This window comes from Mycobacterium sp. NGS69 (assembly GCF_059812165.1).
Genome location: NZ_JCALCD010000015.1, coordinates 1 through 96,336, shown reverse-complemented (window position 1 = coordinate 96,336; position 96,336 = coordinate 1). Strand labels below are relative to the sequence as shown.

Annotated in this window: 90 protein-coding genes, 1 tRNA gene and 1 pseudogene; 29 read left to right on the top strand and 63 right to left on the bottom strand. The window is 68.2% G+C overall.

The features are described from left to right. Positions 1-547 (top strand): aldose epimerase family protein (locus AC5Y2S_RS28145; protein ID WP_499959837.1); only part of this gene is annotated, 547 nt, incomplete at its 5' end. On the opposite strand, the gene AC5Y2S_RS28140 is transcribed toward AC5Y2S_RS28145, so the two are convergent. Continuing rightward, positions 548-1,033 carry a pyridoxamine 5'-phosphate oxidase family protein gene (locus AC5Y2S_RS28140; RefSeq protein ID WP_499959836.1) on the bottom strand — a complete coding sequence of 162 codons (486 nt, stop codon included), beginning with the start codon at positions 1,031-1,033 and terminating at the stop codon, positions 548-550. A gap of 167 nt (positions 1,034-1,200) precedes the next feature. On the opposite strand from AC5Y2S_RS28140, the gene AC5Y2S_RS28135 reads away from it, so the two are divergent. Continuing rightward, positions 1,201-2,514 carry a cytochrome P450 gene (locus tag AC5Y2S_RS28135; protein WP_499959835.1) on the top strand — a complete coding sequence of 438 codons (1,314 nt, stop codon included), beginning with the start codon at positions 1,201-1,203 and terminating at the stop codon, positions 2,512-2,514. Positions 2,515-2,536: 22 nt separating this feature from the next. Here the strand turns inward: AC5Y2S_RS28135 and AC5Y2S_RS28130 are convergent, their stop codons facing one another. The 4 genes from AC5Y2S_RS28130 to AC5Y2S_RS28115 form a co-directional block, all read right to left on the bottom strand. Next, on the bottom strand, positions 2,537-2,878 hold the full coding sequence (locus tag AC5Y2S_RS28130) for an RNA polymerase-binding protein RbpA (protein WP_499959833.1): 342 nt from the start codon (positions 2,876-2,878) through the stop codon (positions 2,537-2,539). Next, entirely contained in the window at positions 2,871-3,047 is a 177-nt protein-coding gene (locus tag AC5Y2S_RS28125; protein ID WP_499959832.1) for a hypothetical protein, read from the bottom strand. The genes AC5Y2S_RS28130 and AC5Y2S_RS28125 overlap by 8 nt, the downstream gene beginning before the upstream one ends. Positions 3,048-3,288: 241 nt before the next feature. Continuing rightward, positions 3,289-4,515, bottom strand: a complete 1,227-nt coding sequence (locus AC5Y2S_RS28120) for a fatty acid desaturase family protein (RefSeq protein ID WP_499959831.1) — start codon at positions 4,513-4,515, stop codon at positions 3,289-3,291. A gap of 422 nt (positions 4,516-4,937) precedes the next feature. Continuing rightward, positions 4,938-5,840, bottom strand: coding sequence for an alpha/beta fold hydrolase (locus tag AC5Y2S_RS28115; RefSeq protein ID WP_499959830.1), 903 nt, complete (start codon positions 5,838-5,840; stop codon positions 4,938-4,940). Between the two features lie 397 nt (positions 5,841-6,237). On the opposite strand from AC5Y2S_RS28115, the gene AC5Y2S_RS28110 reads away from it, so the two are divergent. Next, positions 6,238-6,828 carry a lasso peptide biosynthesis protein gene (locus AC5Y2S_RS28110; protein ID WP_499959829.1) on the top strand — a complete coding sequence of 197 codons (591 nt, stop codon included), beginning with the start codon at positions 6,238-6,240 and terminating at the stop codon, positions 6,826-6,828. After that, positions 6,825-8,414, top strand: coding sequence for a hypothetical protein (locus AC5Y2S_RS28105; RefSeq protein WP_499959828.1), 1,590 nt, complete (start codon positions 6,825-6,827; stop codon positions 8,412-8,414). Before AC5Y2S_RS28110 ends, AC5Y2S_RS28105 begins: the two co-directional genes overlap by 4 nt. A 254-nt stretch (positions 8,415-8,668) precedes the next feature. Here AC5Y2S_RS28105 and AC5Y2S_RS28100 read toward each other — a convergent pair whose 3' ends face one another. From AC5Y2S_RS28100 to AC5Y2S_RS28090, 3 genes are all read right to left on the bottom strand, one after another. Then, positions 8,669-9,622: a hypothetical protein gene (locus AC5Y2S_RS28100; protein WP_499959825.1), complete on the bottom strand. Its 954-nt coding sequence runs from the start codon at positions 9,620-9,622 to the stop codon at positions 8,669-8,671. A 647-nt stretch (positions 9,623-10,269) separates the two neighbouring features. Further along, positions 10,270-11,406, bottom strand: a complete 1,137-nt coding sequence (grrM, locus tag AC5Y2S_RS28095; RefSeq protein ID WP_499959824.1) for a cyclophane-forming radical SAM/SPASM peptide maturase GrrM/OscB — start codon at positions 11,404-11,406, stop codon at positions 10,270-10,272. Positions 11,407-11,451: 45 nt separating this feature from the next. Continuing rightward, positions 11,452-11,628 (bottom strand): hypothetical protein, encoded by a 177-nt coding sequence (locus AC5Y2S_RS28090; protein ID WP_499959823.1) that lies wholly within the window; start codon positions 11,626-11,628, stop codon positions 11,452-11,454. Between the two features lie 1,051 nt (positions 11,629-12,679). Between AC5Y2S_RS28090 and AC5Y2S_RS28085 the strand changes: the two genes are divergently transcribed. From AC5Y2S_RS28085 to AC5Y2S_RS28030, 12 genes are all read left to right on the top strand, one after another. Continuing rightward, on the top strand, positions 12,680-13,690 hold the full coding sequence (locus AC5Y2S_RS28085) for a hypothetical protein (protein ID WP_499959822.1): 1,011 nt from the start codon (positions 12,680-12,682) through the stop codon (positions 13,688-13,690). Between the two features lie 314 nt (positions 13,691-14,004). Next, positions 14,005-14,421, top strand: coding sequence for an HNH endonuclease (locus AC5Y2S_RS28080; RefSeq protein ID WP_499959821.1), 417 nt, complete (start codon positions 14,005-14,007; stop codon positions 14,419-14,421). Then, positions 14,418-14,600 carry a helix-turn-helix domain-containing protein gene (locus tag AC5Y2S_RS28075; RefSeq protein ID WP_499959820.1) on the top strand — a complete coding sequence of 61 codons (183 nt, stop codon included), beginning with the start codon at positions 14,418-14,420 and terminating at the stop codon, positions 14,598-14,600. Before AC5Y2S_RS28080 ends, AC5Y2S_RS28075 begins: the two co-directional genes overlap by 4 nt. Continuing rightward, a complete protein-coding gene (locus AC5Y2S_RS28070; protein ID WP_499959818.1) occupies positions 14,597-14,821 on the top strand; it encodes a hypothetical protein in 225 nt (74 codons plus the stop codon). Before AC5Y2S_RS28075 ends, AC5Y2S_RS28070 begins: the two co-directional genes overlap by 4 nt. A gap of 33 nt (positions 14,822-14,854) precedes the next feature. Further along, complete coding sequence (locus tag AC5Y2S_RS28065) at positions 14,855-15,511, top strand: hypothetical protein (protein ID WP_499959816.1); 657 nt, start codon at positions 14,855-14,857, stop codon at positions 15,509-15,511. A 30-nt stretch (positions 15,512-15,541) separates the two neighbouring features. Next, on the top strand, positions 15,542-15,679 hold the full coding sequence (locus AC5Y2S_RS28060; RefSeq protein ID WP_499959813.1) for a hypothetical protein: 138 nt from the start codon (positions 15,542-15,544) through the stop codon (positions 15,677-15,679). A 287-nt stretch (positions 15,680-15,966) separates the two neighbouring features. After that, positions 15,967-17,346 carry a phage major capsid protein gene (locus tag AC5Y2S_RS28055; protein ID WP_499959812.1) on the top strand — a complete coding sequence of 460 codons (1,380 nt, stop codon included), beginning with the start codon at positions 15,967-15,969 and terminating at the stop codon, positions 17,344-17,346. Positions 17,347-17,467: 121 nt separating this feature from the next. After that, on the top strand, positions 17,468-17,746 hold the full coding sequence (locus tag AC5Y2S_RS28050) for a hypothetical protein (RefSeq protein ID WP_499959810.1): 279 nt from the start codon (positions 17,468-17,470) through the stop codon (positions 17,744-17,746). 4 nt (positions 17,747-17,750) lie between these two features. Next, complete coding sequence (locus AC5Y2S_RS28045) at positions 17,751-18,299, top strand: hypothetical protein (RefSeq protein WP_499959809.1); 549 nt, start codon at positions 17,751-17,753, stop codon at positions 18,297-18,299. Positions 18,300-18,418: 119 nt separating this feature from the next. After that, positions 18,419-18,745 carry a phage fiber-tail adaptor protein gene (locus tag AC5Y2S_RS28040; protein ID WP_499959807.1) on the top strand — a complete coding sequence of 109 codons (327 nt, stop codon included), beginning with the start codon at positions 18,419-18,421 and terminating at the stop codon, positions 18,743-18,745. A 13-nt stretch (positions 18,746-18,758) separates the two neighbouring features. Continuing rightward, the gene (locus AC5Y2S_RS28035; protein WP_499959806.1) at positions 18,759-19,664 is read left to right on the top strand and encodes a hypothetical protein; all 906 of its coding nucleotides are present in this window, start codon (positions 18,759-18,761) and stop codon (positions 19,662-19,664) included. Between the two features lie 25 nt (positions 19,665-19,689). After that, entirely contained in the window at positions 19,690-20,553 is an 864-nt protein-coding gene (locus AC5Y2S_RS28030; protein WP_499959805.1) for a hypothetical protein, read from the top strand. A 60-nt stretch (positions 20,554-20,613) separates the two neighbouring features. Here the strand turns inward: AC5Y2S_RS28030 and AC5Y2S_RS28025 are convergent, their stop codons facing one another. The 7 genes from AC5Y2S_RS28025 to AC5Y2S_RS27995 form a co-directional block, all read right to left on the bottom strand. Further along, positions 20,614-20,970, bottom strand: a complete 357-nt coding sequence (locus AC5Y2S_RS28025) for a L5-gp82 domain-containing phage-derived protein (RefSeq protein ID WP_499959804.1) — start codon at positions 20,968-20,970, stop codon at positions 20,614-20,616. Continuing rightward, the gene (locus AC5Y2S_RS28020) at positions 20,967-21,323 is read right to left on the bottom strand and encodes a hypothetical protein (protein ID WP_499959803.1); all 357 of its coding nucleotides are present in this window, start codon (positions 21,321-21,323) and stop codon (positions 20,967-20,969) included. The genes AC5Y2S_RS28025 and AC5Y2S_RS28020 overlap by 4 nt, the downstream gene beginning before the upstream one ends. Beyond that, complete coding sequence (locus tag AC5Y2S_RS28015) at positions 21,323-21,523, bottom strand: hypothetical protein (RefSeq protein ID WP_499959802.1); 201 nt, start codon at positions 21,521-21,523, stop codon at positions 21,323-21,325. Before AC5Y2S_RS28015 ends, AC5Y2S_RS28020 begins: the two co-directional genes overlap by 1 nt. A 12-nt stretch (positions 21,524-21,535) precedes the next feature. Next, positions 21,536-21,730, bottom strand: coding sequence for a hypothetical protein (locus tag AC5Y2S_RS28010; RefSeq protein ID WP_499959801.1), 195 nt, complete (start codon positions 21,728-21,730; stop codon positions 21,536-21,538). A gap of 99 nt (positions 21,731-21,829) precedes the next feature. Further along, complete coding sequence (locus tag AC5Y2S_RS28005) at positions 21,830-22,015, bottom strand: hypothetical protein (RefSeq protein ID WP_499959800.1); 186 nt, start codon at positions 22,013-22,015, stop codon at positions 21,830-21,832. Between the two features lie 125 nt (positions 22,016-22,140). After that, the gene (locus tag AC5Y2S_RS28000) at positions 22,141-22,821 is read right to left on the bottom strand and encodes a hypothetical protein (RefSeq protein ID WP_499959799.1); all 681 of its coding nucleotides are present in this window, start codon (positions 22,819-22,821) and stop codon (positions 22,141-22,143) included. A gap of 481 nt (positions 22,822-23,302) precedes the next feature. Next, the gene (locus tag AC5Y2S_RS27995; protein ID WP_499959798.1) at positions 23,303-23,572 is read right to left on the bottom strand and encodes a hypothetical protein; all 270 of its coding nucleotides are present in this window, start codon (positions 23,570-23,572) and stop codon (positions 23,303-23,305) included. A 15-nt stretch (positions 23,573-23,587) separates the two neighbouring features. Between AC5Y2S_RS27995 and AC5Y2S_RS27990 the strand changes: the two genes are divergently transcribed. Then, positions 23,588-23,863, top strand: coding sequence for a helix-turn-helix domain-containing protein (locus AC5Y2S_RS27990; protein WP_499959796.1), 276 nt, complete (start codon positions 23,588-23,590; stop codon positions 23,861-23,863). Here AC5Y2S_RS27990 and AC5Y2S_RS27985 read toward each other — a convergent pair. The 5 genes from AC5Y2S_RS27985 to AC5Y2S_RS27965 form a co-directional block, all read right to left on the bottom strand. Then, positions 23,860-24,081 carry a hypothetical protein gene (locus tag AC5Y2S_RS27985; RefSeq protein ID WP_499959795.1) on the bottom strand — a complete coding sequence of 74 codons (222 nt, stop codon included), beginning with the start codon at positions 24,079-24,081 and terminating at the stop codon, positions 23,860-23,862. The two genes, AC5Y2S_RS27990 and AC5Y2S_RS27985, sit on opposite strands and share 4 nt — an antisense overlap. A 66-nt stretch (positions 24,082-24,147) precedes the next feature. Then, positions 24,148-24,531, bottom strand: coding sequence for a hypothetical protein (locus tag AC5Y2S_RS27980; RefSeq protein ID WP_499959794.1), 384 nt, complete (start codon positions 24,529-24,531; stop codon positions 24,148-24,150). 54 nt (positions 24,532-24,585) lie between these two features. Further along, the gene (locus tag AC5Y2S_RS27975; RefSeq protein WP_499959793.1) at positions 24,586-25,257 is read right to left on the bottom strand and encodes a DUF3102 domain-containing protein; all 672 of its coding nucleotides are present in this window, start codon (positions 25,255-25,257) and stop codon (positions 24,586-24,588) included. Then, entirely contained in the window at positions 25,254-25,994 is a 741-nt protein-coding gene (locus tag AC5Y2S_RS27970) for a DUF2786 domain-containing protein (RefSeq protein ID WP_499959792.1), read from the bottom strand. Before AC5Y2S_RS27970 ends, AC5Y2S_RS27975 begins: the two co-directional genes overlap by 4 nt. 194 nt (positions 25,995-26,188) lie before the next feature. Then, on the bottom strand, positions 26,189-26,479 hold the full coding sequence (locus AC5Y2S_RS27965) for a helix-turn-helix domain-containing protein (protein ID WP_499959791.1): 291 nt from the start codon (positions 26,477-26,479) through the stop codon (positions 26,189-26,191). A 173-nt stretch (positions 26,480-26,652) separates the two neighbouring features. On the opposite strand from AC5Y2S_RS27965, the gene AC5Y2S_RS27960 reads away from it, so the two are divergent. Further along, positions 26,653-27,846 carry a tyrosine-type recombinase/integrase gene (locus AC5Y2S_RS27960; RefSeq protein WP_499959790.1) on the top strand — a complete coding sequence of 398 codons (1,194 nt, stop codon included), beginning with the start codon at positions 26,653-26,655 and terminating at the stop codon, positions 27,844-27,846. Here AC5Y2S_RS27960 and AC5Y2S_RS27955 read toward each other — a convergent pair. The 11 genes from AC5Y2S_RS27955 to AC5Y2S_RS27905 all read right to left on the bottom strand — a co-directional run bounded on the left by AC5Y2S_RS27955 (position 27,843) and on the right by AC5Y2S_RS27905 (position 36,201). Continuing rightward, entirely contained in the window at positions 27,843-28,199 is a 357-nt protein-coding gene (locus AC5Y2S_RS27955) for a hypothetical protein (RefSeq protein WP_499959789.1), read from the bottom strand. The two genes, AC5Y2S_RS27960 and AC5Y2S_RS27955, sit on opposite strands and share 4 nt — an antisense overlap. Positions 28,200-28,315: 116 nt before the next feature. Further along, positions 28,316-28,389 (bottom strand) — tRNA-Pro (locus AC5Y2S_RS27950). A gap of 59 nt (positions 28,390-28,448) precedes the next feature. Further along, complete coding sequence (locus AC5Y2S_RS27945) at positions 28,449-29,195, bottom strand: IclR family transcriptional regulator (RefSeq protein ID WP_499959788.1); 747 nt, start codon at positions 29,193-29,195, stop codon at positions 28,449-28,451. Continuing rightward, positions 29,192-30,022: a cyclase family protein gene (locus AC5Y2S_RS27940; RefSeq protein WP_499959787.1), complete on the bottom strand. Its 831-nt coding sequence runs from the start codon at positions 30,020-30,022 to the stop codon at positions 29,192-29,194. Before AC5Y2S_RS27940 ends, AC5Y2S_RS27945 begins: the two co-directional genes overlap by 4 nt. A 13-nt stretch (positions 30,023-30,035) precedes the next feature. Then, entirely contained in the window at positions 30,036-30,794 is a 759-nt protein-coding gene (locus tag AC5Y2S_RS27935) for an SDR family NAD(P)-dependent oxidoreductase (RefSeq protein WP_499959786.1), read from the bottom strand. 243 nt (positions 30,795-31,037) lie between these two features. Continuing rightward, positions 31,038-32,438: a ribosome biogenesis GTPase Der gene (gene der / locus AC5Y2S_RS27930; RefSeq protein ID WP_499959785.1), complete on the bottom strand. Its 1,401-nt coding sequence runs from the start codon at positions 32,436-32,438 to the stop codon at positions 31,038-31,040. Beyond that, positions 32,435-33,106: a (d)CMP kinase gene (cmk, locus tag AC5Y2S_RS27925; protein ID WP_499959784.1), complete on the bottom strand. Its 672-nt coding sequence runs from the start codon at positions 33,104-33,106 to the stop codon at positions 32,435-32,437. The genes der and cmk overlap by 4 nt, the downstream gene beginning before the upstream one ends. Then, a complete protein-coding gene (locus AC5Y2S_RS27920; protein WP_499959783.1) occupies positions 33,103-33,846 on the bottom strand; it encodes a pseudouridine synthase in 744 nt (247 codons plus the stop codon). The genes cmk and AC5Y2S_RS27920 overlap by 4 nt, the downstream gene beginning before the upstream one ends. Then, positions 33,846-34,544 carry an SMC-Scp complex subunit ScpB gene (scpB, locus tag AC5Y2S_RS27915; protein ID WP_499959782.1) on the bottom strand — a complete coding sequence of 233 codons (699 nt, stop codon included), beginning with the start codon at positions 34,542-34,544 and terminating at the stop codon, positions 33,846-33,848. The genes AC5Y2S_RS27920 and scpB overlap by 1 nt, the downstream gene beginning before the upstream one ends. After that, positions 34,541-35,341: a segregation/condensation protein A gene (locus AC5Y2S_RS27910; RefSeq protein ID WP_499959781.1), complete on the bottom strand. Its 801-nt coding sequence runs from the start codon at positions 35,339-35,341 to the stop codon at positions 34,541-34,543. Before AC5Y2S_RS27910 ends, scpB begins: the two co-directional genes overlap by 4 nt. After that, complete coding sequence (locus AC5Y2S_RS27905) at positions 35,338-36,201, bottom strand: ParA family protein (RefSeq protein ID WP_499959780.1); 864 nt, start codon at positions 36,199-36,201, stop codon at positions 35,338-35,340. The genes AC5Y2S_RS27910 and AC5Y2S_RS27905 overlap by 4 nt, the downstream gene beginning before the upstream one ends. Positions 36,202-36,388: 187 nt before the next feature. Here AC5Y2S_RS27905 and AC5Y2S_RS27900 point away from each other — a divergent pair, with 187 nt between their 5' ends. From AC5Y2S_RS27900 to AC5Y2S_RS27890, 3 genes are read left to right on the top strand one after another with little or no spacing between them, the layout of a single operon-like run. Further along, positions 36,389-37,141 carry an O-methyltransferase gene (locus AC5Y2S_RS27900; RefSeq protein WP_499959779.1) on the top strand — a complete coding sequence of 251 codons (753 nt, stop codon included), beginning with the start codon at positions 36,389-36,391 and terminating at the stop codon, positions 37,139-37,141. 45 nt (positions 37,142-37,186) lie between these two features. Further along, the gene (locus tag AC5Y2S_RS27895) at positions 37,187-39,175 is read left to right on the top strand and encodes a protein kinase domain-containing protein (protein ID WP_499959778.1); all 1,989 of its coding nucleotides are present in this window, start codon (positions 37,187-37,189) and stop codon (positions 39,173-39,175) included. 2 nt (positions 39,176-39,177) lie between these two features. Beyond that, entirely contained in the window at positions 39,178-40,035 is an 858-nt protein-coding gene (locus AC5Y2S_RS27890) for an alpha/beta fold hydrolase (RefSeq protein WP_499959843.1), read from the top strand. Between the two features lie 31 nt (positions 40,036-40,066). On the opposite strand, the gene xerD is transcribed toward AC5Y2S_RS27890, so the two are convergent. From xerD to tyrS, 13 genes are all read right to left on the bottom strand, one after another. Further along, entirely contained in the window at positions 40,067-41,005 is a 939-nt protein-coding gene (gene xerD, locus AC5Y2S_RS27885; protein ID WP_499959777.1) for a site-specific tyrosine recombinase XerD, read from the bottom strand. Further along, the gene (locus AC5Y2S_RS27880; RefSeq protein ID WP_499959776.1) at positions 41,002-41,625 is read right to left on the bottom strand and encodes an NUDIX domain-containing protein; all 624 of its coding nucleotides are present in this window, start codon (positions 41,623-41,625) and stop codon (positions 41,002-41,004) included. Before AC5Y2S_RS27880 ends, xerD begins: the two co-directional genes overlap by 4 nt. Continuing rightward, on the bottom strand, positions 41,618-43,372 hold the full coding sequence (gene pyrG / locus AC5Y2S_RS27875; protein ID WP_499959775.1) for a CTP synthase: 1,755 nt from the start codon (positions 43,370-43,372) through the stop codon (positions 41,618-41,620). Before pyrG ends, AC5Y2S_RS27880 begins: the two co-directional genes overlap by 8 nt. Positions 43,373-43,481: 109 nt before the next feature. Beyond that, on the bottom strand, positions 43,482-44,426 hold the full coding sequence (locus AC5Y2S_RS27870; protein WP_499959774.1) for a copper transporter: 945 nt from the start codon (positions 44,424-44,426) through the stop codon (positions 43,482-43,484). 23 nt (positions 44,427-44,449) lie between these two features. Continuing rightward, positions 44,450-45,631, bottom strand: a complete 1,182-nt coding sequence (gene steA, locus AC5Y2S_RS27865) for a putative cytokinetic ring protein SteA (RefSeq protein WP_499959773.1) — start codon at positions 45,629-45,631, stop codon at positions 44,450-44,452. Positions 45,632-45,816: 185 nt separating this feature from the next. After that, a complete protein-coding gene (recN, locus tag AC5Y2S_RS27860; protein WP_499959772.1) occupies positions 45,817-47,568 on the bottom strand; it encodes a DNA repair protein RecN in 1,752 nt (583 codons plus the stop codon). Between the two features lie 7 nt (positions 47,569-47,575). Beyond that, positions 47,576-48,496: an NAD kinase gene (locus AC5Y2S_RS27855; protein ID WP_499906817.1), complete on the bottom strand. Its 921-nt coding sequence runs from the start codon at positions 48,494-48,496 to the stop codon at positions 47,576-47,578. Continuing rightward, positions 48,493-49,302: a TlyA family RNA methyltransferase gene (locus tag AC5Y2S_RS27850; RefSeq protein WP_499959771.1), complete on the bottom strand. Its 810-nt coding sequence runs from the start codon at positions 49,300-49,302 to the stop codon at positions 48,493-48,495. Before AC5Y2S_RS27850 ends, AC5Y2S_RS27855 begins: the two co-directional genes overlap by 4 nt. Positions 49,303-49,310: 8 nt before the next feature. Further along, positions 49,311-49,496 (bottom strand): hypothetical protein, encoded by a 186-nt coding sequence (locus AC5Y2S_RS27845; protein ID WP_499959770.1) that lies wholly within the window; start codon positions 49,494-49,496, stop codon positions 49,311-49,313. A gap of 12 nt (positions 49,497-49,508) precedes the next feature. After that, complete coding sequence (locus AC5Y2S_RS27840) at positions 49,509-50,507, bottom strand: HAD-IIA family hydrolase (RefSeq protein ID WP_499959767.1); 999 nt, start codon at positions 50,505-50,507, stop codon at positions 49,509-49,511. Next, complete coding sequence (locus AC5Y2S_RS27835) at positions 50,508-51,299, bottom strand: tetratricopeptide repeat protein (protein WP_499959766.1); 792 nt, start codon at positions 51,297-51,299, stop codon at positions 50,508-50,510. 45 nt (positions 51,300-51,344) lie between these two features. Beyond that, positions 51,345-51,704 (bottom strand): DUF732 domain-containing protein, encoded by a 360-nt coding sequence (locus tag AC5Y2S_RS27830; RefSeq protein WP_499959765.1) that lies wholly within the window; start codon positions 51,702-51,704, stop codon positions 51,345-51,347. Positions 51,705-51,747: 43 nt separating this feature from the next. Continuing rightward, positions 51,748-53,022: a tyrosine--tRNA ligase gene (gene tyrS, locus AC5Y2S_RS27825; RefSeq protein ID WP_499959764.1), complete on the bottom strand. Its 1,275-nt coding sequence runs from the start codon at positions 53,020-53,022 to the stop codon at positions 51,748-51,750. A gap of 77 nt (positions 53,023-53,099) precedes the next feature. Between tyrS and AC5Y2S_RS27820 the strand changes: the two genes are divergently transcribed. Next, a complete protein-coding gene (locus AC5Y2S_RS27820) occupies positions 53,100-54,029 on the top strand; it encodes a bile acid:sodium symporter family protein (protein WP_499959841.1) in 930 nt (309 codons plus the stop codon). Here AC5Y2S_RS27820 and AC5Y2S_RS27815 read toward each other — a convergent pair. Then, positions 54,026-54,637 carry a DNA-3-methyladenine glycosylase gene (locus AC5Y2S_RS27815; protein ID WP_499959762.1) on the bottom strand — a complete coding sequence of 204 codons (612 nt, stop codon included), beginning with the start codon at positions 54,635-54,637 and terminating at the stop codon, positions 54,026-54,028. The genes AC5Y2S_RS27820 and AC5Y2S_RS27815 overlap by 4 nt on opposite strands. A 69-nt stretch (positions 54,638-54,706) precedes the next feature. On the opposite strand from AC5Y2S_RS27815, the gene AC5Y2S_RS27810 reads away from it, so the two are divergent. Continuing rightward, the gene (locus tag AC5Y2S_RS27810) at positions 54,707-55,981 is read left to right on the top strand and encodes an ammonium transporter (RefSeq protein ID WP_499959760.1); all 1,275 of its coding nucleotides are present in this window, start codon (positions 54,707-54,709) and stop codon (positions 55,979-55,981) included. Here the strand turns inward: AC5Y2S_RS27810 and AC5Y2S_RS27805 are convergent. Further along, a complete protein-coding gene (locus tag AC5Y2S_RS27805) occupies positions 55,978-58,218 on the bottom strand; it encodes an NHL repeat-containing protein (RefSeq protein WP_499959758.1) in 2,241 nt (746 codons plus the stop codon). The two genes, AC5Y2S_RS27810 and AC5Y2S_RS27805, sit on opposite strands and share 4 nt — an antisense overlap. 252 nt (positions 58,219-58,470) lie before the next feature. Between AC5Y2S_RS27805 and AC5Y2S_RS27800 the strand changes: the two genes are divergently transcribed. From AC5Y2S_RS27800 to AC5Y2S_RS27790, 3 genes are read left to right on the top strand one after another with little or no spacing between them, the layout of a single operon-like run. Then, a complete protein-coding gene (locus AC5Y2S_RS27800; protein WP_499959755.1) occupies positions 58,471-59,235 on the top strand; it encodes an ABC transporter ATP-binding protein in 765 nt (254 codons plus the stop codon). After that, positions 59,169-59,987, top strand: a complete 819-nt coding sequence (locus AC5Y2S_RS27795; RefSeq protein WP_499959753.1) for an ABC transporter permease — start codon at positions 59,169-59,171, stop codon at positions 59,985-59,987. The genes AC5Y2S_RS27800 and AC5Y2S_RS27795 overlap by 67 nt, the downstream gene beginning before the upstream one ends. 1 nt (position 59,988) lies before the next feature. Further along, complete coding sequence (locus tag AC5Y2S_RS27790; protein WP_499959751.1) at positions 59,989-60,612, top strand: TetR/AcrR family transcriptional regulator; 624 nt, start codon at positions 59,989-59,991, stop codon at positions 60,610-60,612. Here AC5Y2S_RS27790 and AC5Y2S_RS27785 read toward each other — a convergent pair. The 3 genes from AC5Y2S_RS27785 to AC5Y2S_RS27775 all read right to left on the bottom strand — a co-directional run bounded on the left by AC5Y2S_RS27785 (position 60,578) and on the right by AC5Y2S_RS27775 (position 64,243). After that, entirely contained in the window at positions 60,578-60,805 is a 228-nt protein-coding gene (locus AC5Y2S_RS27785) for a Trm112 family protein (protein WP_499959749.1), read from the bottom strand. The two genes, AC5Y2S_RS27790 and AC5Y2S_RS27785, sit on opposite strands and share 35 nt — an antisense overlap. Further along, on the bottom strand, positions 60,805-63,774 hold the full coding sequence (locus tag AC5Y2S_RS27780; RefSeq protein WP_499959748.1) for an acyl-CoA synthetase: 2,970 nt from the start codon (positions 63,772-63,774) through the stop codon (positions 60,805-60,807). The genes AC5Y2S_RS27785 and AC5Y2S_RS27780 overlap by 1 nt, the downstream gene beginning before the upstream one ends. A gap of 136 nt (positions 63,775-63,910) precedes the next feature. Next, positions 63,911-64,243 carry a hypothetical protein gene (locus tag AC5Y2S_RS27775; RefSeq protein ID WP_499959746.1) on the bottom strand — a complete coding sequence of 111 codons (333 nt, stop codon included), beginning with the start codon at positions 64,241-64,243 and terminating at the stop codon, positions 63,911-63,913. 421 nt (positions 64,244-64,664) lie between these two features. Between AC5Y2S_RS27775 and AC5Y2S_RS27770 the strand changes: the two genes are divergently transcribed. The 3 genes from AC5Y2S_RS27770 to AC5Y2S_RS27760 are packed head-to-tail and all read left to right on the top strand — an operon-like array spanning position 64,665 to position 68,450. After that, the gene (locus AC5Y2S_RS27770; RefSeq protein ID WP_499959744.1) at positions 64,665-65,378 is read left to right on the top strand and encodes a PAS and ANTAR domain-containing protein; all 714 of its coding nucleotides are present in this window, start codon (positions 64,665-64,667) and stop codon (positions 65,376-65,378) included. A gap of 7 nt (positions 65,379-65,385) precedes the next feature. Continuing rightward, complete coding sequence (locus tag AC5Y2S_RS27765) at positions 65,386-67,158, top strand: ABC-F family ATP-binding cassette domain-containing protein (RefSeq protein WP_499959742.1); 1,773 nt, start codon at positions 65,386-65,388, stop codon at positions 67,156-67,158. A 14-nt stretch (positions 67,159-67,172) separates the two neighbouring features. Beyond that, positions 67,173-68,450 carry a cytochrome P450 gene (locus AC5Y2S_RS27760; RefSeq protein WP_499959839.1) on the top strand — a complete coding sequence of 426 codons (1,278 nt, stop codon included), beginning with the start codon at positions 67,173-67,175 and terminating at the stop codon, positions 68,448-68,450. Between the two features lie 15 nt (positions 68,451-68,465). Here the strand turns inward: AC5Y2S_RS27760 and AC5Y2S_RS27755 are convergent, their stop codons facing one another. The 14 genes and pseudogenes from AC5Y2S_RS27755 to AC5Y2S_RS27690 all read right to left on the bottom strand — a co-directional run. Then, entirely contained in the window at positions 68,466-69,527 is a 1,062-nt protein-coding gene (locus AC5Y2S_RS27755) for a type III polyketide synthase (RefSeq protein WP_499959740.1), read from the bottom strand. Positions 69,528-69,707: 180 nt separating this feature from the next. Next, positions 69,708-72,782, bottom strand: a complete 3,075-nt coding sequence (locus AC5Y2S_RS27750) for a type I polyketide synthase (RefSeq protein ID WP_499959738.1) — start codon at positions 72,780-72,782, stop codon at positions 69,708-69,710. A gap of 2 nt (positions 72,783-72,784) precedes the next feature. Further along, positions 72,785-79,117 carry an SDR family NAD(P)-dependent oxidoreductase gene (locus AC5Y2S_RS27745; protein ID WP_499959737.1) on the bottom strand — a complete coding sequence of 2,111 codons (6,333 nt, stop codon included), beginning with the start codon at positions 79,115-79,117 and terminating at the stop codon, positions 72,785-72,787. Positions 79,118-79,132: 15 nt separating this feature from the next. Further along, the gene (locus AC5Y2S_RS27740) at positions 79,133-85,462 is read right to left on the bottom strand and encodes an SDR family NAD(P)-dependent oxidoreductase (protein WP_499959735.1); all 6,330 of its coding nucleotides are present in this window, start codon (positions 85,460-85,462) and stop codon (positions 79,133-79,135) included. Positions 85,463-85,595: 133 nt separating this feature from the next. Beyond that, a complete protein-coding gene (locus AC5Y2S_RS27735; RefSeq protein WP_499907695.1) occupies positions 85,596-86,657 on the bottom strand; it encodes a type III polyketide synthase in 1,062 nt (353 codons plus the stop codon). 349 nt (positions 86,658-87,006) lie between these two features. After that, entirely contained in the window at positions 87,007-88,419 is a 1,413-nt protein-coding gene (argH, locus tag AC5Y2S_RS27730) for an argininosuccinate lyase (RefSeq protein ID WP_499959733.1), read from the bottom strand. Between the two features lie 88 nt (positions 88,420-88,507). After that, complete coding sequence (locus AC5Y2S_RS27725) at positions 88,508-89,704, bottom strand: argininosuccinate synthase (RefSeq protein ID WP_499959731.1); 1,197 nt, start codon at positions 89,702-89,704, stop codon at positions 88,508-88,510. A gap of 12 nt (positions 89,705-89,716) precedes the next feature. Next, positions 89,717-90,214, bottom strand: coding sequence for an arginine repressor (locus AC5Y2S_RS27720; protein ID WP_499959730.1), 498 nt, complete (start codon positions 90,212-90,214; stop codon positions 89,717-89,719). Beyond that, entirely contained in the window at positions 90,211-91,137 is a 927-nt protein-coding gene (gene argF, locus AC5Y2S_RS27715) for an ornithine carbamoyltransferase (protein WP_499959729.1), read from the bottom strand. Before argF ends, AC5Y2S_RS27720 begins: the two co-directional genes overlap by 4 nt. Beyond that, positions 91,134-92,318: an acetylornithine transaminase gene (locus AC5Y2S_RS27710; protein WP_499959728.1), complete on the bottom strand. Its 1,185-nt coding sequence runs from the start codon at positions 92,316-92,318 to the stop codon at positions 91,134-91,136. The genes argF and AC5Y2S_RS27710 overlap by 4 nt, the downstream gene beginning before the upstream one ends. Continuing rightward, entirely contained in the window at positions 92,315-93,202 is an 888-nt protein-coding gene (gene argB, locus AC5Y2S_RS27705; RefSeq protein WP_499959727.1) for an acetylglutamate kinase, read from the bottom strand. Before argB ends, AC5Y2S_RS27710 begins: the two co-directional genes overlap by 4 nt. Next, the gene (gene argJ / locus AC5Y2S_RS27700; RefSeq protein ID WP_499959725.1) at positions 93,199-94,413 is read right to left on the bottom strand and encodes a bifunctional glutamate N-acetyltransferase/amino-acid acetyltransferase ArgJ; all 1,215 of its coding nucleotides are present in this window, start codon (positions 94,411-94,413) and stop codon (positions 93,199-93,201) included. Before argJ ends, argB begins: the two co-directional genes overlap by 4 nt. Then, positions 94,410-95,469: pseudogene (argC, locus tag AC5Y2S_RS27695) on the bottom strand (N-acetyl-gamma-glutamyl-phosphate reductase). The gene argJ and the pseudogene argC overlap by 4 nt, the downstream one beginning before the upstream one ends. 137 nt (positions 95,470-95,606) lie before the next feature. Next, positions 95,607-96,336: hypothetical protein (locus AC5Y2S_RS27690; protein ID WP_499959723.1), on the bottom strand; the 730-nt coding region annotated here is incomplete at its 5' end.

Below are 96,336 nucleotides of genomic sequence, written 5' to 3'. Positions count from 1 at the left end.
GACCGTGATCAACCTGACCAATCACAGCTACTTCAACCTGGCCGGCGAGGACACGCTCGACGTCTACGACCAGAAGGTCACCATCCATGCCGACCACTACCTTCCGACCGACCCCACGCAAATCCCGACCGGGCAGCTCGCCCCGGTGCAGGACACACCGTTCGACTTCACCTCACCGACCGCGATCGGCGCGCGTATCACCGCGAATGACCCGCAGCTGTTGCTCGCCCACGGCTACGACCACAACTGGGTGATCAACCGCGGCAACAACACCGGGCTGGTCGAGGCGGCCAGGGCCCAAGACCCCAAGTCGGGGCGCACCCTGACGGTCTCCACCACCGAGCCCGGCGTGCAGTTCTACACGTCCAACTTCCTCGACGGGGCGCTCACGGGCACCAGCGGGCACAGCTACCGGCAGGGCGCCGGATTCACGATGGAGACCCAGCACTACCCCGATTCGCCGAATCACCCGACCTTCCCGACCACCACGCTCAACCCGGGCCAGACCTACGATTCGACAACCGTTTTTGCGTTCGGCGTCCGGTGACTACCCATCGTTGACGAGGTTCGCAAGGAACGCGGGTAGCCGCCCGGCACCGAAGTCATAAAACCGCGCCCAGCGCGGCTCGATCGAGATGCGCACCATCTCCGGATACGTCGACCGCACGTTGCGTTCGAAGTCGGCGAGCTGCGCTTCGTCCATCGACTTCCTCGCCGCGGCGAGGTACTCGTCGGTGACGCCGTCGACGGTTTGCAGTGTGGCAAGGCCACGCACCAACAGCGCCTTGGCCTCTTCCGGGGTGGAGCCGGTGTCGATCGTCAACGCGACTTCCGGACGGGAGGAAAGTGCGCGGACTTTCGGGGAGGTCGGTGCCGTCGAGACCACGATGCGTTCGCCGGTCCAGTAGAACCCGACGGGGATGACTCGCGGGAAGCCGTCGTGGCCGTTGTAGGCGAGCCGCGCCATCGAACCGGCGAGCAATTTCTGGGCGTCGGGGTGGCCGAGCTCCCGAGCCAACTCCTGTTTGTCCATCACACCGGTATAGCTACCCGGTGGGGACGCCGCGGAGTCGCCCGGGGAGAACGAGGCTGAGCGGCCCGCCGCAATTGTGCGATCCCATAGATTCCGGCGCGTTTCTTTGACGCGTATCGCCGCTGGTTGACCGCTAGCCTCATCGGTAGCCGGAGGCAGGGGCGAATATGAATGCCGACATCAAGACCCGGGTGCATTGGCTGCTGGGATATGGACTGCCGCGTTGGACGCTGAAATTGCTCGCGCGTCGGGGCGATCCTTTTTCCCGGCTGTTAATCGAGGGCGGGCCGCCCGACGACGTGTATCGCCTTGTTGAGCAGATACGCCGGCGCGGGCGTGTCTCCGCGGCGGTGGGCGGGTGGGTCACCGCCGACGCGCAGATTGTTCGTGACGTGCTGCGCGACGACAGGTTCCGGACGTCGAAACCGCGGGACCGCTCACCGTTTCCCGTCGTTCAGCGGATGCTGGCGAAAACGAACCCCGGTGTCCTGAATGGGGTGGAACCGCCGTCGCTGCTTGTTGCCGATCCGCCCGAGCATGCGCGGTTGCGTCGCTTGGTGTCGCGCGCGTTTACTCCTAGGGCGATCGAGGGGCTTCGTCAGGGTATTCAGGAGATCGCCGACAACCTGCTCGACGATCTCCAAGCCAACCACCAATGCGATTTGATCGCCGCCTATGCGTCTCAAATCCCTATCGCAGTCATCGTCGAGATGCTGGGCATTCCTCGCGACGAGGCACCACACCTACAAACATTCGCCGAGCCTGGCACCAAAATCCTCAACAGCACGTCCCCTTCCTGGCGCGAGTACCGGACCGCCGTCGAGGCATTGCGCGAGTTCGAAAGCTACCTCGCGGCCCACATCGAGCTTCTCCGTCGGGGCGGCGCCGAGGACAGCATCCTGGCCGCCGTCCTGCACGACGGCGATCTCACCGAGACCGAGGTGAGGATGTTCGCGGGGCTGCTGCTGGGTGCCGGGTTCATCACCACCACCCATGCGTTCGGCAACGCGGTGGTGGCGCTGGTCGGGCACCGCGATCAGCTCGCCCGGCTCCAGGAACATCCGGAGGGCTGGGCGAACGCGGTCGAGGAGGTGCTGCGCTATGACTCCGTCGCACACATCGCGGCCCGGGTGGCCACCGAAACCGTTGAGCTCGACGGGCATACCCTGCAGGACGGCTCGGCGATCTTCCTTTTGATTGGCGGGGCCAATCGCGACCCGGCCGTCTTCGAACGTCCCAACGAATTCGACACCACCCGCGCCAACGCCCGCGAACACATCAGCTTCGGCAGTGGCATCCACAGCTGCCTGGGCGCGTCGCTCGCGCGGATGGAACTGCAGATCGGCCTACAAGCGCTGTTCGAACGCTTCCCCCGGCTGGCCCTCGCCGGCGAGCCGATCCCGAACGACAGCACCCTGCTGCGCGGGATCAAGGAGTTGCCCGTCAACCTCGGGCCCGCGACGGTTGACGTTGCCCGCTGATACCGGCGAACTCGTTCTGAAACTAGCTGCCCCGGCGGCGTGACTTGATGATCTCGAGGCGTTCATTCAGCAGTTCATCGAGTTCCTCGATCGAGCGGCGTTCCCGCAACATGTCCCAGTGGGTACGCGGCACCTTGACCTTCTTGGGTTCGACCAGTTCACCGCCGTCGATCAGGATGCCTTCCATGCCATTGCGGCATAGCCAGGTGACCGGGACCTCGGCGTCGGCGGCAAAGGGCATCTCGTATTCGTCGCCGTTCTCGGTGCGGTATCGCGCGACCTTTCGGGCCGCCAGGTCATGATTGCGGTCGACCTCGTAGCTCAGTGTCCCGAGGCGACTGCCCTTCATAACGCGATCAGCCATCGTTACCACTCCGACGATGTTCCCCTTGATCGGCAGTCGCGCGCATCCGACCAGACAATCCGAGCAGATCGTGCTCGCCCAGACCTTCGGGCAGTGTGTAGGCAAGTTGCCGCAATTCGACGGCATAGTTGCGCAAGTCCTGGCGGAGCCGCGCCTCAACGGTGGGCATGACTTTCTTCCTGTGGAAGGGATTTACTGAGACGTTCCGATTTTCGTGAAGCCGGACTTGAAATCTGATGCCGTCTGGCGACAAATCTGCAATACACCAGGGGGTGCTTTTTCGCGTCTCCCAACCGCGCCCACCACCCTACGCTGGTGACGGGCCTGAGGCGCCGGGGAATCACCGCGGACCACCGGGACTTCACCGGGGCGTCGAAGACGCTGGGACACAAATTCGTCTAATTCCACCGCTAGGCCGACCGGTCCTTGGGCAGAGGTCGATTACTGCGGGTGCGGATTGCCGTCGCCAATCCCCGTCGCCCCATACTTGGTACGTCCGACCGCTTCGCGGCATTCGGGAATCTGCGTTCCGAGGCGGTCTCCGGTGCGTCGTCGGAGGTCGCGGACAGAAACCGGTCCGGAAGTGCCAACTTGCAGATTGTGCGCGCCGTGAGGAGGTACTGGCGAAGCAACGGACCCGTCGTGTAGGGCAGGTCGTAGGTGCCGCACAGAGCGCGCACCCGCTCGGCGATCTCGGGGTATCGATTGCTTGGCAGGTCAGGGTAGAGGTGGTGTTCGATTTGATAACACAGGTTTCCGCTCATGAATGCCAGCACCCTGCCGGCCCGGAAGTTCGCGGTCCCGAGCATCTGTCGGAGGTACCATTCGGGCTTCGTTTCGCTGTCCAGCACGCACGGGGTGAACTTTTCAGCTCCGTCGGCGAAGTGACCGCAGAAGATCACGACACACGCCCAGACATTGCGCAGCCCGTTGGCAACCAGGTTGGCCCCCAGCGTGCGCCACCACCGCCGGCGACTGAGCGCGGGAAACAGCACATAGTCCTTGCCGACCTGCCGAGCGATCTTGCGGAGAAGCGCAGTCTTGTGAGCAGCCTTACTGGTGGGCGTCGTCTCGCGCTCCTGCACTGAATACAGGCCATGCAGGGCGACACCCCACTCGAATAGCAGCGCCAGCAGCACCGCGCGCAACGGCTGCAGCAATGCGCGTGGCCGCCACTCCTCGTCTCGAGTCACCCGCAAGACGCCGAATCCGAGGTCGTCGTCTACGCCGACGACGTTCGCGAAGACGTGGTGCCGGTAATTGTGGGAGTTCTTCCACTGCGACGTGAGACCGGCCATGTCCCACTCCCACGTGCTGGAATGGATTTCCGGGTCGTTCATCCAATCCCATTGGCCGTGGCTGATGTTGTGGCCGAGTTCCATGTTCTCGATGCACTTGGCCGCGGCTAGTGCGCCGGTTCCGACGGCCCAGCCAAGCGGGCCCCTGCTGGTGCCGATGACTAGCCTCGCCGCGACCTCGAGGGCGCGGTGAAAAGCGATGGCGCGCTTGATGTATGCCCGATCGCCGGTGCCGCGTGACGACTCGATATCGCGACGGATCGCCTCCAACGCGGACGCGAGGTCCTCAAGGTCCGTCTCGCTTAGATGGGCGTATTCAGGTACTTCGGTGATGGCCACGGAATCTCAATGAGATCCGGGCATGATGGCGCGCGACGTCCGGTCGACGACGCGCGGCAACGCAAGGTTTACGAACCGCAGCAATGTGGGTCCCGTCCGATCTTTTGGGATGGTGGTTTACGCGCGAGAGGCGAATGCCGGCGCGAGGTCAGGTACGCGGGAAGCTATTCGATCGGGCCGCGATTTTCGTGCGCAGTCGCCAGCACGGCCGCACAACCGCTTCGAGCGCGGTCGTCGCCCTCGTCACGGGAGTCCGGCGGCCCGGCGAGCCGCCCGGAACCACCTGGCCTGATGGACGGCTGTGCCATGTTTGAGCACCTGCCTTGTCGTTAGTTGACCTCCGAGGCTACATGAGCCGCGAGGCTTCTGCGCCTGGCCGCCGGTCCAGAGGTCAACCTCGCCCACCCGAGGCGCTGAGTCGATCAGCCTGCGGCGACGCGGTCGATGTGGGCGAGGAAGTGCCGTAGCACTTCCTCGGGCGCCTCGAGTTGCGGCCAGTGCCCGATGTCGTCGGCGAGCATCACCACGTCGGCGTCGGGGATTACCTCTTCGTAGCGGCGCGCCATGTGGGCACCCGAGTTGGGGTCGACGGGCCCGTCGATCAACCGCATCGGGACCGTGGTCTGGCGCATGGCGCGCACCCACCGGTTGCGGTGCGTGTAGCGATCGTTGATGAACCGGCCGACCTTGTGCAGCACCCGGCGGCCGTCGTTGTAGTCCAGGATCTGGTTGAACACGCTCATCATGTGCGGGGTCGGTTTGGTGTTCGGGCCGAACATCTCGCGCATTGTCGGCTCGAGCAGTCGTCGTGCCAACGGGCTGCCCTGCACAGGGCTGAACAGGTCGCCCAGCGGGGTGCCCGACATCAGTTTCTGGGCCGCCCGGGGCGTGTATGCCTCGATGAACATGCCGCCGTTAAGCCACGTGATCGAGTCGATGCGCCATTGCCCGTACGTCTGTTGGCCGAACTCGTGGCGGGCCAACAGTTCCTGGCCCACGGAATCGCCGATGTCGTGCGCCAGAATGTGGGCGTTGTGGATGTCGAGGTGCCGTAGGAGCGCCTCGTGCATGTCGGCGTGGTCGTGTACCGAGTATTGGTAGTTTGCCGGTTTGGCGGAGAAGCCCATGCCCATCATGTCTGGTGCGATGACGGTGAAGCATTTTGTGAGCGTGGGCCAGATCGGCGCCCAGTCAAAGGAATTGAACGGGTAACCGTGGATGAGCAGCAGCGGAGGCCCGCTGCCCTCGACACGGTAGAAGATGTCGAAGCCGAGGTAGTCGAAGTGCTGGCCCGAGTCCAGCCAGCGTTTCAGTTCAGCATCCATGACAGCCATCATCCTTCCGAGATTAGGTCGGAGAAAATCCTGAGAGCTGACCAAGCGGTCTACTTCATCAGCTTCAAGTATGGATTCCCTGCTGGCATTGCCGCTCACCCGCTGCGTCTTCGCGTCTTCACCGATTGCGATCGAATAGTCATGATTGACAGGGTGCGGCGAGTCTCGCTTAGATATTTGTATCTGGTTGCTCGCACGAAGGGTTTGGCCCGATGAAAATTGTGCGTTTGGTATCTGCGGTTCTCTTTAGAAGCTTTGCCGGCCCGAAGGCCATCCGGGGAGGCGCGGGCGGTCCCTTCATCGACGACAACCCAAATCTTCGGTACAACTGACAACTCCTAGAGTCGAGTCCCGCGTCCGGCAACTGCGCGACAGAGCATCTAGAGCCGTGTCTCAAAATGTGGAGTGGACGCGGTTGCCGCTCGGCTCGAGACGCTGTTTCGTTTATAGTCCACGCTTCGGCCGGACCTACCTTTTGCCGGTCAATCTTGCAGCGAGCCGGGCACTTCCGCCTCTTTTCGGCTTGAAGGCGGGAGGGTTTCGTGACCGCCTCGCCGACCCTGCGGACCGAATTGCGCTAACTGAAGGTGCACCAGGGACCACCAGAGTCGAGTGGCTTTCCAGAACTCTTTACCGCGTTTTCCATCGCCACCGGACTACTTTGTCGATCCGTCGTGTGATCTGGTTGTCACGACATCTGGCTCGGGTTGGCCATAAACATCGTCACTGGGAGATCACGGATATCGGCAACGCGGTCATGGCCGTCGAGAGGGATTTGGGAATTTCAGACTGTTATCCGCGCGCGCTCGTCACGGCTTACCTCTGTATGACCGCCGGTCTGCGCTGTCGTGTAACAGTCGGCATCCTTGCACCCACACCCAACATGCACGCTTGGTGTTCGACGCACGGCACAGTCCCTTATGAACCGCGTCCGGAGCACTGGTTGTACAGCCCCCTTGTCGTGTTCGGTATAGAGTGAAGGCTTCTTCGGGTTCGCCGGCAGGCAAGACATCGACGCTCGTCGAAGGCAACGTTAGCATCTTCCTCAGATCAAGCGTTGCGGTTCGGCGGCATCTGCTCTTCGGTCGCCTCCCCCTCTACTACCTCAGCCTATTTGACGACGAGATCGAGGCTCGCCTAGACGACTTCCTATCGGCGACCGGATCGATGGCCGACGTGCCATTTGCGAATAACCCATTGGCACTCGAACCCACCGATTCAGTCGTGGTGGCCGCGCCTGACGGAACAATCTACGTGTGGCGCGGAGGGGCGGCCAATTTTCCTCTGTATTGGACACTCGAGAACGATTCGGTTGCCCTGAGCCTGACGCTTCCTGTTGATTCGACACGCCGCTTGTCGATTTCCGGACTCCTTGCGTCCGTCGCGACCGTCGCACTTTCCAATCAAACCGAACCGAACCTTTCACCCAAGACGCCAATGGCCGGATGGTTTCGCTGCCGCCGAGGAGCCATCACCCATCTCTCGGCGACTCGGGGTCGCCTGTCTGAGAGCGCTGTGGATTTGGCGGCCGCAGATACCGCCAAAGTCGAATACGACGAGCTCGTCGGTGCGCTGCGGGCAGCAGCGACTGCTTTCGGTCACCGCCAGGCCATTCGATCGCGAGCGCTGATCGAGCTTTCCGGCGGTCTCGACAGCACCGTTGCCGCGCTCGCCGCGTCGAGCCACGGAGTCGGCCTAGTGGGTGTCTGCGAGTCCTTTCCCTACTACGAGTTCAGATATGAAGATGGGATCCAGCAAGCTGTCGCAGAGTCGCTACGAATTTCGCGGGTGTGCCTTGATGGCAGAGATTTTTTCGCCTACGCGCCATCTGACTGGCGTCCTCGGCTAGACGAGCCCGCGATAGGCATCGTGCGTCTAAAGCGTGCGCTTGCGGTTGCACGTGCCGCTTCGGATGCCACGATCGATCGGGTTTACGTAGGTCACGGAGGCGATCAGCTCTTTGCCGAGGATCTCCTTGATCGCGAGCTGGATCCGCATCCGTTGGATCCGCGAGCGTTCGTGGGCTCGGCATGGCGCAGGGTCGAGCTCACCCTGCGAGGCGCGCGATCCGACCCGCTCATGAAGCGATCCACGCTCACCTTCTCCTACGATGCTCGCTTCGACGTGACGTTCAAGGAGACCTTCGGCACCACGACGCGCTCGCCTTACACCGATGCGGCTTGGATCCAGTGTGCGCTCGCGTGGGCACGTGTGCGGGCGCGCCGCGGCGGGGTGCGAAAACAGATCTTGTTGGATGCCTTCGGCGGCCAGATGCCAAGCGCATTGACCGAGCGAAAAGGCAAGGTGCCATGGAATGGCGTTACCGCGCGAGCGTATTCAGCGCACCAGTGCGACATCCTCGCCGAGTTCGATCGTGCTCAGTCGGCGCTCGCACACTTGGGTCTGGACGTGCGATGGCTTGCTCGACGGGTTCGGAAGCTGGCCGAATTCTCCTCTGCCACGTTTGATCGGTGCGACCGAGAAGTTATTGCGAGCTACGCACTTGCCCATTGGCTCCAAGGTTGGGGTATCTCGCGCCCAACAGACTGTGCATGGGCCGATTAATACAGGTCCACTCGCCCCCTACGCGGTCGACATCGGGCACCATCTAAGGCGGAGCAACCAAGAACCGCAATCGCCTTCCGGCTTACTCAGATCGCGCATCTCACAGCTATAATCCGTGCCGGCCCGTATTGTGCGATGAGCGTCGCTGCGACCACCGTCGTGGTCCGCCAAAGTGTGCGGCGCAACGCGCACACACTGCGCGGGTTATCGCACAAGCGGCCAAATCAGGGCCGCGAACTCAAATGCTGCAAACGCTAGGTAATGGCCCCATCGTGTCGGAGCGAATCCGCCTGGGGACCCATCACTCTCACAACACGCTCAATCCAGGACACTATGTGTTGGTCCCTCATCACGCCGACACCTCGAGGATCGCCCTTTTCTCTCTCCAACGAGTTAACCGCCTCCCTCCGCTCCTCGGGAGTCAGCATTGGCGAGATCGCCTCCAAAGCCCGGAGGCTGTGATTTTGCTCGAACGCGCTGGCAGACGACGTGAAAACTCTCAGCACGTCGGTGAACGCATCGGCACTCGGCGCACCCTGAACAAGAGCTAGGCCCACGATGCGGTCACCCTCCTGCGGGGAGCGAAGTAGTGCAGCCGCGTATCGCTGTGCGGTCGCAGGCGCAGCTGCAGCGCGAAGCCGCACGCTGTTAACTAAGCCGTTCATCTCCCTGGTTCGACCATCTCCGGCCGGCGTCGTTCGTCGAATCTCCTCGTAGCCTCTGGCCTCTCGAGCCAAGATGTCCTCTGATATTGCAGTATCGGCAGGCACATACCGCCTCGCCATGCGGTCTATGGCCTGATCGATCACCTGCCCCGCCGATTTCGGGTCGGTCGAGCCTTGTTCCACCTGCTCTGCGGTTGTCTTCATATTCGCAAGATCGTGGATCAGGTCGTCGGGAGACGTGAGCAGGCCGCTAGCGCTCGCCTCCACACCGGCCGCCTTGAGCGAGAAGCCGACCAGGAACAGAAACCGTAGCGCGGTCGGTAACCAAATCAGCCCGATTGCGGTCAGGCTGATTGCGCCGACCGAAATGTGCCACTGAAGCCCCTTGTCGGCAACCGTGACGTCAAGTGCCGCAATGACGGCGACCAAGCACATCAGGATAATCCACAATCGTGGGAGCGTCGTGACGCTCGAAAGCAATTTCAATTTGTTCGTGATCTCCGGCGGGAGATGCTGTTGGGTTCCCGTTTGCACAATGATCAACTCCCCAACTTGCTCGCTGGCGATCGGGACAACGATAAACGATGTAGTGCAGAAATGTAGGCCCTTTGGTCAAGGGCTGCAAGAGGTCCGCATGGGCTTTTGCGAGTCCGAGAAAGTGGGGTTCGCCGCAATCCAAAGCCGGCGCTTCACCTTTCGGCGCACAGCTTGGAAACTGCGACGGTCGATGATCGGAAGCCGTTCACACCGACGGCCGCGAGGTGATCCGGCATAGTCCTGTCGTGGTTCTCGGATCAACGTGGAGCCGCTGCCGATGAAACAAGCACCTTGGCCGCCCGCGGGGCGGTGGCAGTGGCGATAATCGCGATCGGGTGTCGTGCGGTGCCGGGGATATCGAGGCGGGCGGCAGAGCACCGACGCGGAAGGGACCGTCATTTTTGCGTCGCCGCACAACTGCGATGACTGCAAAGGACCCACCGGGGTCATCCGCCACATCGAAGCCACCGCTAGGTGAGGCAGGGACTTGGGACGCTAAACGTAACGGCCAAGGATGGCGAAGTACACAGCGTCCTCGATTCGAAAACGTTCTGTACGTTGACAATGGCCGCTGATTCTCGAGTGGGGATCAATCAGCACGTGAGGTTCAGGCGAGCGGTTGGGCTGTGGCGATGTGGAGACATTCGTCCAACCTAGTCGGATGCAGACGCACCGAGGACAACTTCCGTCAGCTCTTGGGTCTGTAAAGCACACTTCAGCGTCTGCGTCGCCGAGAATACGCCAGTCTCATAGAACTTATTGCCAGGCGAACCGCCGCCGCACACGCCGAAGTAGGGGCAGCGACGGCGGCAGGCGTCAATCCCAATATCGATCTCAGATTGGATTTCATGGGCGCGCGGACTGCGCAGAAGTTCATCGAGCGAGTGCACTTCGGTGATGTTGCCGAGCGAAAACTGATCAGGTGCCCCCGGTATACCCGAGGCCAGCTCAGGCGACCACGAGGACACTGCGCCGTTGCGCGCCATTGTCAAGATCGCCCCGGCCCGTTGCTCGGCGACGGCAGGCACGAACCCAGGGTCATTTCGCCGCCTCTTCATCCGCTGAGCGATGCTGACCAGTTCCCTGATTGTCAACGGCCACCCGTTGGCAGCGTTGAGCTGCAGCATTCTGCCCATGAACGCGCGATAGTGTCCCCTGAGGCTGGCCAGATCCCCCTGATTGCTGACGAGCGAAGAGGCGAGATTAAGCCCTTCGATTTCTTCGACGTTGAATGCGACGTGTCGGAATCCGGACTGCACAAAGAACTCGAACAGCTCGTCGGGGCGAGTGAGGTTCCGGGAGGTGAGCACGCAAAGCACGCTCAGTCCCATGCCATGCGCATGGAGGATCTCGACTCCTCGCATAACAGCATTGAAGGATCCTGAGCCCGCCCTCGTCTTCCGGTTAGCGTCGTGAATTTCTCGCGGCCCGTCGAGGGAGACTCCGATCCGGACCTTCCTCGCTCGGAAGAACTCGCACCATGCCGGGGTGACTAATGTGGCGTTGGTCTGCATCGAGTGTTGCACGTTCAAGCTTTCATCAACGATCTCGTCGATTAGGTCGAAGGCTTCGCGATAGAAGCTGAGGCCTGCTGCCAGCGGCTCACCCGCATGCCAGAGCACCGGCAGATCCTTCTGCCGACTCATGAGCGTTGAACGAGTGAGAGCACGAAAGAGCAGTTCCAGCAGTCGGATTGGCAAGCGAGAAGGATCGGTGCGACCAGGAACATAGCAATAAACGCAGTCGAGGTTGCAGCGAGCGGTGGGCTGGATCACCAGAAGCTCAAGCACCAACCGCTCGCTTCAATGTGAAACAACGCTCGGCAATTAAGCAATTTAGTTGACGCTGTTGTCGAAGGAGTTGTCGAAGGAGTTATCGAATCCGTTGTCAAAAAGGGTGTGAGCTGACTGCCGTCCACAGAGCAACTCCAGGTGCGCAGCATCGAGCGTGCCCAATCGCGCATCGACGCTAGGCACGGCAGTGTCCTCGGACGGAATCTGATCGATGCTCATGGTCCCCTCCCCTCTCCGTACGGTGGTTTTCCGGGCTCGCCCATGGGGGTGATCCAACTGTCGGCAGGCCTACGCGCGCAGCGAGGTCAGCGCGCTGCTCACAACACCAATGCGGTTCACCACGTGCGAGGGCTGTGAGTTCGCATTCACCTGACGGGAGCACGACGAACACCCACCCGTCCGCCGGTGTGAATCCGCACGCTCTGACGTACTGATCGAACAGATAACCTTTGATCGCTCCGCTCGACGTTTCAATGTCGCGCTGCGTAATCCCGAACTGGGCCATATACGGAATAAGGCACCAATGCCGGGGAGTAAACAAATGTCTGTGAGGCACGTGCATAGGCCCCCTCGATAATTTCGGATCTCAGCGTCAGCCTAAGCGACCAAATACACAGGGTCAACGCGCGTCTGTATGCGTTCCCAGGGGCATATCCAGCGATCGGCGCAGCGCGACGCGCCGTGCCGCGTCGCCGCAGCCACGCAGAACGCCTGGGCCGTCATGGCCCCACAAGTTCGGAGTTTGGCAAGCAATTGGTGCGCCAATAACCAGACATCACATCTGTCGGGCTGACAGGATTTGAACCTGCGACCACTTGACCCCCAGACTATGGAACGGCGTTCGCACACGTGTGCTGATGTTCGCCACTCCCCCAATCCGCGCAGCTCACAACGCATTTCAATGCATAGGCGAACACTGGCGAACACCCGCGAACACCACGAAAATTCGGCACAAAGGGCGTAGAAATGGGCGTAGTCGTGACGGGCAGCGAGAGGGGTTGGCCGCCGGGGAACTCGGCCACCGAATCTCGGCCTGCGGGAGGTCTAGACACGCCGGTACGGCAATGCCGGATCTGGGTGATCAGCGGGGTTAGGTTGACCCCGACGCGTATTTGGAGCTCTGCCGTCGCATCGTTACTGCGAACGGAAAGGGTTCCCCACCAATGCAAACCGCCGCCCGGGGGCGGCGGTCGCGGTCTCAGCAACCGCGATTCTGCCACACCCCCGCCCCAACGCAAGCACATCGCCGCGTGTCCTGGCGGGCCGCGCAATGAGCGTCATTCGACCCAAGTTCCTGTATGTGGTGCCCGGCGATCTCCGTCACGGCTACGACGGTGCCTGCGTGCTGGCCTTGGTCCGCTACGTGTGCGCTCACAAGAGCGAGCAGAACGGCCGCGCACGGTTCGATGGCGAATTGTGGTGGCACGCCTCGCATGCCGACATCGCCGAGTCGCTGGGTGGCCATGTGAGCCACGACAGCGTGCGGCGAACGGTCAAGAAACTTGAGGCGGCAGGAGTGCTACGAAGCCGTCGTGTGCGCGCCGATGATGGCACCCAAGCCTACCTAGTCGTTGACCAGTCACTACGCGAAAACGCGTCGCCTCTGAGCAGCGAAGACGCGAATTCGCGTAACCCTGACGCGAAATCGCCGGACCCCGACGCGAAATCGCCGGACCCCGACGCGAATTCGCGTAACCCCCTACGCGATTTCGCGTCGCGTACCTCTATTACTGGAGAACTAAAAGAAACTGGAGAAGGGGGAGAACGCGCTTCGCGCGGCGTCGCCCTGGCGGGCGACCCCCCCGCGCACCCGTTCGATTTTCTCCTCGACCCCAATCCGCCACCTGGTTACTGCCGAAACCATCTAGGCGGCACAGACAAGCCCTGCCGGGCTTGCGGTCTGGCGGTCAAGAAGCTTGAGGAGTGGCAGGACTTTCGCAAGCCATCCAGGAGCGATCTCGGAATGGTCTCCGCGCTGCGGCTCAAACGCTCCGAGCCTGGGATCGCGGGCAGAGAGTTGGAAGGCATTTTCAGCACCACCAGACACGTGGTGACCAACGGCCAACCACCACAGCGGATCGGCGTGGTTATGCCCAAGGTCATCGACGTGGAGATCGTTGCTCCGCCTGGCGCTGAACACGCCGTGACCGGTGCTGCCACAGGCCACGGAGCCTTGACTGCCCAGACCAGGGCGAGCATTACCGACATGGAGGCCTACAAGGCCAGCGAAATGGCCCGCCTCCGTGAGCGTTTCCCCGACGCGGATTGGCAGGCGTCGTGAGCCGCGGTCCTGGCCGCTGGGAGCGGCTGCTGCTGCACGCGACGTACCACGCGCCGCTGATCGCCCCCAGTGGTCGCCGGTTCGCCAGACCGGGTGACTACGCCGGCAACGCCTCGGAGTACTCAGCCATACAGCGCGCCGCGCGGCGACTGCGAGACAAAGGGCTGGTGAGAGCAGCCTACGGGTGTGCCAACGACCTTGAGCCTCTGCGTGATCCGCCGACCATTGCCGACTCCCGCCGCTGCGAACATTGCTTAAGTGTTCAAAACAGAGGGGATCCCCTCTGTTTTGACACACTTAGCCGAGGCGAAGCCATGAGCGCGTGCCTGTTGTGTGGACGAAAACTCGAGCTGTGCAACGCCTCTGAGATCTGCGCCGAGTGCCTCGTGATCGTCCAGAACGTGGCCGAGATCCGCATCGAAGAGCGATGGCGACCGGTCGAGGTTGCTGGCATCGACGGCCTGCTCGTGAGCGACCGAGGCCGCGTCGCCCGGTTGCTCACCATCGACAGGGCGCACAAATATCCGAGGGTCTCGCTGGCCGGCCGCAAGCACTACGTGCATCAGCTCGTCGCCCGTGGCTGGCACGGGCCACGCCCAGAGGGGCTGATGGTGCTGCACGGAGACGACGACCCGCAAAACCTCGCCGCCAGCAATTTGAGATACGGCAACCGAAGTCAGAACGCCGCCGATGCGCGGCGTAACCGCGCCACGAAGGGGGCACCCATATGACCGCCAACGCCGCGATCCGGCGATCACTGCGCAACGCGCTGATCATCGAGTTACACGCCGATGGGATGACCCAGCGCACCATCGCGGCCAGGGTCGGCTGTTCTCAGGCGAACGTCAGTTATGTCCTGGCCGCGAGCCGTGGCCAGAAGCGCAAGCGGCCCGACCGGGAGCCGAAATGACCACCTGGACGGCCTACTTGCGCGACGGCAGCAAGGCCGAGGTGGTCGCGGATGAGGTGCTGCTGGAAGGTGCGGCGAGGTTAGTCAACAACGCGCTGGACGCCAATGGCGATGAGCGCTACGTCGACGTGCTCGTGTTGGCGCACGGAACATGGGCGCGCATCGAGGCCACCGCCGCGGGCCTGCGCTGGACGCCACCGGACCCGCCGCGCATCGCCTAGACGCCACCGCCCGCTGCGCCCACACTGACGCTCGTGGCTTCGCGTCGCCGACGACGACAACTCCGCCAGGCCCGAGCGTTCGCGGCAAGGACGAGGGCCTGGCACGGCGGCGACGGGCCGTTCGTGCGGGCCAACCTGAGCAGCCGGGGCGCGCTGCAAGCCGCCGCGACACCAGCCATCTCGGCCAACCTGTGTGGCCACGGCGCGCTGAGCGGCATCGTCCAGGGCTGGGTGCGGCCTGTGCTGGAAGGGCAGGGCAGCCTGACCGCGAAGAACGTGAACCGGATCGCGCTGATCCAGTGGCACGCCGGCCAGTTGGCGAAGACCGTGGGCAGGTGCGATTACCAGGCGCAGTGGACATTTCACGCGACCAAAGAGGCTGCACTCGATGCCGCGCGAGACCTCGACGACTCCTGGGTTTGGAGCGTCGTCAACACCGACCCGCCGCGCCGCCGGGGGTGGGACGGCAAGGAATTCGACGACCAAATCAAGGCGATGAGAACCGCGCTCGGCGTCGAGGCGCGGCAAGCCGCGAAGGTCAGGTCGAGATTGGCGCGGAAGGGGGCCTTGGACCCCTGGCCCAAGCCCGTTAGCCGCCCTGACCCCGAAAATCAGCCCACGAGGCTGTCAGAGGCCCGCACGGGCCATCTGAACGGCGACGCGCGAGTGCCCAAGGCGCCTGCGCCGTAATCACATTCATGTTTCAGCCACACTAGGGCCATGGATCAATTCTGGGCTGAGCGACTCAGGCACGGCGACGTGACCGAGGCCGAGATCCACGACGCCTACGACGCGACGTTGGATGCGATCAATGCGGCCCGTGAGGCCGAGGTCCGCGCCAATTTGACCGACGATTAAAAGCCAGTCCGCTGGCTTAAAGCCGCCCGACACAGCGAGATTCGCGTCGTGTCGGGCTTTCTTTGCACGGAAAATCGGCGCTACGATTCGCGCCGACGTTTGGCCTCGGAACTCTCATGACGCGAGATGGAGCGAGGAGTTCCGGCCAGTCGGCTCTCATGCCGCGGGATGAAGCGAGGAGCCTGACCAGCGCGTCGCGGCTTTGGTGAGTCCCAGTCGCCTACCCCATTTTGTCTCGAAACCCGCTCTTGCAGCGGTGTTTTCGCGCAACCCCGAAGGCACCCACGATGGGCGTTTACGACTCGCAAATCGCCGACCTTGTCCGTCGTCGCGACGCACTGATGGTTTCGACCCAGCACTCTCTCGAGGCCGCCAGCCGTGCTGGCCGCCGCCAGATGCTGCCGACCGAGCAGCGCGCCTGCGCGGATGTCGAGCGGCTCAATGCCCGCATCGCCGAACTTGAGGCCGAGGAGCAACGGGCCGGCGGCGACGCCTTAGCCCGCCTCTCGGAGCGCGTGAACACCCCGGCCCGCTCCCAAGGAACTCCCATGCGCACGCTCAATGACTTCCACCTGACCTATCGCAAGGGCGACGCCAGCGTGAGCTGGATTCGCGATCTCTACCGCACGGCCTACAACGCCGATGACACCGGGGAGTCCCGTGCCCGGCTGTCCCGGCACGCCCAGGAGGTGGCCACCGATGCGGCTTACAGCGAGTACCGCGATTTGAGCCGTGTCGATGGACAAGGAGGCTTTGCTACACCGCCGGCCTGGCTCATGAATCAGTACATAGAACTTGCTCGACCTGGCCGCGCGTTTGCGAATTTGCTGCAGAGGCAAAATTTGCCAGCTGGGACCGATTCTTTGAACATTCCCAAACTGCTCACCGGTACCGCAGTTGGAATTCAAACAGCCGACAATTCGCCCATTGTTGACGTGGATCTAACCGACACGTATGTGAATGCGCCAATTCGCACGATTGCCGGTCAAGAAGGCGTTGCGATTCAATTAATCGACCAGTCCCCAATTTCTTTCGACGATGTCGTGTTTAGGGATTTGGTCGCGGCGCACGCGGGGTGCCTCGACCAGCAGTGCCTCGACGGCACGGGCGTCAACGGACAGGTGACCGGCCTCGACTTCACGCCGGGCATTCAGACGATCACGGTGTCATCAGTCACAGTAGCGGGCATTTACAAGGCCATTGCGAACGCCGTTCAACTGATCCACACCAAGCGCTTCCTTCCGCCCGAGGTCATCGTGATGCACCCGCGCAGGTGGGGGATGTTGCTTGCCGAGCTCGATACCGTGGGCCGGCCGCTATTCGTGCCGTATACCCAGAATCCGATGAATGCGGCGGGTATTTTGACGGACGTGGCCAGCCAGCAAGTGGTCGGGCACATGGCCGGATTGCCTATCGTAACTGATCCCCTGATTACTACTACAAGCGGTAGTGAATATGCCTCATACGGTGATGAAGACTGCATTATTGTGATGCGGGCCTCGGACAATTTGTTGTTTGAGTCAGGCATTCGCGCGCGGGTCCTTCCCGAGGTTAAGGCGTCCAATCTGACGGTCGTTCTACAGGTGTATTCCTACCTTGCCGTGACATTTGCTCGATTTCCTCAGTCCAATGTTGTCATCACCGGCCTGACGCCGCCGACCTGGTAAGCGCTTCGCTGGCCGGTGTTCTGTGGCCCGGCCGGCGGGGACGCGGGGGGCGGCGACAGGGTTTTGAGGCCCAATTTCAACGGCATACGCCGCCCCCCGCCACCACCTGAGAGGAGTTCCGATGGACTACCAACAGCGCACCTACGACCCTTTCACCGGGGCCGAGATGGCCACCCGCGGCATTCCGGGCACCGAGGCCCACACGCCCTACACGGGCGTGCCGTACACCTGGGACCCGACCGCGCCCATCGACCCGCACGATGTGCCATTCGCCAAGGGCGAGGGCTCGCCCTCGACCGGCCCGCTGCCGTCCAACGTGCACGGCGACGGCGGCGCGTTCGACCCCCCGCAGCCCGTCTGGCAACGGCCACACCCGCAGCCCGACCCGCACGACGGCTAAGCCCATGCGCCTGTCGATTACGCAGAACGACGACGACTCGTGGTCGCTGATCGACCTCGATAGCCGCCAAGTCCTCGGTGTGTACAAGAGCTCGATCGACGCCATCAAGCACAAGGAGCTCATCGGTGGCACCGACCGCGCGATGACCGACGACCTCGACCTCGATGAGGTGCTGGCGTCGGTGAGCGCCGCGCTCCAGGTGCTCGACCTCGATGATTTTGCAGACCTCGATCTGGACGAGAACACGTTGAATGAGCTGCGCGGTCAGATGGACCGCGAGGCCGACGAACTCTGGCCCGGTGACCCCGACGACGACCTCCCCGACGACGGCAGCGAGGATGTCGACGGCATCGGCCACGATGCCAGCGGCATCCGCAGCCCGCTCGAACCGCCGGCCGACGACGACCTTCCCCCGCCGTTGGCCGTGCCCTGGCAACGGGAACCTGGCCGGATACCCAAGCCGTACACCAACCCGTTCTCCCCGAGTATCGACCCCTCAGTGCTCCCGATCCGCGCCGACAGTCGCGGGTACGAGCGTCGCCAAGGGGCCTAGATCGTGGGCGCGCCCCTTCTCCTCTGCAAGTCGATGGTCGCGCGCCTACCGGGGGCGGAAGCCGGTCGGTTCCACCCTTCAGAGGCCGGCTTCCGCCCCGTCGCCGGGGATCTCTCGTGATGACTGACTGGACTTCCGGACTCGAAGGCCTGGCCTATCCGCAGGTCATGACGACGCCGGGGCTGTTCCGCAAGTACCCGGTCGAGGTGGTCGACATCGCGATCGACTGGACGCCGCATCTGGTCGACGACGTGATCGTGGCGTCGGCCTGGACGGCCAACGACGGCATCGGTCTCGGCCAGACGAGCTACACCCACACCACGACCACCGCGTGGATCTCGGGCGGGTCGGCGGGCTGGCTGTATCGGCTGACCAACCAGATCCAGACCTCGGGGGGCCGCATCCTCGTGCGCGAGATACTGGTCAAGGTCAAGACGCCGTGCTGAGTCACGGGGTCCTATGACCGACGAGACCTCGGCGCTGGCCCGGCTCGGCCTGCTGAACATCCCCCCGATATTCGATGCCGTCTCGGCAGCCGCCAACCCAAGGAATCTACAACGGGGAGTGAGCGCCGACCCGGCCTATCGTGGTGGTATGGCCGTCAATTCCCGTCCCGAGGAATACGAGGGCGTCGAGCTGAAGGTCATACTCCTGTTCCTGCGGGAACTCATCAACCAGGCCACCGCCGCTAAGGTGAGCTACGGCCAACTCCTCGAGGCGCTCATGCTCGACGTGTCCCTACGCCTACCTGAGCAAGATGACGACGAGGTCCCGGTCGAACAGCGCAACGAAGAGCTCGCGAGATTTTTGCTCGATACGACACTGAAGAACGTCCGTATCTTCTTGGCGGTGCAGGGTGTTCTCACCTCGGCTGCACTGGTCTCGAAGATTCTGTGGATGTCCCAGCCTCAGCGGCGCAAAGGTTGCACGTGCCCTCTAGACGAAGCCGACGAGGCACGCTTCGCTCAAGCGAAGCGCCGCTGCAAGGCGCTACGCAAGGCGCTCCGAATTAAGACGGAGCCGCCGGAATTGAGTCGCCGGGTGCGTAACTTACTGGAGCATTATGACGGCCGTATGGATGACTGGCTCGCCGCTGACGACGGCACCGTATACGCAACGGGCGTCGGCTCGCCGGACAGCGTGGGGGATGGTACGTACGGCTTCATGCGAGGTTTCGATCCGTCGACGATGACCGCTTCGGTGCGGGGCGACTCGATTTCATTAAACGAACTGATCTTGGCTGTGGAGGACTTGTCTAGCCGCGCGAAACAGTGGCTGCTAGCCAACACCGCCTACAACCCATCGCTAGAGCCCGATATTCATGTGTGCGCGGTCCAACCCCAACATCGATCGAGAGCGCCTTGATCCTGCCCGCTTGGAGGGAGCGAAGGTGAGCAAGGGTGGTCGGCTGCGCGCTGCTAGGCGAGCCGGGAAGACGTGCATTTTCTGCGGCGATCCGGTGGGCAGTTGCGAGCATCTATGGCCGCAATGGCTTAAGGACAGCAAGACGATCGATCACACGCCGGTGAATCACACGCAATCGCGGTCCTTCATCAAGGCCGTCCCTATCGGTCCCCGCGCGGCAGTCCTCACCACCGACCTCGATGAGAAGCGTCGTGGGGGCGCTGCTACGAACCGCAAGGAACCGGTGGTGTGCGACCCGTGCAATACGCGGTGGATGTCGCGGCTCGAGAACAGGGCGAAGCCGATTCTGCTGCCGATGATCGACGATGAATCCCGGGAGCTAGACGCAGACGATCAGCGCACGATCGCCCGCTGGGCGGACAAGACAGTGATGGTGCTCGAGACGACCGATCCGAAAACCGCGGTTACGACTCAGCAAGACCGGCTGCGCGTCATGAATGAATCGCAACCACGCCCGGCACTTCGAACTCAAGTGTGGATCGGACGAACTGAGCACAGCCCGAAAACCACTGTGCTGCAGCACACGTCGGCGCTATTCGCCAGCACCAGCAGTGGACCCGATTGGCTGTTAAAGGCCAGCAGCAACGGTGAAACCGAGAAATTGCGGATCGACGTGTTGGTCGTGGGCTACGTGTGCCTCGTCGTGACCGGCGCGGCGAGCCGTGTATACGAACCGGCGGCCGTCTTCAGAAACGAGCTGTCCGACCGGCTGACTCCCATCTGGCCGATAACCAGCCAGTCAGTGCATTGGCCCCCGCCCGCGACGATGACCACAGCGGACATCGAAACTGTGCGGATGACGATCTCCGATACCCAGGTGCGCTTTTAGGGAAGCCATCGGTCATCGGGTTCGGTGACCATGTCACCGTCCTTTTCAGTCCGATTTTTCTCACACGAACGCGCCCTCGGTAGTGAACGCGACAACCTCGGCAGCCGTCACCGGCTCTCCCGTATCGGCCACGAAGAACTCGGGCCGCTCGTGCGGGCGGTAGGTCAGCCGGCGCGGATCGGCCAGCGTTGCGCTCTGGCAGACCGTGCCCACGATCCACGCGTGCACCTCGCGCGCGGCACCATCCGCGATCCGGCGCTGAGCGCGGCGGTTGACATGGGTGTGGCAATCGGCCAGCGTGACCGACTCGGCATGGCCGATGACGCGTCCGCGATCCGGGCCGTCCATTGCGCGGATCGACCACGCCTGCCGATGCAGGTTCTTGTAGACGGCGACGCGTTGGCCATCCGTGGTCACCCTCCTTTTCCGTCCGACTTTTTGCGCTGCCAGCTCGCATACAGCAGCGCGAGCGCGACCAGGCCGGGCAGCCGGTCGAGCGCCCGGTCCGCGTCGGCAACATAGACGACCTGTTCGTTGCCCGCGTCGGTCTCGGCGTAGAGGCCGACGCCGAACCCTTGGGTGGCCGCAAGCGGATTGAGCGTCGCGTCGGCAGCGTCCGTGATCAGGATCTGATCGCCGGTCTCGACCCTTGCGGCGATGGCGTAGCACCCGCCGCCCGTGGACGCGATGGCAAACGCCATCCCGAACCGGGCGGATAGCGCCGTGCACGCGTCGGCGTAGTCGGCCTCCAGGTGCTCGGCGAAGGTCATCAGGTCACCTCGCGGATCTCGAAGTGAAACCACGCCTTGCAATCGCGGTCCACGAAGAAACCGACGTTCGGCGTGGCACCGTAGCGCGCGGTCAGCCCGTCCACGGCTGCCGCCTCGTCGGCGGCATCCATCGCCGCCAATCGTGTCTCGTAGCGTCCGCTGGACGCGTCGTTGGCCGAGGAAATGGTCAGTTCGTACATGTCGGTCTCCGATCAGGCGTAGGGGGTCAGGTCGGCCGAGACCGCGCCGTAGAAGCGGGCGCGGTCGAACCGGGCGTTGTCGCGGCGGAACACGTCGGCCAGGCCGAACGCGATCTTGGCGATGCGGCTGCGCTCGGCGTCGGAGGCAGCGGACTCATAACCGCCGGCCAGTACGGCGGCGATCTCGCGGTAGTGCTTGCGGGTCATCACGGCGTCACCGGCCCGAGTGCAGTGCGCGGATCACGCCGACCAGCACGGCCGACACGGCGAGCATGAGGCCCGCGAACGCGAGGAAAAGAACGATGATCATGTCAATTTCCGATCTGTGAGTGCCCCACTTTGGGGCAGTTGCTTGGGTTGCCGAGCGGGCAAGAGTTGGCGCAAGAGCGCGATGAACCGCTCGCCCTGGTCTGCCGTCACGCCCGCGTTGACGGTCACCCGGATGGCGTGGCCGTCGGTCGGGTCGATCTCGGCCAGCCGCGTCAGCGCCATGATGTAGACGCGCCGATGCTCGGCCAGCGCAGTGCTGGCCGAGCGGGTGTGTGTTGGTCCGCCGCTGCCTAGACTCGCGAGCGACGGACCGGGGCTATTAGCCGTAGCCCCGGCCCGTCCCGCCATCAGGCTGCGACCGCGCCCGTACGGGGATTGGTGCCCTTGCTGCCCGCCGGGTGCCGACTCACCGACTCGCGGTGCTCCTTGACCACCTTGTTCAGCGTGCGGGTGGCTTCGGTCAACTTGGTAATCAGCCGCTCGACATCGGCCATCGGCAGGCTGTGCGGGTCGCTCGCGACCTTTTTCAGCACCCGGTCCACCGCGCCATACGCCAGGTCGGCGGCGTTGGCGCGCTCCTGCGCCCGGCCCTTCGGTGCGCCGCCCGTGGCCTGCGACTGGCCCGACTCCTTGGCGGCAGCCACCCGGTAGACCGCACCCTTGGACGACTGCGTGGCCTCGACCACCGCGCGCTGTGACAGGCCTTCGTCCAACAGGAACGCGATGACGGCATCCCGGTTGACGCGGTGCATCAAGGGCATGTCCTTGGCGGCGACATCGGCCACGTAGGCCTGCCAGGTCGCGAACGGCTTGCCGTCCGCATCGCTCACGAGCTGCCAGACGTTGGTGGCCTTGGCCTGAGCGATCAGCCCGGCCAGCACGACCATGGACTCCTCAGCGGTGCGCGCAGCCTTGCGCAGTTGAGCATCCAGCCGTACGGCTTGCTCTTGCTCCTGGCGGGAATCGTCCAGGTTCTTGCTCGGCGACTCCGCAGGCGCGGTGCGCGGCTGCCGCTTGTCAGCTGGCAAAGGATTTGTACTCATTTCGATTTTCTCCAATCGGTGCCAGGAACCACTCCCGACATAGCTCGATATTACCAGGTCAGAGCATTATTTGCCACATTTTTGGACATTTCGCGAGCTGCGAATGACGCCAGTTCGGAGCATCACACAGCAAACGCAATTGCCCCACTGTGGGGCACCCGCGGCCACCGCTCACGAGCTCAGAAACCACGTTCCGCAGGTACCGAGGCGGGCTGGCCGGGCGAGGTGCGCTGCGTCCAAGGCACCTGGCACCTGGCGCCGGCGGCGGCCAAACCGCTCAAATTCCTTGTGGCACAGTGGAATTAGGTAACGCGAAATGCGCTGTGCGACAAGGCTTCCCGCTGTGCCATGCCCGGCAGGGGTACCAAAGTCCACGGCGTCTCCCGCATGAGAGGCAAGGCCGGTTCGCCCCAGACGATGTGAGCGCCAAGCACAAAAATTCGCCCCGGCGCAGCCCGGTGAGCGCCTAGAGTCCGTACTCGCGTTTGATCTGGACGCGGGCCTGCGCGAGTAGTTCGTCGCGGTCGGTCTCGCACAGGTCATCCAGGCGCAGGTTGCCGCGCTGTTCGAGTTCAAGCAGGCCACAGTCGCGGAATGCCATGCTCAGCGTGTAACCGCGCGCTCGCAGCGCGAGCGCCTTGTCCCAGATCGCGTCCTGGGCCTCGATCCACTCCGTGCAGCCAGGGTTGCGGGCCAGCCAGTCGGCGGCGAACGGGGCCTCGCGCATGGTGCTCATGTGACAATTGTGAGCATGGCTGGTCGCAAGGTGGAACGTGACGCGCAGGCCAAGCTCGCCGGCATGACCCAAATCGAGCGCCAGGCGTTGGCGCTGCGGCTGCGGCGTCGCGGATTCAGCGAGCGCCGCATCGCGCGGGCGCTGGGGATCTCGCCATCCTGCGCGCACTACTGGACCGCGGGCCGGCCACCAGCCGCGCGCACCGACATGTGCGAGGGCTGTGGACTCGACTTCCCGCTGGCGCAGTTGGATACGAACGGGTTGTGCGCACAGTGCCGGGTGGACGGCTAGCGCCGCCCCTCCTCCCGCTGTCGCTCCCACAACGCGTCGAGCCGGTCGCAGGCATCGATCATGGCGGCGGCGACCGGCTCGCGCTCGGCGGCATGGCGGCGGTCCATCACCTGCAGTCGGCGCAGCAGTTCCTCGCGGCGGGTGATCAGCGCCCGTTCAAGTTCTGCGTCGGCGGCGGTTGTGTCCAGTGCAAAAAGCGTGTCGTCAGTTGGGGCCATCGTTGTTCTTCCCTAGTGGACCGGGGATGTCTGGCTGGTCACTCATCGGCGGTCCAAATCGTTGTGTCATGGCTTCTCGTTCTCGTACTCGGCTTCCGCGATGGCGTAGGCCTCCCGCAGTGCCTCGGACAGGTCGTCCAGTGACACGGCCAGCCTGCCCGCGATGTCGGTGTGCTCTCTGAAGTCCAGCCACTGCAGCACCGGGACTAGCTGCTCGTAGACGCCGTCCAGGGTCAGGTCGATGTCTTCCATCTCTCCCATCTGCTGGAAGTCCTCGGACGCGTCCATCCGGTCGACTTCCTCCTGTGGCAGCCGGACCAATTCACCCGACATCCACGGCGGGAGTTTGCGCGTGCCGTCCGGGTTGAAGAACAGCTCCGGGTGCTTGCGCTTGTACTCTCGCGCTCGCGCCGCAATCCTGACCTTTTCCGCCCTATCCCTCAGTGGCATTTCTCTCTCTTCCCATCGTCGTCGGGGGTGTCGTCGGTCATGGCAGGGCCTCAGTCATCCGTATCGCTCCATCAATTCCCCGGCTTGCGCCAAGCGGTACCTCTCGGCGTCGACCGACTCGCCGCCGAGTTGGTCGAACAGCTGATTGAGCACGGCCATCGGTCCGCTCATCGCGGCAGCGATGTCATCGGCCTTGGCGGTCTTCACCGACGCGTTGGCGAGCTCGCGTGCATCATCGGCCAAGGTCTTCAGCCGCCTCAGGAAAGAGGCGAGCGGCAGTTCGGGTTCCTTGGGTTCGCGGTGGGTCTTACACAGGCCCTTGAGCGCTTCGCGCAGCGACTGCTCGGCGTCCAAATGCTCCACGCGTTGCGCATTTGAGGCAACGCGCATGTACCCCTGCGCGGTGGTCTTCGAGCCGGTGAAGTTGGCATCCAGCCACGGCAGCCACTCCCCGTGGTGGCACAAGGCCTTCGCCGCGATCAGCGCGTTACCGGCATGCCAGGCGGCCTCCAGCGCGCTGCGTGTGGAGCCTTGGGCCTGGGCATGGAACTGGTTGGCCAGTGCGGCCAGTTCGGGTAGATCGGGCTCGTCCAGATCGATGGCCAGGTCGGCATCGTCGGGCTCGATGGGTCCGAGCAGCTCCAGCGTGGCGGTCTCGGTCTTCGGCGGTGGCGTGTCGTCGTCGGGCACCGGGTCCCAGCGCGCGGCGCCCCAATCCGCGCTCATTCGAGGCCCCGATGCAGGTGTGCCGCACGGCCAGCCAGCTCGCCTTGCTCGTACCCGTAGGGGTCGATAAGGGGCTCGGAGCCGGATTCCCGAAGATTCGGGTAGTCGGTGCGCAGCGCCAACTCGGCGCGCTCACTGTCCTTCCGGTACAGCTCCAGCGCGCCCTCCGCTGCCGCGGCGGCGTTCTCGGCCTTGCGGATGCGCCCGCTAATGGTGTCGCTGAACCCCTGCAACCAGCTTCGGCGGTAGACGGTCACATGGGCCGATGGGGCGAAGCGACCAGGATGGGCGTTCTCCATGCCGCGCTGGGCCTGCGGTGCCAGCAGCGCCCACACGTCAGCTAGCCGGGCCAAGTGATCGGCCATCCCGTAGACCCGCATGGAGACCTGGCTGCTGCCGCGCTTGGTGAACCACACTGCCCGGCACTGCATCGCCTCGGCCATCGCGTACATCAGATCGCGCTGCGCCGGCTGATACTTACCCGTCAGGTGCACGTACACCGAGTTCGCCTTGGCCTCGGCCGTGATGTCCAGGCCGTCGCGGCGGGCACGGACCAGGGCCTCGGAGATCCCGTAGGCGGCCATGATCTCGAAGGCCTTGCCCTGGAACGCTTCGGCCTCGGCGGTGCGGTCGGCCAGTTCGGCGTCCTCGGCCTGCCGCAGCAGCTTGGCCACGCGGTTGAGCATCTTGTCGTGGCGGGCGGCGTCGTCACCGGGTTTTGTGGAATGATCGGCCATGTCGCTAAGCCCTTTTCCTTAGTGGCCATCGCCCCGGCCGGCACCACCCGGCGCGGGGCTTCTTGCTGCCGATTATACGCAGCGGACTGCCGTTAAACGAGTGAAAAGCCTTGGGCGCCAACAGGACTGGTAGCGGGCTACCCGTGTATAGCCCGAATACCAGCGGATTCGCAAAATTTTCGTGCAAAAACGGTTCAGTCATCGGTCAGCCGCGGTGCAGTCGCTGCAGTGGTGAGCCGGGCGATGTAATCGGTGACGCTCGCTGCGGTGATGAAGCTGCGACCGCCGACCTTGACCATCACCAGCTCGCCCTCATCGACCTTCGCGTAAAGCGTTGTGCGGCCAATGCCGCCGAGGGCGCGCATCGTCTCGGGGATCGACCAAAGCAGCTGAGGCACAGGCTCACCGGCCGCTGCGGGGACAAGTGGAATGGGCACGAGAACAACCTTTCCGAAATTGGAGTCGACAAAGCAGCGCCCTGTCACCGGGCCAGAGTCTCCAATCTCGGGTGGGTCGCACGACGGCTAAACCGCAGACCTGTGGGTCGCGCGATGCGCAGAAGACCCGCTTCAATTGATACCACAAAATCGTCCGCTGGTGATCGGGAAGCGCGCGTGGTTGCTTGACGGTATTCGTCCGTTGGGTGACACTGCGGCCCATGGCTACACGTCGCGGCAACTCGGAAGGCACCTTTTATCAACGCCCAGACGGGTTGTGGGAAGGCCGGGTTCGCTACGCCGACCCGGTGACTGGCCGACCCAAACGTGTGTCGGTGTACGGGGCGACAAAGAAGGCGGCGCGCGCCAGGCTCAAAGAGGCTCGCGACCGCCTCGATGCCGGCGCACCACCCAAGGATGCGAGCCGCACCGTCAGCGATTGGCTGAAGCATTGGCGCGCAACGACATTGGCGGCATCCGACCGCAAGGAGTCGACGCGAGTGCTCTACGCCACACTGTGCCGCCTCCACCTGGAGGCCGGGGTGTTCGGGCAGATCCGGTTGGATCGGCTGCGCCCGTCCGATGTTGAGGCGCTGATTCTGGCGATGCGGGCCAAGACCAAGCCCGGCAAGCGTGTCGATGACGACACCGCACCCGAGCCGGTGCGGGCGCTATCCGATTCCACGATCCGCACGACGTACAGCGTGCTGCGCAGCGGATTGGACGGGGCGGTGCGCGACGGGCTGATCGCTAAGAATCCCGCCGCGCTGGTGAAGCGTCCGAGCGTCGAACGGGTGGAGGCCAAGCACTTGGACGCGGGCGCGGTGACAGCGGTCCTGCAGGCCGCTCAGGACTCCCGGTACCACAGCGCACTGACACTGATCGCGAGCACCGGCATCCGTAAAGGCGAATGCCTCGGCCTGCGCTGGTCCGATGTTGACCTTGACGCGGGTGTCCTCGTCGTGCGCTCCACCCTCGGACGCATCGGTGACCGGCTCGTTATTAGCCAGCCGAAGACGGCCCGCAGCCGCCGCGAGGTGCCGCTGCACCCGGCGGTCGTGGCCAGGCTCCGCAAGCACCGCGCCGCCCAGTTGGAAGAGAGGTTGCGGGCGGCGAACAAGTGGCAGGACTCGGGTCTGGTGTTTACCACCGAACTTGGCGGGCCTGTCGATCCACGCAACTTGCTGCGCGTTATCGAAACCGCTGCGAAGACCGCCGGCATCGCCGACGTGGGCATCCACACGCTGAGGCATTCGGCTGCCGTGGCATGGCTTGAGGCCGGGGTGCACATCCGGCAAGTGTCCGACCTGCTCGGCCACTCATCAATCGCGATCACTGGCGACGTGTACGGGCACAGCAGCGACCACGGGGCACGCGCCGCCATCGACGGACTCGGCGCACGGTTGGGCCTCTAGCCCGCCGAGGGCGTGTTCCAGTTGATCGCTGCCGCGCGCCGTTGCGCGTCGTCGAACCGTGCTTTGGCTTCGGCCCGCGCTTGGTCAAACGCGGCTTGGCGCTGGCTGGCCTCGAGTTCAGCTTGCACAACCAAGCTTTGTAACCAGTCCTTCTGGCTCTCAAGCACTGCAACGTTTGTGTTGTGAACCCGCAGCGTGGGAGGGGCGACAAAGTCGATGGCTGCGCCCAGGCTCGACTGCAGGATTTGGACGAGGGCTTCCTGTTCGAACGGTGTCGTGGTGCGGGAAAGGTGTAAGTAGAAGGTCTGTGCCGTCTGATCTTCCGCACTGATTTCCGACTTGATGAAATGCAACGTTCCCACTGTCGGCAGTTCCTTCCCTCGGCCGGTGCGACATTGGGCGTAGAAAAGGGCGTAAACCCCCCTTTTCGATACCGGCCCGATGTCTACAAAACCACCTCTGACCTGCGTCGGGCTGACAGGATTTGAACCTGCGACCACTTGACCCCCAGTCAAGTGCGCTACCAAACTGCGCCACAGCCCGGATGCCGCCGGATCACCGGCAGCAGGTCGACAGCCTACCGCAGACGACCCGCCACCCTGCTAATGCCCGAGCGACCTGCGAGTCTGCTGAACCCAGGCCCGCAGCGCCTCAGCAAGCTCGGACTCGCGACGATAGAACCGCTGCGCCGGCACAGGCACGCTGACAGCCACCAATTGCTCGCCAACCCCGGGCAGCACCGCGCCGACAGCGCACACGCCCTCGGTCTGCTCCTCGCGGTCATAGGCAACCCCTTCGGCGCCGACGCGCTCGAGCTCCTTGCGCAGCGCCGCCGGCGTCGTGATCGTCTTGTCGGTCAGCCGGGCCAGCCGGCTGGGCACGACCTGTGCCTGCCGCTCGGGCGGCAGATTGGCCAGCAGCGCTTTGCCGTTGGCGCAGCAGTGCAGCGGAAATGACTCCCCGACCGCGCTGATCGCCCGCAAGCGATGCGGCGAGACGACCTGGTCGACGAACGTCGTGCGATCGCCGTCGAGGATCGACAGGTCCACCGTCTCCTCCAGCTGACGCGACAGCTCCTCCATGAACGGGTGCACGTCCATCACCACGCCGAGCCGCACGGTGGCGGCCATGCGCGCGATTTCGGGCCCGAGTCGATACGGGCCGCGCGCCCCCCGCGACGCCACCAGGCCTTCGTCGTCCAGTGCCCCGAGGATCCGGCTGACGGTGGAGCGCGCCATGCCGAGCCGCTCGCCGATGTCGGCCTGGCTGAGCCCGCCTGGATGAGCTTGCAGCAGCCGCAGGATATCGCCCGCGCGGGCGATGACCTGGATGCCGCCGTCGGAAGTCACGCCGCCTGGCCCGTCTCGAGACGGTACGTTCCGGTGGGGTCGACGATCGCGACCAGCCGCACGATGCAGCCGTCGCCGCCGACCCAGCGCCACGGAAACGCCGCGAAGGTGACGCGCTTGCCGGTGACCTTGTCCAGGTCGCCCCCGACGTTCTCGAAGCCGTAGATGCCTTTGGACAGGATCGCGCGGTGGCACGGCTCCCACTCCGGGAAGTCGTCGAGCACGTTGCGGCCGGTCTCTGCCTCGTATTCCCTTACCGCCCAGGGCAATAGCCCGCCGGTGGTTTCGGCCGGGCCGTGCGGGGCGATCGCGGTGGCCATCGGGTGATCCAGCGCCTGGGTGTCGGTGCCGACGGCCTTGACGCCCTTTGCCGCGAACCACTCCCCCGCCTCCTTGTAGAAGCCCGGCGAGTAGGCGTAGTAGTCGGCGCTGTCCGCATAGGTGTGGTGCCAGCCGGTGTTGACGATGACGATGTCTCCGGACCGGATCTGCGGCGTCGCCTTCTCGAGGTCGTCGGCGGTGACGACCTCCCACTTCTTCTTCGGGATGGATACGACGACACCGGTACCGAAGAACGCGCTCAGCGGGATCTCATCCAGGAACGGCGTGCCCTCGACGACATGCGCGGGCGCGTCAATGTGGGTGCCGGAATGCATTACGGTGGTGACCTTTTGGGTCAGCACCCGGCTTCGGGCCATGTTGTGCAAGCGCTCGATCTTCACATCCTCGAAGTACGGCCACGCCGGCACGCCATGACCCCAGGGGTGGGACAGGTCGTAGAACTCCAACTTCGACTCGGCCTCACCGAGCGGCCAACTGATACTCATGATTTCCTTTCAATCAACACGCGGTGTAGCCACCGTCGAGATACACCACCTGTCCGGTGAAAAAGCTCGACGCGTCGCTGAGCAGATAGATCAGGGCGCCGACGAAGTCGTCCGGCTCGGCGAAGCGGCGCAACGGGATTCGGGCAAACATCGCCTCGCGCGTCTGGCGCCCCTTCTCGTCATCGGCGAACATCCACTCGGTCACCTCGGACCGGAAAACCGTTGGGGCAAGCGCATTCACCCGGATGCCATTCGGACCCCATTCGGCGGCGAGGCTCTTGGCCAGCAGGTCGGTGGCTCCCTTGGACGGGCAGTACGCGCTGTACCCGGCGGGGTGGCCGAGGGAGCCCCGCACCGAGGAGACCAGCACGACGCTGCCTCCAGCTCCCTGCTCCAGCAGCACCCGCCCGGCCGCCTGGCACACCAGCCAGGCGCCGCGGGCGTTGGCGGCCATCACCCTGTCGTAATCCTCGACGGCCATCTCGGTGATCGGCGCGACGTGGTTCATGCCCGAAGCCACCAGCACCCCGTCGAGGCGGCCATGCCGGGCGACCGCCGCCTCCACCATCTCTTGGGCGTCGGCTGGGCTCTCGGGGCGTCGGGCAACCACCGCGGCATCGTCGATGCCGAGTTCGTCCAGTCCGGTGGCGTTGCCGCCGGCCAGCGTCAGCCGGGCCCCGGCCTCGGACAGGGCCCGGGCCGCGACGCTGCCGAGGGCGCCGGTCGCGCCGGTGATCAGTATCGACTTGCCTTCAACGCTGAACAGCTTCATCGCCGTCTCCGTAATTCCTACGATGCGGGTATTGCAACCTGATATACGAGAGACGTTAAGGAAGCAGACGGTCCAAAGTCAACGCTTAATCCTGTGATATGGCTTTCACTGCTTGCATCGCGGGAATGAGTGTGAATCCTGGGCCTTGAGTGGGCGCTGAGGGCGGGAAAGTCGTCGAATTTCCGCCGTCGGTGCACACGGAAAGCCGTGAGTTCACACTCAAGGCGCCGGCCGGAGCGACGCTCAGCGCCGCTTGGCTCCCCGCTTCTCGCGCACCCGCACATTGATCCGGATCGGCGAACCCTCGAACCCGAACGTCTCGCGCAGCCGCCGTTCCAGGAAGCGCCGGTACCCGGCCTCGAGGAACCCGGTGGTGAACAGCACGAACGTCGGCGGGCGCGCGGTGGCCTGGGTGGCGAACAGGATCCGCGGCTGCTTTCCGCCACGCACCGGGGGCGGCGTGGCCGCCACGACCTCCTTGATCCAGGTGTTCAGCTGGCCGGTGGAGATCCGCTTGTCCCACGATTCCAGCGCGGTCTCCATCGCCGGCACCAGCTTCTGCACCGCGCGGCCCGTCTTGGCGGAGATGTTGACCCGCTGCGCCCAGCGCAGCTGCCCCAGCTCGCGGTCGATCTCGCGCTCCAGCAGGTCGCGGCGGTCCTCGTCGACCAGGTCCCACTTGTTGAAGGCCAGCACCAGCGCGCGCCCGGCCTCGATCACCATCGACAGGACCCGCTGGTCCTGTTCGGTCAGCGTCTCGGCGGCGTCGATCAGCACGACCACCACCTCGGCCGCGTCGATGGCCGAGTGCGTGCGCACCGAGGCGTAGAACTCGTGGCCGCTGGCCTGGCCGACCTTGCGCCGCAGCCCGGCGGTGTCGACGAACCGCCACACCTTGCCGCCTAATTCGATGAGCGAGTCGACCGGGTCCACCGTCGTGCCGGCGACGTCGTGCACCACCGAACGTTGGTCTCCCGCAAGCTTGTTCAGCAGCGAGCTCTTGCCCACGTTGGGCTTGCCGACCAGCGCCACGCGTCGGGGACCGCCGGTCGCCGGCGCCGCCTCGGACACCTCGGGCAGCTTGGCCAGCACCTCGTCGAGCAGATCGGCGACGCCGCGGCCGTGCATCGCGCTGATCGCGTGCGGCTCACCGAGGCCCAGCGACCACAACGCGGCGGCGTCGGCCTCGCCCCTCTCGCTGTCAACCTTGTTGGCGGCCAGGAAGACCGGCTTGCCCGAGCGCAGCAGGATGCGGGCGGCGGCCTCGTCGGCCGCGGTGGCGCCGACGGTTGCGTCGACCACCAGGATCACCGCGTCGGCGGTGCGCATGGCCACCGACGCCTGCTCGGCCACCAGCTGCTGCAGGCCCTTGGCGTCGGGCTCCCATCCCCCGGTGTCCTGCACGACGAACCGGCGCCCGGTCCACAGCGCGTCGTAGGACACGCGGTCGCGCGTCACGCCGGGGACGTCCTGCACAACCGCCTCGCGCCGCCCCAGGATCCGGTTGACCAGGGTCGACTTGCCGACGTTGGGGCGGCCCACCACGGCAACAACGGGTGCGGGTCCGGCCTCCTCGATATCCGAATGGTCGGAATCGGTGAGCTCCCAATCGCTTTCGTCGGACCAAGTGCCGTCGGACGTCATCGCACCGCCCCGCTCTTCTGCCGCACCAGCTCGAGCAGGTGGGCGATCACCTGCGCCTCGCTCATGTCGCTGGTGTCGACGACCACCGCATCAGGGGCCGCGCGCAGCGGCGACACCGCCCGGGTGGAGTCGAGGTGGTCGCGGCGGCGCACGTCGGCCAGCACGCCCTCGTAATCATCGGGGAGCCCCGACGCGACGTTTTGGTCGTTGCGCCGCTCGGCCCGCGTTTCGGCCGAGGCGGTGAGGAAGATCTTCACCGGCGCGTCGGGCAACACGACGGTGCCGATGTCGCGGCCCTCGACGACGACGCTGCCGGTCCCCTCCGCCAAGGCCCGCTGCAACCCCACCAGCCGGGCCCGAACGGCCGGCACCGCCGACACCGCTGAGACCGCCCGGGTCACCGCGTCACCGCGGATCTCCACCGAAACATCCTCTCCGGCAAGGAAGTAGTGCTCGTCGTCCACCGACAGCGGCACCGTCGAGGCGAGGGCGGCGACGGCGTCGGCATCATCCGGATCGACTCCGGCGCGCAGCACCGCCAGCGTCACGATCCGGTACATCGCCCCGGTGTCCAGGTAGCGGGCGCCCAGCTCTCGCGCCACACCCTTTGACACCGAAGACTTTCCGGTGCCCGCCGGGCCGTCGATGGCGACGACGACGCCCGTCATAGCCCGACCGCCGTATAGAGCGCACCGACCTCGTCGCGCCGCAACGCGCGGATGCTGCCCGGGCGCTGCTCGCCCAGCGTCACCGCGCCGATGTCGGTGCGCACCAGCGCCTCCACCGGGAAGCCGGCGGCCCCGAGCAGCCGGCGCACGATGCGGTTGCGCCCCTCGTGCAATGTCAAGCGCACCAACGTCTTACCGGGGATGGCATCGACCACCGCGAAGTCGTCGACGCGCGCCACGCCGTCGTCCAGCTCGATTCCGGCGCGCAGCCGCTTGCCCAGCCCGCGCGGCACCGTCCCCGCCACCGTCGCGAGGTAGGTCTTGGGCACCTCGTGCGAGGGATGCATCAACCGGTGTGCCAGCTCGCCGTCGTTGGTCAGCAGGATCAGCCCCTCGGTGTCGGCGTCCAACCGACCGACGTGAAAGAGGTTCTTGTTGCCCCGAACCCGGCGCTGAATCAGGTCGCCGATGCACGGCCGGCCGCGTTCGTCGGACATGGTCGAGTGCATGCCGCGCGGCTTGTTCAGCGCCAGGTACACCATCGAGTCGTCGACGACGACCCGGGCCCCGTCAACGCGGATCACCGAGGCGTCCGGGTCCACCCGCGTCCCGAGCTCGGTCACCACCTGCCCGTCCACCTCGACGCGGCCGTCGATAATCAGCTTCTCGGCCGCCCGTCGCGAGGCAATTCCGGCCTGGGACAAGACTTTCTGCAGCCGGACCCCTTCAGTTTCGGCCATCAATCCTTGTCCACATCGAAGGACAGCGACTGCTCGGAGGCCGAACCGCCCGCGAGTTTGATGAAACGTGGCTCGCTGTCCAGGGATTCGCTGAGGTCCTCGATCGTGTCGACGTCGGGCAGCAGCGGCGCGATGTCGGGGAGGTCGCCCAGCGACTCCAACCCCAGGCGCTCCAGGAACAGCTCGGTGGTGGCGAACGTCGTCGCGCCGGTGTCGTCGTCGACGCCGGCCTCGGTGATCAGGCCGCGGGCCAGCAGGGTGCGCATGACGGCGTCGACGTTGACGCCGCGCACCGCGCTGACCCGCGCGCGGGTCACGGGCTGGCGGTAGGCGACCACGGCCAGCGTCTCCAGCGCGGCGCGGGTGAGTTTGGAGCGCGCCCCGTCCAACAGCAGCTTCTCCACGTAGGGCGCATAGCGGGCGCGCGTGTACATCCGCCAGCCCTCGCTGCTCTGGCGCAGATCGATGCCGCTGTCGCGCTCGGCGAGTTCCCCGGACATCTGCTGCAACTTGGCCGCGATCCGGTAGACGGGCTGCCCGGTGGCCGCGCCCAGCGCCTCGACGGTGACCGGCGTGTCGACCACCAGCAACAGCGCCTCCAGCACGGAGCCGAGTTCATCGGCGTCCATCGGCGCCGCCTCGGCGATCTCGATCCCCAGATCGATTTCGGGCAGCTCTTCGGGCAACTCTTCAGTCATTCGTCACGCACTTCTGCCGGCCGTTCCCCGGTCCACGAAATTTGGAGCACGCCAAGCGGCTCTGACTGGTCGAATGCTACCGTCCGGCTCCGATACAGCTCGAGCAGCGCGAGGAAGCGCCCGACGACCTCGATCGGCGCCTCACAGTCGGCGACCAGCTCGGAAAACGTCGCCCAGTGGCCGCTGCCCCGGGCCTCGAGGATCTCCAGCAGCTTCTTGGCCTGCTCGGGAACCGAGACCGCCAGCTCGTGCAGGTGTCCGAGGGACACCGTCGGCACCGGCCGCGGGGTGAACGCGACCGCGGCGATCTGGGCGAACCGTTCGGCGTCGACGCCGATCATCACCTCCGGGAGCAACTCGGTGAACCGGTCCTCCAGCGAGACCGCGCGCGGATAGCTGCGCAGCGCGGCGGCCTCCAGCTCGGCGAACATCTCCGCGACGTGCTTGAACGCCCGGTACTGCAGCAGCCGGGCGAACAGCAGGTCGCGCACCTCCAGCAGCGCCAGGTCCTCTTCGTCGTCGATCTGCCCGGCCGGCAGCAGGCGCGCGGCCTTCAGGTCAAGCAGCGTCGCGGCGATCACCAGGAACGCGGTGGTCTCCTCCAGCCCCAGCTGGGACCCGATCTGTTTGGTGTAGGCGATGAAGTCGTCGGTGACTTGGTGCAGCGCGACCTCGGTGACATCGAGGCGATGGGCGAAGATCAGCTGCAGCAGCAGATCGAACGGCCCCTCGAAGTTCGTGAGGCGGACCTGGAAGCCGGTCTGGGGTGGCGCCTCACCGTTGGCGGTTGAGTTCACGCGCCGAATCGGTGGATGAACTCGCGGGCCAGCGAGCGGTAGGCGATGGCGCCGGCCGACCGGGGCGCCCAGGTTGTGATCGGTTCGCCCGCCACGCTGGTCTCCGGGAACCGGACGGTCCGGGTGATCACGGTGTCGAAGACGAGGTCCCCGAAGCGCTCCACGACGCGGGCCATCACCTCGCGCGCGTTGACCGTGCGCGGGTCGTAGCGGGTGAGCAGGATGCCGCTGATCTCCAGCTTCGGGTTGAGCCGGTCGCGCACCTTGTCGACGGTGTCGGTGAGCAGCGCGAGACCGCGCAGCGAAAAGTACTCGCACTCGGTGGGGATGACGACGCCGTCGGCGCAGGCGAGCCCGTTGACGGTGAGCAGGCCCAGCGACGGCTGGCAGTCGATCAGCACGTAGTCGTAGCGGTCCAGCACCGGATACAGCGCGCGGCCCAGGGTCTGCTCGCGGCCCACCTCGTTGACCAGCTGGATCTCGGCGGCCGACAGGTCGATGTTGCTGGGCACCAGGTCCATGTGGTTGATGCGGGTTTTGAGCAGCACGTCGTCGATCGACACCCGCGGTTCGACGAGCACGTTGTGGATGGTCTTCTCCAGCTCGTAGTGCGGCACGCCCAGGCCCGCGGACAGGGCACCCTGCGGGTCCATGTCCACCAGCAGCACGCGGCGGCCGTACTCGGCGAGCGCGGCGCCCAGGTTGATGGTCGACGTGGTCTTTCCGACGCCGCCCTTCTGGTTGCACATCGCGACGACCTTGGCCGGGCCGTGCGAGGTGCGCGGGGCCGGCTCGGGGATCGCCCGCGGCGGGCGTCCCGTCAAGCCGATCTCGACGCCGTTTTCCGGGTGCTCGGTCATCACGCCCGGCGTGTTCGGGAGGTGAACATCGCTCGAAAGTCTAACGGCTCCGCGCAGTTAAACCGGGCGCCGCGCTGGCGAGTCACCAGCCGATATGGGCGAAAATCGCTGGTAAAGCGCTCATCCGTAAGGGGAGTTAACTTCAGCCACACCAGCAACATTCGCGAGGTCGCTATCGTGGGTTCTCATGGACCTCAAGCGACGACTGCCCATCCTCCGGTGGTCGGTGTGGCGGATGGCGGCCGGCGTGCGCAACATCACCACGACGGGCCAGATCGGTGACGGCCGCGAGGCGGCCGCCGCCGAATACGTGCTGCGGAACGCCCGAGCCGGCGACATCGACGACGTGCTGGCCACCATGGACAAGTTCGCCTACGAGGAGTCGATGCTGATGAGCATCGGCGACGAGAAGGGGCTGCTGCTCGACGCGGCCGTGCGCCGTGCCGATCCCGCGCTGGCGCTGGAGCTGGGCACCTACTGCGGCTACGGCGCGCTGCGGATCGCCCGCGCCGCCCCCATGGCCAAGGTGTATTCCGTCGAACTCGCCGAGGCCAACGCCGCCAACGCCCGCCGGATCTGGGAGCACGCCGGCGTGGCCGACCGGGTGACCTGTGTCGTCGGCACCATCGGCGACGGCGGGCGCACCCTGGACGCGCTGGCGGGTGAGCACGGATTCGCCTCGGGCGCATTGGATTTCGTGTTTCTGGACCACGACAAGGACGCCTACCTGGGCGACCTGATGAGCATCGTCGAGCGGGGCTGGCTGCATCCGGGGACGATCGTGGTCGCCGACAACGTGCGGATCCCGGGGGCGCCGAAGTACCGCGAATATATGCGTCAGCAGCAGGGCAAGGGCTGGAACACCGTGGAGCACAAGACGCACGTCGAGTACCAGTCGCTGGTGTCCGACCTGGTGCTGGAGTCGGACTACCTGGGCTAGCGCGTTTTCCGGCGTCGGTGCTTGCCGCGCCGTTAGTCTGCTGTGGTGGACCGCGAGCCAGAGGTGGGCTCAGCGTTCGGCGACTTTGAGCTCGTCGAACTGCTTCACAGCGGGCCGCGGGCATGCGTCTACCGCGCCAAACATCCCTCGTTCGGGCCCGACATCGCGGTGAAGATCGTCGCCGCTGATGACGAGGCGTCGATAACAGCCGCCACGGCACTGAAAGTGCAGCATCCGGGCCTGATCAACATCTACGGGCAGGGGCGGGTGCATGATCGGGCGTGGCTGGCCATGCGCCTGATAACCGGCGTCGCGTTGCCGGCTTGGTGGGCACACACTCCGCCAACGCTGCGCGATGTCGCTTCCATCGTCCGCCAAACCGCATCAGCGCTAGATGCCATCCATGCGGCCGGCCTGACACACGGCGACGTCAAGCCGCACAACATCCTCGTCACCACTGCGGCGGCGCCCGATCGATTGCGGATCTACCTGATCGACCCCGTGCCACCCGACTCCGCGTACCTGACGCTGGACTACGCCGCACCGGAACGCCTCGGTCAGGCGCCGCCCACACCTGCGAGTGACCAATACTCCCTTGCCGCGGTGGCGTATGAGTGCCTGCTCGGTGTTCCCCCGTTCGCCGGCGAGACGGCCCAGGAGACCATCGCCGCTCATATGGTGTCCCGGCTTGAGCCGATTCCGGTGTCCGGGGCCGTGACCGATCCATTTCTGGCCAGGGCGCTCCACGTGGTTCTCAGTGCGGGGCTGGCCCAAAACCCGCTGCACCGTTACGCCTCCTGCTCGGGTTTCGCCGCGGCATTGAACGAGGCCATCAACGCGGCGGATATCCAGGCGCCGCCCGCCATCCCGGAGCCACGGGACGCCCACCCACGGTTTAGCACCACCGTTCGGCCGCCCTCGGCGTACGCTGCCTCCGGATGGGGGCTATCGGATCCGCCGCCGTCGGTCGCCATCGACGAGTCGCTCGACGAAGGGGTTTTTCGGTCGTCGAAGGTAGCTGCCGATCCGAGCTATCGCTGGGACGGCAAGGTCGTCACCCCGGGATTCGGCGGGCCGGAGCGCCCGGAGTGGGCCATGCTGACATCCGCCGGCGACGACTTGACCAGCGGTGAAGGGCTGCTCTACGTGCTCAGGATGACGTCGGGTGCGGTCGCCACCGGCGCTGATCATGTGGTGGAGACAGAGGACTTCGTCGACTGCTCGGTGTTCGCACCGCGCGAGATGTGTCCTGGCTCAAGCGCTTTGGTGCAGGTGTTTGTCCATCTGCCCGACTACGCGCACGACGTCGCGAAGATGGCGGAAGAGTTCGACGAACGCGCGGAACGCCGTGGAGTCCAGACGTTGGAGGTACCAATCGGCCGCGGCGAGGCGCTGGTCTTCGACCTGGCCATCCGCGGCATCGAGGTACCCGATCCGGTACAACAGCTGACCTGGCGCGGCAAGTCGGCCGCGGTGCAGTTCGAAGCCGTGGTACCGGAAACCATGCCGGTGGGGCAAACCACGGTCGGGACGCTGCGGGTAAGCCGGCATGGCATCCCAATCGGGCTGGTGCGGTTCGGTATTCGCATCGCCACAGGCGCCGCGGCCACTGTTCACGAACTGGTGGGCGACGAGGCCCGCCGGTTCACACGCGCTTTTGTGTCGTATTCGTCCGCCGATCGAGCGGAGGTGCTCGCGCGCCTGCAGGTATTGCGCGCGGCGAGCATCGACTACTTCCAGGACATCGATCTGGAACCCGGCCAGCGGTGGGAGAAGGAGCTGTACCGGCAGATCGACAACTGCGACCTGTTCCTCTTGTTTTGGTCGCAGGCGGCCAAGAACTCCACGTGGGTGCGGAAAGAAGTCGGATACACGCTCGCACTGGGCCCCAAGGCGCCGGAGATCCGGCCGGTGGTCATCGAGGGCCCACCCGTGCCGGAGCCGTGGGATGAGTTGTCGCATTTGCACTTCAACGACCGTCTACTGTCAATGTTGGCGGTCGCCACGCAGGGAAAGTCCGGACTCACCGGGTGACCATGGATGCCTTCGTGCCGGTGGGCTCCGGTGTGCTGGCGGTGCGCGACTACGGGGGCAAGGGGCCCCCGGTGCTGCTGCTGCACGGCGCCGGGCACAACCTCGAGGTTTGGCGCGACGTCGTCTCCGTGATTGCCGGGCGTCTGCGGATGGTGGCCGCGGACCTGCGAGGCCACGGCTGGTCCACCCTGGGTGCCCCATTCAGGCTGGCTGACCTAGCCGGCGACGTCAGAAGGCTCGCTGCTGCGACGCGCTTGAACGACCCCATTCTGGTGGGCCACTCACTGGGAGGCTGGGCCGCGCTCGCCGCGGCGGCAGGAGGGGCGCACGCGCGCGGCCTGGTGATCATCGAGGGTCCGGTCTTAGGAATGGACCAGCTGTTTGCAGCGTTGGAGCTGACCCCCGATGACGGTATGGGCGACCGAGATCGACTGGCCGCCACAGTCTTCCGTGGCGACGCGGCCGCGTGGGATAAACGGCTCCTCTTGGCAGGTCCGCCCGGCTCGGTCCGGCGCGCGGTCGCCGAGCGCGCCCGATTGCCCGACGGGGAGGGTAGCTTCTCGGCCCGTCCCGATCCGCAGACACTGATGTGCGCGCAGCGATGTCCGTGGCAGTTGGACCCAACCGCGGCCTACGGGAGCTTGCGGATCCCAACGCGAATCCTCCTCGGCGAGCAACCTGCCTATCGTGCAGATCCCGAGCGGTTCAACGCAGTTCGACGGGCAGCAGTTGAAGCGCTGCGACAAAATGAGCACATCCGGGTCGACTGGACGAAGGGCGGGCACAATCTACCGGTGAACTCCCCCCGCGAGGTGGCTGAGCTGATCCTGGCCGCCGCTAATCAACAGCCAACTCGATAAGGTCGATATCGCGTCTGATGCTGCGGGCAGGCTATTGGGCCCTCGGGTGCGCCCCGGCCCACACCTCGCGCAGCGCGTGCACGGTGACCAGCGTGTAGATCTGCGTTGTGGTCACCGAGGCGTGGCCCAGCAACTCCTGCACGACGCGGACGTCCGCGCCGCCCTCCAGCAGGTGGGTCGCGAAGGAATGCCGCAGCATGTGCGGCGACACACCCGAGGTGATGCCGGCGCGCTCGGCGGCGTCCTGCAGCACCTGCCACGCGCTCTGCCGCGAGAGCCGGCCGCCGCGGGCGTTGAGGAAGATGGCCGGCGTCCCGCGGCCGCGGCGCGCCAGGTCGGGGCGCCCGCGCACCAGGTAGGCGTCCAGCGCCTGCACGGCGGGGCGCCCGACGGGCACCAGCCGCTGCTTGCCGCCCTTGCCGCGCAGCAACACGGAGCGGGCCTCGGTGTCGATGTCGTCGACGTCGAGGCCGACGGCCTCGGAGATCCGAGATCCGGTGGAATACAACAACTCCAGCAGCGCGCGGTTGCGCAGCGCCAGCGGGCCGTCGCTCGGGCTGTCACCGCCGGCGCCCTCGAGCAGCGCCAGCACCTGGTCGATGGTCAGGCTCTTGGGCAGCCGACGGCCCGGGGTCGGCGGCCGCACGGCCCGCGCGACGTCCAGTTCGGCCAGCCCTTCGGCGGCCGCGAACCGGTGCAGGCCGCGCACCGCGATCAGCGCCCGCGCCGCCGACACCGCGGACAGCGCCGCCGTCCCGGCCTCGGGGTCGCCGCGGCGCAGCGAAACGAGGAACTCGCTGACGTCGTCCTCGCCAACCTTGGCCAGGTCGTGAATTCCGCGCTCGGACAGGTGCTTCGAATAGCGGCGCAGGTCGCGGCGATAGGAGGTGAGCGTGTTTTTCGCCACGCCCCGCTCGATGGTCAGGTGGTCGAGGTAGCCCTGCAGTTGGGTGTCCAGCGCCGCCGTCATTGCGCGGCCTTTCGCGCGGCGAACGCAGTCGGCTTGTCGATCCACGGGCAGTCCGGCGGGCGGGTCGGCATGCACTCGGTGGTGACGACGTGCGCCGCCAAAATCCCCGCCACCGCAATGGCGTTGACGATCTCGCCCCGAAGCACCTTGTCGACGACGTCTGCGAGCGGGTACCACCGCAGCGTCATGTCGGCCTCTTCGTCGTGCGCCTCAGGCGGGTCCACCTGGGTGAGCCCGGTGGCCAGATAGACGCGCACCGATTCGTCGCTGAAGCCGGGCGTGGAGTCGAGGTCGACCAGCACCCGCCAGGTGTCGGCCTTCAGGCCGGCCTCCTCGTGCAGTTCCCGGGCGGCGGTCAGCTGCGCCGGCTCCCCGCCGACGTCGAGCAGCCCGGCGGGCAGCTCCCACAGCCGCCGGCCGAACGCGTGCCGGTACTGATAGACCATCGGGACGTTGCCGTCGTCGTCCATCGCCACCACGGCCACGGCACCGAAGTGCTCGACGACTTCGCGGGTGACGAGCTTGCCGCCGGGCATCCGGACCTGATCGCGGCGCAGCGCGAAAATCCTTCCGGTGTGCAGCGTTTCGGATGACGCCGTCTCGAAGACGTGCTCAGCCACGAGCCGCGGGCTCGGGTAGCGGCCGCTGAACGCTGTCTCGATGCTGGGTGCCGTTGGGCGAGTGCTGCTCGGGGATCTCCACCGGGAGCTGCTCGCCCGCCTTGTAGTCGAGGGAGGCCTTGACGAACGCGACGAACAGCGGGTGCGGCCGGGTGGGCCGGCTCTTGAGCTCCGGGTGCGCCTGGGTGCCGACGATGAACGGGTGCACCTCGGGCGGGTATTCGACGAACTCGACGAGGTGGCCGTCGGGCGAGGTGCCCGAGAAGCGCAGGCCGCTCTCGGCGATCTTGTCGCGGTAGGCGTTGTTGACCTCGTAGCGGTGCCGGTGCCGCTCGGACACCTCCGTCGCGCCGTACGCCTGGGCCACAATCGAATCCGGCTCCAGCACGGCGGGATAAGCCCCGAGCCGCATGGTGCCGCCGAGGTCGGCGTTGCCGGCGACGATGTGCTCCTGGTCGGCCATCGTGGAAATCACGGGATCCGGTGTGCCCGGCTCGAATTCGGCCGAGTTGGCCTCCGTGAGGCCGGCCGAGCGCGCGGCCTCGATCACGATGCACTGCAGCCCGAGGCACAGCCCCAGCACCGGCAGCCCGCGCCCCCGGGCGTGCCGGATGGCGCCGATCTTGCCCTCGATGCCGCGGATGCCGAAACCACCGGGGATCAGCACCCCGTGCACGTCGGCCAGCGCGGCGGCGGCGTCATGGGGGTTCGCGCAGTCGTCCGAGGGCACCCACACCATCTCGACCTTGGCCTGGTGCTTGAACCCGCCGGCGCGCAGCGCCTCGGTGACCGACAGGTACGCGTCGGAAAGCTCGACGTACTTGCCCACCAACGCGATTCGCACCGTCTCGTGCGGCTCGTGCACCCGGCGCAGCAGGTCGTCCCACTCGGTCCAGTCGACGTCGCGGAACGGCAGGTTGAGCCGGCGCACCACGAACGCGTCGAGCTCCTCGCGGTGCAGCACCTTCGGGATGTCGTAGATCGACGGCGCGTCCGGGGTGGAGATGACGCCGTCGATGTCGACGTCACACGACAGGGCGATCTTGTTCTTCAGGGGCTCGGGGACGTCGCGGTCGCAGCGCAGGATCAGCGCGTCCGGGGTGATACCGATGCTGCGCAGCGCGGCCACCGAGTGCTGGGTGGGCTTGGTCTTGAGCTCGCCCGAGGGCGCCAGGTACGGCACCAGCGACACGTGCAGGAAGAACACGTTTTCCCTACCGAGGTCGTGGCGCACCTGCCGCGCCGCCTCCAGAAAGGGCTGCGACTCGATATCGCCCACGGTGCCGCCGATTTCGGTGATGACGACGTCCGGGCGATGCCCGTCGGCGTCCGGCTGCGCCATGGCCAGGATGCGCCGCTTGATCTCGTCGGTGATGTGCGGGATCACCTGGACGGTGTCACCGAGGTACTCGCCGCGGCGCTCCTTGGCGATGACGGTTGAATACACCTGCCCGGTGGTCACATTCGCCGACCCGGACAGGTCGCGATCCAGGAACCGCTCGTAGTGGCCCACGTCGAGGTCGGTCTCGGCGCCGTCCTCGGTGACGAACACCTCGCCGTGCTGGAACGGGTTCATGGTGCCCGGATCGACGTTGAGGTAGGGGTCGAGCTTTTGCATCGTGACGTGCAGCCCGCGCGCCGTCAGCAGCTGCCCCAGGCTGCTCGCGGTGAGCCCCTTGCCGAGCGAGGAAGCAACCCCACCGCTGACGAAGAGGTGCTTGGTGGCGGTTTGGGGGTGCTTGCGCACTGGCGACCTCCGTGAAGACGGGCAGGGCTTGGGTGTGTCTAGTTGGGCCTGCCGACCCACGGAAACCCACCCTAACATCCACGACGGTGTGTCGCGGGGAACACGCCCGCTACTGCGGCACCGTGATAGATGTGGCGCCGTGACCGGTGCCGTACTGGCCGACGTGGCCGCCGTTGATCAGATCGTGCAGGCCCAGGACCGTCGTGATCCGTCCCGGCGCGGCCTCGATGTCGTCGACGGTGCTGACCGCCGAGTTCATGCCGGCGTCGGCGCGGGCGACGGCGACCGCGGCGCCGCCGGTGGCCGAGCCGTCGCGGCCCGCCAAAAGGGTGCCCGAGCCGTGCGGCGCCAGCGCGGCGGAGAACCGGGCCACGCTGACGCCCTGATTGCCGGCGTCCTGGGGCAGCGCGCCGCCGGTGACGACCAGCGCGGCGTTGGCCGCGCCGAGGTGGTCGGCGGGCTGATAGGTGATGAAGCCGGTGTCGCGCAGCGACGCCAGCACGGTGTCGCGCTGGGGCTCGTCGATGGGCGGGGTGGCCGGGTTGGGGTTGGTCAGCAGGGCGATCCCGAGCAGGTCGCCGGCCTGCGAACCCTGGTCGACGAGCTTGGTGCTCAGCTGCTGCCCGGCCGGCAGGATCGACGAGTTCACCACCGTGCGCAGCTTCTCCGCGGAGTTGGCGTCGACGAACTCCTGGGTCAGCGAGACCGTTCCGGCGACGGTTCCGCCGGCCTGGCCGATGAATTTCGCGACCGCGGCGACGTCGTCGTCGCGGGCGTCCGGGGTGCGGAACAGCACCACCGACTTGCCGCCGAGCGCGTCGTGCACGATCCGGCGGGCCAGCTGGTTATCGAAATTGTTTGCCGCGGCGAGCTTTTCGTTCATCACGTTCTTTTGGTCGTTGAGCCCGCTGATCTGTGTGTACAGGTCGCGTTTCTCGTCACGCAGGCTGGACAGCAGGGTGTCGGACAGGAATCCGGACCCCAGCACCACGCCGACGGCCAGCGCCAGGAAGACCGCGGCCAGGGATAGAGCGTGTTGGCGTAACGAGATCATTTAACGCACCGTTCGTCGAAAAGCTAGGTGAGCAAGTGCTGCGTCCAGTTGATGAAGTGGTTCCAGTAGTGGGTGATCCAGTGCAGCACCACGCCGTCGGAGCGCGACACCCACAGCGCGACGATGACCGCGATCAGCATCGTCAGCGCCAGCAGCGCGATGGCGCCCCCGGAAATGTGGTTGCGGTACAAGGTCGCAACGGCCTTGGCGTCGACCACCTTCTCCCCCACCCGAAGCCGGGTCAAAAACGTCGACGGGTTGCTCTGGGTGCGGTTGCGGTCGAAGAACGTCTCGATGTTCGCGGTGTGACCGGCCGTCACCAGCAACGCGGCGCCGTGGTGATCGGCCAGCAGCAGCGCCAGGTCGACCGCGGACCCGGCGGCCGGGAAGGTCATCGCCCCGACGCCGAGGTCCTGGATCCGCTCCAGGCCGGGCGCATGGCCGTCGGCGTCGGCGGGCAGCACGACTTGGGCGCCGCACTTGAGGGTGTCGGTGCTGATCTGCTCGGGATCGCCGACGATGATCTGCGGGCGATAACCGTTCTTGCGCAACACATCCGCGCCCGTGCCGACGCCGATGAGCACCGGCTGGTATTCCTTGATGAACGGCTTGAGGGAGCGCAGCTCGTCCTCGGCGCTGGGCTCGTCGGCCACGATCAGCACGTGCCGCCGGCGCAGGTCGACGTCGATGTCGGGGATGCCGATGCCGTCGATCAGCAGCGGGCTCTCGCTCTTGATGAACTCGATCGTGTTGCCGGCGAACGCCTCCAGGTGGGCGGCCAGGCCGCTCTTGGCCTCGCGCATCAGGTCGGCGATGTCGTGGTCGGTGCGCTCGGTGCCGCGGACCAGCCGGCGGTCACCGGAATACACGCCACCCTCGTAGAGCCGAATCTTGGCGCCGTCCTTGACCTTCTTGAAGACGTCGGGCCCCGTCTCGTCGATAAGGGTGACGCCGTTGTTGACCAACACCTCCGGGCCGAGGTTCGGGTAGCGGCCGGACACCGACGGCGACGCGTTGACGACGGCGGCGATGTCGGCCTCCACCAACGCGTCCGCGGTGATGCGGTCCAGATCCAGGATGTCGAGCACCACGATGTCGCCGGGACACACCCTGCGCAGCAGGCGGTCGATGTTCCGGTCGACCCGGGCGGTGCCGGTGAGGCCCGGCCGGGACGTGTTACGCGAAAGCAGGCCTGACATCTTCATGGGGGCGATTCTGTCCGCGAAGACAGGGTGAGGCGAGGAGGCGCGCCGTAACATTAGCCTCATAAGTTATCTAGCGTCACATTGGTAACAGCCTCACAACGGGTTGGTCGCGCCGAGCGTCCGCAGTTGTACGGGCTTTGCGGCGTGTCGGCGTACAAACACGGACACTCGCGGGGAGGCCGCCCTCAGTCCTGCTCGTTCTGGGCGGTCTCGAGCAGTTCGCGGGCGTGCGCGCGGGCGCTGGCGGAGTCGCCCAGGCCCGCGAGCATCCGCGCCAGCTCGGCCACCCGGTCGTCGCCGCTGGCCCGGCGCACCACGCTGGTGCCCTTGGGTCCGGCGCCGTGCACCACCAGGTGCACGTCGGCGTACGCGGCGACCTGCGGCAGGTGCGTGACCACGATGACCTGGTGCGTGCGCGCCAGCCGCGCCAGCCGGCGCCCGATCTGCACCGCGGCCCGCCCGCCGACGCCGGCGTCCACCTCGTCGAACACCATGGTGGTGCCGGCCGCCGAGGCGGCGAGGACCACCTCCAGGGCCAGCATCACCCGGGACAATTCGCCGCCCGACGCGCTCTTGGCCAGCGGCAGCACCGTCATGCCGCGGTGCGCGGCGAAGCCGAACTCGACCTGGTCGATGCCGTCGCCGCCGGCGCGGGCCGCCTCGCCCGACGCCAGGATCAGGGTGGCGGGATCGTCCGGGTCGGTCGCGACGTCGGTGGCCACGTCGATGGTGAATTCGGCGTCGGCCATCGCCAGCCCGGACAGCTCCGCGGTCACCGCCTTGGCCAGCCGTTTGGCGGCTTTGCGCCGAACCTTGCTGAGATCGACTGCGGCGTCGGCCAATTCGCGCGCCAGCTCGTCGACGCGGCGTGCCAGCGCGGTGATGGCCTCTTCGGAGACGTCGAGTTGCGCCAGCCGTTCGCGCGATTCGCGCGCCCACCGCAGCACCCCGTCGATATCGGCGGCGTACTTGCGGGTGAGCGTGCGCAGTTGGGCCTGCCGGGCGAGTTTGGATTCCAGCGCGCTGGCGTCGACCGGCAGCTCTTCGAGGAAGCCGCCGAGTTCGTGGGCCGCATCGTCAACGACCGTCAGCGCCTGGGCGATCTGGCCGGCCAACGCCCGCAGCGTCGCGTCGTCCGTGGATTCGAGTGCGGCCCTTGCCTTTCCGAGGCTGTCGATCGCGCCCTGGCCGAGACCGTCGCCGTCGTCGGCCGACAGCGCGGCGCGCGCCGTGGCGGCGGCCTCACGCAGCGTGTCCAGTTCGGACAGCCGCAGGACGTCGGCGACCAGCGCATCGTCTTCCCCGGGTTGCGGGTCGACGGTGTCGATCTCGTTCAGCGCGAACTGCAACCGGTCGGCCTCCTGCGCGAGCTCGCGGGCCCGCTCGCGGCGGTCGATGAGGTCGCGGCGCGCCGTCAGCCAGGCCTCGCGCCGCTTGCGGTACCGCTCCAGCGGCGGACCGGCCTCCGCGAAGCGGTCCAGCGCGCCGCGCTGTTCCTCGGGCCGCATCAGGCGCAGCTGGTCGTTCTGCCCGTGCAGGGTGAGCAGTCCGGTGGTGAAATCGCCCAGCGACTTGGCGGGCACGCTGCGCCCGCCGAGCGAGGCGCGCGACGGTCCGTCGCGGCTGACCGAGCGCAATGCGATCACGCTGCCGTCCTCGTCGCGCTCGGCGCCCAGGTCTTCCAGGATCGCGTCCAGCTGCGCCGCCGTCTCGTCGTCGAGATCGGTTGTGCTGAAACGGCCTTCGACGATGGCGCGGTCGGCACCGGACCGGACCCGGTTCGGGTCGGCGCGGCCCCCGCCGAGCAGGTGCAGCCCGGTCACCACCATCGTCTTGCCGGTGCCGGTCTCGCCGGTCAGCACCGTCAGGCCGCGGTCGAATTCCCCGACCGCGGCGCTGATGGCACCCAGCGACTCGATGCGTATCTCGGTGAGCACCCGGTCATTACTTTCCGCGCCAACCGGTCACCGGCAACCGGAACTTGCGCACCAAGCGGTCGGTGAACGGCGCGCTGTCCAGCCGCGCCCACTTGACCGGGGTGTCGCAGCGGGTCACCTCGATCCGGCTGCCGGCCGGGATCCGCATTTCGCGGCGGCCGTCGCAAAACACCAGGGCGTCGTGCCCGTCGGCCTCGGTCTCGATCGCGATGGTGGCCTCGGGGCTGGTGACCATGGGCCGGCCGAACAGCGCATGAGCGTTGTTGGGCACCACCAGGATTGCCTCCAGGTCGGGCCACAGCACCGGCCCGCCTGCCGAGAACGCGTAGGCGGTGGAGCCAGTCGGCGTCGACACCAACACGCCATCGCAGCCGAACGCGGACACCGGGCGGCCGTCGACCTCGACGACCACGCCGAGCACGCCCAACCGGGGACCCTTTTCCAGGCTGACCTCGTTGAGCGCCCACCCGTGTTCGACGTGACCCTTGTGCAGCACCGCGACGTCCAGCGTCAGGCGGTTCTCCACCCGGTAGTCGCGGCCGATCACGTGTTCCAGCACCCGGTCGATGGCCTCGGCTTCGGCCTCGGCGAGGAAGCCGATGCGGCCCAAGTTGACCCCCAGTACCGGAATCCCGGCGTTGCGGGCCAATTCGGCCGCGCGCAGGAAGGTGCCGTCGCCGCCGAGGACCAGCACCAGTTCGCAGCCCTCGGCCGCCGACGGCTCGGCGTCGACGACCTCGATTTCGACGCCCATGGCCCGCATGTCGTCGGGGGCCAGGTGCAGCGGTCCCCGGTCGACCGCCTCGGCGGACAGCACCCGCAGCCCAACGCCGTTGTCGCCCAACACCTTCTGTACGCGGCGGGCGGTCTCGGTCGCTTCCTCGCGGCCGGTGTGCACCACCAGCAGCACCGTGCGCTCAACGGTCATTGCGGGCCCTCGTCCACCGCGCGCCACACCGCGTCCACCAGCCCATCAGCAGATAGCCCCCGATCGGTCTCGGCGCGCAACCAAAGGAAGTATTCGACATTGCCCGACGGGCCCGGCAGCGGGCTCGCGGTGACGTCGACGGTCTGCCAGCCCAGTTCCCCGGCCCGTCGCGCGACGGCCAGCACCGCGTCGGCCCGCAAGCCGGGGTCGCGAACGACCCCGCCCGCGCCGACCTGGCCCTTGCCCACCTCAAACTGCGGCTTCACCATGGGAACGATATCCGCGCTGGGCCAAGCGCATCCAATCAGCGCGGGCAACACGCTGGCCAGCGAGATGAACGAGAGGTCGGCCACCACCAGGTCGACCGGCCCGCCGATGACCTCCGGCGTCAATTCGCGGGCGTTGGTGCGCTCGACGACGATCACCCGGGAATCGCAGCGCAGCGACCAGGCCAGCTGGCCGTAGCCGACGTCCGCGGCCACCACCTCGGCCGCCCCTCGATCCAGCAGTACCTCGGTGAACCCGCCCGTCGACGCGCCGGCGTCCAGGCAGCGGCGGCCCGCGACGGGAATGCCGAAGGCGTCCAGGGCGCCGATGAGCTTGTGCGCCCCGCGCGACACCCAGCCGCGCTCGCCCTCTCCGGCGACGGTCAGGGCCGCGGTGACGTCGACGGCGGTGCCGGGCTTGCGCGCGGGCATGCCGTCGATGCTCACCTTGCCGGCGCCGATCAACTCCGCGGCCTGCTGGCGGGATCGGGCGAGCCCGCGGCGGACGAGCTCGGAGTCAACGCGGGCACGTCGTGCCACGGCCGCACTCAGCCCCTCTCCGCCGACTCCAGGGCGGCCAGCAGCACGTCGTGCGCCTCGGAGAGGCGGCGCGCTATCTCTTCGAGCTCGGCGAGCGACGGCTCGCGTTCGGAGTTCTCCGGATCCCCGATATCGGACAGCTGGGCCACCAGGGCGTCTATTTCAGCGCGAAGCTGATCGGGATCGATATTCATCGAGTCCCTACGCTAGTCCAGGGACCAGCGCCGCAGCGCGTCCCGGGAGCGCGCGTCGGCGGCTTCGATGCGCACGGCCCCAGCGTCCGGGGCGCCCCACACCGCGTGCGCGACGGCGCGCACGATCGACAGCCCGTCCCCCTCGTCGGCGCCGTTGGCGCTGACCGTCACCGCCTGCTCCCCGACCTCGACGTGCCAGCCCTGCTGCGGCCCCACCGCGAGCAGGTCGCCGTCGGAGTGCAGCGAGCGCAGGTCGTGGGCGATGTAGGTGGGCCGGCGGGCCGGGTCGGCGAACACCGCGTCGCGGGCGGTGTTGACCCCGGTGAGCACCATCAGGCTGGGCAGGTTGGCGGCGTTGGCGCCCTCGATGTCGGTGTCCAGCCGGTCGCCGACGACCAGCGGCGCCCGGAAGTCGCCGCGGGCCACCGCGTCCTGCAGCAGCCGCGGCGCGGGCTTGCCGGCGACGCGCGGTTCGGCGCCGGTGGCGGCCCGCAGCGCGGCCACGAACGAGCCATTGCCGGGCAGCAGGCCCCGCTCGGTGGGCAGGGTGGGGTCGACGTTGGCCGCCACCCACACCGCGCCGGCCCGGATGGCCAGGGCCGCCTCGGCCAGGTCCGGCCAGCCGATGGTGGTGGACAGGCCCTGCACAACGGCGACGGGCTCGTCGTCATAGCGGCGCACCGGGCGCAGCCCGACGGCGGCGATCTCGTTGGCCAGCGCGTCGGTGCCCACGATCAGCACCCGGCACTCGGGCGCCAACTGGTCGGCCAGCAGCTTCGCCGCGCTCTGAGCGCTGGTCACGACGTCGGTCCCACTGGCGGTGAAGCCGAGCTCGCGCAGGTGCAGCGCCACCTCGTCGGCGCTGCGGGAGGCGTTGTTGGTCACGTAGAGCTTGCGGCTGTTGACCTTGTCCAGCGACTGGACCGCGCCCTCGGTGGGCTGGGCGCCGCGGAAGACGGTCCCATCCAGGTCGACGAGCAAGCAATCATATTGCTGCGCAATGGTTTTCATCTAAGCAAGCTCGCCGACGCGCTCTTCGGCGTCGGTGACGCCTTCGATGTCCGCGGCCGCCGAGCGCAGGAACCATTCCAGCGCCTCGGCGTTGCGGCCGAGCGCCAGCAGCGTGTCGGCGTAGGCGTAAAACAGCCGCGCCGCCGTCGAGCCGCTGCGGCTCGTGTCCAGCTGCGGCGTGGACAGCACGGTCAGCGCCTGCTCCAGCTGCCCGAGATCGGCGCGCGCGCCGGCGGCGACGATGCGCAACTCGTCGGCGTCGTCGCCGGACAGCTGGGCCGCCTCCTCGCCGCGCGCCAATTCGATCGCCCGCTCCGGACGGCCAAGCCCGCGTTCGCAATCGGCGATCAGCGCGAGCAACGGCGACTTGCTGCCCATCCTGCGCGCGGCGCGCAGTTCGGCAATCGCCTGGGCCCAGTCCCCGCAGTGGTAGGCGGCGATTCCGACGGCCTCGCGGACCGCGGCGATCCTGCTGGCCCGGGCCCGCGCCGCGCGGGCGTGTTTCAACGCGGCCTCGGGGTCCTCGTCGAGCAGCTCGCCGGCGGCGACCAGGTGGCGCGCCACCGCGTCAGCCGTGGCGCGGTCCAGCGTGCTCAGTTCGCCGCGGATGTCGGGCGCCAGCTGCTTGGCATCCACCCCGGGCGGTATCGGGGGGCCGTCCTGTGCGCCGCGGTCCTCTTTGTCCGCGGTGCGCGGCTGCGCCGGTCGAGCGCGGCCGGGACCCGACCAGGAACCCGGGCGTTCCGTGCGCGGTCCCCGCCTACCGCCGCGCCCCTGCCTGTCGTCGACCACGCTGCACAGGATACGGGCGGCCGTCGAGCGCGCGGTGACGGCCGTTTAGGCCGGCGGCCGGTCCGTCAGCAGCGGCGCCAGCACCGCCGGGCAATAGGTCGCGATCGCGACGATGGTGAACACGCCCGCCGCGTCGTGGGACATTCCGTGTCCGTCGCCGACCGTGGCGATCACCGAGTCGAACGAGCCGCCTGGTTGCACGAGCATCGGGCAGACCGACTTGCCGAGCGCCGTCGCGCTGTCCGGCTGCGAAACCGGGACGCCGGCGTTCGCGAGGGCCCGCAAGAACGCGTTGCCCATCCAGTCGGCGTGCACGGGAGCGGCCAGCGCCGCGGTCAATCCGGCCAGGCCCGCGCCCACCCCCACCGCTCGCAGCACCCGCGTCGCCCTAGTCACCGTGACCACCCTGGTCAGCCGAGGTCACGTCGGCGACACGACACGATAACGACTAGGCGACGCGTTCGATGCCGGCGACGTTGCGTTTGCCACGCCGCAGCACCAGCCACCGGCCGTGCAGGAAGTCCGACGGCTGGGGCGCCCACTCCTCGCTCTCGACGCGGACGTTGTTCACCGACACGCCACCCTCGCCGATCGTGCGGCGCGCGGCCCCCTTGCTGGCCGACAGGCCGCTGGCCACCAGCAGGTCGACGATCCCGTCGGGACTGCCGGGCTTGAGCTCGGCGACCGACGTCTCGCGCAGCGCGGCGGCCAGGGTCGCCTCGTCCAACCGGTCGAGTTCGCCCTGCCCGAACAGCGCCCGGCTGGCGTGCTCGACCGCCTCGGTGGCCGCCTCGCCGTGCACCAGCACGGTCAGCTCGCGGGCCAGCCGGCGCTGGGCGGCGCGCTGCTGCGGCCGCTCGGCCGTCGCCGCTTCCAGCTCGGCCAGCTCGTCGGCGGACAGAAAGGTGAACCAGCGCAGGTAGCGGATCACGTCCGCGTCGGCGGTGTTGATGAAGTACTGGTACCAGGCGTACGGGCTGGTCATCTCGGGGTCCAGCCACAGGCTGCCGCCGCCGGTGGACTTGCCGAACTTGGTGCCGTCGGCGGCCGTCACCAGCGGGACCGTCAGCGCATGCACCGTCGCGCCGAGCTTCTGGCGGACCAGGCGCACGCCGGCGATGATGTTGCCCCACTGATCCGAGCCGCCGATCTGCAGCGTGCAGCCGTGCCGCTGGTGCAGTTCGACGTAGTCGTTGGCCTGCAACAGCATGTAGCTGAACTCGGTGTAGGAGATGCCTTCACCGTCGAGGCGCCGCCGGATGGTGTCGCGGTCCAGCATCACGTTGACCGAAAAGTGTTTGCCGACGTCGCGCAGGAACTCGATGGCCGACAGGCCCTGGGTCCAGTCCAGGTTGTTGACGACGACGGCGCCGGTCGGCGAGGTGTCGAAGTCGACGAAGCGTTCCAGCTGCCCGCGGATGCGCTCGGTCCACGCGGCGACGGTGTCGGCCTCGTTGAGGCTGCGCTCGCCGACGTCGCGCGGGTCGCCGATCATGCCGGTGGCGCCGCCGGCGAGCACGATCGGCCGGTGCCCGGCGCGCTGGAAGCGGCGCAGCGCCAGCAGCGGCACCAGGTGCCCGGCGTGCAGGCTCGCCGCGGTCGGGTCGAAGCCGGCGTAGACCGTCATCGGCCCGCGCTGCGCTTCGGCGGCCAGCGCGTCGAGGTCGGTGGATTGCGCGATCAGGCCGCGCCAGCCCAGCTCGTCAAGGATCCCGGAAGACATCGCGCACGACTTTAGTCGCTGCGGCGGCCTCGATTCGCTCCTGCGCGGCTATATAAGGCAAGCTAACTACGCGGCGCATCGTCGCGCCATCGCTTTCCCCCGTATGCGCACCAACCACGCGGAGCGTCATGGACAACCGATACTGGCCGTTGGTCGTCGCGATCATCATGCTCGCGCTCGGGCTGACGCTCACCGTCGCCGACTTCAAGCGGGCCACCACCATGCGCAAACCGCTCGCGGTTGCGCTCCTCTGTCAGTCGCTGCTGCTGCCGACCCTGTGCCTGGTGATCGCCGAGGCGTTCCATCTCGAACCGCACCTGGCGGTCGGGCTGATGCTGATGTCCGCGACCCCCGGCGGGACGATGTCGAACATCCTCAGCCATCTGTTCAACGGCGACCTGGCACTAAACCTCACCCTGACCGCAATCAACGCGGTGCTGTCGATCGTCGCCCTGCCCGCGATCCTGGCGGTGTCGATGACGTGGTTCCTCGGCGAGGGCCGGTTCCTCCCGCTCCAGCTGGACAAGTTCCTGGCGGTGATCGGCCTGGTGCTGGTTCCCATCGCGATCGGCGTCGCCATCCGCCACCGCTTCCCCGAGCTGGCCCGGCGCATGCAGAAGCCGGTCCGCATCTTGGCGCTCACGCTGCTGGTGCTCGCGATCGTCGCGGCCATCGCCGGAGGGCGAACCACGCTCTGGCACAACATCGGCCTCCTCAGCGGTGCCGTCGTGGTGTTCTGCGCCGTCAGCCTGACGGTCGGCTATCTCGCGCCGCGCCTGATGCGGCTGGCCCCGCGGCAGGCCGTCGCGGTCAGCCTGGAGGTCGGCATGCACAACGCCGTCGTGGCGATGGGCATTGCGCTGAGCCCGCAGCTGCTGAACAGCGCCGTAATGGCCACGCCGGCCGCGGTATACAGCGCCGTCGCGCCGCTGCTGGCCGTGACGTTCGTGCTCATCGCGCGCCGCGTGGACCCCGCGTTTCGCGTGGCCTCCCCCGCCGCCGTCTAGTCACTGGTCCCGGGCGCGGGTGCCCGCGGGCTGCGCCGGTACGCCGATACCTCCGGCCTTCCGGGGAGCCACAGCCGCCACGGCCGGTCGGCGGCCTGGCTGACGCCGACGCGGGGGCCCGACGTGGCCGTCAGCGGGGCGTTCAGTTCCAGGATCACCGGCCCGTCGGGATCGGATAGGTCAATCCCGTTGTCGTCCATGGTGATTCCCAACGCCGAGCACAGATTCCCCGGACCGCGCGCCAGCGCCGCGGTGCGGACCAGCTCGCCCCGGCGGGCGCGCGCGACGTCCACGCCGTCCTCGAGGGCCGCCGCGCGCAGCAGTACGGCCGCCGCGGTCCCGTCCGGCCCGCACGAGACGTTGGCGCAGACATGGATCCCGTGGCTGCGGTACGTGTAGAGCCGCCCGGGCGGGCCGAACATCACGGCGTTGCGGCCGGACAGGCCGCGGTACGAGTGGGCCGCGGCATCGGGCCAGGGCCCGTCGGGAACCCCACCGTAGGCCTCAACTTCGACGACGACGGCCCGCACGCCCCTGCCGGTGAGGGTGGCGCCCAGCAGCCGATGTGCGGCGGCGACCGGATCCACCGACAGCTCCACTGCGACCACCCACCGAACCTACCGACACACCCGACATGGCAATATCCCGGCCGAAATCGTGTCGAAGGAGACCGAACAATGCATGCGATCGACCCCGCTGCCACGGCGTGGCTGCTGGCCAGCACCGCATTGGTGCTGCTGATGACCCCCGGCCTGGCGATCTTCTACGGCGGCATGGTCCGCACCACCGGGGTGCTCAACATGATCATGATGAGCTTCATCTCCATCCCGCTGGTCACGGTGGCGTGGCTGTTGCTCGGCTACACCGTCGCGTTCTCCCCGGACGGCGCGTACGGGCTGGTGGGAAACCTCGATCATCTCGGGATGCTCGGCATCGGCCCCGAAACCGTCCACGGGGCGGTCCCCGAATTGCTGTTCGCCACCTTCCAGCTGGCGTTCGCGATCATCACGGCCGCGCTGGTCAGCGGCGCCATCGCGGACCGCGCGAGGTTCGCGGCCTGGATGGCGTTTGCCACGGTCTGGACGATCGTCGTGTATTCGGTTGTCGCGCATTGGGTTTGGGGACCCGGCGGCTGGCTGGCGAAGCTGGGCGTGCTCGATTACGCCGGCGGCCTGGTTGTCGAGATCGTGTCCGGTTCGTCCGCGCTGGCGCTAGCGCTGGTGCTCGGGCCCCGCATCGGCTTCAAGAAGGACGCCATGCGGCCGCACAACCTGCCGTTCGTCCTGCTCGGCGTCGGGCTGCTGTGGTTCGGCTGGTTCGGCTTCAACGCGGGATCGGCGTTGGCCGCCAACGGAACCGCCGCGGCCATCTTCCTCAACACCCTCGTCGCGGGGTGCCTCGGCATGCTCGGCTGGCTGACGGTGGAACGGATCCGCGACGGCAGGCCCACGACGTTCGGGGCGGCGTCCGGTGTGGTCGCCGGCCTCGTCGCCATCACCCCGTCGTGCGGAACCGTCAACACGCTCGGCGCGGCGGTCGTCGGCCTCGCGGCCGGTGTCGTGTGCTCGTTCGCGGTGGCGGCGAAATTCCGCTTCAACTACGACGATTCGCTCGACGTGGTGGGTGTGCACTTCGTCGGCGGCGTGGTCGGCGTGTCGTTGATCGGACTGCTCGCGACGGCGGTCATGACGTCCGGCCCGCAGGGCCTGTTCTACGGTGGCGGCTTCGCCCAGCTGGGCAAGCAAGCGCTTGCGATCGTCGTGGTGGCGCTCTACGCGTTCACGGCGTCATTCGTGCTCGCGAAGGTCATCGACCGGGTGATGGGATTCCGGCTCAGCCCCGAAGACGAGACAACCGGCGTCGACCTCACCCAGCACGCCGAGACGGCCTATGCCGAAGGCGTGCACGGACATCAGCCGCTGCGCCGCCCGGGGGCCGGATCGGTCGGCTAGCCCACGGGCAGCTTGAGCACGAGTCCGTGAGCGTCATCCGGTCCCATCGGCCATATGCCGAACCAAGATCCACCTCCCACGGCCCGCGAGCCCACATGATCGGTGACGTAGACGTTGGTGCCGCTGGGGTCCACCGCGAGGCCCATGGGGTCCACGAAAGGGGGCGTCCCTTGCAGCGGAGTCCAGTTGTCCGTCCCGGGCGCCAACTTCAGCACGGTTCTGGACGTGATCATGTACACGTTGCCGGCGGCGTCCACCGCGAGATCCTGCTCGCCGGTGCTGAAAGTGTTGCCGGAGTTGTCGCGTGCTTGCGGCAATGCGGTCCAGGTGTTCGACCCGGGCGCCAGCCTCATCACGCAACTGCGGCTGCTTCGTCCGTGGCTGCAGCTGACGTAGACGTTGCCGGCGGTGTCCGCGGCCACGTCGCCGGTAAAACTGTGTTGGTCGAGCTTCGGCAGTATGGTCTCGGTGCGCGACCCGGCCGCCAGCTTCTCGACCTGACCGTCGGAGTAGTTGACGACGTACACGGTGCCGACCGCGTCCACCGCAACACCGTGGGGCGATCGCAGGGTCCTGAACGGCAGCGAGGTCTGGGTGCCCGACCGGGCCTCCAACTTCACCACCCGACCGTTGCCTGAGTCGGCGACGTAGACGTTGCCGGCGGCGTCCACCGCCACGCCGGCGGTGGAACCGTCGATGACGCCGTCGTCGAAGAGGTCGAGGCCGGTGAATGGCAGCACCGTTTGGGTGTTCGACCCGGGCGCCAGTTTGAGCACCTGATTGGTGCGCGTCTCGGCGACGTAGACGTTGCCGGCGGCGTCCACGGCCACACCGTGCGGAAGGCGCAGGCCGGTGAACGGCAGCGCAAACGGCCGTTCCTGGTCCGCCTTCAGCTGATCTTCTTTGTTCTGATGACCGCTGTTTATGTTGCCGGCCAGAACCATCATCGCGGGGGCCACGACGAACATGATCGCGGCGATGATGACGCCATAGATCCAGAGCTTGCGTTTGGGACGGGCGACCGCGACCGCGACCGACGCCGGGGCCGCGCCGGCCCTGGCCCTGTCCTCCAGTTGCGAAGCCAAGCCGAATTTCTCGACGAGCGTCAGCCAATCCGCGTCCGAGACAACAAACTCCGCTTCATCCGCCGGAGTCACGTTGCTGCGCCAAGCAAACCGGTAGGTCAGCTTGGTCGTGCCGCTCCAACGGGCCTGTGGGGGGCCGGCATAGTCAGGGCACGCGATGGTCATTGGTTGCGAATTGCCCACTCGCACAACCAGAACGGCGGTTGTCAGCGTGCCCACGTAGGGGGCCGAGCGGGTGCTCGCGACCGGCGTCGCGGTCACCTGCGCAAGTGGGGCCGAGGCGACGCGCGCGTTGCTCGTCAGGTCGGTGACCGAAATCGCGTCGTCGCCGACGTCGATGGCCAGCGTCGGCTGCGGCGGATTCGCGTTCATGCTCAGCGCCGTTGCGGTGCTTTTGAACATCCCGAAGAACGAGGTCGAGTACATCCGCGCCGGGTTGGGCGTGAGCGGGCAGCGAATCGGTTGGCCCGGGGCGGCCCCGCGCGCATCGAGCCCGCGCGGGCGGCCGACCGTGGTGAGAAGCTCATCGAACTCCTCGGGCCACATCGTCGCGTCCACGCTGTCCACCGGCGCTGCGTCAAGCGGTGTTTCGGGAGCCACGCGATGATCTTGTCCGCCGATGACAAAGCGGTCGCGGCCGCTTCGTAGGTGCAGCGCCGTGCCTCTCGCCGTGCCGCCATACCCCGCGAGGGTCCACGCCCCCAGCTGCGCATCGCCGAACGAAAAGAACGCCCCCGGCCGTGAACTGACGGTCAACCCGCCGCTGCCGACGTCGACGAGGACCGTCTTCTTCCGATTCATCCGCCGCTGGAACAGGCCGAAGGCCGGCATGGCGAGCAGCAAGAACGCGAGGAACACCACGAAGCCGCCGACCTTCATCACGTTGTCCGCGCCCACGATGGCGCCAACCAGAAACAGCGCCATATAGATCAGGCCGAGCGCCGCCATGCCTCCGAACATGACCAGGTTCGTGTACTTCATCATCTGCTTGGTGCTGGGCGGGGCGGCGGCCGCCTCGAAGTGGCGCGACGGGCCCGCGCCGGGCGGGGTTGCGGGGGGCGGTTCGGCGAGGCGGGTCCGCTCGGCAAGCTGATGCTCCAGATCGGCGATGCGTTTCTCCGGGTCGCCATGATCCGCCAGCAGCTTGTTCATGGCGGTTCCTTTCCGCGGTTACGCAGCCGGACGTTAGCGCCGGCCGATTGCGAAATTCTTGCGTCTCCTTTCGCTACCGATCCCAGGGTCCAAACTGCGCAGGCAAATCGTCCCACCGCGAGGTGGGGAAGTTAAGCGGCGCCACCGAGCGTGCAATCCACGACGGCACGGCGGCGTGCCGCGTCGTGGATTGCACGTTCGGCGGCGAAGTCGGCCTTGACATCGGCCGATCGCGAGCGGAGTATTCATCACATGATGAGTTCATCGAGTGATGAATTATTGACGAAGGGCCACGCCCCCGCAGTCAACATCGAGCATCTGCGCGTCGTCCGCGGTAAACGCCCCGCGCTGCACGACTTTTCGGTGACGATCGCCAAGGGCACGATCACCGGGCTGCTCGGGCCGTCCGGCTGCGGCAAGACCACCCTGATGCGCTGCATCGTCGGCACCCAGATCGTCAAGTCGGGCACCGTCACGGTGCTGGGCCGCCCGGCCGGGAGCCCGGCCCTGCGCCGCCGCGTCGGATACATGCCGCAGGACCCGACCATCTACAACGATCTGCGGATCGTGGACAACGTCCGCTACTTCGCCGCGTTGTACGGCTTCGACAACCGCGCCGCCGACGCGGCCATCGAGCGGGTCGGGTTGACCGACCATCGAACCGCCTTCTGCGGCAACCTGTCCGGCGGCCAGCGCACCCGCGCGTCGCTGGCGTGCGCGCTGGTCTGCCGACCAGAGCTGCTCGTGCTGGACGAGCCGACCGTGGGCCTGGACCCTGTGCTGCGCGTCGACCTGTGGGAGCAGTTCGCCGAGCTCGCCCGCGCCGGCACCACCCTGCTGGTCTCGAGCCACGTGATGGACGAGGCCGACCACTGCGGCGACCTGTTGCTGATGCGGGAGGGCCACCTCGTCGCGCACACCACCCCGACCCGACTACGAGAGGACACCGGATGTCCGTCACTGGAGGACGCGTTTCTGTCCATCATCAGGCGCAGCACGAAGCTCCAGGCCGGTTAGGGCTCAAGGGCTACGCGGCCACCACGACGCGCATCCTGCGCCAGCTGGCCGCCGATCACCGCAGCGTCGCGCTGATCCTGTTCGTGCCGATCCTGGTCATCACGCTGATGTACTTCATGTTCGAGAACGCCCCGCACCGGCCGGGCATGCCGTCACCGTTCAACAACGCCTGCCTGATCCTGCTGGGCCTGTTCCCGCTGTTCGTGATGTTCATCATCACCTCGATCACCATGCAGCGCGAACGGGCTTCCGGGACACTGGAGCGCATCCTGACCACTCCCCTGCGCCGGCTCGACATGCTGATCGCCTATGGCACCGCGTTCTCGATCGCCGCTGCGGTGCAAGCGATTTTGGCGTGCATCGTCTCGTTTTGGTTCCTCGGCTTCGACACCGCGGGCAGCCCGGTGTGGGTGTTCGTGATCGCGATCGTCAACGCGGTGCTGGGGGTCGGACTGGGGCTATTGTTTAGCGCCTTCGCGCGCACCGAGTTTCAGGCCGTGCAATTCATCCCGCTGGTGATGGTCCCCCAATTCCTGCTGGCTGGCATCATCGTGCCCCGAGCGCTTATGGCGCACTGGCTGCAGTGGATCAGCAATGTGATGCCGGCGAGCTACGCGCTCGAGGCGCTGCAGCAGGTGGGAACGCACAGCGAACTGACCTTCATCGCGGTGCGCGACATCGTCGTCGTGATGGGTTTCGCGCTCGCGGCGCTGTGCCTGGCCGCGGCGACGCTGCGGCGGCGGACAAGCTAGGGTGACGGCCACCAACACCGGGCGCCGGCGGCCCGGGCGGCCGGCCGGCAGCTCCGGCACCCGGGACCGGATCCTGGCCAGCGCCCGGGAGCTGTTCGCGCGCAACGGGATCCGCAACACGTCGATTCGCGCGGTGGCGGCGGCCGCCGGCGTCGATTCGGCGTTGGTGCATCACTACTTCGGCACCAAGGAGAAGCTGTTCGCCGCGGCCGTGCACATCCCGATCGACCCGATGGACGTCATCGGCCGGTTGAAAGAGGTGCCGATCGAAGACCTCGGCTACACGCTGCCGTCAATGTTGTTGCAGCTGTGGGACTCCGAGATCGGTGCGGCGTTCATCGCCACGCTGCGGTCGATCCTGGCCGGCTCGGAGGTCAACCTCTTCCGCTCGTTCATCCAGGACGTGATCGCCGTGGAGATGGGCCCGCGCGTCGACGACCCGCCCGGCACCGGTCACATCCGCGTCCAGTTCGTCGCGTCGCAGTTGGTGGGCGTGGTGATGGCGCGCTACATCCTCGGATTCGAGCCGTTCGCGTCGCTGCCGGCCGATCAGATCGCGCGGACCATGGCGCCGAACCTGCAGCGCTACCTCACTGGGGATCTGCCGGACGGGCTCGTGCTATGAGCCGTTCGTGCTCGTCGTCGTCGACGTCGCGCGCCTCGTCGATCAGCAGCACCGGGATGCCGTCCTCGATGCGGTAGGCGCGCCGCAGCCGCGGGTTGTAGAGCAGCTCGGCTTCGTCATCTTGGGAGATCAACAGCAACGGGCCCCGGTCGGCCGGGCACACCAGGATGCTGAGCAGGACGCCGTCGAGCATCACTGGGCGCCGCTCAGCGCGGACCGCGCCCCGGGAGTCAGCTTGCGGAATTCGTTGCTGTTCGCGTCGAAATACCACGCCTGGCGTCCCGACTTGGGGATCCCGGCCGCGCGCAGGGCGCTGACGGTGGGCCGGTAGGTGGCGCTCAGCGTCATCTCCGGGCACACCTGCACGATGTCGGGCCCCACCCCGATGGGAACTTTCGCGACGGCCTCGGTCAGGTCGGCCGCGGTGATGCTGGCCCCGGGCAGCAGCGTCACCGCCGCGACCGCCAGCTGGCGGTCGCCCATCGGCACGTTGTAGGTCACCGCGAGGTCCACGCCGTTGATGCAGCTCAGCGCGTCGGTGACCGGTTCGGCGAACACCGGCCCGCGCGCGGTGTGGACGACCGAGCCGCGCCTGCCGGCCAGCCAATAGTCGCCGTCCCCGTCGCGGTAGAACAGGTACTCGGTGGAAATCCAGGTGTCGGACGGCGCGAACACCCCGCGCTTGACCGACGCGCTGGGGTCGATGGGCCCGCGGGACTGGGCGAGCAGGACCCCGACCTGGACGGGCTCGGCGACCTGCACGAAGCCTCGGTCGTCCTCGAGGATCAGGTCGTGCTCCGCGTCGTAGGCCGCGAGCTCGACGCGCCCCACGCCGGGAAGCGGGCGGCCCTTGCTGCCGATCTTGGCGCCGGACACGTTGGCCAGGACGGCCTGTCCGTCGGTGGTGGCGAAGAATTCGACGACGTTGGCGGGCGAGAACGCGTCGAGCACCCGCTCCCACAAACCGGTCGGCATGCCCGAGCCGATGAACAGGCGCACCGGATGGTTGCCGTGCAGCACGAAGGCGGGATCGTCGACGACGTCGCGCAGCATCGCCCAGGTGTAGGACACCACCGTGACGCCGTACTGCCGGATTTCCTGGACGAACCGCTTCGGGTCCAGCCCGCGCGACAGCGCGATCCGGGTGCCGCCGACGACCGCGCCACCCAGGCTGACCAGCAGGGCGGACTCGTGGTGCAGCGGCGTCAGGCAATACACGGTGTCACGGCGGTCCATGGCGGCCGTCGAGGCGGTCCCGAAGGCCGACACCGCCCAGCGGTAGTTGGTGATCTGCTTGGCCACCAACTCGCCGCCGGCCGCGGTGAACGCGATGAACGCCAGGTCGCGGGCCAATCCGGGGTTGGGCCGGTACCAGGCCGGCAGCGCGACCGCGTCCGGATCGATCTGCTCCATGTCGATGACGTCGGTGTCGTGGGGCAGGTGCAGGTCGCGCGTCTCGCCGCCACCGAGCACCAGGATCTGTCCCGGCAGGTCGCGCGCGGCGTCGAGGTTGGTCGGGTCGGTGAGGATCTCGCTGACGCCGCCGAGCCGCACCGAGGCGGCCAGGTCGGCGTCGGGCCGCATCACCACGGCGACGGCGCCCAGCCGCGACAGTGCGGCGATGGCGACCAGCGCGCTGGGGCGCGTTTCCATCAGCACGCCGACGCGGTCGCCCTGCCGCACCCCGACCTCGATCAGGCCGCGGACGACGTTGTTGACCCGCCGGTTCACGGCCTCGTAGGTGTGCACGCGCCCGTCGAACAAGAGGAACTCGCCCTGCGGGGCGTTCTGCGCCTGCTCCTCGATGATGCGGCCCAGCGAAATGCGGGTGTGGTCGTTGATCTGTCCGAGGCGGACCAGCCGCGGCAGCGTGCGGGCGGTCTCGACGGCCAGGGTGCGCATGGACTTGTTGGCGGCGACGACCGTGCCGGCCGCGCCGCGCACCGCCCCGAGCGCCGCCTCGGATACCTCCCCGAGGCCGTGCGCGATCCGGGAACTCAGCGCGACACCGCTGTCGGTGTGTTCGACCGGCTGATCGGCCATCAGGTCGATGCCGCTGGGCTTGTCCCCGCCCGTCGACAGCCAGCGCACCCATTCGGCGACGGTGGGCCAGCTCTCCCGCGCCGCGCGGGACCCGACGACCAGGCCGAAATGGCCTGTGCGGACCAGGCGTTCGTAGACCTCGGCGTTCGGCGCCGCCCGGCGAATGCCGCGCACCGACGCGGGCTGGCCGATGTCGTCCACCTCGCCGACGAAGGCCAGCACCGGGCAGGTGATGTCGGTGAGCGTCACCATCTGGCCGTTGATCGCGAAGCCGCCGGTCATCATGCGGTTGTGCGCGATGAACTGCTTGAGCAGTTCGGAGATCGCCGGGCCCGACCACGCGATCCAGCCCTCGCGCTCCAGAAACCTGCGCTGTTGTTCGCGCGGCAGCAGCGCCTCGCGGTCGTGCAGCTGGCGCACGAAGTCCACCCGGGCCTTGGCCGTCTTGAGCGGGTCCATCAACTGAAAACCCGTGCGCGCCATCCAGCTCGGGATGGCCAGCCGGCTGAAGACATGGTCGGCCATGAAGTTGGCGGCGGGTGCGGCGAAGTTTGCCGGGATGCCCATCGGCAGGGCGGCCAGGGTGTCCACCGGCGACCCGAACGCCACGATGCTGGCAAGGGATTTCGAACGACGGTAGGCGGCGACCTGATAGCACCACATGCCGCCCTGCGAGTACCCGACCAGGTGCACGTCACTGCCGGTGGCGTCCTTGACCGTGTCGATGGCCTGGCTGAGCGCGACGATGTGGTCGGCCAGGTTGCGGCGCATGCCGCCCTCGACCTTGTCGGGCGACCCGAAGTCGATGACCCAGCAATCCAGCCCGGCGGCATGCAAGATCCCCACCGCGCCGTCTTCCTTCGTGACGTCCCACATGTCCGCGGACATCATCATCGGGTGGACCATCAGCACGGGCGGGCCGACCGGCGGCTGCCCGGGCCGGCTGTCCGGCGGGAAATACCGACGCAGCTTGTACATCGGCACGCTCTCGACGATCTGGGACGGCGACGGCACCGTGCCGGTTTCCAAGCCCCCCAGCCGCAAGACCTCTAACCCGTTCTGTGCCGTGGCCACCAGACGCTCGACCGGGCGCGTGACCATCGAAAAATTGAGATCCACCGCCGCTCCCTGACTCTTGACAGCCCCGCCATCATGGCACATCAGCCCCCTCGGCGGTTTTGGTCAGCCTGTTTGCCGACGAGGGCCGCACGCGGCGATGTCCGCGCCTTACCCAAGGTTCCCGCGTGCCGCAGCGTCAGTCGCCGGCGTCTCCGGCCCAGCCGCTCTCCGCCATGCGCCGCAGCCGCTCGGCCATCCGGCGATCCTCCCGCGCGTAGTCGCGGTGGCGAGCCGCGTGTCGGCGGTACTCGTCCTTGGCGAGAACGCTATGTTTGGCTGCTTCTTCGTAGGCCTTCGCGGTCCGTTCGTGGCTGTCCGCGGACTTGTCCATGCTGTGGGCCGCGGATCGCTGTGCCGAGCTCGCGTCCCGCCGCGCCCGTTCCGCTCGCTGCCCGCTGCGGAATGCTTCTTCGGCGCCCCACACCTTCAGATAAGGATCGGTCTGAAGCCCATTATTTGCACTGCCCATCATCCGGTCCTTCCAGATTGAGAGGATTGACCCGGTTGGCGGAGTCGAAACGGGCCCCGGAGCCCGCCCGCCGTCTCGACGGGCCGCGACGAGAAGTTGGCAGCGGCGAATTGCGTTGCGCCCCAACGCCGGTAAACGGAGCGACGTGAGCCCCGGCGCGGCCGAAATCCGATGGTTAACCCACCTTGAAACCGGGTATCTTTCCGACCGTTCCGTGGGTACGGCTGACCGTGTCCGTCCGATTTCCTGCGCGCCGCGGCCGTCGCCGCCGCGATTCCCAACCTGCGCCACCTGGAGTACTTCCACGACCACCACCGCATCGAGCACAAGCTGTTCGACAGCGCCGTGAAGTGCGTGCTTGAACGTGCCCGAAAACGGGCATCGATAAGGCAAAACCGTAGGGCTTCCGGGGAGACGGGCGATGGCTGTGAACTTCGAAGACGACACCGGTCAGCGTCGCAATGGGCGGGGCTTCGGCTCGCCGCCCGAGGCGGTGATGTCCGACGTGGTGCAGGACCGCGGGCTGGGCGCGCTCGACCTGGTGCTCGGCCTGGGCGAGCCACAGCGGGTCGGCAGGTTCCGGTTCTTCCTGGACAGCCAGCGCTGGGAATGGTCGGACGCCGTCGCGCGCATGCACGGCTACGAGCCGGGGCAGGTCGAGCCCACCACCGAACTATTGCTGCAGCACAAGCACCCCGAGGACCGCGAGTGCGTCGCCGCCGTCCTGGACCGCGTCGTCAACGGCAAGCCGTTCAGCAGCCGGCACCGCATCATCGACAGCGCCGGGCACACCCGCTGCGTCGTCGTCGCGGGCGACCGGATGCTCGATGACACCGGCGCGCTGGTCGGCACGTCCGGGTTCTACGTCGACGTCACCGACTCGCTGCACTCCGACATCACCAACGTCCTGGAGGCGGTGGCCGACGCCCGCGCCCGGATCGAGCAGGCCAAGGGCGTGCTCATGAGCGCCTACGGCATCTCCGCGGATCGCGCGTTCGACATCCTGGCCTGGCGGTCCCAGGAAACCAACCTCAAGGTCCGCGACCTCGCCGCCCGCTTCCTGGAGGCCGTCGCCGGCAAGGCGTCGCCCGACACGCGGACCCACATCGATCACGCGCTGCTGACCCTCGAATAATTGCCCGGTGGCGCACCTACTGGGAGCCGAGGGCATACGTCTGCAATATCCGACTCAGGTCGTCTTCGAGTCGGTGACGCTGGGCGTCAACGACGGCGCGCGCATCGGCATCGTCGGGCGAAACGGCGACGGCAAGTCCAGCCTGCTGGGCCTGCTGACCGGCCAGCTGCGGCCCGACGCCGGACGGGTCACCCGCCGCAGCGGGCTACGGGTCAGCGCGCTGAGCCAGGCCGACACCCTGGACCCGGACCGCACCGTTGGCTGGACGCTGGTCGGCGATCAACCGGAGCACCAGTGGGCCGGCGACGCGCGGGTGCGCGACGTGGTGGGCGGGCTGGTCTCCGACATCGCCTGGGACGCAACGGTTTCCACGTTGAGCGGCGGGCAACGCCGGCGGGTGCAGCTGGCGCGACTGCTGATCGGCGAATGGGACGTGATCGCCCTCGACGAGCCCACCAACCACCTGGACATCGAGGGCATCACCTGGCTGGCCACCCACCTGCGGGAGCGGTGGGCGCGCAACAGCGGCGGGCTGCTGGTGGTGACCCACGACCGCTGGTTCCTCGACGAGGTCGCCACCACGACGTGGGAGGTGCACGACGGGATCGTCGAACCGTTCGAGGGCGGCTACGCGGCCTACGTGCTGCAGCGCGTCGAACGCGACCGGGTGGCCGCCGCCGCCGAGGCCAAGCGGCAAAACCTGATGCGCAAGGAGCTCGCGTGGCTGCGGCGCGGGCCGCCGGCCCGGACGTCGAAGCCCAAGTTCCGGATCGACGCCGCCAACCAGCTGATCGCCGACGTGCCGCCGCTGCGCAACACCGTCGAGCTGGCCAAGCTGGCGACCGCGCGGCTCGGCAAAGTCGTCGTCGACCTGCTCGACGTGTCGGTCTCGTTCGGCGACCGGCCGGTGCTGCGCGACGTCGAATGGCGGATCGCGCCCGGTGAACGCACCGGCATCGTCGGGGCAAACGGCGCCGGGAAGTCGACGCTGCTGGGACTGATCGCCGGAACCGTCGCGCCCGATTCCGGTCGCGTCAAGCGCGGCAAGACCGTGCGGCTCGCGGTGCTCGATCAGCGGGGCGAGGAGCTGGACGCGCTGGCCGGCGACCGGATCGCCGACGTGCTGGGCGGGCTGCGCGGCGGCTACGAGGTCGACGGCCGGGAGGTCACCCCGGCCCAGCTGCTGGAGCGGCTCGGGTTCGGCCGCGGGCAGTTGTCCGCGCGCGTTGGCGACCTGTCCGGCGGTCAGCGGCGGCGGCTGCAGCTGATGCTCACGCTGCTGAGTGAGCCCAACGTGTTGCTGCTCGACGAGCCCACCAACGACGTCGACACCGACATGCTCACCGCCGTGGAGGACCTGCTCGACTCGTGGCCGGGCACCCTGATCGTCGTCTCGCACGACCGTTACCTGCTCGAGCGGGTCACCGATCAGCAGTACGCGATCCTGGATGGCCGGCTGCGGCATCTGCCCGGCGGCATCGACGAGTACCTGCGGCTGGCGGCCGGTCGGGCGGGTGCGGCCTCGACCTCGGCCGCGCCGGCACCCATTTCGGGGATGTCCGGAGCGGAGCGCCGCACGGCCGAGAAGGAGCTGGCCTCGGTCGACCGTCAGCTCGCCCGGCTCGCCGAGCGGATCGAGGCCAAGCACCACGAACTCGCCGAGCACGACCAGTCCGACCACGTCGGCCTGTCGCGGCTGACGGGAGAGCTGCGCGGCCTGGAAGGTGAGGTCGCCGCGACGGAGAGCCGCTGGCTGGAGCTATCGGAGTTGCTCGAATGAGCGCCTATCGGCCGGTGCGTTACCCGCCCGGGGAGGCGTTGTTGGCGCTGTACCGGTGGCGGGGACCGGTGATCAACTCCGGTGTCGGCCGGCACGGCTACACCTACCTGCTGGGCCCGCAGGCAAACAAGTTTGTGTTTGCCAACGCCGACGCGTTCAGCTGGCGGGAGACGTTCGAGAACCTGGCCATCGTCGACGGGCCCACCGCGCTGATCGTCAGCGACGGCGACGACCACCGGCGCCGGCGCAGCGTCGTCGCGCCCGGGCTGCGTCACCGGCAGATCCAGGATTACGTGCAGACCATGGTCGCCAGCGTCGACGCCGTCATCGACGGTTGGCGGCCCGGGCAGCGACTGGACATCTATCGGCAATGCCGCTCGGCGGTCCGGCGCAGCACCGCCGAAAGCCTGTTCGGCCAACGCATGGCCGTCCACTCCGACTTCCTCGGTGAGCAACTGCAGCCCCTGCTGGACCTGACCCACATGCTTCCGCAGGTGGTGAGGTTGCAGCGACGGATGCGGGCGCCCGCCTGGCGTCGGGCGATGGCGGCCCGCCAACGCATCGACGACCTGGTCGACGCGCAGATCGCCGGCGCCCGGGCGGATCCCAGGCCCGACGACCACATGCTGACCATGCTGATCAACGGTCGCGGCGATGAGGGTTACGCGCTGAGCGGCAACGAGATTCGTGACGCCGTGATCTCGCTGATCACCGCCGGTTACGAGACCACCAGCGGCGCGCTGGCGTGGGCGATCTACACGCTGCTGTCCCTGCCGGGCGCGTGGGACACCGCCGCCGACGAGGTGCGCCGGGTGCTCGGCTCGCGCGTCCCCGGCGCCGGCGACCTCGATGCGCTGACCTACCTCAACGGCGTCGTGCACGAGACGCTGCGGCTGTACCCGCCCGGCGTCATCTCCGCGCGCAAGGTGATGCGCGACCTGACGTTCGACGGGCATCGCATTCCGGCGGGCCGGTTGCTGATCTTCAGCCCGTACGTCACGCACCGCCTGCCCGAGCTGTGGCCGCAGCCAACGGAATTCCGGCCGTCGCGCTGGGATGCCGGCTCGCCGGGCTACCGCAAACCCGCACCGCACGAATTCATTCCGTTCAGCGGCGGCCTGCACCGGTGCATCGGGGCGGTCATGGCCACCACCGAGATGACCGTGATGCTCGCAAGGCTGGTGGCCCGGACTACGCTGCGGCTACCCGCGCAGCGGATCCGCGCGCACAACCTGGCCGCGCTGTCGCCGGCGCCGGGACTGGCCGTCGACGTCGTCGACCTGGTGTCGTGAGTCGCGTCGGCTCGCCTAGTGCCAGCGCAGTAGCACCAGCTCGGAACAGAACCCGGGACCCATCGCGAGCATCAGCCCGGGGCTTCCGCTGGGCGGCGGCTTGGCGATGGTGTCGCGCAAGATGTGCAGCACCGAGGCCGACGACAGGTTGGCGATTTCGCCCAGTGAGCGCCACGTCAGCTCGAGGGCTTCAGGCCCGAGTTCGAGGGCCCTGGTGATGGCGTCGATGACCTTGGGGCCACCCGGATGGCTTACCCAGGCGCCGATGTCGTCCCTGGTGAGCCCGTGGGTCGCGAGGAATCCGTTGACGTCGTCGGCCAGGTAGCGGTCGATCAGCGTCGTCAGGTCCGGTGACAGCACCAGCTGCAGCCCCGAGGAGCTGACGTTCCAACCCATGATCTGCAGCGAGTCGGGGTACAGGCGGCTGCGCGAATCGAGAATGTCGGGCCCGCCGGCGCGAACCTGCTCGGCGCGACGGTCGCCGACCGCCACCACCGCGGCCGCGCCGTCACCGAACAGCGCGCTGCCGACCAACCCGGACACTGTCGGTTTGACGGCCGGGTGGGTGAGCGAGCAGAGCTCGACCGAAACCAGGACCGCGACGCCGTCGGGGGCGCCGCGCAGGTAGTCGTTCAGCCGGGCCACGCCCGCGGCACCGGCCACGCAACCCAACCCGAACAGCGGCACCCGGCGCACGTCGGGGCGCAGGCCGAGGCGCCCGGCGATGCGGGCGTCGAGCGACGGCACCGCGATGCCGGTGACCGTGGTGGTGGCGATCATGTCGATGTCTTCCGGCTGAAGGCCGGCCTCCTCGAGCGCCCCCCGCAGCGCCTGGCAACCGAGGTCGACGGCGGCGTCGATGAAGATCGCGTTGGCCTCGCCGAAGTCGGTCAGCGTCGGATAGCGCTCCAACGGCAGGACGAAGTGGCGGCTGTTCACCCTCGCGGCGGCGTGCAGGCGCCGAACGATTTCCTCGTGTTCCTTCAGCCCCGGAAACTCGACGAATTGATCGGTGATCTCGCTCTGGCTATACCGATACGGGGGCAGCGCACCGAACACGCCCGCAACAACGCTCACGCCCCACCCTTTTCGTCATGGCCGGTTGAAAGCCATCACTTTCACCCGGGGCTGAGAACTGCTCGTTACCGTGGAAAGTCTAAGGCTTTGACCCCGTATCGCAAAGACGTTGATATTCAACGTATGTCAAATTACTCGGGCCGTCGGTTCACGTAATCAGTTCCGCCAGTGATGGATTCATCACGGGGCGTCATTTTCTTTGTTTGCGTCAAGCGCCAGCGCAATTAGCGCGTCGGGGCTTAACGAGTCGATGGCGTCGTCGGTGACCGTTGAATCGGCGAGCGACTTTTCGGGGTCGCCGGCCAGCGCTAATAATTTGTCGAGCAATCCGGTCCGGCGAAGTTCATGAAGCGGAATCTTTCTCAGCGCCGACCAAACCTTTTCGTCATCGGACTCGTCCGGCCCGCCGCGGAGCAGTTGTTGAGCCAGGTGGTCCGCCAATGCCGCGGGATTGGGATAGTCGAAGACGAGCGTGCGTGACAACGCCAGCCCCGTATCGGCCTTGAGGCGGTTGCGGAGTTCGACCCCGGTCAGGGAGTCGAACCCGAGATCCTGGAAGGCGCGGTCCGGGTCAACCGCGTGGCCGTCCGAGTGTCCCAGCACCGCCGCCGCATGGGCGCAAACCAGCTCGGTCAGCTGGCGCCGGCGCTCGCGGGGCGGCAGTTGCCGCAGGCGCTCGGCCGACTCGTCGGGAATGGCTCGTGGCGCGTCGGTACCGCTGCCCAGCCAGAACCTTTGGCGCACAAACCCATACGTCGGCAACGCGACGCGCCGGCCGCGCCGCAGCACCGCGCTCCAGTCGACCGGCACGCCGGTGGTGAACAGCCGGCCGGCCGCGATGAGAAGCGACTCCACCTCCGCGCGATCCTTGGCCAGCGTGACGGTTGCGACGGGATGCTCGGTCGCCAGGGATTGCTCCGCGGCGGCGCTCAGGCCACCGCCGGGACCCACTTCGACGAACACGCCGGCCCCGGCCGCCTCCGCGGCACGCACCCCGTCGGCAAAGCGCACCGGACGGCGCACATGCTCGGCCCAATAGCGCGCGGTCCCGTACCCGGGCTCCGCGAGCTGACCGGACACGTTGGAAACCAACGGTATTCGAGGGTCCTTCGGGGAGATGTCGGCGATCGCGGCTTCGAAGGCTTCGATCATGGGCTCCATCAGCGGCGAGTGGAACGCGTGGGAGACCGCTAACCGATGGGAGCGCCGGCCCCGGTCCACCAGGGTCTGTGCGATGGCGGCGACCGGAGCCTCCGCGCCCGAGATCACCACCGAGTCCGGGCCGTTCACCGCCGCGATGGCCACGCCGTCGGTCAGCAGCGGCCCCACCTCGGCCTCGCCGGCGGCGATCGCGACCATCGCGCCACCGGCGGGCAGCCCGGCCATCAACCGCCCCCGCGCCGCCACCACCTTCGCCGCGTCGGGCAGCGACAGCACGCCCGCGACATGGGCGGCGGTGATCTCGCCCACCGAATGGCCCATCACGACGTCCGGGACCACACCCCAGTGCCGCAGCAGCGCCACCAGCGCCGTCTGGACGGCGAACAAGGCCTGCTGCGCAAACTCGGTGTCGTCCAACGGCTTCGGGTCATCGCCCCACATCACATCGCGCAGCCGGTCGTCCAGTGCCGCGGCGGCTTCGTCGAAAGCCGCTGCGAACACCGGGAACCGGGCGTACAGCTGGGCCCCCATGCCCAGCGACTGCGCGCCCTGACCGGGAAACACGAACGCAGTCTTGCCCGGAGCGTGCGCCCGGCCGGCGATCGCGTTGGGACGCGGCTCGCCGCGCGCCACTCCGGCGAGCGCCGCCGCCAGGGTTTCGCGGTCGGCGCCGATCAGCGCCGCCCGATACTCGAACACCGAGCGCGTCGTCGCCAACGACCACGCCACGTCGTTCGCGTCGATCCGCGCATCCCCGGTCACGTGAGCAGCGAGCCGCGCGGCCTGGTTCGCCAACGCGCGCTCCGAACGGCCCGACAGCACCCACGCCGTCGGCCCGTTCTCGCGTTCGGTCCCGGGGGTGGGCGGCTGCGGGGGCGCCTCCTCGATGATCACGTGCGCGTTGGTACCGCCCATGCCGAACGAGGACACGCCCGCCCGGCGCGGTTCCTCCCCGGCCGGCCAGGCGGTCAGCGCGGTGTTGACGCGCAACCCGAGGCCGTCCAGATCGATTCTCGGAGTGGCGTAGTTGAGGCTCGCGGGAATGGCGGCGTTTTCGATAGCCAGCACCGTCTTGAGCAAACCCGCGATCCCGGCGGCGCCACCGGCGTGACCGATGTTGGTCTTCACCGACCCCACCGTCAGCGGATGGTGCCGGAGCGTGCCGATCGCCTCCCCCAGCGCGTTCGCCTCTACGGGGTCGCCGATCTCGGTGCCGGTGCCGTGCGCCTCGACATACTCCAACTGGCCCGGCTGCAGCCCCGCATCTTCCAGGGCGCGGCGGATGACGTCGGCCTGTCCCGCGACCGACGGCGCGGTCTGTCCGGCGGCGGTGTGCCCGGCGTTGCCGACCGCGCTGCCGGGGATCACCGCCCGGATGCGGTCCCCGTCCTCGAGGGCGGCGTGCAACGGCTTCAGCAGCACCAGCCCGCCGCCCTCGCTGCGCACGTACCCGTCGGCGCGGGCGTCGAACGCGTAGGTGTGGCCCGACGCCGACACGGCGCCGAATTCCCTTTCCAGCAGGCTCGTCTCGCCGGCGAGGTTCAGGTGGACGCCGCCCGCGATCGCCAGCTTCGATTCGCCCGACCGCAGGCTTTGCGCCGCGGCATGGACGGCCACCAGCGACGAGGACTGACCGGAATCGATCGTCATGCTCGGGCCGTACAGACCGAGGGCGTAGGAGATCCGGTTCGCGATCATCGCCCGGCTGATCCCGGCGAAGGAGTGATGGTCGACATGGTCGGCGGTGTCCAGCGTCAGCACCGCGTAGTCGTCGCTCATCGCGCCGAGGTAGACGGCGACTCGTTCGCCGCGCAGCGTCTCCGGAACGAAAAACGCGTCCTCGAGAAGTTCCCAGGCGAGCTCCAGCGCCAGCCGCTGGCGGGGATCCATCGCGGCGGCCTCGCGCGGCGACACGTTGAAGAAGTCCGCGTCGAACTCGGCGACGTCGTCCAGCAGCCCTTCTCGGCGGGTTTGCCCCTCGGCGACGCGAGTGACTTCCAGTCCGTCGCGCAGCACCCGCCAGAGTTCTGCGGGGTTGGCGGCGGACGGGAACCTGCAGGCGAGCCCGATGATCGCTACGTCTGCCGGTCGCACGGTCAGGGGCCGGATTCTTCGTCGAGGATGGCGAACAGTTCGCTCTCGGTGGCGGTTTTGATGTCGTCGTCGAAAAGGTCGTCGTGCGCGGCGGGATCCGATTGGGCGGTGCTGAGGGTCAGTAGCATCTCGATGCGGGCGGTCATGCGTTTCTTGTCTTCGGGATCGCGGTCGGGTTGGTCGATCAGCGCCTGCAGTTCGCGGACGACGTCGTTGAAGCGAGCCATCGAATCCGGTTGCTCGGCGCTCGGGCCGGCGGCCAGCTGGGCATCGAGCTGCTCGGCCAGCGCCGCGGGTGTCGGATAGTCGAAGATCAGCGTCGGCGAAAGGGTCAGTCCCGTCGCGTTTTTGAGCCGGTTGCGCAGCTCGACGGCGGTCAGCGAATCGAACCCGAGATCCTGGAAGGCGCTCTCGCCGTCGATCTCCGTGCTGCTGTGACCGAGCACCGTCGCGGCGTTGCCGCACACCAGATCGACGAGTTCGCGGTGGCGCTGCTCGGGGGTCAGGCCCGCCAGCCGCGCCCGCAGGCCCGTCGCCGCCATCGCGATCTCGACGTGGTCGACGACGCGTCGGGCGGGACGGTTGGCCAAGGCGCTCAACAGCGGTGGCAGCGCCGCGCCGCTGCGGGCGAGCGCGTCCCGGTCGAGCCTGGTGGCCACGACGACGGGGTGCTCGCCCAGCAGGGCGGTGTCGAAGAGCTCGAACGCCTGCTCGGCGGACAACGGGGCCAGCCCGACCCGGCTTATCCGGGCCTTGTCGCGATCGCCGAGATGCTGCGTCATGCCGGAGTCCTGCTCCCAGAGCCCCCAGGCGACCGACAACCCGGGAAGCCCCCGCGCGCGCCGGTGCGCCGCGAGCGCGTCGAGGAAACTGTTGGCCGCCGCGTAGTTGCCCTGACCCGGGGCGCCCACCACCCCGGCCATCGACGAAAACACCACGAACGCGGCGAGATTCAGGTCTCGGGTCAGCTCGTGCAGGTTCCATGCCGCATCCGCTTTGGCCCGCAACACCGTATCGATGCGTTCGGGCGTCAGCGAAGCGATCACCGCGTCGTCGAGCACCCCGGCCGCGTGGATGACCGCGCTCAACGGAGGCCGCTCGGACAGCCCCGCCAACAACTCCGCGGCCGCCGCGCGATCGCTCACGTCGCAGGACACCACCTGCACCGTGGCACCTGCCCGCGTCAAGTCGGCCACCAATTCGTCCGCGCCGTCGGCGGTTTGGCCGCGACGGCTGGCCAAGACGATATGGCGAACGCCGTACCGGCTGACCAGATGCCGGGCCATCAGCCCGCCGACCGTGCCGGTGCCGCCGGTGACCAACACCGTGCCGCCGGCCAGCCCGACGCCCGGCCTGTCGGGCAGGGTCAGAACCACCTTGCCGATGTGGCGGGCCTGGCTGACGAACCGGTAGGCCTCGACGGCCCGGCGCACGTCCCAGGCCGTCAGCGGCAGCCGCCGCAACGCGCCGGCCTCGAACAGCCCGACCAGCTCGACCAACATCTCCTGGATGTGCTGCGGGCCGGCCTCCATCAGGTCGAACGCCCGGTATTTCACGCCGGGATGGTGCGCCGCGATCGCCTGCGGGTCCCGCAGATCGGTCTTGCCCATCTCGATGAAGCGCCCGCCGGACACCAGCAACCGCAGCGACGCGTCGGTGAACTCCCCGGCCAGCGAGTTCAGCACCACGTCCACTCCGGCCCCGCCGGTGGTAGCCAGGAACTTCCGTTCGAATTCCAGCGACCGCGAGTCGCCGATGTGGTCCTCGTCAAACCCCATGGCGCGCAGCGTGTCCCACTTGCCGCGACTGGCCGTGACGAACACTTCCGCGCCCCAGTGCCGGGCCAGCTGGACGGCCGCCATGCCGACGCCGCCGGTCGCGGCGTGCACCAGCACCCGCTGCCCGGCACGCACTCCGGCCAGCACCGACAACCCGTACAGCGCCGTCAAGAACACCACCGGCGCACCCGCGGCGTCGGTGAGCGACCAGCCCCGCGGCACCGGCACCACGAACCGCTGATCCACGACCGCCTCGGAACCCGCCAGGCCCAGGATCCCCATCACCGCGTCGCCGACGGCCAGGCCGGTCACCTCCGGGCCGACCTCGACGACGACCCCGGCGCCCTCGGCGCCCAACTGCGCCGCGCCCGGATACATGCCGAGCGCCACGAGCACGTCCCGGAAATTCACGCCGACCGCGGCGACCTCGACGCGCACCTGGCCGGCGGCCAGTTCCGCCCGTGGGCACGGCTCGGCCACCAGGTCCTCCAGCGTGCCCCCGCTTCCGGCGGCGAGCCGCCATTCGCCCGCCGGAAGGTCCAGCACCGGGCCCGCGTCCACCGGGGTCAGCCGCGCCCTGTAGGCGGTGCCGTTGCGCACCACCAATTGCGGCTCACCACAGCCGATCACCGACTCGACGTCGAGCGACCCGTCGGAATCGACCAGGACCACCCGGCCCGGATGTTCGGCCTGTGCCGAACGCACCAAACCCCATACCGCCGCGCCGGCCAGGTCCGTGACGTCCTCGCCGGAAAGCCCCACCGCCCCACGGGTCAACACCGCCAACGGGCCACTTCGATCCGCGGCCAGCGACGACTGCAACACCTGCAGCGCCTCCGCGGTTGCCGCGTGCACCGACTCCATCGCATTCCCGTTGCCGGCGGCACATTCCCACACCTCCGCCGGGCCGACGGTATCGCCTTCCGACGAGATTGGGGACCACGTGACCTCGAGCAGGCCGCCGCCGGGACGGGCCGCCGCCGCGAGCTGCTCGGGCGACACCGGGCGAACCACCAACTCGCGCACCGACAACACCGGCAGCCCCGCGGCGTCGGCGATCTCCAGCGACATGGCCCCCGGCCCGGCGGGCGCGATCCGGACCCGCACGTGCGCCGCGCCCGCGGCGTGCAAGGTCACACCCTGCCAGGAGAACGGCAGCACGATCTGGTCCTGGTCGCCGCCGACGCCCAGCGCGTGCAGGCTCGCGTCGAACAATGCCGGATGAATCCCGAAGCCTCCCAACGCCACTCCGGCGTCCTGTGGCACGGCGACCTCGGCGAAGATCTCGGTCCCGCGCCGCCACACGCTCCGCAGCCCCCGAAACGCCGGGCCGTAGCCGTAGCCGCGCCCGGCCAGCCGCTCGTAGGCGCCGCCGACGTCGACGGCGACCGCGCCCGCCGGCGGCCACGCCGAGGAATCCACGATCGGCCCCACCGGCCTCGTCGTCAGCACGCCCTCGGCGTGCAGCATCCATCCCGAATCCGATTGCGGGCCAGAGGAATACACCGATACGCTGCGCGAGCCCGACTCGCTGGCGACCCCCACCACCACCTGCACCTGGACCCCGCCGGTTGCCGGCAACACCAGGGGCGCCGACAACGTCAGCTCTTCGATCGCCGAACAGCCGACCTCGTCGCCGGCGCGCAGCACCAACTCGACGAAGCCCGCCCCGGGCAGCAGCACCACCCCGCCCACCGCGTGATCGGCCAGCCACGGTTGCGCGGCCAGCGACAACCGGCCCGCCAATACCACCTCGCCCGAATCGGGCCGCTCCACGACGGCACCCAGCAGGGGATGGTCGGTCCCGGTCAGGCCCAGCCCGTCGACGTCACGAGAGCCCACCATCTCCGCCGACAGCCAAAACCTGCGGCGCTGGAAGGGGTACGTGGGCAGGTCGACGCGCTGCGGGTCGAGGCCGGCGAACGTCGCGGCCCAATCCACCCGCACCCCGGCGGCGAACAGCCGTGCCGCCGCGGTGAGCAGCGACTCGACCTCGGCCCGGTCTTTGGCGACGCTCAGCACCGCGAGCGCCTCGGTGGTCAACGACTGCGCCACGGCCGCCGTCAACGCGTTGCCGGGACCCACTTCGAGGAACACCCCGGCCCCGAGCGTCTCGGCCAGCTCGACGCCGTCGGCGAAGCGCACCGGCGCGCGGACATGCTCGACCCAGTAGTCCGGCGAGCCGTACCCCGGCCCGGCCGACTGACCGGTCACGTTGGATATCAACGAGATCCGCGGCTCGGCCGGCGCCACCTGGCCGACCAGCTCCGCGAACCGCTCGATCATGGGCTCCATCAACGGCGAATGGAAGGCGTGCGAGACGGCCAGCCGGTGTATCCGCCGGCCCTGCCGGGCCAGCCGGTCGGCCACCGCGTCCACCGCGGCCTGCTCGCCCGAAATCACCACGGCGCTGGGCCCATTGACCGCCGCCACGCTGACACCCTCGGTCAACAGCGGCACCACCTCGGCCTCGCCCGCGGCCACGGCGACCATCACCCCGCCGGCGGGCAGTGCGCCCATCAACCGGCCCCGCGCGGCCACCAGATTGGCCGCGTCGGCCAGCGACAACACCCCGGCGACATGGGCGGCCGCGATCTCCCCGACGGAATGGCCCATCACCACGTCGGGCACCACACCCCAGGACCGCCACAGCGCGGCCAGCGCGACCTCGACGGCGAACAATGCCGGCTGGGCAAACTCGGTGCTTTCCAACAGGTTTGCGTCATCGCCCCACACCACCTGGCGCAGCGGCAACCGCAGGTGGTCGTCCAGCGCCTGCGCGGCCTCGTCGAAGGCCTGGGCGAACACCGGGAAGCGCCGGTACAGCGCCGCGCCCATCCCCAGGCGCTGCGAGCCCTGACCGGGAAACAGCCACACCGTCTTGCCCACCGCCCGGGCCCGCCCGGCCACCGTATCCGGGCCCGGGTCGCCCGCGGCCAGCTGCACCAGGCTCAGCTGCATGGTCTCGCGGTCGTCACCCACCACCACGGCGCGATGTTCGAATGTGGAGCGCGTCGTGGCCAACGACCACCCGACATCGGTCACGCTCAGACCCTCGTCGGCGCTGACCCGCGCCAGCAGCCGCTTGGCCTGCGCCCCCAGCGCCTCGAGCGAACGAGCGGACAACACCCAGGGCACCACGACGGTGTCCCGGGGCGTATCCCGCTCAACCGCAGCGCCTTCCAGCGCGGGAGGATCCTCGACGATCACGTGGGCATTGGTTCCGCTGATCCCGAACGACGACACGCCCGCCCGGCGCGGGCGGTCGCCCGCCGGCCAGGGTCGCGGCTCGGTCAACAACGACACCGCCCCCACCGACCAGTCCACATGCGGCGTGGGCACATCCACGTGCAGCGTCTGGGGCATCACCCCGTGGCGCATCGCCTGGATCATCTTGATCACCCCGGCCACCCCGGCGCCGGCGGAGGTATGGCCGATGTTGGATTTGATCGACCCGAGCCACAGGGGTTCGACCCGGTCTTGGCCGTAGGTCGCCAGAAGGGCCTGGGCCTCAATCGGATCCCCCAGCACCGTCCCGGTGCCGTGGCCCTCGACGATGTCCACGTCGGCCGCGCTCAAGCCGGCGTTGGCCAGCGCCGCTCGAATCACCCGCTGCTGCGACGGTCCGTTGGGTGCGGTCAAGCCGTTGGAGGCGCCGTCCTGGTTAACCGCCGAGCCGCGCAGCACCGCCAGCACCGGATGCCCCAGGCGGCGCGCGTCGCTGAGCCGCTCCAGGACCAGCACCCCCGCCCCCTCCGACCACGCGGTGCCGTCGGCCGCGCCGGCATACACCTTGCACCGGCCGTCGGGCGCCAGCGCCCGTTGCCTGCTGAATTCCACGAACGCGGCCGCGGTGGCCATCACCGTCACGCCGCCGGCCAGCGCCAGGTCGGACTCCCCCGACCGCAGTGACTGCGCCGCCAAGTGCATCGCCACCAACGACGACGAACACGCCGTATCCACCGACACAGCGGGGCCTTCCAGCCCCAGCACGTACGCCACCCGCCCGGACGTCACGCTCAGGGTCGAGCCGGTGAGCCCGTAGCCCTCCAGCTCCCCCTTCACCTCGCCGCCGTAGCCGGCATGGATGACCCCGGCGAACACACCGGTCGCCGAGCCGCGCAACGAGAGCGGGTCAATCCCCGCCCGCTCCAACGCCTCCCAGGAGATCTCCAGCATCAAGCGCTGCTGCGGATCCATCGCCAGCGCCTCGCTTGGACCGATGCCGAAGAATCCCGCGTCGAAGTCGCCGGCATCGCGCAGGAAGCACCCGCGGCGCGTGTACATCTTTCCTTTGGCGTCGGGATCCGGATCGAACAGCCCGTCGACGTCCCAGCCCCGATCGGTGGGAAAGTCCGACACCGCGTCGCGGCCTTCGGCCACCATGTCCCACAAGGCTTCCGGCGATTCCACCCCGCCCGCGTAGCGGCAGGCCATCCCCACCACTGCCACGGGCTCCGACTGCTTGCCCTCCAACTCCTGCAGGCGTCGCCGCGTCCGCCTGAGGTCGGCGGTGACGCGTTTGAGGTAATCGAGATGCTTTTCGGTGCCCGGCACCGCGTGCTCCTTAAGTTACGAGCCCAGCTCTTCGTCGAGGATGGCGAAGAGTTGGCTTTCGGTCGCGGCGTGGATGTCCTCGTCGTCGGCGTCGTCGAGGCCAGTGTCGGTGAGGGTGGTCAGGAGGTGTTGCAGCCGGATGGCCAGGCGTGCCCGGTCTTCCGGGTTCCAGTCGGTGCGGTTCAGCAGCGCGTGCAGCTCCGCGGCGATGTCGTTGGCGCGGGTCGCCGGGTTGGGCTTCTCGGTCCCGGTGGCCAGCCTGGTGTCCAGATATTCGCCCAGGGCGCTGGGCGTGGGATGGTCGAAGATGATCGTGGGTGAGAGGGCGAGCCCGGTGGCGGTTTTCAGCCGGTTGCGCAGTTCGACGGCGGTCAGGGAGTCGAAGCCCAGCTCCTGGAACGCCCGTTCGGCGTTGATGTCCGCGACGTTGGTGCGCCCCAACACGGTGGCGGCGTTGCTGCGCACCAGCTCCACGAGTTCGCGGTGCCGCTGGTCCGGGGCCAGTTCTTGCAGCCGCGCGGCCAGCCCGGTGGTCGAGGCGGTCACGGCGGTGTCGTCGATGACGCGGCGGGCGGGACGGGTGGCCAGGCCGTGCAGCAGTGGAGGCAATGCGGCGGCGTTGTCGGACAGCGCGATCCGATCCAGGCACGTGGCCACCACGACGGGCCGCTCGCCCAGCATGGCAGCGTCGAGACGCTGGAGGGCCTCGGTGGTTGACAGCGGCGCGAGGCCCAGCCTGCTCATGCGGTCCTTGTCCGCGTCACCCAGATGCGCGGTCATCGCCGAGGCCCGTTCCCACAGGCCCCAGGCCACCGACAGTCCGGGCAATCCGCGGGCGCGGCGATGGGCGGCCAGTGCGTCCAGGAAGCTGTTGGCCGCCGCGTAATTGCCCTGCCCCGGGGTGCCGACGATTCCCGCCATCGACGAAAACAGCACGAACGCCGACAAATCCAGGCCCGCGGTCAGCTCATGGAGGTTCCAGGCCCCGTCGACCTTGGCGCGCAACACCGTATCGACGCGTTCGGGCGTCAACGACGCGATCAACCCGTCGTCCAGCGCCCCCGCGGCATGGAACACCCCGCGCAACGGGTGCTCCGCGGGCACCCGGTCCAACAGTGCGGCCACCGCGTCCCGGTCGGCCACGTCGCAGGCCGCCACCGAAACCCCGGCACCGGCCGATCGCAATGCGGCCACCAGCTCGGCCGTTCGTTCGTCGCCGCCGCTCCGGCTGACCAACACGACGTGCGCCGCCCCGTACTGGTCGACGAGGTGACGCGCCAGCGCCGAACCGGCCATCCCGGTTCCGCCGGTGATCAGCGCGGTGCCGCCGGCCAGTCCCGACGACAGCGTCAGCACGACCTTTCCGATGTGGCGGGCCTGGCTGACGAACCGGTACGCCTCGGCGGCACGGCGCACGTCGAAAGCCCTTGTCGGCAGCGGCTTTAGGACGCCCTGTCTAAGCAAATCCGTGAGCTCGGCCAGCATGGCGGCGATGCGATCGGGGCTGACCTCGGTCAGGTCGAAGGCCTGGTACCGCACGCCGGGGTGCTGCGCGGCGATCGCGTCCGGGTCGCGCAGGTCGGTCTTGCCCATCTCGACGAAGTGCCCACCGTCGACCAGCAGCCGCAGCGACGCGTCGATGAACTCGCCGGCCAGCGAGTTCAGCACGACGTCCACCCCGCGGCCACCGGTGGCGGCGAGAAACTTCTGCTCGAACGCGGGCGTGCGCGAGTCCCCGATGTGATCGTCGTCAAAACCCATCGCGCGCAGCGTTTCCCACTTGCCCTGGCTGGCGGTGGCGAACACCTCGGCCCCCCAATGCCGGGCCAGCTGCACCGCGGCCATACCGACCCCGCCCGTCGCGGCGTGGATCAGCACCCGCTGCCCGGCCCGCAACCCGGCCAACACCGACAGCCCGTACAGCGCCGTCAAGAACACCACCGGCACGCCCGCGGCGTCCAGCGTGGACCACCCCGCCGGGACCGTGGTCACCAGCCGCGCGTCGACCACCGCTTCCGAGCCGACGATCCCCAGCAGCCCCATCACCGGGTCGCCGACCGCCAGCCTCGACACACCCGGGCCGACTTCGGTGATCACCCCGACGCCCTCGGCGCCCAACTGGCCACCGCCGGGGTACATTCCCAACGCCACCAGCACATCCCGGAAGTTCACCCCGACCGCGGCCACCGCCACGCGCACCTGTCCGGCGGCCAGATCCACCGGCGGGCTCGGGCGCACCACCAGGTCCTCCAGCGTCCCGCCGCCTCCGGTGTCCAACCGCCAATTGCCCGCGGGCAGCACCAAGGCCGCGTCAGGCGGCACCGGCGCCAGCCGGGCCGCGTACGCCACTCCTGCGCGGATCACCACTTGCGGTTCCCCGCAGCCGATTACCGCGCTGGTGTCCAGCGACCCGTCCGAATCGACCAGCACCACCCGGTCGGGATGCTCGGCCTGCGCCGACCGGACCAGCCCCCATACCGCCGCGCCGGCCAGGTCCGAGACGTCTTCGCCGGGCAGCGCGACGGCGCCGCGGGTCAGCACCACCAGCACCCCGCGCCCGTCGCCGGCCAGCCAGGACTGCAACACGCCCAACGCCTCGTGGACGGCGTCATGCGCGGCCCGCACCACGTCCGCGCCCACGCCCGGCTCCCACACCACCACGCCGTCGCCAACTCCGTTGTCGCTCACCGGCATCGGGGACCAGACGACCTCGAGCAATCGCCCGGCGGCCGGGGCCGTCGCGGCCGACAGCTGCGCGGCCGAGACCGGCCGCAGGTCCAGCCGTCGCACCGACAGCACCGGAAGGCCCATCGCATCGGCCAGCTCGATCGACACCGCCCCGCCGCCGAGCGGCGCGATCCGGACCCGCGCCCGCGATGCGCCCGCCGCGTGCAGGCTTACCCGCTGCCAGGCAAACGGCAACACCGTCGGGGCGCCCGCGTCGGCCAGGCCCAGCGCGTGCAGCGCGGCGTCCAGCAGCACCGGATGGATCCCGAACCCGTCGACCGTGACGCCGGCCGCCTCCGGCGCGACGGCGACCTCGGCGAAGATCTCGTCGTCGCGACGCCACATGGCCCGCAATCCCCGAAAGGCGGGACCGTACTCGTAGCCGCGCGCCGCCAGGCGCGCATAGGCGTCGCTCACGTCGACCGCCTCCGCGCCGGCCGGCGGCCAGGTCGACAGATCCGCGCCGGGTGCGGCCGCGCGGGCGCCCAACAAGCCCTCGGCATTGAGCACCCACTCCGAATCCGGCTGCGCGCCCGACGAATACACCGCCACCGGCCGCGAGCCCGTCGCGTCCGCCGCGCCGACGACCACCTGAACCTGCACCGAACCCGCCGCGGGCAGCACCAACGGAGCGGACAGGGTCAGCTCCTCGATCACCGGGCAGCCGACCTCGTCGCCCGCCCGGGCTGCCAATTCCACAAACCCCGTTCCCGGGAACAGCGTCACCCCGGCGACCTGGTGGTCCGCCAGCCACGGGTGGGCGGCGACGGAAAGCCGGCCCGTCAACACCACCCCGCCGGAGTCGGGCCGATCCACCACGGCACCCAGCAAGCCGTGGTCGGCCGCGGCCAGGCCCAGCCGACCGGTATCGCCCGAGCCCATAAACTGGGCCGGCAACCAAAAGCGCTGCCGCTGAAACGCATACGTCGGCAGCTCCACGTTCCGAACGTCACCGCCGGCAAACGCGGCCCGCCAATTCACCTCGGCCCCGGCGACGTGCGCCTGGCCCGCGGACAGCCAGAACCGGTCCAGTCCGCCGTCGTCGCGGCCCAGTGACGGGATGACGGTCACGTCGTCCGCGGAAGCGACGGTCTCTTCGATACCGGCGATCAGCACCGGGTGCGGGCTGCATTCGATGAATGTCCGGTATCCGGCGTCGCGCGCACCACGCACCGCTCGCTCGAATTCCACCGTCTCGCGGATGTTTCGGAACCAGTACTCGGGGTCCAAGCCCGCGGTGTCCATGAGCTCACCGGTGACGGTCGAGTAGAACGCGGTCGACGACGATCGGGGCTCGATGTCGGCCAGCGCCTGGGTCAGTGGTTCGCGGATCGCGTCCACCTGCGTCGAGTGCGAGGCGTAGTCGACGTCGATCCGCCGGGCCCGGACGTTGTCGGCTTCACAGCGCCCGATCAGCCCGTCCAGCGCCTCCACGTCACCCGACACGACGACCGCCGAAACGCCGTTCACCGCCGCGACATTCAACCGATCGCCCCAGTGCGCCGCCAGTTCCCGCGCCTGCGGCAGGCCGCACGCCAGCGAGGCCATGCCCCCCTCGCCCGACAACTGCAGCAGGAGCCGGCTTCGCAACGCCACCACCCGCGCCGCGTCCTCCAGCGACAGCGCCCCGGCCACGTACGCCGCGGCGATCTCGCCCTGCGAATGGCCGATCACCGCGTCGGGCGCGACCCCCACCGATCGCCACAATTCCGCGAGCGACACCATGACCGCCCACAGCGCCGGCTGCACCACGTCCACCCGATCCAGCCCCGGCGCGCCCGGCGCCCCGCGGATGACGTCGATCAACGACCACTGCACGTGCTCGCCGAGCGCCTTGTCGCACCGGCGCATCTGGTCGGCGAACACGGTTGACTCATCGAGCAATTGGGCCCCCATGCCGGCCCACTGCGACCCCTGTCCGGGGAACACGAACGCCGTCTTGCCCGCGGCCCGGGCCCGGCCCGTCACCACGCCCGCGCCGGGCGAACCGGAAGCCACCCCGGCCAGGCCCGCCAGCAGCGTCTCGCGGTCGGGACCCACCACCACCGCCCGATGCTCGAGCGTCGAGCGGCTGGTGGCCAGCGACCAGCCGACGTCGGCGGCGCTCAACCCCTCGCGGCCGCCCACCCACGCCGATAGCCGGGCCGCCTGGTCGGCCAGCGCCCGCTCGGAACGGCCCGACACCACCCACGGCACCGACGGCGGCTGATCACGTTGGACCGCAACGGGCTCCGGCTCGGCGGGCACTTCCTCGACGATCACGTGCGCGTTGGTCCCGCTGATCCCGAACGACGACACCGCGGCCCGGCGCGGACGATCCCCCGCGGGCCAGGGCCGCGGCTCGGTCAGCAACGACACCGCCCCCGCCGACCAATCCACGTGCGGCGTGGGCTCATCGACGTGCAGCGTCTGGGGCATCACCCCGTGGCGCATCGCCTGCACCATCTTGATCACCCCGGCCACGCCCGCACCCGCCGACGTGTGGCCCATGTTCGACTTGATCGACCCCAACCACAGCGGCTCGGTGCGGCCCTGGCCGTAGGTCGCCAAGATCGCTTGGGCCTCAATCGGATCCCCGAGCATGGTGCCGGTGCCGTGCCCCTCCACGACGTCCACGTCGGCCGCCTCGAGGCGCGCGCTGGCCAGCGCCGCACGGATCACCCGCTGCTGCGACGGCCCGTTCGGCGTCGCCAGCCCGTTGGAGGCGCCGTCCTGGTTGACCGCCGAGCCCCGCAGCACCGCCAACACCGGATGCCCCAGCCGCCGCGCATCGCTCAGCCGCTCCAGCACCAGCATCCCGGCGCCTTCGGAAAACCCGGTCCCGTCGGCCGCACCCGCGTACGCCTTGCACCGGCCGTCGACCGACAGCGCCCGCTGCCGGCTGAAGTCGACGAACATCGCCGGGGTGGCCATCACCGTCACGCCGCCGGCCAGCGCCAGGTCGCACTCCCCCGACCGCAACGACCGCGCCGCCAGGTGCATCGCCACCAACGACGAGGAACACGCCGTATCCACCGACAACGCCGGGCCCTCCAGCCCCAGCGCGTACGCCACCCGGCCCGACGCGATGCTCAGCGTCGTGCCACGCATCCCGTAGCGCTCCAGGTCTCCCGGCACCCGGCCCGCGCCGCCGTACGAACCGTGGAAGATCCCGGCGAACACGCCGGTCGCCGAACCTCGCAAGGCCAGGGGGTCGATTCCGGCCCGCTCCAGCGCCTCCCAGGAGATCTCGAGCAACAACCGCTGCTGCGGATCCATCGCCAGGGCCTCGCTGGGCGCGATCCCGAAGAAAGCGGCGTCGAAACCGGCCACGTCGGCAAGGAACCCGCCCTGCCGTGAATACGACTTGCCGACGGCGTCGGCGTCCGCGTCGAACAGGTCCGCCAGGTCCCATCCGCGGTCGGTGGGAAAGTCGGACACCACGTCGCGGCCCTCGGCCACCATCGCCCACAGGCCCTCGGGCGAATCAACCCCGCCCGGGTAGCGGCAACCCATGCCCACGATCGCCACCGGCTCGGTCGCCTGGGCCAGGTATTCGCGGTTCTCGCGCTTGAGCTGCTCGTTTTGTTTCAGGGACGCGCGCAGGGCCCTCACGAGCTCTTCGTGAGTGCTGTTCATGAGCCCCGGCCTCTCGGGTTACTCAATCGGCGCCAAGCCGCGCGACGATCATCGCCATATTCTCTCAACGGCCGCTCGTGCCGTCTGCGGATCTCGTCAACTGCGGGCGCCAGGGGTCGCGCCACTCGTGGACTCAATGCCAGCGCAGGAGCACGAGCTCAGAACAGAATCCGGGACCCATCGCGATCATCAGCCCGGGGCTGTCGCTGGGCGGCGGCTTGGCCAGGGTGTCGCGCAGCACGTGTAGCACCGAAGCGGACGAGAGGTTGCCGATCTCGCCGAGCGAACGCCAGGTCAGCTCCAGGGCCTCCGGCGGCAGGTCGAGGGTCTTGACGATCGCCTCGATGACCTTGGGACCGCCGGGATGGCTGACCCAGGCGCCCACGTCGGTCGTGGTCAGGCCGTGCGCACCCAGGAACCCGGTGACGTCGTCGTACAGGTACTGCTCCACAACGCCGGCCACATCCTTCGACAAGACCAGCTCGAACCCGGTGGCGCCGACGTCGTAGCCCATCGTGCGCAGCGAGTCCGGGTACAGGTGGCTGCGCGAGTCGATGATGTCGGGACCCGCGGCGCCGATCTGCTCGGCGCGGCGCTCCCCGACGGCCACCACCGAGCCCGCCCCGTCGGCGAATAGTGCGCTGCCGACCAGGCCTGCCACCGTCGGCTTGTAGCCCGGGTAGGTCATCGAGCAGAGCTCTACCGACACCAGGGCGGCGACGCCGTCCGGCGCTCCGCGCAGGTAGTCGTTCATGCGGGCGACCCCCGCGGCGCCGGCCACGCAACCCAGGCCGAAGAGCGGCACCCGCCGTACGTCGGGTCGCAGGCCGAGGCGCCCCGCGATGCGGGCGTCCAGCGACGGCACCGCGATGCCGGTGACCGTCGTGGTGATCAGCACGTCGAGGTCCTGCGGCTGCAGCCCCGCCTCTTCCAGCGCGCCCGACAGCGCCTCGCAGCCGAGATCCACCGCGTGTTCGATGAACACCCGGTTGGCGACGCTGAAGTCTGTCAGCGTCGGGTATTTCTCCAGCGGCAAAACCAGGTGGCGGCCGTTGACTTTGGAGCTGGCGTGCAGCTGGCGAACGAGGTCCTCGTATTCGGCGAACTCCGGGATGCTGATAAAGAACTCGGTCAACTCCCGCTGCGAATAGCGGTGAGGCGGCAGGGCGCCGAAGACACCTGCGATGACGCTCATTGGTCCCACCCTTTTGGAGACGTGTAACTAGGCCGATAGGTTCAGCCAGATCGCTTTTCGAGCTGAAAGCTTAGCCGGGTTTCATAAGTTAGGCGGAAACAGTGCGCGGACCTGCGGTTTTGTCGGGCGCTGCCGGCGCCGGTCCGACATAAACTCGGCGCGGAAGCGGGGTGGGCGCGCCGGCGGCGAAACGTCGTCACGTCCGCGCCGCGTCGACCCGACCGAAGACATTTGCCGCCAAAAATGCCGGGCGAATCGTCGAGGCCAGCAATTTACTGCTGCGTCAATACAATGCCGGCTTGCGCCTTTGCCGCATGGCAAATGGGTCGAACCGGCAAATGCAATCCGGCTAGCGGCGTAGCCGGTCCTTGAGTTCGGCGCAGGTGGCCAGCACCGCCTCGAGCTGCTCGGCGACCCGGGTTGGCGCGGTACCGCCCCTGGAGTCCCGCGAGGCCACCGAGCCCTCGATGGTCAGCACGTCGCGGACCTCCGGCGTCAGCTCCGGGCTGATGGCGGCCAGTTCGTCGTCGGTCAGCTCGTCGAGCCCGACGCCGCGTCCCTCGGCGGTCCGCACGGCCGCCCCAGCCGCCTCGTGCGCGGATCGGAACGGGACGCCCTGCCGGACCAGCCACTCCGCGATGTCGGTGGCAAGCGTGTAGCCGGCCGGCGCCAGGGCCGCCATCCGCTCGACGTCGAACGTCAGGCTGGCCACCAGCCCGGCCATCGCGGGCAGCACCAGCTCCAGCTGGGCCACGGCATCGAACACCGGCTCCTTGTCCTCCTGGAGGTCCCGGTTGTAGGCCAGCGGCTGCGCCTTCAGCGTGGCCAGCAGCCCGGCCAGGTTTCCGATCAGCCGTCCCGCCTTGCCGCGGGCCAGTTCCGCGATGTCGGGGTTCTTCTTCTGCGGCATGATCGAGCTGCCGGTGGACCACGAATCGTGCAGGGTGACGTAGCCGAATTCCGTCGAGCTCCAGATGATGATGTCCTCGGCCAGCCGGGACAGGTCGACGGCGATCATGGCGAAGACGAACGCGGCCTCGGCGGCGAAATCCCGGGCCGCGGTCGCGTCGACGGAGTTGTCGGCGGCGGCGGCGAAGCCCAGCTCCGCCGCGATCGCGTCCGGGTCCAGGCCCAACGACGACCCGGCCAGCGCGCCCGAGCCGTATGGGGAGATCGCCGCGCGACGGTCGAAGTCGACGATCCGGTCCACGTCGCGCAGCAGCGGCTGGGCGTGCGCGAGCAGATGGTGTGCCAGCAGGATCGGTTGGGCGGACTGCAGGTGGGTCTTGCCGGGCATGATGGCGCTCGGGTGCGCGGCGGCCTGGGCGGCCAGCGCGGCGACGACCTCCAGCGTTTCGGCGGCGACGCGTCGGGCCGCGTCGCGCAGCCACATCCGAAAGAGCGTGGCCACCTGGTCATTTCGCGACCGCCCGGCGCGCAACCGGCCGCCCAGGTCAGGCCCGACCCGGTCGATCAGCCCGCGCTCCAGGGCGGCGTGCACGTCCTCGTCGGTCACCAGCGGCGCGAAGCTGCCGTCGGCCACATCCTCGGCGAGGCTGTCCAGGCCGGCCAACAGCCCGTCGCGCTGCTCCTCGTCCAGCAGCCCCGCCCGGAACAGGATCACGGTGTGCGCGCGCGACGCGATGATGTCGTAGGGCGCCAGCACCCAGTCGAAATGCGTCGACTTGCTCAGCGCGGCCAGCGCCTCGGACGGACCGTCGGCGAACCGCCCGCCCCACAGCGACCCCTCGCGAGTGCTCACCTGACCCTCGCCCCACCCGCGAGTGTGCATCTCACGACGCTTCGACGGCGTGTCGCGTCGCAGATTGCACGTTCGCGGCCGAGAAAACTCACTGCCGGTCCCGGCGGGACGCAATCTTCGAGGACAACCCGTGCACGTAGACGAAGCCCTTCGCGGCGGACTGGTCGAAGCTGTCGCCCTCGTCGTAGGTGGCCAGGTTGAAGTCGTACAGCGACTCGGCGCTGCGCCGGCCGTTGACCGCGATGTGCCCGCCGTGCAACACCATTCGCACCTCGCCGGTCACGTGCTCCTGGGTCTTGGCGACGAAGCTCTCCAGCGCGTCCTTCAACGGCGAGTACCACAGCCCGTCGTACACCAGCTCGGCCCAGCGCTGGTCGGTGTGGCGCTTGAACCGGCCCAGCTCGCGCTCCAGCGTGACGTGTTCGAGTTCGGTGTGCGCGGTGATCAGCACCATCGCGCCCGGCGCCTCGTAGATCTCGCGGCTCTTGATCCCCACCAGCCGGTCCTCGACGACATCGAGGCGGCCCACCCCCTGAGACCCGGCCCGCCGGTTGAGTTCCTCGATGGCCTGCAACATGGACACTCGGTTGCCGTCGATGGACACCGGCACCCCGCGCTCGAACCCGACGATCACCTCGTCGGGCGTGCTCCAGTTCAGCGTCGGGTCTTCGGTGTAGGAGTAGACGTCCTTGGTGGGCGCGTTCCAAAGGTGTTCCAGGAAGCCGGTTTCCACCGCCCGACCCCACACGTTCTGGTCGATCGAGAACGGGGAGCGTTTAGTGACGTTGATCGGGATGGCGTTCTCCTCGGCGAACGCGATCGCCTTCTCCCGCGTCCAGGCGTAGTCTCGGACCGGCGCCAGAACCTCCAAATCCGGTGCCAGCGAACCGAATCCGACCTCGAACCGGACTTGGTCGTTGCCCTTACCGGTGCACCCGTGCGCGACGATGCTGCCGCCGTGTTCGCGGGCGGCCGCGACCAGGTGCTTGACGATCAGCGGGCGGCTGATCGCCGACACCAGGGGGTAGCGGTCCATGTACAGCGCGTTGTTGAGCACGGTCGGCAGGCAGTAGCCCTCGGCGAACTCGTCGCGGGCGTCGACGACGACGGCCTCCACGGCGCCGCAGTCCAGGGCCCGCTGGCGGACCACCTCCATGTCCTCGCCGCCCTGGCCGAGGTCGATCGCGACCGCGACCACCTCGCGGCCGGTCTCCTTGCCGATCCAGCTGATCGCCACCGAGGTGTCCAGCCCGCCGGAATACGCCAGGATGACGCGTTCTGACATCGATCTGTCTCCTTACTTGATCTGCTCGAGCATCGTGGCGAGTTCCGCGCCGGTCATCGGCTCGCGGGCAACCACCAGGATGGTGTCATCGCCGGCAACGGTGCCGACCACGTACGGTAGGGCCGCGCGGTCGATCGCGCTGGCCAGATAGTGGGCCGCGCCCGGAGGGGTGCGCAGCACCGCGAGGTTGCCGCTCGCGTCGGTCGACACCAGCAACTCGCCGAGCAGGCGCGACATCCGGTCGGTGCCGCCGGATACCCCACGCACCGGGCTGCCGTCCTCGGGAACGATGTAGACGCCGACGCCGCCGTCGGCGCCGCGCAGCTTCACCGCGCCAAGTTCTTCGAGATCGCGCGACAGCGTGGCCTGGGTGACGTCGATGCCCTCGCCGGCGAGCCGGGCCGCCAGTTCGCTTTGGCTGCTGATCGACTCCGACGACAGGATCGCCACGATGCGTGCCTGCCGCCCGGCGCGGGTGGTGGTCTCGGGGGTGGCCTTCGATCGGGTCATCGGGATCGCTCCAGCAGCCACGCCAGCAGCGCCTTTTGGGCGTGCAGCCGGTTTTCGGCCTCGTCCCACACCGCGCTGGCCGGCCCGTCCATCACCTCGTCGGTGATCTCCTCGCCGCGGTGGGCCGGGAGGCAGTGCAGCACAACGGCTTCCGGGTCGGCCAGCCCCACCAGTCGCGCGTTGAGCTGAAACGGCCGAAACGGCCCGACCCGGTCCAGCCCGTCGTTCTCCTGGCCCATCGACGTCCAGGTGTCGGTGACGACGACGTCGGCGCCCTTGGCCGCGGCGTCGGGGTCGGTGGTCACGGTGATCGAGGCGCCGGTGGCCTCGGCGCGCCCTTCGGCGGCGGCCAGCAGCGCCGGGGCGGGCGCGAAGCCGTCGGGGGCGGCGACGGTGACGTGGATGCCGGCGGTGACGCCGCCCAGGATCAGCGAGTGCGCCATGTTGTTGGCGGCGTCACCGAAGTAGGACAGCCGCAACCCCTTCAGCGACCCCTTGCGTTCGGCGATGGTCTGCAGGTCGGCCAGGACCTGGCAGGGGTGGAAGTCGTCGGAGAGCGCGTTCAGCACGGGCACCGTCGCGGCCGCGGCCATCGCCTCCAGCCCGTCCTGCCCGAACGTCCGCCAGACGATGGCTTCGACGTAGCGGGACAACACCTTTGCGGTATCGCCCAGCGTCTCGTCGCGGCCCATCTGGGTGCTGCGGGCGTCGACGACGACGGCGTGCCCGCCGAGCTGGGCGATGCCCACCTCGAACGAGAACCGGGTGCGGGTGGAGTTCTTGTCGAAGATGACCGCGACCCCGCGCGGCCCTTCGAGGGGGCGGCGGGCGAAGGGGTCCTTCTTCAGCTCGGCGGCCAGCGCGAGCACCTCGGCCTGTTCCGCCGGTGACAAGTCATCGTCACGCAGGAAGTGCCGGGTCACGCTGCGGCCCCGTCCAGGATGCCGGGCAGCGCGGCGATGAAGCCGTCGATCTGGGCCTCGGTGATGATCAGCGGCGGCGCCAGCCGGATGACGTCGGGGGCCGCCGCGTTGACCAGGAAGCCGGCCTCGCGCGCCGCCGCCTCGGCATCCTTCGCCGCCGGCGCTGAAAGCACGATGCCCCAAAGCAATCCGCGTCCGCGCACGTGGTCGATCAGCGGGTGCCCGATCCGCTCGATGCCGTGGCGCACGGACTTGCCCAGCACCTCCGCGTGCCGGACCAGGTCCTCCGCGGCGATCACCCGCAGCACCGCCAGCGCCGCCGCGGTGCAGATCGGGTTGCCGCCGAAGGTGCTGCCGTGCAGGCCGGGGGTGAGCAGTTCGGCGGCCGGCCCCACGGCCAGGCACGCCCCGATCGGCAGCCCGCCGCCGAGCCCCTTGGCCATGGTGACGATGTCGGGGGTGATGCCGTCGTGCTGGTGGGCGAAAAACGCTCCGGTGCGGCCCATCCCGGTCTGCACCTCGTCGAGGACCAGCAGGGCGCCGTGCCGGGCGGTGATGTCCCGCGCGGCGGCCAGGTAGCCCTCGGGCGGGACGACGACGCCGCTCTCCCCCATGATCGGCTCGAGAAAAACCGCGGCGGTGTCGTCGCCGACGGCGGCGGCCAGCGCGTCGGTGTCGCCGTACGGCACGTGCGTGACGTATCCCGGCAGCGGCTCGAACGGCGCCTGCTTGCTCGGCTGGCCCGTCAGCGCCAGGGATCCCATCGTGCGGCCGTGGAAGGCCTCTTGCGCAGCAACCAGTTTCGTGTGACCGGTGAGCCGCGACATCTTGAACGCCACCTCGTTGGCCTCGGTGCCGGAATTGCAGAAGAACACCCGCGCCGGCGAGTCGGCCCCCAACAGCGCGACCAGTTCCTCGGCCAGCGCGATGCCCGGTTCGGTGGCGTAGAGGTTGGAGGTGTGCCCCAGCGTGGCCATCTGGTGCGTGACGGCCTCGATGACGGCCGGGTGGCGATGGCCGAGGACGTTGACGGCGATGCCGCCGAGCAGATCCACGTAGGTCTTGCCGTCCACGTCGGTGACGACGGCGCCGTCACCGCTGGCGAGCGCCACCGGCGGGGTGCCGTAGTTGTGCATCATCACGGCGTCCCACCGTTGCTTCAAAGTGTCGGTGTGGCTCACGCGCTCACCACCTTTGTTCCGGTGCCCGCATCGGTGAAAAGCTCAACCAGCACGCAGTGTTCGACCCGGCCGTCGATGACGTGCGCGCTAGGCACTCCCCCGGTGACGGCCCGCAGGCACGCCTCGACCTTGGGGATCATGCCGGTTTCCAGCGTGGGCAGCAGCCGCGCCAGTGCCACGGTGTCGATTTCGCTGACCAGCGACGCGCGGTCCGGCCAGCTGGTGTACAGGCCTTCGACATCGGTGAGCATCAACAGCTTCTCGGCTCCAAGGGCTTCGGCCAGCGCCGCCGCGGCGGTGTCGGCGTTGATGTTGTGGACCACGCCCTCGGCGTCGGGGGCCAGGGTCGAGACCACCGGAATGCGCCGCGCCGCAATCAGATCCAGCACCGCGGCGGTGTTGACCAGCTCGACATCGCCCACCAGCCCGATGTCGGTGGCCACGCCGTCGACCGTGACGCTGCGCCGCACCGCGGTGAACAGTTGCGCGTCCTCCCCGGTGATGCCGACGGCGTAGGGTCCGTGCGCGTTGATCAGGTTCACCAGTTCGCGGCCTACCTGCCCGAACAACACCATCCGCGCCACGTCGAGCACTTCGGGTGTGGTGACCCGGAATCCGCCCTTGAAGTCGCCTTCGATGCCGAGCCGGCGCAGCATGGCGGTGATCTGGGGTCCGCCGCCGTGCACGACGACGGGATGGATGCCGCAGTTGCGCAGGAACGCCATGTCGGCCGCGAAGGCGTGGCGCAGCGCGTCGTCGGTCATGGCGTTGCCGCCGTACTTGATGACGACGACCTTGCCGTGCAACTGCTTGAGCCACGGCAGGGCTTCGGCCAGCACCTGCGCTTTGACCTCGGTGGGTAGCGCGTCGACATTCAGGGTCATGAGCTGTAGGCCGAGTTCTCTTCGACGTAGCCGTGCGAGAGGTCCGTGGTCCGGACGGCGGCCCGCCCGTCGCCGACGCGCAGGTCGACGGTGATGTCGATGTCGGCGCCCGAAAGGTCCACCTCGCGCGCGCCGGGCGCGCCGACCCCGTCGATGCACACCGCGAACCCGTTGAACGACACCCGGATTCGTTCCGGATCCAGGGCGATCGGCGCCATGCCCACGGCCGCGAGCACCCGGCCCCAGTTGGGATCCGAGCCGAACACCGCCGTCTTGACCAGGCTGTCGCGGGCGATCGCCCGGGCGGCGGTCAGCGCGTCGTCCTCGGAGGCGGCCCCGGTCACGGTCACGGTGACGCGCTTGGTGACGCCCTCGGCGTCGGCCTGCAACTGGACGCACAGGTCATCGCAGACCCGCAGCACCGCGTCGTCCAGGTCGGCCTGGGACGGGGTGATCTCGCTGGCGCCCGAGGCCAGCAGCAGCACGGTGTCGTTGGTCGAGCAGCACCCGTCGATGTCGAGCCGGTCGAAGGTGCGGGCGGTGGCGCGGCGCAGCGCCGCGTCGAGCGCGTCCGGCGAGACGGCAGCGTCGGTGGTGAGCACGCACAGCATGGTGGCCAATGACGGGGCCAGCATGCCCGCGCCCTTGGCCATCCCGCCGACCGTCCAGTTGTTGGGATGGTGCAGCGCAATCTGTTTGGGCACGGTATCGGTGGTCATGATGGCCTGGGCGGCGTCTTCGCCGCCGGTCAGCCCGCCGGCCATCTCGTGCACGATCTCGCGCACCCCGGCGAGCACCTTGTCCATCGGCAGCCGGTCGCCGATCAGCCCGGTGGAGCAGACGGCGACCTCGATGGCGCCGGTCTCGGTGCCCCAGTCCGACAGCGCCGCCGCGACCGCCTCGGCCGTGGCGTGGGTGTCCTGGAAGCCGCCTGGACCGGTGCAGGCGTTGGCGCCGCCGGAGTTCAGGATGACGGCGCGCAGCGCCCCGGTGGTCAGCACCTGCTGGCTCCACAGCACGGGCGCGGCCTTGACCTTGTTGCGGGTGAACACGCCGGCGGCCGAGTAGTCGGGCCCTTCGTTGAAGACCAGCGCGAGGTCGCGGGCCCCGGATGCCTTGATACCCGCGGCGATTCCGGCCGCCCGGAACCCGGCCGGGGCGGTGACACCCTGTTCGCGCAGCAACCGCGCGGCGGCGGCGAGGCCGGTCACGGCGCCACCCCCACCACCGAAAGGCCTTCGGTCTCACCCCAACCCAGCGCCAGGTTCATCGACTGCACGGCAGCGCCGCCGGTGCCCTTGACCAGGTTGTCGATCGCGGCGATCGCCACGAAGGTCTCCGCGGCCTCGTCCACCGCCACCGCGATGTGCGCGGCGTTGCTGCCGATCACCGACCCGGTGCGGGGCAGCTGCCCGTCGGGCATCAGGTAGACGAAAGGCTCCGCATCGTAAGCCTTTTCGTAGGCGGCCCGCAGCTGCGAGAGCGGCGCTCGGGTGCGCGCGGTGCAGGTGGCCAGGATGCCGCGGGAGGTCGGGATCAGCACCGGAGTGAACGACACGGTGACGTCGCGGTCGGTGACGGCTCCGAGTCCCTGGGCGATTTCGGGGGTGTGCCGGTGCGCGCCGGCGATGTTGTAGGCCCGCGCCGACCCGATGACCTCCGAGCCGAGCAGGTCGGTCTTGGCGGCCCGGCCGGCCCCCGACGTGCCGCTGACGGCGACGACCGTGACCGCCGGCTCGATGAGGTCCTCGGCCATCGCGGGCGCCAGTGCGAGCAGGGCCGCCGTCGGGTAGCAGCCGGGAACCGCGATGCGGCGCGCGCCGCACAGCCGCTCGCGTCCGCCGGGCAACTCCGGCAGCCCGTACGGCCAGCTGCCGGCGTGGCTTGATCCGTAGAACCGCTCCCAGGCGGCGGCATCGGTGAGGCGGAAGTCGGCGCCGCAGTCGATAATCAGGGTTTGCGGGCCGAGGCGTTCGGCCAGCGCGGCCGAATTACCGTGCGGCAGGGCCAGGAACACCACGTCGTGGTCTTTCAGGACCCCTTCGTCGGTCGGCTCGACCACGCGCTGGGCCAACGGAGTCAGATGCGGATGGTGCTCACCCAGTGTGCTGCCTGCGCTCGCCGCCGCGGTCAGAGCACCGATCGTGAGGCGGCCGTCGGCATAGCCCGGGTGCCCGAGCAGGAGCCGTACGATTTCCCCGCCTGCATAACCGGTGGCGCCGGCAACCGCCACCCTCAACACGTGGGCCATCTCGACGATTCTGCATGGTTATGCAGTCCTTTGCAAATCCATTCCGCGAGACCGTTGCGGGGCGGTGTACGCCCAGGAGGTCGCGTTCGGGCAAGGCCTTCGCTTCGCTTCGGAAATGGCGAGGCCTACACGACTCTCCTGGGCGCCACCGGGCTATGCGGCGAAACTGAAGCTGGCATCCAGTGCGGCCTGCAGCGAGAGCTCGAGGTCGGTCAGGGCGGTGTTCAGCGCGATGACTAGCGACCCGCCGGTCTGTTCCAGCGCGGAGGCCGCGCCGGACAGGCCGGTCGCCAGGTCCGTGCCGAGCCCCAGCAGGCCGGGAGCACCCACGCCCAGGGTCGACGCGAAGCCGCCGAAGAGCGCGCCGCCGATCTGGGCCGCGGTGTTCTCCCAGATCATCGCCACCGCGTTGCCCGTGCCGACCAACCCGGACAGGCCCGCCGCCAGGCTGCCACCCAGGGCTTCGCCGGCGTGAGCCAGCCCGAGCAGGCCGCCGCTCAAGCCGGCCGTCAGGGCGGCACCGGCCTGCCCCAGGCCCGCGGCGAGGCTCGCCGACAGGGCGGCGTTGATCGACAGCATCAGGTTCGGAATGTTCAGCGCCGGCAGCGATGCCAGGAAGTTGGCCGCCAGGGTTTCGCCGGTCTGGATCGCCCCGTTGATGCCGGCCGCAATGTTCGCGGCCAGGTTCTCACCGGTCTGGATCAGCCCGTTGAGGTTGGCGCCCAGGTTCAGGCTGCCCGACAGGGCCGCGTTCAGCGACGCCCCGAACCCGTTGAGCGCCGCGTTCAGCGACGCCCCGAACCCGTTGAGCGCCGCGCTCAGCGACGCACCGAGCGAACCACCCAGGCCGTTGAGCGCGCCCGACAGCGCCAGACCCAACGAG

Bases quoted from the DNA above. Each gene is read 5' to 3' on its own strand.
- AC5Y2S_RS28140 (WP_499959836.1), bottom strand. From the start codon at position 1,033: ATGGACAAACAGGAGTTGGCTCGGGAGCTCGGCCACCCCGACGCCCAG.
- AC5Y2S_RS28135 (WP_499959835.1), top strand. From the start codon at position 1,201: ATGAATGCCGACATCAAGACCCGGGTGCATTGGCTGCTGGGATATGGA.
- AC5Y2S_RS28130 (WP_499959833.1), bottom strand. From the start codon at position 2,878: ATGGCTGATCGCGTTATGAAGGGCAGTCGCCTCGGGACACTGAGCTAC.
- AC5Y2S_RS28125 (WP_499959832.1), bottom strand. From the start codon at position 3,047: ATGCCCACCGTTGAGGCGCGGCTCCGCCAGGACTTGCGCAACTATGCC.
- AC5Y2S_RS28115 (WP_499959830.1), bottom strand. From the start codon at position 5,840: ATGGATGCTGAACTGAAACGCTGGCTGGACTCGGGCCAGCACTTCGAC.
- AC5Y2S_RS28090 (WP_499959823.1), bottom strand. From the start codon at position 11,628: ATGAGCATCGATCAGATTCCGTCCGAGGACACTGCCGTGCCTAGCGTC.
- AC5Y2S_RS28085 (WP_499959822.1), top strand. From the start codon at position 12,680: ATGAGCGTCATTCGACCCAAGTTCCTGTATGTGGTGCCCGGCGATCTC.
- AC5Y2S_RS28080 (WP_499959821.1), top strand. From the start codon at position 14,005: ATGAGCGCGTGCCTGTTGTGTGGACGAAAACTCGAGCTGTGCAACGCC.
- AC5Y2S_RS28075 (WP_499959820.1), top strand. From the start codon at position 14,418: ATGACCGCCAACGCCGCGATCCGGCGATCACTGCGCAACGCGCTGATC.
- AC5Y2S_RS28070 (WP_499959818.1), top strand. From the start codon at position 14,597: ATGACCACCTGGACGGCCTACTTGCGCGACGGCAGCAAGGCCGAGGTG.
- AC5Y2S_RS28060 (WP_499959813.1), top strand. From the start codon at position 15,542: ATGGATCAATTCTGGGCTGAGCGACTCAGGCACGGCGACGTGACCGAG.
- AC5Y2S_RS28055 (WP_499959812.1), top strand. From the start codon at position 15,967: ATGGGCGTTTACGACTCGCAAATCGCCGACCTTGTCCGTCGTCGCGAC.
- AC5Y2S_RS28050 (WP_499959810.1), top strand. From the start codon at position 17,468: ATGGACTACCAACAGCGCACCTACGACCCTTTCACCGGGGCCGAGATG.
- AC5Y2S_RS28045 (WP_499959809.1), top strand. From the start codon at position 17,751: ATGCGCCTGTCGATTACGCAGAACGACGACGACTCGTGGTCGCTGATC.
- AC5Y2S_RS28040 (WP_499959807.1), top strand. From the start codon at position 18,419: ATGACTGACTGGACTTCCGGACTCGAAGGCCTGGCCTATCCGCAGGTC.
- AC5Y2S_RS28035 (WP_499959806.1), top strand. From the start codon at position 18,759: ATGACCGACGAGACCTCGGCGCTGGCCCGGCTCGGCCTGCTGAACATC.
- AC5Y2S_RS28020 (WP_499959803.1), bottom strand. From the start codon at position 21,323: ATGACCTTCGCCGAGCACCTGGAGGCCGACTACGCCGACGCGTGCACG.
- AC5Y2S_RS28015 (WP_499959802.1), bottom strand. From the start codon at position 21,523: ATGTACGAACTGACCATTTCCTCGGCCAACGACGCGTCCAGCGGACGC.
- AC5Y2S_RS28010 (WP_499959801.1), bottom strand. From the start codon at position 21,730: ATGACCCGCAAGCACTACCGCGAGATCGCCGCCGTACTGGCCGGCGGT.
- AC5Y2S_RS28005 (WP_499959800.1), bottom strand. From the start codon at position 22,015: ATGGCGCTGACGCGGCTGGCCGAGATCGACCCGACCGACGGCCACGCC.
- AC5Y2S_RS27995 (WP_499959798.1), bottom strand. From the start codon at position 23,572: ATGAGCACCATGCGCGAGGCCCCGTTCGCCGCCGACTGGCTGGCCCGC.
- AC5Y2S_RS27990 (WP_499959796.1), top strand. From the start codon at position 23,588: ATGGCTGGTCGCAAGGTGGAACGTGACGCGCAGGCCAAGCTCGCCGGC.
- AC5Y2S_RS27985 (WP_499959795.1), bottom strand. From the start codon at position 24,081: ATGGCCCCAACTGACGACACGCTTTTTGCACTGGACACAACCGCCGCC.
- AC5Y2S_RS27980 (WP_499959794.1), bottom strand. From the start codon at position 24,531: ATGCCACTGAGGGATAGGGCGGAAAAGGTCAGGATTGCGGCGCGAGCG.
- AC5Y2S_RS27975 (WP_499959793.1), bottom strand. From the start codon at position 25,257: ATGAGCGCGGATTGGGGCGCCGCGCGCTGGGACCCGGTGCCCGACGAC.
- AC5Y2S_RS27970 (WP_499959792.1), bottom strand. From the start codon at position 25,994: ATGGCCGATCATTCCACAAAACCCGGTGACGACGCCGCCCGCCACGAC.
- AC5Y2S_RS27960 (WP_499959790.1), top strand. From the start codon at position 26,653: ATGGCTACACGTCGCGGCAACTCGGAAGGCACCTTTTATCAACGCCCA.
- AC5Y2S_RS27940 (WP_499959787.1), bottom strand. From the start codon at position 30,022: ATGAGTATCAGTTGGCCGCTCGGTGAGGCCGAGTCGAAGTTGGAGTTC.
- AC5Y2S_RS27935 (WP_499959786.1), bottom strand. From the start codon at position 30,794: ATGAAGCTGTTCAGCGTTGAAGGCAAGTCGATACTGATCACCGGCGCG.
- der (WP_499959785.1), bottom strand. From the start codon at position 32,438: ATGACGTCCGACGGCACTTGGTCCGACGAAAGCGATTGGGAGCTCACC.
- cmk (WP_499959784.1), bottom strand. From the start codon at position 33,106: ATGACGGGCGTCGTCGTCGCCATCGACGGCCCGGCGGGCACCGGAAAG.
- AC5Y2S_RS27920 (WP_499959783.1), bottom strand. From the start codon at position 33,846: ATGGCCGAAACTGAAGGGGTCCGGCTGCAGAAAGTCTTGTCCCAGGCC.
- scpB (WP_499959782.1), bottom strand. From the start codon at position 34,544: ATGACTGAAGAGTTGCCCGAAGAGCTGCCCGAAATCGATCTGGGGATC.
- AC5Y2S_RS27905 (WP_499959780.1), bottom strand. From the start codon at position 36,201: ATGACCGAGCACCCGGAAAACGGCGTCGAGATCGGCTTGACGGGACGC.
- AC5Y2S_RS27900 (WP_499959779.1), top strand. From the start codon at position 36,389: ATGGACCTCAAGCGACGACTGCCCATCCTCCGGTGGTCGGTGTGGCGG.
- AC5Y2S_RS27890 (WP_499959843.1), top strand. From the start codon at position 39,178: ATGGATGCCTTCGTGCCGGTGGGCTCCGGTGTGCTGGCGGTGCGCGAC.
- xerD (WP_499959777.1), bottom strand. From the start codon at position 41,005: ATGACGGCGGCGCTGGACACCCAACTGCAGGGCTACCTCGACCACCTG.
- AC5Y2S_RS27870 (WP_499959774.1), bottom strand. From the start codon at position 44,426: ATGATCTCGTTACGCCAACACGCTCTATCCCTGGCCGCGGTCTTCCTG.
- steA (WP_499959773.1), bottom strand. From the start codon at position 45,631: ATGAAGATGTCAGGCCTGCTTTCGCGTAACACGTCCCGGCCGGGCCTC.
- AC5Y2S_RS27855 (WP_499906817.1), bottom strand. From the start codon at position 48,496: ATGACCGTTGAGCGCACGGTGCTGCTGGTGGTGCACACCGGCCGCGAG.
- AC5Y2S_RS27845 (WP_499959770.1), bottom strand. From the start codon at position 49,496: ATGAATATCGATCCCGATCAGCTTCGCGCTGAAATAGACGCCCTGGTG.
- AC5Y2S_RS27840 (WP_499959767.1), bottom strand. From the start codon at position 50,507: ATGAAAACCATTGCGCAGCAATATGATTGCTTGCTCGTCGACCTGGAT.
- tyrS (WP_499959764.1), bottom strand. From the start codon at position 53,022: ATGTCTTCCGGGATCCTTGACGAGCTGGGCTGGCGCGGCCTGATCGCG.
- AC5Y2S_RS27810 (WP_499959760.1), top strand. From the start codon at position 54,707: ATGCATGCGATCGACCCCGCTGCCACGGCGTGGCTGCTGGCCAGCACC.
- AC5Y2S_RS27805 (WP_499959758.1), bottom strand. From the start codon at position 58,218: ATGAACAAGCTGCTGGCGGATCATGGCGACCCGGAGAAACGCATCGCC.
- AC5Y2S_RS27800 (WP_499959755.1), top strand. From the start codon at position 58,471: ATGATGAGTTCATCGAGTGATGAATTATTGACGAAGGGCCACGCCCCC.
- AC5Y2S_RS27795 (WP_499959753.1), top strand. From the start codon at position 59,169: ATGTCCGTCACTGGAGGACGCGTTTCTGTCCATCATCAGGCGCAGCAC.
- AC5Y2S_RS27785 (WP_499959749.1), bottom strand. From the start codon at position 60,805: ATGCTCGACGGCGTCCTGCTCAGCATCCTGGTGTGCCCGGCCGACCGG.
- AC5Y2S_RS27775 (WP_499959746.1), bottom strand. From the start codon at position 64,243: ATGGGCAGTGCAAATAATGGGCTTCAGACCGATCCTTATCTGAAGGTG.
- AC5Y2S_RS27770 (WP_499959744.1), top strand. From the start codon at position 64,665: ATGGCTGTGAACTTCGAAGACGACACCGGTCAGCGTCGCAATGGGCGG.
- AC5Y2S_RS27740 (WP_499959735.1), bottom strand. From the start codon at position 85,462: ATGAACAGCACTCACGAAGAGCTCGTGAGGGCCCTGCGCGCGTCCCTG.
- AC5Y2S_RS27735 (WP_499907695.1), bottom strand. From the start codon at position 86,657: ATGAGCGTCATCGCAGGTGTCTTCGGCGCCCTGCCGCCTCACCGCTAT.
- AC5Y2S_RS27725 (WP_499959731.1), bottom strand. From the start codon at position 89,704: ATGTCAGAACGCGTCATCCTGGCGTATTCCGGCGGGCTGGACACCTCG.
- AC5Y2S_RS27720 (WP_499959730.1), bottom strand. From the start codon at position 90,214: ATGACCCGATCGAAGGCCACCCCCGAGACCACCACCCGCGCCGGGCGG.
- argB (WP_499959727.1), bottom strand. From the start codon at position 93,202: ATGACCCTGAATGTCGACGCGCTACCCACCGAGGTCAAAGCGCAGGTG.